The sequence below is a fragment of the Mediterraneibacter massiliensis genome, from assembly GCF_001487105.1.
Lineage (GTDB): Bacteria > Bacillota > Clostridia > Lachnospirales > Lachnospiraceae > Mediterraneibacter > Mediterraneibacter massiliensis.
On sequence record NZ_LN913000.1, the window covers coordinates 519045 to 634387 of the forward strand.

Annotated in this window: 123 protein-coding genes, 2 tRNA genes and 4 pseudogenes (2 of these 129 cut by a window edge); 104 read left to right on the forward strand and 25 right to left on the reverse strand. The window is 43.5% G+C overall.

The features are described 5' to 3' along the window. Together BN3282_RS03245 and BN3282_RS03250 are read right to left on the reverse strand one after the other, a co-directional pair. On the reverse strand, positions 1-620 hold the 5' portion of the coding sequence (locus BN3282_RS03245) for an ABC transporter ATP-binding protein (protein ID WP_059066680.1). The gene continues 1105 nt to the left of window position 1, outside the view; only the first 620 of its 1725 coding nucleotides appear in the window; its start codon is at positions 618-620; the stop codon falls past the left edge of the window. Positions 621-641: 21 nt separating this feature from the next. Then, positions 642-1175: a GNAT family N-acetyltransferase gene (locus BN3282_RS03250; protein WP_059066681.1), complete on the reverse strand. Its 534-nt coding sequence runs from the start codon at positions 1173-1175 to the stop codon at positions 642-644. An 83-nt stretch (positions 1176-1258) separates the two neighbouring features. On the opposite strand from BN3282_RS03250, the gene BN3282_RS03255 reads away from it, so the two are divergent. The 21 genes from BN3282_RS03255 to BN3282_RS03355 all read left to right on the forward strand — a co-directional run bounded on the left by BN3282_RS03255 (position 1259) and on the right by BN3282_RS03355 (position 20115). Continuing rightward, on the forward strand, positions 1259-2101 hold the full coding sequence (locus BN3282_RS03255; protein ID WP_059066682.1) for a MerR family transcriptional regulator: 843 nt from the start codon (positions 1259-1261) through the stop codon (positions 2099-2101). A gap of 169 nt (positions 2102-2270) precedes the next feature. Continuing rightward, positions 2271-4802 (forward strand): glycyl radical protein, encoded by a 2532-nt coding sequence (locus BN3282_RS03260; protein ID WP_059066877.1) that lies wholly within the window; start codon positions 2271-2273, stop codon positions 4800-4802. 62 nt (positions 4803-4864) lie between these two features. Continuing rightward, the gene (locus tag BN3282_RS03265) at positions 4865-5659 is read left to right on the forward strand and encodes a glycyl-radical enzyme activating protein (RefSeq protein WP_059066683.1); all 795 of its coding nucleotides are present in this window, start codon (positions 4865-4867) and stop codon (positions 5657-5659) included. 3 nt (positions 5660-5662) lie between these two features. Beyond that, positions 5663-6025 carry a BMC domain-containing protein gene (locus BN3282_RS03270; protein ID WP_059066684.1) on the forward strand — a complete coding sequence of 121 codons (363 nt, stop codon included), beginning with the start codon at positions 5663-5665 and terminating at the stop codon, positions 6023-6025. A 4-nt stretch (positions 6026-6029) separates the two neighbouring features. Beyond that, positions 6030-6491, forward strand: a complete 462-nt coding sequence (locus BN3282_RS03275) for a EutP/PduV family microcompartment system protein (RefSeq protein ID WP_059066685.1) — start codon at positions 6030-6032, stop codon at positions 6489-6491. A 148-nt stretch (positions 6492-6639) separates the two neighbouring features. After that, positions 6640-7458 (forward strand): class II aldolase/adducin family protein, encoded by an 819-nt coding sequence (locus tag BN3282_RS03280; protein WP_059066686.1) that lies wholly within the window; start codon positions 6640-6642, stop codon positions 7456-7458. 38 nt (positions 7459-7496) lie between these two features. Then, complete coding sequence (locus tag BN3282_RS03285) at positions 7497-8018, forward strand: GlcG/HbpS family heme-binding protein (protein WP_059066687.1); 522 nt, start codon at positions 7497-7499, stop codon at positions 8016-8018. After that, positions 8009-9397 carry an aldehyde dehydrogenase family protein gene (locus BN3282_RS03290; protein WP_059066688.1) on the forward strand — a complete coding sequence of 463 codons (1389 nt, stop codon included), beginning with the start codon at positions 8009-8011 and terminating at the stop codon, positions 9395-9397. The genes BN3282_RS03285 and BN3282_RS03290 overlap by 10 nt, the downstream gene beginning before the upstream one ends. 14 nt (positions 9398-9411) lie before the next feature. After that, positions 9412-10623, forward strand: a complete 1212-nt coding sequence (locus tag BN3282_RS03295; RefSeq protein ID WP_059066689.1) for a zinc-dependent alcohol dehydrogenase — start codon at positions 9412-9414, stop codon at positions 10621-10623. A gap of 29 nt (positions 10624-10652) precedes the next feature. After that, entirely contained in the window at positions 10653-11006 is a 354-nt protein-coding gene (locus tag BN3282_RS03300; protein WP_059066690.1) for a BMC domain-containing protein, read from the forward strand. A 19-nt stretch (positions 11007-11025) separates the two neighbouring features. Next, complete coding sequence (locus tag BN3282_RS03305) at positions 11026-11301, forward strand: BMC domain-containing protein (protein ID WP_009003872.1); 276 nt, start codon at positions 11026-11028, stop codon at positions 11299-11301. A 54-nt stretch (positions 11302-11355) separates the two neighbouring features. Then, entirely contained in the window at positions 11356-11640 is a 285-nt protein-coding gene (locus BN3282_RS03310; RefSeq protein ID WP_059066691.1) for a BMC domain-containing protein, read from the forward strand. Between the two features lie 135 nt (positions 11641-11775). Next, the gene (locus tag BN3282_RS03315) at positions 11776-12054 is read left to right on the forward strand and encodes a BMC domain-containing protein (protein WP_044954962.1); all 279 of its coding nucleotides are present in this window, start codon (positions 11776-11778) and stop codon (positions 12052-12054) included. 91 nt (positions 12055-12145) lie between these two features. Beyond that, a complete protein-coding gene (locus BN3282_RS03320) occupies positions 12146-12793 on the forward strand; it encodes a phosphate propanoyltransferase (protein WP_059066692.1) in 648 nt (215 codons plus the stop codon). A 40-nt stretch (positions 12794-12833) separates the two neighbouring features. Continuing rightward, a complete protein-coding gene (locus tag BN3282_RS03325; RefSeq protein WP_059066693.1) occupies positions 12834-13100 on the forward strand; it encodes a EutN/CcmL family microcompartment protein in 267 nt (88 codons plus the stop codon). A 7-nt stretch (positions 13101-13107) separates the two neighbouring features. After that, positions 13108-14451, forward strand: a complete 1344-nt coding sequence (locus tag BN3282_RS03330; RefSeq protein ID WP_059066694.1) for a 4Fe-4S dicluster domain-containing protein — start codon at positions 13108-13110, stop codon at positions 14449-14451. Continuing rightward, positions 14448-14996, forward strand: a complete 549-nt coding sequence (locus BN3282_RS03335) for a BMC domain-containing protein (RefSeq protein ID WP_059066695.1) — start codon at positions 14448-14450, stop codon at positions 14994-14996. The genes BN3282_RS03330 and BN3282_RS03335 overlap by 4 nt, the downstream gene beginning before the upstream one ends. 20 nt (positions 14997-15016) lie before the next feature. After that, a complete protein-coding gene (locus BN3282_RS03340; RefSeq protein WP_059066696.1) occupies positions 15017-15787 on the forward strand; it encodes a DeoR/GlpR family DNA-binding transcription regulator in 771 nt (256 codons plus the stop codon). A gap of 13 nt (positions 15788-15800) precedes the next feature. Next, positions 15801-16946 (forward strand): 1-propanol dehydrogenase PduQ, encoded by a 1146-nt coding sequence (locus BN3282_RS03345; protein ID WP_059066697.1) that lies wholly within the window; start codon positions 15801-15803, stop codon positions 16944-16946. Between the two features lie 208 nt (positions 16947-17154). Then, complete coding sequence (locus BN3282_RS03350; protein WP_059066698.1) at positions 17155-17511, forward strand: DUF134 domain-containing protein; 357 nt, start codon at positions 17155-17157, stop codon at positions 17509-17511. A gap of 21 nt (positions 17512-17532) precedes the next feature. Continuing rightward, positions 17533-20115: an FAD-dependent oxidoreductase gene (locus BN3282_RS03355; protein ID WP_059066699.1), complete on the forward strand. Its 2583-nt coding sequence runs from the start codon at positions 17533-17535 to the stop codon at positions 20113-20115. Positions 20116-20252: 137 nt separating this feature from the next. On the opposite strand, the gene BN3282_RS03360 is transcribed toward BN3282_RS03355, so the two are convergent. Together BN3282_RS03360 and BN3282_RS03365 are read right to left on the reverse strand one after the other, a co-directional pair. Next, positions 20253-21017: an N-acetylmuramoyl-L-alanine amidase gene (locus tag BN3282_RS03360; RefSeq protein ID WP_059066700.1), complete on the reverse strand. Its 765-nt coding sequence runs from the start codon at positions 21015-21017 to the stop codon at positions 20253-20255. Between the two features lie 77 nt (positions 21018-21094). Next, on the reverse strand, positions 21095-22411 hold the full coding sequence (locus tag BN3282_RS03365) for an HlyC/CorC family transporter (protein ID WP_059066701.1): 1317 nt from the start codon (positions 22409-22411) through the stop codon (positions 21095-21097). Positions 22412-22610: 199 nt separating this feature from the next. On the opposite strand from BN3282_RS03365, the gene murB reads away from it, so the two are divergent. The 5 genes from murB (at position 22611) to BN3282_RS03390 (ending at position 26637) form a co-directional block, all read left to right on the forward strand. Beyond that, positions 22611-23528, forward strand: coding sequence for a UDP-N-acetylmuramate dehydrogenase (murB, locus tag BN3282_RS03370; RefSeq protein ID WP_059066878.1), 918 nt, complete (start codon positions 22611-22613; stop codon positions 23526-23528). A 2-nt stretch (positions 23529-23530) separates the two neighbouring features. Then, the gene (gene rapZ, locus BN3282_RS03375) at positions 23531-24409 is read left to right on the forward strand and encodes an RNase adapter RapZ (RefSeq protein ID WP_059066702.1); all 879 of its coding nucleotides are present in this window, start codon (positions 23531-23533) and stop codon (positions 24407-24409) included. Between the two features lie 2 nt (positions 24410-24411). Continuing rightward, entirely contained in the window at positions 24412-25371 is a 960-nt protein-coding gene (whiA, locus tag BN3282_RS03380; RefSeq protein WP_059066703.1) for a DNA-binding protein WhiA, read from the forward strand. Further along, a complete protein-coding gene (locus BN3282_RS03385) occupies positions 25368-25628 on the forward strand; it encodes an HPr family phosphocarrier protein (RefSeq protein ID WP_059066704.1) in 261 nt (86 codons plus the stop codon). The genes whiA and BN3282_RS03385 overlap by 4 nt, the downstream gene beginning before the upstream one ends. 88 nt (positions 25629-25716) lie before the next feature. Beyond that, positions 25717-26637, forward strand: a complete 921-nt coding sequence (locus BN3282_RS03390; protein ID WP_059066879.1) for a diacylglycerol/lipid kinase family protein — start codon at positions 25717-25719, stop codon at positions 26635-26637. 202 nt (positions 26638-26839) lie between these two features. Here BN3282_RS03390 and BN3282_RS03395 read toward each other — a convergent pair. Continuing rightward, positions 26840-26911: transfer RNA gene (locus BN3282_RS03395), tRNA-Glu, on the reverse strand. Between the two features lie 247 nt (positions 26912-27158). Between BN3282_RS03395 and fba the strand changes: the two genes are divergently transcribed. Continuing rightward, on the forward strand, positions 27159-28022 hold the full coding sequence (fba, locus tag BN3282_RS03400) for a class II fructose-1,6-bisphosphate aldolase (RefSeq protein ID WP_059066880.1): 864 nt from the start codon (positions 27159-27161) through the stop codon (positions 28020-28022). Positions 28023-28187: 165 nt separating this feature from the next. Next, positions 28188-30302, forward strand: a complete 2115-nt coding sequence (locus BN3282_RS03405) for a glutamine synthetase III family protein (RefSeq protein WP_059066881.1) — start codon at positions 28188-28190, stop codon at positions 30300-30302. 56 nt (positions 30303-30358) lie between these two features. On the opposite strand, the gene BN3282_RS03410 is transcribed toward BN3282_RS03405, so the two are convergent. Then, positions 30359-32203: a CocE/NonD family hydrolase gene (locus tag BN3282_RS03410; RefSeq protein ID WP_059066705.1), complete on the reverse strand. Its 1845-nt coding sequence runs from the start codon at positions 32201-32203 to the stop codon at positions 30359-30361. Between the two features lie 101 nt (positions 32204-32304). Next, on the reverse strand, positions 32305-33039 hold the full coding sequence (locus BN3282_RS03415; protein ID WP_059066706.1) for a Crp/Fnr family transcriptional regulator: 735 nt from the start codon (positions 33037-33039) through the stop codon (positions 32305-32307). Between the two features lie 343 nt (positions 33040-33382). Between BN3282_RS03415 and BN3282_RS03420 the strand changes: the two genes are divergently transcribed. The 10 genes from BN3282_RS03420 to BN3282_RS03465 all read left to right on the forward strand — a co-directional run bounded on the left by BN3282_RS03420 (position 33383) and on the right by BN3282_RS03465 (position 47722). Further along, the gene (locus BN3282_RS03420; protein ID WP_059066707.1) at positions 33383-34771 is read left to right on the forward strand and encodes an APC family permease; all 1389 of its coding nucleotides are present in this window, start codon (positions 33383-33385) and stop codon (positions 34769-34771) included. Positions 34772-34884: 113 nt separating this feature from the next. Continuing rightward, positions 34885-36708 carry a CocE/NonD family hydrolase gene (locus BN3282_RS03425; RefSeq protein ID WP_059066708.1) on the forward strand — a complete coding sequence of 608 codons (1824 nt, stop codon included), beginning with the start codon at positions 34885-34887 and terminating at the stop codon, positions 36706-36708. 308 nt (positions 36709-37016) lie between these two features. After that, complete coding sequence (locus tag BN3282_RS03430; protein WP_445299693.1) at positions 37017-38435, forward strand: aspartate ammonia-lyase; 1419 nt, start codon at positions 37017-37019, stop codon at positions 38433-38435. A gap of 87 nt (positions 38436-38522) precedes the next feature. After that, complete coding sequence (locus BN3282_RS03435) at positions 38523-39752, forward strand: hypothetical protein (protein ID WP_059066710.1); 1230 nt, start codon at positions 38523-38525, stop codon at positions 39750-39752. A 199-nt stretch (positions 39753-39951) separates the two neighbouring features. Next, positions 39952-40863 (forward strand): DMT family transporter, encoded by a 912-nt coding sequence (locus BN3282_RS03440; RefSeq protein ID WP_059066882.1) that lies wholly within the window; start codon positions 39952-39954, stop codon positions 40861-40863. Next, complete coding sequence (locus BN3282_RS03445; protein ID WP_059066711.1) at positions 40826-42529, forward strand: ABC-ATPase domain-containing protein; 1704 nt, start codon at positions 40826-40828, stop codon at positions 42527-42529. The genes BN3282_RS03440 and BN3282_RS03445 overlap by 38 nt, the downstream gene beginning before the upstream one ends. Then, the gene (locus BN3282_RS03450; RefSeq protein ID WP_059066712.1) at positions 42526-43689 is read left to right on the forward strand and encodes an exonuclease SbcCD subunit D; all 1164 of its coding nucleotides are present in this window, start codon (positions 42526-42528) and stop codon (positions 43687-43689) included. Before BN3282_RS03445 ends, BN3282_RS03450 begins: the two co-directional genes overlap by 4 nt. 1 nt (position 43690) lies before the next feature. Continuing rightward, positions 43691-46342, forward strand: coding sequence for an SbcC/MukB-like Walker B domain-containing protein (locus tag BN3282_RS03455; protein ID WP_059066713.1), 2652 nt, complete (start codon positions 43691-43693; stop codon positions 46340-46342). A gap of 219 nt (positions 46343-46561) precedes the next feature. Beyond that, entirely contained in the window at positions 46562-46969 is a 408-nt protein-coding gene (locus BN3282_RS03460; protein ID WP_059066714.1) for a zinc ribbon domain-containing protein, read from the forward strand. 30 nt (positions 46970-46999) lie between these two features. Beyond that, entirely contained in the window at positions 47000-47722 is a 723-nt protein-coding gene (locus BN3282_RS03465) for a J domain-containing protein (RefSeq protein ID WP_059066715.1), read from the forward strand. Positions 47723-47745: 23 nt separating this feature from the next. Here the strand turns inward: BN3282_RS03465 and BN3282_RS03470 are convergent, their stop codons facing one another. Beyond that, positions 47746-48630 (reverse strand): DegV family protein, encoded by an 885-nt coding sequence (locus tag BN3282_RS03470; protein WP_059066716.1) that lies wholly within the window; start codon positions 48628-48630, stop codon positions 47746-47748. Positions 48631-48831: 201 nt separating this feature from the next. Between BN3282_RS03470 and BN3282_RS03475 the strand changes: the two genes are divergently transcribed. From BN3282_RS03475 to BN3282_RS14975, 4 genes are all read left to right on the forward strand, one after another. Further along, complete coding sequence (locus BN3282_RS03475) at positions 48832-49428, forward strand: TetR/AcrR family transcriptional regulator (RefSeq protein WP_059066717.1); 597 nt, start codon at positions 48832-48834, stop codon at positions 49426-49428. Positions 49429-50024: 596 nt separating this feature from the next. Beyond that, positions 50025-50324, forward strand: coding sequence for a hypothetical protein (locus BN3282_RS03480; protein WP_059066718.1), 300 nt, complete (start codon positions 50025-50027; stop codon positions 50322-50324). A gap of 239 nt (positions 50325-50563) precedes the next feature. After that, positions 50564-51025 (forward strand): IS200/IS605 family transposase, encoded by a 462-nt coding sequence (gene tnpA / locus BN3282_RS03485; RefSeq protein WP_059066596.1) that lies wholly within the window; start codon positions 50564-50566, stop codon positions 51023-51025. Positions 51026-51244: 219 nt separating this feature from the next. Beyond that, positions 51245-51421 carry a hypothetical protein gene (locus BN3282_RS14975; RefSeq protein WP_162858207.1) on the forward strand — a complete coding sequence of 59 codons (177 nt, stop codon included), beginning with the start codon at positions 51245-51247 and terminating at the stop codon, positions 51419-51421. Positions 51422-51705: 284 nt separating this feature from the next. Here BN3282_RS14975 and BN3282_RS14980 read toward each other — a convergent pair whose 3' ends face one another. From BN3282_RS14980 to BN3282_RS03500, 3 genes are all read right to left on the reverse strand, one after another. After that, entirely contained in the window at positions 51706-52092 is a 387-nt protein-coding gene (locus BN3282_RS14980) for a hypothetical protein (RefSeq protein ID WP_147337199.1), read from the reverse strand. Positions 52093-52414: 322 nt separating this feature from the next. After that, the gene (locus BN3282_RS03495) at positions 52415-52906 is read right to left on the reverse strand and encodes a PH domain-containing protein (RefSeq protein ID WP_082667447.1); all 492 of its coding nucleotides are present in this window, start codon (positions 52904-52906) and stop codon (positions 52415-52417) included. 63 nt (positions 52907-52969) lie between these two features. Continuing rightward, on the reverse strand, positions 52970-53233 hold the full coding sequence (locus BN3282_RS03500; RefSeq protein ID WP_059066720.1) for a hypothetical protein: 264 nt from the start codon (positions 53231-53233) through the stop codon (positions 52970-52972). 129 nt (positions 53234-53362) lie between these two features. On the opposite strand from BN3282_RS03500, the gene BN3282_RS14985 reads away from it, so the two are divergent. The 9 genes from BN3282_RS14985 (at position 53363) to BN3282_RS03540 (ending at position 57848) form a co-directional block, all read left to right on the forward strand. Beyond that, the gene (locus BN3282_RS14985; RefSeq protein ID WP_162858208.1) at positions 53363-53500 is read left to right on the forward strand and encodes a hypothetical protein; all 138 of its coding nucleotides are present in this window, start codon (positions 53363-53365) and stop codon (positions 53498-53500) included. Positions 53501-53534: 34 nt separating this feature from the next. Next, complete coding sequence (locus BN3282_RS15390) at positions 53535-53786, forward strand: phage minor capsid protein (protein WP_267304055.1); 252 nt, start codon at positions 53535-53537, stop codon at positions 53784-53786. A 38-nt stretch (positions 53787-53824) separates the two neighbouring features. Further along, complete coding sequence (locus BN3282_RS03510) at positions 53825-54670, forward strand: phage minor capsid protein (RefSeq protein WP_408606314.1); 846 nt, start codon at positions 53825-53827, stop codon at positions 54668-54670. Continuing rightward, entirely contained in the window at positions 54663-54887 is a 225-nt protein-coding gene (locus BN3282_RS03515) for a hypothetical protein (protein WP_059066723.1), read from the forward strand. Before BN3282_RS03510 ends, BN3282_RS03515 begins: the two co-directional genes overlap by 8 nt. Before the next feature lie 125 nt (positions 54888-55012). After that, on the forward strand, positions 55013-55285 hold the full coding sequence (locus BN3282_RS03520; RefSeq protein WP_059066724.1) for a ribosomal-processing cysteine protease Prp: 273 nt from the start codon (positions 55013-55015) through the stop codon (positions 55283-55285). Between the two features lie 102 nt (positions 55286-55387). Continuing rightward, positions 55388-56014 carry a hypothetical protein gene (locus BN3282_RS03525; protein ID WP_059066725.1) on the forward strand — a complete coding sequence of 209 codons (627 nt, stop codon included), beginning with the start codon at positions 55388-55390 and terminating at the stop codon, positions 56012-56014. Positions 56015-56021: 7 nt separating this feature from the next. After that, a complete protein-coding gene (locus BN3282_RS03530; RefSeq protein ID WP_059066726.1) occupies positions 56022-57002 on the forward strand; it encodes a phage major capsid protein in 981 nt (326 codons plus the stop codon). An 80-nt stretch (positions 57003-57082) separates the two neighbouring features. After that, on the forward strand, positions 57083-57481 hold the full coding sequence (locus BN3282_RS03535; protein ID WP_059066727.1) for a head-tail connector protein: 399 nt from the start codon (positions 57083-57085) through the stop codon (positions 57479-57481). Then, entirely contained in the window at positions 57450-57848 is a 399-nt protein-coding gene (locus BN3282_RS03540; RefSeq protein WP_059066728.1) for a DUF6751 family protein, read from the forward strand. The genes BN3282_RS03535 and BN3282_RS03540 overlap by 32 nt, the downstream gene beginning before the upstream one ends. A gap of 195 nt (positions 57849-58043) precedes the next feature. On the opposite strand, the gene BN3282_RS03545 is transcribed toward BN3282_RS03540, so the two are convergent. Both BN3282_RS03545 and BN3282_RS03550 read right to left on the reverse strand, forming a co-directional pair. Then, a tRNA-Leu gene (locus BN3282_RS03545) sits at positions 58044-58127 on the reverse strand. Positions 58128-58230: 103 nt separating this feature from the next. After that, the gene (locus BN3282_RS03550) at positions 58231-59544 is read right to left on the reverse strand and encodes an alpha-amylase family glycosyl hydrolase (protein WP_059066729.1); all 1314 of its coding nucleotides are present in this window, start codon (positions 59542-59544) and stop codon (positions 58231-58233) included. A gap of 410 nt (positions 59545-59954) precedes the next feature. Between BN3282_RS03550 and rplM the strand changes: the two genes are divergently transcribed. The 5 genes and pseudogenes from rplM to BN3282_RS15550 form a co-directional block, all read left to right on the forward strand. Further along, complete coding sequence (gene rplM / locus BN3282_RS03555) at positions 59955-60383, forward strand: 50S ribosomal protein L13 (protein ID WP_059066730.1); 429 nt, start codon at positions 59955-59957, stop codon at positions 60381-60383. A 26-nt stretch (positions 60384-60409) separates the two neighbouring features. Then, positions 60410-60802: a 30S ribosomal protein S9 gene (rpsI, locus tag BN3282_RS03560; RefSeq protein WP_059066731.1), complete on the forward strand. Its 393-nt coding sequence runs from the start codon at positions 60410-60412 to the stop codon at positions 60800-60802. A 133-nt stretch (positions 60803-60935) separates the two neighbouring features. Continuing rightward, positions 60936-61405: pseudogene (locus BN3282_RS03565) on the forward strand (LysR family transcriptional regulator). Positions 61406-61515: 110 nt separating this feature from the next. Next, positions 61516-61986, forward strand: a complete 471-nt coding sequence (locus BN3282_RS03570) for a flavodoxin (RefSeq protein ID WP_059066733.1) — start codon at positions 61516-61518, stop codon at positions 61984-61986. Positions 61987-62011: 25 nt separating this feature from the next. Next, positions 62012-62092, forward strand: a pseudogene (locus BN3282_RS15550) (carboxymuconolactone decarboxylase family protein); the annotation flags it as partial. A gap of 209 nt (positions 62093-62301) precedes the next feature. Here the strand turns inward: BN3282_RS15550 and BN3282_RS03575 are convergent. Further along, complete coding sequence (locus tag BN3282_RS03575; protein WP_059066734.1) at positions 62302-63108, reverse strand: MerR family transcriptional regulator; 807 nt, start codon at positions 63106-63108, stop codon at positions 62302-62304. Positions 63109-63199: 91 nt separating this feature from the next. On the opposite strand from BN3282_RS03575, the gene BN3282_RS03580 reads away from it, so the two are divergent. After that, positions 63200-63856 carry a YitT family protein gene (locus BN3282_RS03580; protein WP_059066735.1) on the forward strand — a complete coding sequence of 219 codons (657 nt, stop codon included), beginning with the start codon at positions 63200-63202 and terminating at the stop codon, positions 63854-63856. Here BN3282_RS03580 and BN3282_RS03585 read toward each other — a convergent pair. Continuing rightward, positions 63821-64234 (reverse strand): EamA family transporter, encoded by a 414-nt coding sequence (locus tag BN3282_RS03585; RefSeq protein ID WP_059066736.1) that lies wholly within the window; start codon positions 64232-64234, stop codon positions 63821-63823. The two genes, BN3282_RS03580 and BN3282_RS03585, sit on opposite strands and share 36 nt — an antisense overlap. 231 nt (positions 64235-64465) lie before the next feature. Here BN3282_RS03585 and BN3282_RS03590 point away from each other — a divergent pair, with 231 nt between their 5' ends. Continuing rightward, positions 64466-64768 (forward strand): hypothetical protein, encoded by a 303-nt coding sequence (locus BN3282_RS03590; protein WP_059066737.1) that lies wholly within the window; start codon positions 64466-64468, stop codon positions 64766-64768. Positions 64769-64800: 32 nt separating this feature from the next. Here the strand turns inward: BN3282_RS03590 and BN3282_RS03595 are convergent, their stop codons facing one another. Beyond that, complete coding sequence (locus BN3282_RS03595) at positions 64801-65037, reverse strand: helix-turn-helix domain-containing protein (RefSeq protein WP_059066738.1); 237 nt, start codon at positions 65035-65037, stop codon at positions 64801-64803. A 127-nt stretch (positions 65038-65164) separates the two neighbouring features. Between BN3282_RS03595 and BN3282_RS03600 the strand changes: the two genes are divergently transcribed. Continuing rightward, positions 65165-65428, forward strand: coding sequence for a hypothetical protein (locus BN3282_RS03600; protein ID WP_059066739.1), 264 nt, complete (start codon positions 65165-65167; stop codon positions 65426-65428). A 77-nt stretch (positions 65429-65505) separates the two neighbouring features. On the opposite strand, the gene BN3282_RS03605 is transcribed toward BN3282_RS03600, so the two are convergent. The 4 genes from BN3282_RS03605 to murC form a co-directional block, all read right to left on the reverse strand. Beyond that, positions 65506-66690 (reverse strand): ribose-phosphate pyrophosphokinase, encoded by a 1185-nt coding sequence (locus BN3282_RS03605; protein ID WP_059066740.1) that lies wholly within the window; start codon positions 66688-66690, stop codon positions 65506-65508. Further along, positions 66684-67688, reverse strand: a complete 1005-nt coding sequence (locus tag BN3282_RS03610) for an ATP-binding protein (RefSeq protein WP_059066741.1) — start codon at positions 67686-67688, stop codon at positions 66684-66686. The genes BN3282_RS03605 and BN3282_RS03610 overlap by 7 nt, the downstream gene beginning before the upstream one ends. A gap of 16 nt (positions 67689-67704) precedes the next feature. After that, on the reverse strand, positions 67705-68772 hold the full coding sequence (locus BN3282_RS03615) for a DnaD domain protein (RefSeq protein ID WP_059066742.1): 1068 nt from the start codon (positions 68770-68772) through the stop codon (positions 67705-67707). Between the two features lie 143 nt (positions 68773-68915). Further along, positions 68916-70295, reverse strand: coding sequence for a UDP-N-acetylmuramate--L-alanine ligase (gene murC, locus BN3282_RS03620; RefSeq protein WP_059066743.1), 1380 nt, complete (start codon positions 70293-70295; stop codon positions 68916-68918). 221 nt (positions 70296-70516) lie between these two features. On the opposite strand from murC, the gene BN3282_RS03625 reads away from it, so the two are divergent. The 3 genes from BN3282_RS03625 to spoVG are packed head-to-tail and all read left to right on the forward strand — an operon-like array spanning position 70517 to position 73238. Then, complete coding sequence (locus BN3282_RS03625) at positions 70517-71791, forward strand: glucose-1-phosphate adenylyltransferase (RefSeq protein WP_059066744.1); 1275 nt, start codon at positions 70517-70519, stop codon at positions 71789-71791. Further along, positions 71788-72906 (forward strand): glucose-1-phosphate adenylyltransferase subunit GlgD, encoded by a 1119-nt coding sequence (glgD, locus tag BN3282_RS03630; protein ID WP_059066745.1) that lies wholly within the window; start codon positions 71788-71790, stop codon positions 72904-72906. The genes BN3282_RS03625 and glgD overlap by 4 nt, the downstream gene beginning before the upstream one ends. A 44-nt stretch (positions 72907-72950) precedes the next feature. Next, complete coding sequence (gene spoVG / locus BN3282_RS03635) at positions 72951-73238, forward strand: septation regulator SpoVG (RefSeq protein WP_059066746.1); 288 nt, start codon at positions 72951-72953, stop codon at positions 73236-73238. Between the two features lie 70 nt (positions 73239-73308). On the opposite strand, the gene BN3282_RS03640 is transcribed toward spoVG, so the two are convergent. Further along, positions 73309-73986, reverse strand: coding sequence for an RluA family pseudouridine synthase (locus BN3282_RS03640; protein ID WP_059066747.1), 678 nt, complete (start codon positions 73984-73986; stop codon positions 73309-73311). 275 nt (positions 73987-74261) lie between these two features. On the opposite strand from BN3282_RS03640, the gene proS reads away from it, so the two are divergent. From proS to rpiB, 8 genes are all read left to right on the forward strand, one after another. After that, positions 74262-75704 carry a proline--tRNA ligase gene (gene proS, locus BN3282_RS03645; RefSeq protein WP_059066748.1) on the forward strand — a complete coding sequence of 481 codons (1443 nt, stop codon included), beginning with the start codon at positions 74262-74264 and terminating at the stop codon, positions 75702-75704. Between the two features lie 2 nt (positions 75705-75706). Beyond that, positions 75707-76621: an AEC family transporter gene (locus tag BN3282_RS03650; protein ID WP_059066749.1), complete on the forward strand. Its 915-nt coding sequence runs from the start codon at positions 75707-75709 to the stop codon at positions 76619-76621. A gap of 163 nt (positions 76622-76784) precedes the next feature. Beyond that, positions 76785-77204 (forward strand): 30S ribosomal protein S12, encoded by a 420-nt coding sequence (gene rpsL / locus BN3282_RS03655; RefSeq protein WP_059066750.1) that lies wholly within the window; start codon positions 76785-76787, stop codon positions 77202-77204. A gap of 263 nt (positions 77205-77467) precedes the next feature. Next, positions 77468-77938: a 30S ribosomal protein S7 gene (gene rpsG / locus BN3282_RS03660; protein ID WP_059066751.1), complete on the forward strand. Its 471-nt coding sequence runs from the start codon at positions 77468-77470 to the stop codon at positions 77936-77938. Positions 77939-77953: 15 nt separating this feature from the next. Further along, positions 77954-80071, forward strand: coding sequence for an elongation factor G (gene fusA / locus BN3282_RS03665; protein WP_059066752.1), 2118 nt, complete (start codon positions 77954-77956; stop codon positions 80069-80071). Between the two features lie 122 nt (positions 80072-80193). Continuing rightward, entirely contained in the window at positions 80194-81387 is a 1194-nt protein-coding gene (gene tuf, locus BN3282_RS03670) for an elongation factor Tu (protein WP_059066753.1), read from the forward strand. A gap of 104 nt (positions 81388-81491) precedes the next feature. Further along, the gene (locus BN3282_RS03675; RefSeq protein WP_059066754.1) at positions 81492-82454 is read left to right on the forward strand and encodes an aldo/keto reductase; all 963 of its coding nucleotides are present in this window, start codon (positions 81492-81494) and stop codon (positions 82452-82454) included. Positions 82455-82507: 53 nt separating this feature from the next. Next, entirely contained in the window at positions 82508-82951 is a 444-nt protein-coding gene (gene rpiB / locus BN3282_RS03680) for a ribose 5-phosphate isomerase B (RefSeq protein ID WP_059066755.1), read from the forward strand. Between the two features lie 90 nt (positions 82952-83041). Here rpiB and BN3282_RS03685 read toward each other — a convergent pair whose 3' ends face one another. Continuing rightward, entirely contained in the window at positions 83042-83806 is a 765-nt protein-coding gene (locus BN3282_RS03685; RefSeq protein WP_059066756.1) for a DeoR/GlpR family DNA-binding transcription regulator, read from the reverse strand. 237 nt (positions 83807-84043) lie between these two features. Between BN3282_RS03685 and BN3282_RS03690 the strand changes: the two genes are divergently transcribed. The 8 genes from BN3282_RS03690 to BN3282_RS03725 are packed head-to-tail and all read left to right on the forward strand — an operon-like array spanning position 84044 to position 89914. Continuing rightward, on the forward strand, positions 84044-85060 hold the full coding sequence (locus BN3282_RS03690; RefSeq protein WP_059066757.1) for an SIS domain-containing protein: 1017 nt from the start codon (positions 84044-84046) through the stop codon (positions 85058-85060). Between the two features lie 13 nt (positions 85061-85073). Then, positions 85074-85805: an amidohydrolase family protein gene (locus BN3282_RS03695; protein ID WP_059066758.1), complete on the forward strand. Its 732-nt coding sequence runs from the start codon at positions 85074-85076 to the stop codon at positions 85803-85805. Position 85806: 1 nt separating this feature from the next. Next, positions 85807-86517, forward strand: a complete 711-nt coding sequence (locus BN3282_RS03700) for an amidohydrolase family protein (RefSeq protein ID WP_059066759.1) — start codon at positions 85807-85809, stop codon at positions 86515-86517. A 12-nt stretch (positions 86518-86529) separates the two neighbouring features. After that, positions 86530-87606 carry an SIS domain-containing protein gene (locus BN3282_RS03705; RefSeq protein ID WP_059066760.1) on the forward strand — a complete coding sequence of 359 codons (1077 nt, stop codon included), beginning with the start codon at positions 86530-86532 and terminating at the stop codon, positions 87604-87606. 56 nt (positions 87607-87662) lie between these two features. After that, positions 87663-88958 carry a PTS sugar transporter subunit IIC gene (locus BN3282_RS03710; protein ID WP_059066761.1) on the forward strand — a complete coding sequence of 432 codons (1296 nt, stop codon included), beginning with the start codon at positions 87663-87665 and terminating at the stop codon, positions 88956-88958. A gap of 25 nt (positions 88959-88983) precedes the next feature. After that, positions 88984-89322 carry a PTS sugar transporter subunit IIB gene (locus BN3282_RS03715; RefSeq protein WP_059066762.1) on the forward strand — a complete coding sequence of 113 codons (339 nt, stop codon included), beginning with the start codon at positions 88984-88986 and terminating at the stop codon, positions 89320-89322. A 12-nt stretch (positions 89323-89334) separates the two neighbouring features. Continuing rightward, positions 89335-89661, forward strand: a complete 327-nt coding sequence (locus BN3282_RS03720) for a PTS sugar transporter subunit IIA (protein WP_059066763.1) — start codon at positions 89335-89337, stop codon at positions 89659-89661. Between the two features lie 4 nt (positions 89662-89665). Further along, positions 89666-89914, forward strand: coding sequence for an HPr family phosphocarrier protein (locus BN3282_RS03725; protein WP_059066764.1), 249 nt, complete (start codon positions 89666-89668; stop codon positions 89912-89914). 109 nt (positions 89915-90023) lie between these two features. Here the strand turns inward: BN3282_RS03725 and BN3282_RS03730 are convergent, their stop codons facing one another. After that, a complete protein-coding gene (locus tag BN3282_RS03730) occupies positions 90024-90818 on the reverse strand; it encodes an HAD family hydrolase (protein ID WP_059066765.1) in 795 nt (264 codons plus the stop codon). 200 nt (positions 90819-91018) lie between these two features. Between BN3282_RS03730 and BN3282_RS03735 the strand changes: the two genes are divergently transcribed. The 7 genes from BN3282_RS03735 to BN3282_RS03765 all read left to right on the forward strand — a co-directional run bounded on the left by BN3282_RS03735 (position 91019) and on the right by BN3282_RS03765 (position 100139). Next, a complete protein-coding gene (locus tag BN3282_RS03735; protein WP_059066766.1) occupies positions 91019-92428 on the forward strand; it encodes an NAD(P)/FAD-dependent oxidoreductase in 1410 nt (469 codons plus the stop codon). Positions 92429-92578: 150 nt separating this feature from the next. Continuing rightward, positions 92579-93922 carry a phosphoglucosamine mutase gene (gene glmM / locus BN3282_RS03740; RefSeq protein ID WP_059066767.1) on the forward strand — a complete coding sequence of 448 codons (1344 nt, stop codon included), beginning with the start codon at positions 92579-92581 and terminating at the stop codon, positions 93920-93922. A gap of 278 nt (positions 93923-94200) precedes the next feature. Next, positions 94201-94911 carry a GntR family transcriptional regulator gene (locus BN3282_RS03745; RefSeq protein WP_059066768.1) on the forward strand — a complete coding sequence of 237 codons (711 nt, stop codon included), beginning with the start codon at positions 94201-94203 and terminating at the stop codon, positions 94909-94911. A gap of 15 nt (positions 94912-94926) precedes the next feature. Beyond that, positions 94927-95667 carry a GntR family transcriptional regulator gene (locus BN3282_RS03750; protein WP_059066769.1) on the forward strand — a complete coding sequence of 247 codons (741 nt, stop codon included), beginning with the start codon at positions 94927-94929 and terminating at the stop codon, positions 95665-95667. Between the two features lie 287 nt (positions 95668-95954). Further along, on the forward strand, positions 95955-97292 hold the full coding sequence (locus tag BN3282_RS03755; RefSeq protein WP_059066770.1) for an amino acid permease: 1338 nt from the start codon (positions 95955-95957) through the stop codon (positions 97290-97292). Then, positions 97285-99225 carry a BtpA/SgcQ family protein gene (locus BN3282_RS14565; RefSeq protein WP_082667452.1) on the forward strand — a complete coding sequence of 647 codons (1941 nt, stop codon included), beginning with the start codon at positions 97285-97287 and terminating at the stop codon, positions 99223-99225. Before BN3282_RS03755 ends, BN3282_RS14565 begins: the two co-directional genes overlap by 8 nt. Next, positions 99222-100139 carry a carbohydrate kinase family protein gene (locus tag BN3282_RS03765; protein ID WP_059066771.1) on the forward strand — a complete coding sequence of 306 codons (918 nt, stop codon included), beginning with the start codon at positions 99222-99224 and terminating at the stop codon, positions 100137-100139. Before BN3282_RS14565 ends, BN3282_RS03765 begins: the two co-directional genes overlap by 4 nt. A 65-nt stretch (positions 100140-100204) precedes the next feature. Here BN3282_RS03765 and spoVAC read toward each other — a convergent pair whose 3' ends face one another. Further along, positions 100205-100666 (reverse strand): stage V sporulation protein AC, encoded by a 462-nt coding sequence (spoVAC, locus tag BN3282_RS03770; RefSeq protein WP_059066772.1) that lies wholly within the window; start codon positions 100664-100666, stop codon positions 100205-100207. A 137-nt stretch (positions 100667-100803) separates the two neighbouring features. Here spoVAC and BN3282_RS03775 point away from each other — a divergent pair, with 137 nt between their 5' ends. The 12 genes and pseudogenes from BN3282_RS03775 to BN3282_RS03830 all read left to right on the forward strand — a co-directional run bounded on the left by BN3282_RS03775 (position 100804) and on the right by BN3282_RS03830 (position 110537). Further along, the gene (locus BN3282_RS03775) at positions 100804-101814 is read left to right on the forward strand and encodes a stage V sporulation protein AD (RefSeq protein ID WP_059066773.1); all 1011 of its coding nucleotides are present in this window, start codon (positions 100804-100806) and stop codon (positions 101812-101814) included. A 15-nt stretch (positions 101815-101829) separates the two neighbouring features. Continuing rightward, on the forward strand, positions 101830-102186 hold the full coding sequence (locus BN3282_RS03780) for a SpoVA/SpoVAEb family sporulation membrane protein (protein ID WP_059066774.1): 357 nt from the start codon (positions 101830-101832) through the stop codon (positions 102184-102186). Between the two features lie 156 nt (positions 102187-102342). Next, a complete protein-coding gene (locus tag BN3282_RS03785; protein ID WP_059066775.1) occupies positions 102343-103983 on the forward strand; it encodes a Na/Pi cotransporter family protein in 1641 nt (546 codons plus the stop codon). Between the two features lie 189 nt (positions 103984-104172). Further along, entirely contained in the window at positions 104173-104565 is a 393-nt protein-coding gene (locus BN3282_RS03790) for a hypothetical protein (protein ID WP_059066776.1), read from the forward strand. Beyond that, positions 104553-105017 carry an NfeD family protein gene (locus tag BN3282_RS03795; protein ID WP_082667453.1) on the forward strand — a complete coding sequence of 155 codons (465 nt, stop codon included), beginning with the start codon at positions 104553-104555 and terminating at the stop codon, positions 105015-105017. Before BN3282_RS03790 ends, BN3282_RS03795 begins: the two co-directional genes overlap by 13 nt. A 3-nt stretch (positions 105018-105020) precedes the next feature. Next, the gene (locus tag BN3282_RS03800; RefSeq protein ID WP_059066777.1) at positions 105021-105974 is read left to right on the forward strand and encodes an SPFH domain-containing protein; all 954 of its coding nucleotides are present in this window, start codon (positions 105021-105023) and stop codon (positions 105972-105974) included. Between the two features lie 201 nt (positions 105975-106175). Further along, positions 106176-107096 (forward strand): substrate-binding domain-containing protein, encoded by a 921-nt coding sequence (locus BN3282_RS03805; protein ID WP_059066885.1) that lies wholly within the window; start codon positions 106176-106178, stop codon positions 107094-107096. Between the two features lie 14 nt (positions 107097-107110). Further along, positions 107111-108004, forward strand: coding sequence for a phosphate ABC transporter permease subunit PstC (gene pstC / locus BN3282_RS03810; protein WP_059066778.1), 894 nt, complete (start codon positions 107111-107113; stop codon positions 108002-108004). Continuing rightward, the gene (gene pstA / locus BN3282_RS03815) at positions 107997-108857 is read left to right on the forward strand and encodes a phosphate ABC transporter permease PstA (RefSeq protein WP_059066779.1); all 861 of its coding nucleotides are present in this window, start codon (positions 107997-107999) and stop codon (positions 108855-108857) included. The genes pstC and pstA overlap by 8 nt, the downstream gene beginning before the upstream one ends. Before the next feature lie 13 nt (positions 108858-108870). Next, positions 108871-109398 (forward strand): annotated as a pseudogene (locus tag BN3282_RS03820) (phosphate ABC transporter ATP-binding protein); the annotation flags it as partial. A gap of 120 nt (positions 109399-109518) precedes the next feature. Next, the gene (gene pstB / locus BN3282_RS03825; RefSeq protein ID WP_009243239.1) at positions 109519-110274 is read left to right on the forward strand and encodes a phosphate ABC transporter ATP-binding protein PstB; all 756 of its coding nucleotides are present in this window, start codon (positions 109519-109521) and stop codon (positions 110272-110274) included. Between the two features lie 29 nt (positions 110275-110303). Then, a complete protein-coding gene (locus tag BN3282_RS03830; protein ID WP_059066780.1) occupies positions 110304-110537 on the forward strand; it encodes a hypothetical protein in 234 nt (77 codons plus the stop codon). Positions 110538-110593: 56 nt separating this feature from the next. Here the strand turns inward: BN3282_RS03830 and BN3282_RS03835 are convergent, their stop codons facing one another. After that, positions 110594-110830, reverse strand: a complete 237-nt coding sequence (locus tag BN3282_RS03835) for a helix-turn-helix domain-containing protein (RefSeq protein ID WP_059066781.1) — start codon at positions 110828-110830, stop codon at positions 110594-110596. A gap of 118 nt (positions 110831-110948) precedes the next feature. On the opposite strand from BN3282_RS03835, the gene BN3282_RS03840 reads away from it, so the two are divergent. The 7 genes and pseudogenes from BN3282_RS03840 to BN3282_RS03870 all read left to right on the forward strand — a co-directional run. After that, positions 110949-111350 carry a hypothetical protein gene (locus BN3282_RS03840; RefSeq protein ID WP_059066782.1) on the forward strand — a complete coding sequence of 134 codons (402 nt, stop codon included), beginning with the start codon at positions 110949-110951 and terminating at the stop codon, positions 111348-111350. Positions 111351-111389: 39 nt separating this feature from the next. Next, positions 111390-111707: a DUF5720 family protein gene (locus tag BN3282_RS03845; protein WP_059066886.1), complete on the forward strand. Its 318-nt coding sequence runs from the start codon at positions 111390-111392 to the stop codon at positions 111705-111707. Positions 111708-111819: 112 nt separating this feature from the next. Further along, positions 111820-112728, forward strand: a complete 909-nt coding sequence (locus BN3282_RS03850; protein WP_059066783.1) for a ParM/StbA family protein — start codon at positions 111820-111822, stop codon at positions 112726-112728. Then, the gene (locus tag BN3282_RS03855) at positions 112725-113000 is read left to right on the forward strand and encodes a hypothetical protein (RefSeq protein ID WP_059066784.1); all 276 of its coding nucleotides are present in this window, start codon (positions 112725-112727) and stop codon (positions 112998-113000) included. The genes BN3282_RS03850 and BN3282_RS03855 overlap by 4 nt, the downstream gene beginning before the upstream one ends. 156 nt (positions 113001-113156) lie before the next feature. Further along, positions 113157-113633: a hypothetical protein gene (locus tag BN3282_RS03860; RefSeq protein ID WP_059066785.1), complete on the forward strand. Its 477-nt coding sequence runs from the start codon at positions 113157-113159 to the stop codon at positions 113631-113633. A gap of 82 nt (positions 113634-113715) precedes the next feature. After that, positions 113716-115005 carry a DNA (cytosine-5-)-methyltransferase gene (gene dcm / locus BN3282_RS03865; RefSeq protein WP_059066786.1) on the forward strand — a complete coding sequence of 430 codons (1290 nt, stop codon included), beginning with the start codon at positions 113716-113718 and terminating at the stop codon, positions 115003-115005. Positions 115006-115011: 6 nt separating this feature from the next. Further along, positions 115012-115343 (forward strand): annotated as a pseudogene (locus BN3282_RS03870) (amidoligase family protein); it runs 628 nt beyond the window's last position.

A 115343-nucleotide genomic window follows, 5' to 3' on the forward strand; every position in this document is an offset into this window, starting at 1 on the left:
GCGCGGATCACTCGCACACCTTCCAAGGATTCCAGAAACAGACGGTTGATCTGATCCAGTTTTTTGCGCAGCCGGATAGAATACCGGGATGCCAGTACCATGATGACAGACAGGACGATCAGCAAAACGGGGATAGCGACCAACAGGACGGAACTGACTTTTCCGCCGGTAGCAGCGGAAAAGATCAGACCTGCAACTGCCATCATAGGGGCCAACAGTCCGATGCGAAGCAAAAGAGTCAGAAAGTTTTGTACGTTTGTAATATCAGAAGTACTCCGCGTGACCAGACTGGCCGTACCAAATGTATCCATTTCTGCGGCGGAAAAGTTTTGTACTGTGGAAAATACCAAGTTTCTTAATTTTGCCGCAAAATCTGTCGAAATATAAGACGCGATCTTGACAGAGAAAAAACTGACGATGCAGGAAAATACAGTGACTGCTGCCATGATAGCGGCAAAGATCCAGATCATCTGTTTAGAATTTGCCGCTACGCCGTTGTTGATCATCTGTGCCAAAAAGGAGGGCAGAAGCATTTGCCCAACGGCAGATAATAAAACGAATAACAGCAGTCCCAGTATTTGACGGGGATGAAGCTTGATTTTCGAAAAGATTGTTTTCATGATTTTTTCTGTACCTCCTTACTATACAAGTTTGATTTTTGATAATCGAAAAAAGAGATTTCCCAGGGCGTATTTTTGTAAACGCAGATAGTCTTCCCCGGAGACAGTCTCTCCATAGCACAGGATCTCCATATCGCCGCCTGCCCCGGTTGTGAAAAGCTGGGAAGAAATAAAACCATTTTTTAAGTAAAATCTGCGTCGGGCGATCCTTTGCTGTGCATTTGCGGCAGTCTCATCCAACCGTTCGATCAGAAGCAGGATTTTTTTATCCGGAAACTGCCGGCACAGCTGGTTTAACAAAAAACTGCCGGTTCCCTTATTTCTGCTATTTGCAGAGACTGCCAGGTAATCTACCATGACCATATTTTCATAAGGAATGGCAAGGATAAAGCCGAGGAGCAGCTCTTTTTCTAAGGCGATGAACAGCTGCCCTTTTCCACTTTTAATGCAGTGCCGCAGAACAAAGAAGGGTTTCCGTTCTTGCTTGGGAAAGGCTTCCAGATATAGTGTTTTAATGGTTTTCCAATGCTGTTTTTCTACTGTAGTAAATTTCATATAAATACCTCACGATCCTTGTTTTTTTCTTTTACATGACATATCATATAATGTACAGTAACTGTACAGTCAAGGAGGTTTTTATGAAACATAAAAAATATCTATATTCATCGGGAGAGTTTGCCAGGATAAATGGCATCAATAAGCGGACTTTGCACTATTATCATGATATCGGATTGTTTTCGCCGGCAGTGATAGGAGAAAATGGGTATCACTATTACACCAGTTTTCAGATCGTCCAGTTGGAACTGATCTTGATCCTGCGCAGGATCGGACTGTCGATCGAAGATATCAAAGCCTATACACAAAGTCCGTCGGATGCCTCTTTTGCACAGATTGTTTCTGAAAAGAAACGGATGATCGATGCTTCTATCCGCCAGCTGCTGGCGGCAAAAGATTTTTTGCAGAAAAAAGCGGATAAATTAGAACTGGGACTGCTCGCGGAACATGGAAAAATAGAACAGATTGTATTGCCTGCAAGGCGGATTTTTGTCTCAACCCCGATCACAGGAAACTACGACGATCAGGATTTTGCGGTTGCAGCAGAGTTTTCCACGCGTCTTAAGAAAGTATTTGGGCTGTATGATAATTTTGGCAGCAGGATCGCTGTGTCAGAACTCAGGCAGAAAAATTTTACCCAGTATGACCGTTTTTACGCTTATGGACAAGAGGATATTTTGGAATTTGACGAATGTCTGCCTGCCGGAACGTATATCCGGGCGTTTTGTATCGGCGGCTGGGATAAACTGCGGGGAGTGTACGAAGATATCCTTACTTATGCGGAAAAACAGAACTTAGAACTGAATGGATATGCCTACGAAGAGGGCTTGAATGAACTGTCTCTTCAAAAGAGCGAGGAGTATATTACGATGATCACGATACATTGCAGGGAAGGAAAAACAAGAAGAAATTTGGAAAACCAATAAAAACAACGCATTTGCCAGGGTTAATAACAATAAAAACAACAATAAAAATGAATAACCCTGTTGATTTTATTGACTTTGCTGTCTGCTTTTTATATAATAAGAGCAAACTAGGCGGAGACTATTGCGTTTCCGATTCCGAGAAACAAACAGAAAGGAGCAACAGACGGAGATGGGATTATATACATATGACAGTACACCGCTTCCTAAGTCGGACAGAATTGCGAAACTGGTGGAAGATCTGTATGCGAAAATGCCGGAGATCGAAGCGGCGCGGGCGGTCCTCCTTACACAGTCTTATAAGGAAACAGAGAATGAACCGGTGATCATTCGCAGAGCAAAGGCATTCGCGCATATCTTGGAGCATATTCCGATCGTGATCCGTGACCGGGAACTGATCGTGGGAAGTACAACGATCGCTCCCCGCGGATGTCAGACGTATCCGGAATTTTCCTATGAGTGGCTGGAAGCAGAATTTGATACGGTGGAGACAAGAAGTGCAGATCCTTTTTATATAGCGGAAGAGACAAAGCAGAAGTTAAGAGAAGCAGACGCTTACTGGAAAGGACGTACCACCAGTGAACTGGCAACGGCTTATATGGAACCGGAGACATTGCTTGCCATGGAGCATAATATATTTACGCCGGGCAATTATTTTTATAATGGCGTGGGACATGTCACTGTCAAATACCAGGAGGTATTGGAAATTGGCTTTACAGGGATCAAAGAGAAGGCGGAGGCACAACTGGCCTCTATAAGTCTCTCTGATGGAGACTACCAGAGAAAATCACGGTTCTTAGAGGCGGTCATGATCAGCTGTGACGCCGCGATCACATATGCCAGACGGTATGCCCGTCTTGCGCTTGAGGAAGCACAAAACTGCAAAGATCCTGTACGTCAAAAAGAACTGCTTCAGATCGCGCAGAACTGTGCGAACGTACCAGAGAGAGGTGCCGACGGCTTCTATGAGGCATGTCAGTCGTTCTGGTTTGTACAGCAGCTCTTGCAGATCGAATCCAGCGGACATTCAATCTCGCCGGGACGGTTTGACCAGTATATGTATCCTTATTATAAGAAAGATATAGAGAGAGGCAAGATCACGAAAGAATTCGCCCAGGAACTGATGGACTGTGTATGGGTTAAATTAAATGATTTGAATAAATGTCGTGATGCCGTGTCTGCGGAAGGATTTGCCGGATACAGCCTGTTTCAGAACCTGATAGCCGGGGGAGTAAACGAAGACGGCGTGGATGTGACGAATGATCTGTCTTTTATGTGCATCACGGCATCTATGCATGTGGCGCTTCCGCAGCCATCCCTGTCTGTGCGGGTATGGAACGGCTCTCCGCACGAATTTCTGATCAGAGCGGCGGAATTGACAAGGACTGGGATCGGACTGCCGGCTTACTACAATGATGAAGTGATCATTCCGGCGCTTATAAGCCGGGGACTGACGCTGGCGGATGCGAGGGACTACAATATCATCGGCTGCGTGGAACCACAGAAAGCGGGAAAGACAGAAGGCTGGCATGATGCAGCATTTTTCAATATGTGCCGCCCGCTGGAGTTGGTATTCCATAACGGAAAGGATAAAGGCGTACAGATCGGGCCAAAGACCGGCGAGGTAGAGGACATGAAAACCTTTGAAGAATTTTACCATGCCTACAAGGTTCAGATGGACTATGCGATCAAACTGCTTGTCAATGCCGACAATGCCATCGACGTAGCTCATGCACAGCGCTGCCCGCTTCCGTTTTTGTCTTCTATGGTAGACGATTGTATGAAGCGCGGAAAATCTGTACAGGAAGGTGGCGCTGTATACAATTTCACAGGTCCTCAGGGTTTTGGAGTGGCAAATATGGCAGACGCATTGTATGCGGTGAAGACATTGGTGTATGATGAAAAGAAGATCACTATGAAGGAATTAAAAGAAGCTCTGCTTACGAACTACGGAAAAGGCTTAAACGAGGAAGATGTATCGGACATCACCAAAGAAATCGCACAAGAGATGCGGGAAACAGGAGAGACAGTCAACGAACATACAGTGGCGGCGATCTTAAAAAGTGTAATCGCTGCTTCGGAATCTGAGGCGGCAAAGGACAATGGAGAGCGTATCCTAAAGCTGATTGAAGCTGTGCCGAAATTTGGAAACGATCTGCCGGAAGTAGACACCTTTGCGCGAGATGTGGCATATACGTACACAAAGCCTCTTGAGAAATATAAGAATCCGAGAGGCGGTATGTTCCAGGCAGGGCTCTATCCGGTGTCTGCGAACGTTCCCTTGGGAGCGCAGACAGGCGCGACGCCGGACGGAAGGTTGGCACATACACCTGTTGCGGACGGTGTATCTCCATCGGCCGGAAAGGATACGCACGGACCGACGGCGGCGGCAAATTCGGTGTCCCGACTGGACCATTACATTGCTTCTAATGGAACTTTGTTTAATCAGAAATTCCATCCTTCCGCTTTGAGCGGCAGGCAGGGGCTGGAGAACTTCGTAGGTCTGATCCGTTCTTATTTTGATCAGAAGGGAAGCCATATGCAGTTTAACGTGGTCAGCCGTGAAACACTTTTAGACGCCCAGGAACATCCGGAACAGTATAAACATCTTGTCGTGCGGGTGGCAGGCTACAGCGCTTTGTTCACAACCTTGTCCAGATCTCTGCAGGATGACATCATACGCCGGACGGAGCAGGGGTTCTGATAGGAAAAGCGGAGCGTCTGTTTACAGGAAAGGCAGCAAACAGAGATGAGAAAGGAAACGACATGGAAGAATATTTACAGACAAAAGGAAGGATATTTGATATTCAAAGATATTCCATCCATGACGGCACGGGGATACGCACCATTGTGTTTTTGAAGGGCTGCGTGCTCAGATGTCGGTGGTGCTGTAATCCGGAGTCCCAGGAATATCAGATACAGACCATGTTTGTCCAGGGAAAACCTAAGGTTATAGGTGAGGATGTCACGGTGGGAGAAGTGATGGAGACGGTCTTAAAGGACAGACCTTATTATCGCAGGACCGGCGGCGGACTCACATTGTCGGGGGGAGAGAGCCTTTGCCAGCCGGCCTTTGCAAGAGACCTGCTCAGAGCAGCGCAGGAGAGCGGGATCAGTACGGCGATGGAAAGTATGGGATACGCGGAATACCAGGTGATAGAAGAGATCCTGCCGTATCTTGATCAGTATCTGCTGGATATCAAGCATATGGATCCTGACAAGCACAAAGAATTTACCGGAAAAGGAAATCAGCGGATGCTGGAAAACGCAGGGAAGATCGCCGCTTCAGGACAGACGGAACTGAGTATCCGCATACCGGTGATCCCGGGCTTTAACGACACGGAACAAGAGATACGTGACATTGCCCGTTTCGCGAAAGAAATCGGACATGTCAGAAGAATACATCTTCTTCCTTACCATAGGCTTGGGCAGGATAAATATGCCGGGCTTGGGAGGACATATCTGATGGGAGATGTAGAGCCGCCGGAAAATGCGAAGATGGAGCTGCTTTTGCAGGCGGCAAAAAAAGAGTCGCAGCTAGAGTGTCAGATAGGAGGTTAAAAGATGGCGCAGGAATATATACCAGAGAGGATCGTGCAGGAATTAGTACCCGGAAAAGAAATTACGATCGCACATTTGATCGCAAGTCCGGATAGCACGCTCTATGAGAAATTAGGATTAGATCCTCGTACAGAATATAGTAAATCGGCGATCGGGGTGCTTACGATCAGTCCGGCAGAGACGGCGATCATTGCGGCGGATATCGCTATCAAAGCGGCCGGCATCGAGTTGGGGTTTGTAGACCGGTTCAGCGGGACTTTGATCGTGACGGGGACGATCTCCGAGACAGAAGCGGCACTCCGGGCAGTCCTGTCCTATGTAAAGGAAAAGATGGGATTTTCGGTATGCGAGATAACGAGGACCTGATCGTATGAAGAAGATTGTACTGATGGGACGCAGCGAATGTGGAAAGACCACATTGACGCAGGCGCTCAAAGGAGAAAAGATACACTATCACAAGACACAGTATGTGAACCATTTTGATGTCATCATTGATACGCCGGGAGAATATGCGCAGACGAAACATCTAGGGTATGCGCTGGCGTTGTATGCATATGAAGCGGATGTTGTGGGGCTGCTTTTGTCGGCGACGGAGCCCTATTCTTTATACCCGCCCTGCAGCACGTCGATGTGTAATCGGGAGGTGGTCGGCATCGTGACGAAGATCCACGATAAAAATGCGGATGTAGCTCGGGCAGAGCGTTGGTTAAGGCTTGCGGGATGTAAGAAGATCTTCTATGTGGACTCAAAAAATTATGAAGGAATCCCGGAGATTTTAGAGTATCTGAAAGAAGAAGGAGACGTACTTCCCTGGGAAACAGAGACAGACTGAAAGAAAGATAAGAAAATTTGCTGTTTTCCAATAAAACCAACATGAAAATGAGTTGACTAATGTGGGATTGTGTGGTAATATTCAACTAGAAACAACACAAAACAAATATTTTATGCTGTTTTGTTCAGAAATCCAAGGAGGAGAAGAAATGCAAAACGAATACGAGATTAAGAAAGAAATGTGTGAGATCGGCAGACGTGTGTACAATCGTGGGATGGTTGCCGCAAATGATGGTAACTTTTCTGTAAAACTCAACGACAATGAATTTTTGTGTACACCGACAGGAGTCAGCAAAGGCTTCATGACACCAGAATATATCTGTAAGGTTGACGCAAACGGAAATGTGATCCAGGCGAATAAAGGATTTAAACCTTCTTCAGAGATCAAGATGCATATGCGTGTGTACAAACAAAGACCAGATGTAAAATCTGTTGTACATGCTCATCCTTTATACGCAACAACATTTGCTATCGCAGGGATTCCGCTGACACAGCCGATCATGCCGGAAGCAGTTATCGCTTTAGGATGTGTTCCGATCGCGAAATACGGTACACCGTCTACAGAAGAGATTCCGGACGCAGTAGAAGAACATCTGCAGTATTTTGATGCAGTACTTCTGGAAAACCACGGAGCGCTGACATATTCAGATTCTTTATTGAATGCATATCACAAGATGGAATCTGTAGAATTCTACGCACGTCTGTTATGGCAGAGCATGCAGATCGGCGGACCACAGGAACTTTCCAAAGATCAGGTAGAAAAATTATATGAGATCAGAAGACAGTTTGGACTTCCGGGAAAACACCCTGCAAATCTGTGTCCAAATGCACAGGCGGGAAAACCAAGCTGCCATACATGCGGCGCTGCATGCCCATCAGCAGCAGCTTCCTCCACGATCGGAAATGCAGATGCGGATCTTGTGGCTTCTATCACAAAGAAGGTTATGGATCAGCTGGGTATGAACTAAGACAAGCATAGGATCAGATATAAGAAATGAGGACTGCTATGAATGAACAGGATATTTCCAGAGCAGTGGAAGCTGTCCTGGAACAGATGAAACAAACAGATCCAAAGCCGGAAACAGAACATGTCTGTACATGTAAAAAATACAAGATGACCTTAGAACTTGCCAATGCTCTTATCGAGAAAGTGAAGGCGTTTGCGCAGGAAATAGGCGTGCAGGCAGTGATCGCAGTTTCAGACAAGGCGGGAAGACCTGTTGCTGTCCAGTGTATGGACGACGCCTACATAGCAAGCTTTGACATTGCATTGAATAAGACATTTACTTCAGCGAGCCTTAAGATGTCCACGGAGCAACTGAGTCACTTGAGTCAGCCGGGACAGTCTTTATATGGAATCCAGTTTACAAACGCAGGAAAGATCGTGATCTTTGGCGGAGGGGAACCGTTAGAAGCAGATGGCAAGATAATCGGCGCCCTGGGGGTAAGCGGCGGCACGGCGGAACAGGATACTAAGATCGCAGCTTATGGAAAGGACGTGTTTAAGGAGGTATTAGCGTGTCTGTAAATGAACAGATGGTGCAGGACATCGTGCAGGAAGTGCTTGCGAAAATGCAGATCGCATCTGATGTATCAGGAAACAGAGGTGTGTTTGCTGATATGAATGAGGCAATCGCGGCAGCGCAGAAGGCGCAGAAAGTCGTTGCAAGAATGACCCTGGATCACAGGGAAAAAGTAATCTCCAACATTCGTAAAAAAATCAATGAAAACGCAGAGATCTTAGCGCGTATGGGCGTGGAAGAGACAGGCATGGGAAATGTTGGACATAAAATTTTGAAGCATCAGCTGGTGGCAGAAAAGACACCGGGAACAGAAGATATTACAACAACAGCCTGGTCAGGAGACAGAGGGCTTACGCTGATCGAGATGGGACCTTTTGGAGTGATCGGAGCTATTACTCCGTGCACAAATCCAAGTGAGACAGTGCTTTGCAATACGATCGGCATGTTTGCCGGTGGCAATACAGTCGTATTTAATCCGCATCCGGCAGCAATCAAAACTTCCATATATGCAGTGAATCTGTTAAACGAGGCTTCCGTAGAAGCGGGTGGACCGGATAACATTGCATGTACGGTAGAACATCCTACATTAGAGACAAGCAACATTATGATGAAGCATAAAGCGATCCAGTTGATCGCAGCGACCGGAGGACCGGGCGTCGTGACAGCAGTGCTTTCTTCCGGGAGAAGAGGGATCGGCGCAGGCGCAGGCAATCCGCCGGCACTGGTGGATGAGACAGCAGATATCCGCAAAGCAGCGGAAGATATCGTGAACGGCTGTACATTCGATAACAACCTTCCTTGTATTGCAGAGAAAGAGATCGTGGCGGTAGAAAGTGTTGCAGATGAACTGCTGCATTATATGATACAGGAGCAGGGATGTTATCTTGCTTCCAAAGAAGAACAGGATGCTCTGACAGCAGTTGTTTTAAAAGACGGACGTTTAAACAGAAAATGTGTAGGACGTGACGCAAAGACACTGCTTGGTATGATCGGCGTGACAGTACCGGACAACATCCGTTGTATTACCTTTGAAGGACCAAAGGAACATCCGCTGATCGCAACTGAACTTATGATGCCAATTCTTGGCGTAGTAAGGGCAAAAGATTTTAACGATGCAGTAGAGCAGGCAGTGTGGCTGGAGCATGGAAACAGACATTCTGCACACATCCATTCCAAGAATGTAGACCATATCACGAAATATGCGAAAGCGATTGATACGGCGATTCTTGTAAAGAATGGACCGTCCTATGCGGCACTGGGCTTTGGCGGCGAAGGGTTCTGTACCTTTACCATTGCCAGCCGGACAGGCGAAGGTCTGACAAGTGCCAGCACCTTCACAAAGAGAAGACGCTGCGTAATGTCGGACAGCTTATGTATTCGATAGAGGAGGATGAAAACATGGAAATGAATTCTGCAAATGTAGAAGCAGTTGTAAAACAAGTGTTGGAAAGCATGCTGGAAAAGCCGATTCCTTCTGCGCAGACAGCAAATGCAGGAAGCCAGGCTATTCCAAAGACAGCACATGTGGCAATGCTGACTTCTCTGGAGCATTATGATATTAAAGAATTCCCTATGCCGGAGGTGGGCGACGGAGATATTCTTGTAAAAGTAGAAGGATGCGGTGTCTGCGGGACAGACGCGCACGAGTTTAAGAGAGATCCATTCAGCTTGATCCCGGTAGTGCTCGGACATGAGGGTACCGGAGAAATCGTAAAAATGGGTAAAAATGTAAAAGTGGACAGCGCCGGAAAAGCACTGAAGGTAGGCGATAAAGTCGTGACCTGTATGATCTTCAAAGACGATCCGGAGATCACGATGTATGACTTAAACAAACAGAATGTAGGAGGAGCCGACGTATACGGACTTCTGCCGGATGATGATATCCATTTAAACGGATGGTTTGCTGATTACATTCTGATCCGTGAAGGCTCTACAGTATTTAATGTCAGTGATCTGGATCTGAAGTCCCGCGTACTGATTGAACCATGCGCAGTACTTGTACATGCGGTAGAGAGAGCGAAGACGACAGGGATCTTACGGTTCAACAGCAGAGTAGTCGTACAGGGATGTGGACCGATCGGCTTGATTTGTATCGCAGTTTTGCGTACAATGGGTATTGAGAATATTGTTGCAGTAGACGGAGAGCAGAAACGTCTGGAATTCGCAAAGAGAATGGGCGCGGAAAAGAGCGTAAACTTCAAGGATTTTCAGGGCATCGAAGCGCTGGCACAGGGAGTAAAAGATGCTTTCGGCGGACATGCGGCAGATTTTGCATTCCAGTGTACAGGTTCACCTGTGGCTCATGCGAACATCTATAAATTCATCAGAAATGGCGGCGGCTTATGTGAGCTTGGCTTCTTTATCAATGGTGGAGACGCTACGATCAATCCGCATTTCGATCTGTGTTCCAAAGAGATCACACTGGTTGGTTCCTGGGTATATACACTGCGGGATTATGCAACTACATTTGATTTCTTAAAGAGAGCAAAGGGAATCGGACTTCCGATGGATGAACTGATCACACATGAGTTCCCACTGGAGCAGATCAACGAAGCTCACCAGACAAATCTGGCGATGAAGGGCTTAAAGATCGCGATTATCAATAAATAGTCAGGCCAATCCCTAAAAGGAGAAAAGTGATGGGAGAAGCAGTAGGTATGTTAGAGGTGTTCGGACTTTCCACTGCCTTTGCGGCGGCAGATGCCGGGTGCAAAGCAGGAAATGTCCGACTGGAGACCTTTGATAAGAATAAACCGGCGAATGCGGACGCATTACCTGTACCGCTGATCGTCATGATCAAGTTTAGAGGCAGCGTATCTGATGTCCAGGCGGCGCTGGAAGCGGCAAAGAACCGGGCAGAAGAATTAGCGGGAGTCGTAACGGAATATGAGATCGCAAGACCCACAGAGGATACAGAGAAAATGCTGAAACTCAGTGGGCTGGATAAAGGAAAACCACATTTGATCAATGAAAAAGAAATTGAAGAAATCTAGGAGGAATTAAAAAATGGCAATGGCACAGTTAGCATTAGGAATGGTAGAAACAAGAGGACTTACAGCAGCAATCGAAGCTGCAGACGCAATGACAAAAGCAGCGGAAGTCACATTGGTAGGAACAGAGAAGATCGGTTCCGGACTGGTAACAGTTATGGTACGTGGAGATGTCGGCGCAGTAAAGGCTGCTGTTGAGACAGGAGCTGACGCAGCAGGAAGATTGGGAGAATTAGTGGCAACACACGTAATCCCAAGACCACACAACGACGTAGAAAAAATCCTTCCTACAGTGTAAGTATTTCCTTGTAAGGAAAGACTTATCTGCGAATGAATGTAAAGGAGCAGTCTCATGGGAAAGGCGTATGGATTTTTTGAGATCCCGAGTGTAACCGCAGCAGTAGTTGCGATCGATATCATGTGCAAGACGGCGGAAGTCGAATTGGTCACATGGGAAAAAAAATTAGGCGGAAGACTTGTCACGATCATTATTCGAGGAAATGTATCCGCAGTCACGCAGGCCATTGAAACTGCCGCAGCAAATGGAATTAAAGAACCTGCCTGTTATGTGGTGATCCCAAGTCCGCATGAAGAGATACTGAAGATCATCGAAAATAGTGTGAACAGGGTAAGTTAGGAGGCAGTGCAGATGGCAGAGGAAAAAAAGAGAACAACAAGAGCCAAGGCGCCGTCAAAGACAGTGCAGAGAGTAAAGCAGGCGGCAAGCCAGGCAGAGCAAGTACAACCAACAATTCAAAAGGAGGAAAGAAGAATGTCACAGGAAGCATTAGGAATGGTAGAAACAAGAGGTCTTGTAGCATCTATTGAAGCAGCAGATACAATGTTAAAAGCTGCAAACGTAGTATTGGTAGGGACAGAGAAGATCGGTTCCGGACTGGTAACAGTTATGGTGCGCGGAGATGTCGGCGCAGTAAAATCTGCAGTAGAATCTGGCGCAGAAGCAGCAGGAAGACTGGGAGAATTAGTGGCAACACACGTAATCCCAAGACCACATACAGATGTAGAAAAAATTCTTCCGGCAATCAAATAAATAAAAAACATTTGTTTGACACGATATTTACAGCCTTACGGCCGTCTGAAACGGACGTAAGGCTTGTGAATACTAAATGAGGAGAATTGATATGGATAACAATAACGTAGCGTTGATCACAAAACTGGTATTAGAAGCAGTGGAAAAGCAGAAAACGGCGGATGAAGGCGGTTTTCTGGTGCCGATTGGTGTTTCCGCAAGACACATACATCTGACCCAGGAACATGTGGAAGCGTTGTTCGGAAAAGGATATCAGCTGACAAAGAAAAAAGAACTGATGGGCGGACAGTTTGCCTCTAATGAGACAGTGACCATCGTTGGTTTAAAGCTTCGTGCTATAGAGAATGTAAGAATTTTAGGACCTGTAAGAAAAAGATCACAGGTGGAGATTTCTGCGACAGATGCCATACGCCTTGGCGTAAAAGCGCCGATCAGGGAGTCCGGCAATGTTGCAGGCAGCGCGGCGATCGCGGTAGTCGGGCCCAAGGGCGCGATTTATTTGAATGAAGGCTGCATTATCGCAAAGAGACACATTCATATGTCTCCGAAGGATGCAATGGCAGCCGGCGTACATGATGGAGATATTGTTTCTGTAAAAGCAGATAATGAAAGAGGAACTGTGTTCAATCATGTACAGATCCGTGTGGATGACAGTTTTACGTTGGAAATGCATATCGATACAGATGAAGCGAATGCAGCGAAGATTGCGACTGGAGATACAGTAAAGATCATGAAATAGAGAAAAAGAGTGACAGACCAATCGCAATAGGGAGGAAGACATGCTGATAGGAAAAGTAGTAGGAAGTGTTGTTTCAACACGGAAATGTGAAAATTTAGTCGGCAATAAATTTATGATTGTAGATGTTTTAGAGCATATGCAGTCCGGTGCAAAGCAACTCATTGCGATTGACAAGATTGGCGCAGGGATAGGTGAGTTTGTGCTGGTGGCACAGGGCAGTGCGGCGAGAATCGGAAGCGGTATGCCGGACGCGCCTGTCGATGCGGCAATCGTTGGAATTATTGACGATGGAACAGGACTGGAGTAGTGAAATTATGGATATGAAAGAATTAAGCAACATATTGCAACAAAATGGTATTGTTGGTGCAGGTGGTGCGGGCTTTCCAACATATGCAAAGTTAGACGAACGTGCAGAGACGATCATCTTAAACTGTGCAGAATGTGAACCACTACTAAGATTACATAGACAGCTTCTGGAGAAATATGCACAGGAGATCGTAGACACTTTCCATTTGATCGGAGAGGCAGTCGGTGCGAAAGAAGTGATCATCGGGATCAAGAAGGCATACAAAAAGACGATTGATGCTTTAAATGCTGTGATCGGAGAATATCCGGAAGTGAAGCTGGGGCTTTTAGACGAAGTGTATCCGGCAGGCGATGAAGTGGTTTTGATCTATGAAGTCACAGGCAAGGTTGTAAGACCGGGCGGACTTCCTATAGAAAGCGGCGTTGCCGTATTTAACGTAGAGACAGTGTATAATGTCTACAGAGCACTGCATGAGAAAAAGCCGGTGGAGGATAAACTGGTATCTGTTGTTGCTGAAGTAGAGCATCCCGTGACGGTGAGAGTACCGATCGGCACACCGCTTGATGAAGTAGTGGCTCTTGCCGGACGTGTGACAACGCCCAATCCGGTGTATTTTGTCGGCGGACCGATGATGGGAAATATCGGGACTGGGGCGCAGCCGGTGACAAAGACGACGAACGCCATCTTGGTTTTACCGGAAGATCATTATATCATTCAGAAAAAATTAAAAAAGAATTCCATTGATATGAAACGGGCGGCGGCTTGCTGCTGTCAATGTTCAATGTGTACGGATTTATGTCCAAGGCATTTGTTAGGGCATCCGATCGAACCGCATAAATTTATGCTGGCGGCTACATGCAAGGATGTACAGGAGCCGAATATTTTCATCAATACGATGTTCTGCTCATCCTGTGGTGTCTGTGAACTGTATTCCTGCTTCCAGGGACTTTCGCCGAGAAGCCTGATGGCGGAGTACAAGGCAGGGCTTCGGGCAAACGGGATCCGTCCGCCTAAGGTAGAGGCAAAGCCTGTGGGACCGGAGAGAGAATTCCGTAAAGTTCCGATGGAACGATTGATGTCACGGCTGGATCTGACAAAATACAATAAAGAAGCACCGTTAGATGAGTCAGAAGTGGCTGTCAAGAAGGTACGTATCTTGTTGAGCCAGCACATTGGCGCTCCGGCTTCTGCAGTCGTAAAGGCGGGAGACGAGGTAACAAAAGGACAGATGATCGCTGAGCCAGGAAAGGGATTGAGTGTAGGTATACATGCCTCTGTAAATGGTACAGTGAGTGAAGTAAATGAGAAATATATAATCATAGAAACGCAGGAAGGACGTGCAGGTAAATGAGTAAGGCAATTGGAATGGTAGAATATAAGACTGTTTCAGCAGGTATTACGGCAACAGACGCCATGGTAAAGACCTCTGAAGTCAATATCATTGAAGCACAGACAGTATGTCCGGGAAAATATATCGCAATCATTTCAGGTGACTTAAGCGCAGTAAAAGCAGCTGTTGACAATGCAAAGACTCTGCATGGCCTGCATCTGATCGACAGTTTTGTATTGGGGAATCCACATGAGTCCATTTTCCCGGCTATTTATGGAGCTGCAAATATTGAAGATGTTTCAGCTTTGGGAATTTTAGAAACGTATGATGCTTCTTCTATTATCGTAGCAGCAGATGAGGCTGCAAAGACAGCGATCGTAGATTTGATCGAACTTAGGATAGCAAGAGGTATGTGCGGAAAATCATATCTTATGCTGACAGGAGAAGTTGCGGCAGTAGAAGCGGCGATCGAGAGGGCAAAAGAATCTATTGCGGACAGAGGTATGTTCCTGGATTCTTCTGTTATCGCACATCCGGATGCACAGATCCGAAACGCTATTTTATAAAATTACCGGGAGGCAGTGCAATGCTTGCAATAGAGAGACGGAATGAAATATTGGATAAGCTGCAGGCTGAGAGACGTGTGGTCGTAAGTGAACTGAGTCATATTTATGATGTGTCGGAAGAGACGATCCGCAGAGACCTGGAAAAACTGGTCCATGACGGATATGCCATTAAAAGTTACGGAGGAGCGGTCATCAATGAAAATGTGAATATTGATCTGCCTTTCAATGTCAGGAAGAACCGTAACGTGATCGGAAAGCAAAGGATAGCTGAGTTAGTAGAAGAACTGGTTCAGGATGGGGACAGTCTGATGCTGGACGCAAGTTCTACGGCAGTGTATATCGCAAAAACGTTAAAGGAAAAAGAACGTAAAAATCTGACGATCATCACAAACTCTATTGAGATCATCATCGAATTGTTTGACGCGCCGGAATGGAGAGTTCTTTCTACCGGCGGTGTCTCACGAGAAGGTACATTTGCGTTAGTAGGACCTCAGACAGATAAAATGCTCCGTGCCTATCATGTGGACAAGACGATCATTTCCTGTAAAGGGATCGATCTTCATTCCGGGATCACGGATTCTGATGAACTGCATGCAAATAACAAGAAGACGATGCTGGAATCTGCAAAGAAAAGAATCCTTGCAGTGGACAGCAGCAAATTTGATAGAACAGCATTTACAGCGATTGGCTCTCTGGAGGAAGTTGCAGCTGTCGTTACGGATGAAAAACCGGAGATGAGCTGGCTTCAAAAATTTGAAGAATTGGGTATAGAATGTATCTATCCCAAATAGAGGAAGGGCGCTTATGAAGAGCTTTGATATTAAAACAAAAATATTTTTTGGGGATCAGGCATTAGATAGACTTGCAGAGGTGCCTTATAAAAAGGTACTGATCGTTACAGATCCTTTTGTGGCGAAAGGCAGTATGATCGACCTGGTAACAGAACCTCTGAAACGTGGAAATAAAGAATTTGAAATATTTAAAGATGTAGTTCCAGATCCACCGATCGAAAAGATCAGTGAAGGTGTAAAGAAAATGCTGGAGTACAAACCGGATGCGATCGTGGCAGTGGGTGGAGGATCTGCTATTGATTCTTCCAAATCTATCCGTGAATTCGCGCTGCGCGTAGATCCTTACGCAGAAGTAGGGTTGATCGCGATTCCTACGACGAGCGGCACGGGTTCCGAGGTGACATCCTTTGCGGTTGTTTCCGAACCGGCGGCACAGAGGAAGTATCCGCTTGTATCACGTTCCCTTACGCCGGATGAAGCGATTTTGGACGCCGAACTGGTGAAGAGTGTACCTCCGTCTATTACGGCAGATACAGGTATGGATGTGTTTACGCATGCACTGGAGGCATGTGTGAGCATTAATCGGAATGATTTCTCTACGGCATTAGCGGAGAAGGCGATAGAAATTTGCGGCGTATTTTTGCTGCGTGCGTATCTAGACGGAAATGACACACATGCACGCCAGAAAATGCATGCAGCTTCCTGCTTGGCAGGGCTTGCCTTTAATTCTGCGTCTTTGGGATTGAATCACGGTATGGCGCATCAGTTGGGGGCTACGTTCCACATTCCACATGGGCGTGCGAATGCGATGCTGCTTCCTCATATCATTGAATTCAACAGTGATATTAATAAGCACAGTAAGAGCAGGACTGAGTATCTGCCGGCAGTGAAACGATATGCCACGATCGCGCAGATACTGGGATTGAGCAGTTATAATGAGATCATGACAGTGCGCTCATTGGTAAACTGGGTGCAGTTCATGCTCAAAGAAATGGATATTCCTCTTTCCATCTCACAGATGGGAACGGTGACAGAGGAAGAATATTTTGGCGCGATCGACAGGATGGCAGACGCGGCTATGGCAGATGGCTGCACAGAGACGAATCCAAGAGTGCCAAGAAAGAAAGATGTTATAGAAATATATAAAAAGTTATGGTAAAAAAAACGGACTTGCGGTATACCTGTGAAAAGGGATACGCAGGTCCGTTTTTGTATATATGCCGTTTTGCAACAAAGAAGATACAGGAAAAAATGCTGCAATTAAAGGAGAAAAGTATATACGTACTTGTATAAGGTGCGGTACAGAGATGAGATATTGACATATGTTCATAAAGTGCTATACTTTAGATACAAAGGAGGTGAATACGATGGCAAGACCACAGAAGTGCAGGTGTATCTGTTCCAAACCCGGTGTGACAGAATTCCTTCCTGTAAGAGGAGGAGTTGTGGAAACTGTTCGTATAGGGTTTGATGAGTATGAGGCGATCCGACTGTTAGATCATGAACATTTGACGCAGGAGCAGTGCGCAAGAAAAATGGATGTATCTCGGCCTACTGTGACCCGGATCTATGATGAAGCGCGCCAAAAGATGGCGGATGCACTTGTAAACGGTAAAAAAATCGTGATCGGAGGCGGCGATGTCATCGTATGTCCATCGTTTAAGCCGGAATGTGCACATGTAAAGCATTGTTGTCATAGGACGGAGGAAAACCAGGTAAAATAAAGAAAGCGAGGAAAGCAGTATATGAAAGTGTTGATCATTGGCGGTGTCGCTGCGGGGACAAAGACGGCGGCAAAATTAAAACGAGAAGACCGCAGTATGGAAGTACTTGTATTGACGAAAGATGCAGATATTTCTTATGCGGGATGTGGTCTGCCGTATTATGTAGGAGGTCTGATCGAAGACAGAGAGGAACTGATCGTCAATACACCCCAGAAATATGCAGGATTGACAGGTGTTTCTGTGGAAACGGGAAAAGAAGTCATTGCTGTCAATGCCGGCGGGAAAAAAGTAACGGCAAGAGATGTGAAGTCGGGTGAAGAAAAGGAATATACATACGATCGCCTGGTGATCGCGACAGGGGCATCCCCGGCGGTCCTTCCGATTCCGGGGAAAGATCTTCCAGGGGTATTTAAGATGCGTACGCCGGATGACGCAGTTGCGATGCGTGCCTATGCAGAGGAAAAAGGCGTTAAGAAAGCAGTGGTTGTGGGAGCTGGCTTTATAGGTCTGGAAGTGGCAGAAAATCTGCATGCAAAAGGAATTGATGTAACTGTCATTGATTTTGCGGATCAGCTGCTTCCTAATATTGTAGATCATGAGATTGCTTTATATATCAAGAAGCATCTTTTAAAAGAAGGGATCCGTGTGATCACGGGAACAAAGGGAGAAGAGATCCTTGGCAATGAAGCAGTCAGTGGGATCCGGACATCCGCGGGTACATGGAAGTGTGAAATGGTCGTAATGGCAGCCGGGATCCGGCCAAATACAGAATTTGTAGAGGGAACCGGTATCGAGATGTTCAAGGGGACTATTAAGGTGGATTCCTCCTTGAAAACAAGTGTAGAGGATATTTATGCCGTGGGCGACTGCGCTATGGTAACAAACCGTATTACCAAGAAAGCACAGTGGTCGCCTATGGGATCCTCTGCCAATATGGAAGGCAGAACGTTGGCACAGATACTGGCAGGAGGGGAAAAGAGGTATCCAGGAGTTTTGGGGACAGGAGTTGTGAAATTACCGCATTTGAACTGCGGACGTACCGGTCTGACAGAAGCACAGGCAAAAGCAGCAGGATACGATGTGATCACAGCACTGGTCCCGACAGATGATAAAGCGCATTATTATCCGGATGCAGCTTTTTTTATCACAAAGATCATTGCAGACAGAACAAGCCATAAATTGCTGGGCATTCAGGTACTGGGACCCGGCGCTGTAGACAAGATGGTAGATATTGCGGTGATGGGGCTGAACATGGGCGCTGTATTAGAAGATTTTGAAAACGCCGATTTCGCATATGCTCCGCCTTTTTCTACAGCGATCCATCCGTTTGTACAGGCCGTGTATGTACTTGCAAATAAATTAAATGGATCTCTGGTCAGCATGACTCCCGCAGAGTATTTGGAAGGAAAGGCAGAAGGGTATAAAGTAGTGGATGTCAGCCCTGCTCCTACTATCCGGGGCGCTATGCATGTAGAACTTTCTTCTGTAAATGGAGAAATTCCGGGGCTGGATAAAGAAGAAAACATACTGCTTGTATGTGCGAGAGGAAAAAGAGGATATTTTCTGCAGAACAGAATGCGGTATTATGGTTATAAAAATACAGTGGTACTGGAAGGCGCAACGTTTTTTAATGATGTAAAGGTAAATGTGGCAGGGGAAAAAATATCCGCGGAGGAGATCACAAGAGTAAAAGCTCTCGGTTTTCTGCACGATAAGAGAACGCCGGATAAATTTAACGGACGTGTCATTACAAGAAATGGAAAGATCACGGCAGAAGAGGCCCGGACGATCGCGGAGGCGGCTGAAATGTTCGGAAGCGGAGAGGTGACCATGACTTCTCGTCTGACTATGGAGATTCAGGGCGTGCCGTTCGAAAATATCGAACCGCTGCGTGAATATCTGATGCAGGCAGGGCTGGAGACAGGAGGAACAGGATCAAAAGTGCGTCCGGTCGTGTCCTGTAAAGGAACGACTTGCCAGTATGGTCTGATCGATACGTTTGCTCTGTCAGAAGAAATCCATGAAAGATTTTATCATGGTTACAATACAGTCAAACTTCCTCACAAATTTAAGATTGCAGTGGGAGGGTGCCCAAATAATTGTGTAAAACCAGATTTAAACGACCTGGGTATCATTGGACAGAAAATACCACAGATCAGCCTGGAAAAATGTCGTGGTTGTAAAGTGTGTCAGATAGAGAAAGTCTGTCCGATTCAGACTGCGAAAATGGAAGATGGAAAAATCACGATTGACGAGAATGCATGTAATCATTGCGGCCGCTGCGTAGGAAAATGTCCGTTTAAGGCTGTGGAAGATTCTATTACTGGATACCGGATCTATATCGGTGGCCGTTGGGGCAAGAAAGTGGCACAGGGGAGATATCTGGACAAGATATTTACAGATAAAGAAGAGGTGCTCGCCGTCGTAGAAAAAGCGATTCTTTTGTTCCGCGAACAGGGAATCACAGGGGAACGTTTTGCGGACACAGTAGCAAGATTAGGGTTTGCTGACGTACAGGAGCAGCTCCTTGATAACGGACTGCTGGAGAGAAAGGCAGAAAACATAGCGGCACAGAAACACATGAAAGGTGGAGCAACCTGCTAGAAGAATAAATAGAAATTGAACGAAGCAACAAGCAGTGCGAAAAGAACAGCTCATGCCATGTGTCATGCTTGCATGTAAACACAGGGTATGAGCTGTTCCTTTTCATTCGGCAGCTGCTGCATGATAGGTACGTAGGATCAACTGCTCACAATGAGAGTCTGGTATCCGGCTCGTTTTAGCCTGCGTTCCATTTCGGCGGCATCGTCCAGTAGAGGATAGCTTCCGACAAAGACACGATAGAGTCCATCCTCTTGTATAGTGACCGCAGGAAAGTTTTGTTCCTTGAGTTCATTTTCGAGACGTGCCGCATAGTTCGGATTGCGGAAAGCCCCTGTCTGTACAGTATAGCCTGAAGGTAAAATATCATGTTCTACTTCCAGCGTATCTAGTATTCCTGCGGCGATTGCCTGTGCAATATCGTTAAAATTGTTGTCAAAAAGTGTATTGTCTGTATCAGAATTGAGAAAACCTACTTCTACAAGTACGGCAGGCATTTTCGTCCTTCTAAGTACAACAAGTCCGGGACGTTCCTTTACCCCGAGGTTTACAAAGCCAATCGCTTCCAGCTGTTCGTTTATATCTTCTGCCATCTTTAATTTGATGCCGGATTTATCATAGACAAGCGTTTCTACTCCGGAAACAGTGTTGTCAGTGGGATAGGAATTTCGATGTATAGAGACAAAAAAATTTACGCCGGCATTGTTTGCTTCCATGGCTTTTTCATAAGGAGATTCATATATATCTGTCGTACGCGTATATTCTACATCAATATCGTGATTTTGCAGTATTTCTCCGATGGCTAATGTAAGCTGCAAAGTATCGTCTTTTTCTTGTCTGCCCTCGTAGACTGCGCCCGGATCTCGTCCTCCATGTCCGGCGTCCAGCATAATGGAATAAGGCATAAAAACCCCTCCTGCATATCCTTTCTATCAGCATATGCGGGAGGGGTGGTATAGGTGTGTATATTCCCTGTATAGAATTAAGGAGTTTCGGACTTTTTACTGCTTTTTTCCGGAAGTTCATTTTCTTCCTGCATTTCTTCAGGAAGATATACATGCACACTCTCAACACGATTTTTATCTAATTTTTCCACAATAAGACGAAGCCCGTTCTGTGTAGTAACTTTATCGCCTAATTCCGGAAGACGATCTAGGTGTTCAATAATGAAGCCGCCAAGAGAATCATAATCCTCTGATTCAAGATTAAGATCTAATTCGTCATTAACGTCATCCAGGCTGACAGAACCTTCAATGATATATTCCCGATCATTTATCTTTTTGATAAAATCTTCCTCGTTTTCATCATATTCATCATGGATCTCACCGACAATCTCTTCCAGTATGTCCTCCAGTGTGATCAGTCCGGCTGTTTCCCCATATTCGTCCAAAACGATGGCGATATTAAAAGAAGCATCTCTCATTTCTACGAGAAGTTCGGAAATATTTTTATATTCATAGGTAAAATACGCTTCTCGAAGAATATCACGCACATGGAAAGAATCCAATTTATCGCTGTCAAATAAAAGCAGATCTTTCATGTTGATCGTTCCGATGACATTGTCAGTTGTTTCTTCATAGATAGGCAGACGGGTAAACTTATTTTCCCGGAATATTTCGATCAATTCTTTATAGGTGCTGTTTACATCTGCGAATATGATCTGTACCCGTGGGATCATGACATCCTTTGCCTTGGCGTCGCCTAGATCAAACACGTTGTAGATCATTTCTTTTTCTTCAGATTCGATCACGCCGTCCTCATGGCTTACGTCTACGATCGTACGAAGCTCATCTTCTGTCATGGTTGTATTGCGAGCATTTGGATCTACCCGCAGCAAGAAAAGGATAGCATTTGCGAAAAGATTGATGACGAAGATAACGGGAGTCATGATCGTCATGAAAATATGGATCACAGGTATATACAGCAGAGAGACTTTGTCTGCATGGATCGTTGCGAAGTTTTTCGGTGTTATTTCGCCAAAAACAAGGACTGCAAAAGTTAAGACAGCAGTGGCGATACTGACCATATATCCGCCGAAATCATAGGCGATCATTGCGGATAAAGAAGAAGCGGAAAGATTGACGATGTTGTTTCCGATCAAAATAGCGCTTAACATTTTAGACGTATGATTTTCTGTAATGTCTAAAACGAGTTTTGCGCGTTTGTTTCCCTGCTCAGAAAGATAACGCATCTTCATTTTATTTACAGTCATCAATGCAGTCTCCGCAGAAGAAAAGAAAGCAGATAGCGCAAGAAGAATCATCAATATGATAAATTGTATACTGTCACTCGAGTCCAATACTGTTGTTCACTCCTTTTGGTATAAATAATAAAAATAAAATTGTAGATATACTCTTTCAATATACACTATTTCTCAATAATTTGCAAGAAATTAAAGAGGACATCTTAGGGGCCGGCAGGGAGGAGCGCAAGAAGAGAACAGCTGCCTTTACTTTAAGAGAAGGTTGTTGTATGATGAAAAGGAAAAGATATATGAAATGGAGCGAAAAATGGATTTTTATAAAGAATTATGCAATATAACCGGAATAGAAAATGTACTTAAAGATGAGCCGATGAGCCGACATACAACTTTTAAGATCGGCGGACCGGCAGACTATTTTATTACACCGACAGGAGAAGAAGAAATCGAGAGAGTACTTTTGCTGTGCAGACAGTATAAGATTCCTTTTTATATCATGGGAAACGGCAGTAATCTTCTCGTAGGAGACAAGGGCTATCGGGGAGTTGTGCTTCAAATATTCAAAAGAATGAACGGTGTGGAAACAAGTGGTAAACAAGTGTATGCACAGGCAGGAGCACTTTTGTCGAAAATAGCGGCGAAAGCCTTGGAAGCAGGGCTGACAGGCTTTGAATTTGCTTCTGGTATTCCAGGAACATTAGGCGGTGCTTTGATGATGAATGCAGGAGCCTATGGCGGGGAAATGAAACAAGTATTGAAAAGCGCGAAAGTACTGGATCAAGAGGGGCATAGTCTTTCCCTGTCCATTGAGCAGATGGATATGGGATATCGTACCAGCATTTTTTCGAAAAATGGATATCTTGTTCTAAGCGCCGTATTGGAATTAGAACCAGGTGATAAAGAGACGATACAGATGAAGATGGAAGAATTAAGGTCAAGGCGGGTTACAAAGCAGCCTTTGGAATATGGAAGCGCGGGAAGCACTTTTAAGCGCCCTGAAGGGTATTTTGCAGGAAAACTGATCGAAGAGGCGGGGCTTAGAGGCTTTAGAGTCGGAGATGCGCAGGTGTCAGAGAAGCACTGTGGTTTTGTGATCAACAGAGGCAGCGCGACGGCGGCTGAGGTGACAGAACTGATGGAGCAGGTGATCGAACGAGTGGAGAAAAGTTCCGGTGTACGTCTGGAGCCGGAAGTAAAGAGGATAGGAGAGTTTTAAAAATGCGATTTGTGATCGTAACAGGGATGTCGGGGGCAGGAAAATCAACGGCATTAAAAATGCTGGAAGATATGGGGTATTTCTGCGTAGACAATCTCCCCATACTGTTGATGAAAAAATTTGCAGAGATGCTTGCCGAGCCTGACACAAAGATACGAAAAACCGCTTTGGGGATCGATATCAGAGGGGGACAGGATTTCTTGGGTCTGGAAGAAAGTCTGCGGCAGATTGACGGAATGGGGATCAAATATGAGATTCTTTTTTTAGACGCGAAAGACGACGTTCTTGTGAAGCGGTATAAAGAGACGAGAAGGCAGCATCCTTTGAGCGGTTCCGGCAGGATAGATAAGGGAATCGCAAGGGAACGTGAAAAAATCGCGTTCTTAAAAATGAAGGCGACGTATATACTGGATACAAGTAAGATGCTTACCCGGGAACTGCGTCTTGAATTGGAAAAAATATTTGTGGAAGGGAAAAACTTCAAAAATCTGTATATTACGATTATGTCTTTTGGTTTTAAATACGGGGTTCCGCAGGATGCAGATCTTGTGTTTGACGTCAGGTTTTTGCCAAATCCATATTATATAGAAGAACTAAAAGCCAAGACCGGAAATGATCCGGAAGTGCAGGACTATGTGATGGAAAATGACAAAGGAAGGATTTTTCTGGCAAAATTAAAAGATATGATGGAGTTTTTGATACCCAATTATATCTTGGAGGGGAAAAATCAACTTGTTGTGGCAATTGGCTGTACAGGAGGAAAACACCGCAGCGTGACGCTTGCGAACGCACTGTACCATATACTTGAGCCGGAGGAGAATTATGGGATTCGGATCGAGCATAGGGATATTGAAAAAGATGCTTTGAGAAAGAGGAAATAAAGATGTCATTTTCTGGTAAGGTGAAGGACGAGATTGGAAAGAAAATTAGTACGGCGAGGCACTGCCAGATAGCAGAAATTGCGGCTATATTAGAATTATGCGGGACGGTTGTCGTCAATGGTTTCAATCAGTACAGTATAAAAATCCATACGGAAAATCTAGTTGTTGCAAGAAAGGTCTTTACATTAATAGAAAAAACATTTAATATAAAGACTGATATCTCTATCCGAAGAAATATTGTGAAACACAGTGTTTCATATTCTGTTATTGTAAAACGTCATGAAGAAGCACTGCGTATTCTCCAAGCGGCAAAAATGCTGGATGAGAGTCATTTGGGACTAGAAGAGATCCAACCGGTCAATCCTCTTGTCGTAAAGCAGATATGTTGCAGGCGTGCATATATCAGAGGCGCGTTTTTGGCAGCAGGCTCTATGAGTGATCCGGAGAAATCTTATCATTTGGAAATGGTATGTCCTTCGGAGAAGATGGCACAGAAGCTTCGGGAATTGATATGTGGTTTCTCTATGGATGCTAAGATCGTCCGCCGCAAGAAATCCTATATCGTATATCTGAAAGAAGGGGCACAGATAGTAGATATCCTGAATATTATGGAGGCGCATGTCGCTTTGATGGAACTGGAAAATGTCCGAATACTCAAAGAGATGAGAAACTCTGTAAATCGGAAGGTAAATTGTGAAACTGCCAATATCAACAAAACCGTATCTGCCGCAGTAAAGCAAGCGGAAGATATTACATATCTTAAGGAGACGATCGGTTTTGAAAAGTTGTCTGAAGGATTAGAAGAGGTTGCACTTGCCCGCCTTACATATCCGGATGCAACGTTGAAGGAGTTGGGAGAGCTCCTGTCTCCCCCTGTCGGAAAATCAGGGGTGAATCACAGGCTTAGAAAATTAAGCGAACTGGCAGAAAAGGTAAGGCAAGAACAAGGAGGATTATTATGATTAAAACACCAGTCGTAGTAAGGCACAGCAAAGGTCTTGACGGGAGACCGATTGCATTGTTGGTACAGGAGGCAAGCCAGTACGTAAGTCAGATACATATTATGGTAAATGGCAAGAAGATCAATGCAAAGAGTATTATGGGAATGATGAGTCTGAGTCTTGCAGAAGGGGAAGAACTTACAGTTGTAACAGAAGGTGATGATGAAAAAAAAGCTGCTGAAGGAATCAAAACATTTTTTACCAAAGTGAAACAATAAGCAGTTTATAATACAGGAAAGTAAAAGGAGGTTGTACTTTTGTACAGCCTCTTTTATAATAAAAAAGACAGACGGGAGGGATACAGGGATGAAGAAAATGTTATTTATCTATAATCCAAATGCGGGCACAGGACTTCTAAAGCCCAAGCTATCAGATGTGTTAGATATTTTTGTAAAGGGAGGGTATGAAGTCACTGTCTATCCTACGCAGAGGTATCATGATGCTTTGGCAAAGATGAAAAGTTATGAAGAAGAATATGACCTTGTCGTATGCAGCGGAGGGGATGGAACTTTAGACGAAGTGGTAACAGGAATGTTATTCCGAGAAAAGCAGGTACCTATAGGGTATATCCCGACGGGGACGACAAATGATTTTGCCAATAGCCTTCATATATCAAGAAATATATTAGAAGCGGCAGATACAGCGGTGAATGGTGTGCCTTTTTCATGTGATGTGGGTGTGTTTAATGACGATTATTTCATCTATATTGCGGCATTCGGTCTGTTTACGGATGTTTCTTATGAGACGAAACAGAGTATGAAGAATGTGCTGGGACATCTTGCCTACGTGCTGGAAGGAGCAAAAAGGCTGTTTAATATTCCTTCTTATCAGATCAAGGTGACATATGAAGACGGAGTGATAGAAGATGAATTCATCTTCGGAATGGTGACGAATTCACGCTCTGTAGGAGGATTCAAAGGAATTGTAGGGCGTGATATTGTTTTTGATGACGGAGAATTTGAAGTTACACTGATCAAGATGCCTAAGAATCCGATAGAACTAAATGAGATTGTAGCGTCTCTTCTTATTAAACAGATAGATTCAAAACATATGTATTCTTTCAAGTCAGGCAATGTACAGTTTGAGTCGCTTGAAGAGATTCCCTGGACTTTGGACGGGGAGTTTGGCGGCGAACACGATAAAGTTATTGTGAAAAATAAAAAGCAAGGGCTGCAGATCATGGTGAGGGACAACATGGTCTCCAATTTATCTGTGGATGCACAGTGATCTGCCAGGAGTCTTAAATATTCAGGGAAAATGGGAGCGCGAAAGAACAGCATGCATTCCATGATATGGATTGGCAACCATGCAGAAAAATCGCTGCTCCTATTTCATATTTGATTACCTTTTTGATTACCTTAGAATTTTAAAGAAAAAAGAAAATGCCAAAAAACCGTGTGGTTGACAGCTTTTTGGCATGTATGAAAAGTGACTCCAAGGGGAATCGAACCCCTGATTCCAGCGTGAGAGGCTAGCGTCTTAACCGCTTGACCATGGAGCCATATGAAATTTTAGCTGTGTGAAAATGAATCAATCTTTCACAAGCGAATTTTATTATACTATAAACTTCTGGATTATGCAAGAACTTTTTTGCTTTTTATTTTTTTATTTGCAAGATTTTTAATGTCTTTTTTATGCCCTGGATTTATGGATTGTTTTTTAGAGTATGATGGGATATAATGAGAACAGATTTAAAACTTATTGTCAGCCCGTTAATAGGAGTAAAGACAGAATTGGAGGAAGAGAATATGTTAGTATCAGCAACAGAAATGCTTCAGAAAGCAAAAGCAGGACATTATGCAGTAGGACAGTTTAACATTAATAATCTGGAGTGGACAAAAGCTATCCTGCTGACAGCACAGGAATGTAACTCACCGGTTATCCTGGGGGTTTCAGAGGGTGCAGGTAAATATATGACAGGCTATAAGACAGTGGTTGGAATGGTAAATGGAATGATAGAAGAACTGGGCATCACAGTTCCGGTAGCGCTGCACTTAGATCACGGCAGCTATGAAGGATGTATGAAATGTGTAGAAGCAGGCTTCTCATCTATTATGTTTGACGGTTCTCACTATCCAATCGAAGAAAATGTAGAAAAGACGAAAGAACTTGTTAAGATCGCGCACGAAAATCATATGTCTATTGAAGCAGAGGTTGGTTCTATCGGCGGAGAGGAAGACGGTGTGATTGGCAGAGGTGAATGTGCTGATCCGCAGGAATGTAAAATGATCGCAGACCTGGGAATCGATTTTCTGGCTGCGGGAATAGGGAACATTCATGGAAAATACCCAGAGAATTGGGAAGGATTAAGCTTTGATACTCTGGACGCGATCCAGCAGCTGACAGGGGATATGCCTCTGGTTCTTCATGGCGGTACAGGGATACCGGAAGATATGATTAAGAAAGCAATCGGGCTTGGCGTCGCAAAGATCAATGTAAATACAGAATGTCAGCTGTCTTTTGCGGCAGCTACAAGGAAATATGTAGAGGCAGGAAAAGATCTGGAGGGCAAAGGTTTTGACCCGAGAAAATTACTGAAGCCTGGTACAGAGGCAATTATGCAGACAGTGAAAGAGAAGATGGAATTATTCGGTTCTGTAGGAAAGGCGTAATGCCAGAGCAGGAAGAAAATAGTGTCAAAAAATGAAAGATTTACTTGCCTTTTTTCGGCGCTTGCGTTATACTAACATACGCAGATGTGACAGGGGCGTTCCAGCATGGTTGGAGTGCCCTTTTTTCTGCTTTGTTGTGAAAAAACATGGAGAAAGGGAAAAACTATGAACACAGAAAAGTTCAATGTAGCCGACATTTTTGGAGAAAATGTATTTAATGATACTGTGATGCAGGAACGGCTGCCTAAAAAAGTTTACAAGAATCTGAAGAATACGATTCAAGAGGGAAAAGAATTAGATCTTGAGACAGCGGATGTAATCGCGCACGAAATGAAAGAATGGGCAATAGAAAAGGGCGCGACACACTATACGCATTGGTTTTTGCCGCTGACAGGTGTGACGGCGGAAAAGCATGATTCTTTTATTTCCGCACCTCTTCCCAGCGGGAAGATCTTAATGAGTTTCTCTGGTAAAGAGTTGATCAAAGGGGAACCAGATGCTTCTTCTTTTCCTTCAGGAGGGCTGAGGGCTACATTTGAAGCCAGAGGCTATACAGCATGGGACTGTACCTCTCCGGCATTCGTCAGACAGGATGCCGCAGGAGCTACTCTTTGTATTCCAACGGCATTTTGTTCTTATACAGGAGAAGCGCTGGATCAGAAGACGCCGCTTCTGCGTTCTATGGAAGCGATCAATGGGCAGGCATTAAGGCTTCTTAGACTTTTTGGAAACACGACGTCCAAGAAAGTGACGCCGTCTGTAGGGGCGGAGCAGGAATATTTTTTGGTAAATGCGAAGAAATTTCTCCAGAGAAAAGATCTGATCTATACAGGACGCACCTTGTTTGGAGCTATGCCGCCTAAAGGGCAGGAGTTGGACGATCATTATTTCGGCACTATACGTCAGCGGATTGCTTCATTTATGCGGGATGTGAATATTGAACTGTGGAAAGTAGGCGTATCTTCTAAGACACAGCATAATGAAGTGGCGCCGGCGCAGCACGAATTGGCTCCGATCTATACAGAGGCAAATATTGCGGTAGACCACAATCAGATCGTTATGCAGACGTTAAAACGTGTGGCAAGCCAGCACGGAATGAAGTGTCTGCTTCATGAGAAGCCTTTTGCAGGGGTGAACGGCTCGGGAAAACATAATAACTGGTCGATCATAACAGATGACGGTATTAATATGTTGGATCCTGGGAAGACACCCCATGAAAATATCCAATTTCTGCTGATCTTGACCTGCATTTTAAAAGCGGTAAACCGACATGCAGACCTGCTGCGTGAATCTGCGGCGGATCCGGGGAATGATCACAGGCTGGGAGCAAATGAAGCACCTCCGGCGATTATTTCTGTTTTTCTTGGAGAACAGTTAGAAGATGTCATAGATCAGCTGATCAGTACAGGAGAGGCAACACATAGTATAAAAGGTGAGAGGCTGGAAACAGGAGTTAGGACATTGCCGGAATTGGTAAAGGATGCTACAGATAGAAACCGTACGTCTCCGTTTGCTTTTACAGGAAATAAATTTGAATTCCGCATGGTTGGTTCAAGGGATTCTATCGCTTCTTCTAATATTGTATTGAACACAATTGTCGCAGAGGCGTTTTCCGAAGCCTGTGATGAGTTGGAACAGGCAGAAGATTTCCAACTTGCGGTACATGATTTGATCAAGAAATATGCGACAGAGAATCAGAGGATTATCTTTAATGGGGACGGTTATTCTGAAGCGTGGGTGGAAGAAGCGGAAAAGAGAGGCCTGCATAATATCCGTTCTATGGTTGAGGCGATCCCGGCTATGGTCTCTGATAAAGCAGTCGCTTTGTTTGAGAAGTTTGGCGTGTTTACAAAGGCAGAATTAGAGTCCCGGGCGGAAATCCAGTACGAATCTTACGCAAAGGCAATCAATATCGAAGCGCGTACTATGATCGACATGGCAAGAAAGCAGTTTATTCCCGCGGTCATGAAATATACGAAGGAACTGGCAGATACGGTTAATGCAGTGACAGCGGCAGGAGCGGACGCAAGCGTGCAGTTAGATTGTCTGAAAGAAGTGTCGGAACTTTTAAAAGAGACAAGAGAAGCGCTGAGAGGACTGGAGAATGTGGTCCGAGAAGCCGGGGAAAAAGAAGAAGGACCGGAAGAAGCAAAATTTTTCTATTATACGGTTGTTCCTGCTATGGAAAATCTGCGTACGCCGGTGGATAAACTGGAGATGATCGTTGATAAAGAAGCGTGGCCTATGCCGTCTTATGGAGATCTGCTTTTTGAAGTGTAGAGAAATACAGAAAAAGGGAGCTGTACATATGTACGGCTCCTTTTTCTGTAAGAAAGTTAGTGAGTGCTGCCTTTTCCGCTTCCTCCGACGATGATATCATCGTCCACGATAGGCTGCAGCCAGAGTTCTCCTGGCGTTTCGGGAATATAAGGCATCAATATGTAGGAAGGGTAATCCTTGTCACGGTAAATCTTGTAATTGATCGTATTTGCGCTTGGGATTGGTCCAAGGTGATCCATTTTAGCCTGCCATGCACCGGATTGAGGCTCGAAGTTGTCCATGGCTTTGATTTCCAGTTCAATCGCAGAGCCTGCCGGGAATACCATACCAATCGGATTGATCTCGATAACGTACTCGCGGATTTCGCCTGGGGTCACAGGGATTCTCTTTGTATAGTCATGTACCGGGCGGCCGATCTGACTCTTTTCTTTATCAAGCGGATAACTTGCTTTCAGAGATCCGGTGCGGCATACAGGAAGGCGGGTTCCGCCGGGGGTGATCTGGTGCAGTTTTACGATGAAGTTGGCGTCGCTGCTGTCGATTGCTGCCCATAGATGGAGCTCGATCGGTCCGGTGAATTCTGTCGGACGGTTGAAGCGGTCTGTACGGTAAGTCAGTTTTTCCACCTCTGTAGTAATGTGAGGAGGACGGTGTGTAAAACTGTCCGGCGGCAGACTGCCTTCCACGACAGGTTCCCAGCGCAGGTTGCCGAATGTATGCAGATAAAGTTTTTTCCAGTGTGTTCTTGCCAGTGGATATTCGTGTTCGTAACGATAACCACGTCCGATAATATTTAATTTCATCGGAGGTTCGTCTACAATACCGGTATCGATACCTTTCATCCAGTAATCATACCAGCGAAGCTGTTCCTCGTTCATGAAGCGATAAGGCAGTTCCATGCCATTATATCCTTCCATGACGCCGCAGCGTTTGTATACGTTTAGTTCTTTGGAGTTCATGGCATTAAATACAGGAGCTGACCAACGTCCGTTAGGAGCCCATCCGCACTTAAAGTATACAGGCACCTTGATTTTGTCATACTTATATTTCATAGAACGTGGGCGCCAGAAATCATCTTCTTGTGGATGCAGCAGGTAGTCCAGATAGAAAGTATGATATTTTGGAGGCCATACGTTGAACATTTTGTTGAAATATGTGTTGATGGCAATATCTGGATCTTTTTGTACTTCTTCAATCCGTTCTTTCATTTCTTCTTCAGACATCATTTTGCTGGTCCAGGTAACAGGATTATTTGCCGGACACAGTTCCCAATACATGTTCATATACGTATCTGCGACACCGCCGTAATAGCCATGCTGGTAATAATCATCCGTATAGCTAAGAGGCATGATACATACTAGATGCGGAGGCTGCAAAGCAGCAGTAAGCGCCTGGATGATCCCAAAATAAGAATAACCGGCAAGGGCTACTTTTTCGGTGCTCCATGGACATTCTGTACCTGCCCATTCTACATAGTCATAAACATCTTCCTGTTCCTGCGGATTATATACGCCCAGATATTCGCCTTCGCTGCGTCCGATACCGCGTCCGTCGGGAATGATATAGGTATATCCCCTTTGTACAAAGAAATCAATATCGCCAGCTTCCAGACTATGGTCAAAATAGTTGGATGTTCCCGGCAAAGAGCCGTGGCGCATGCGCTGCATTTTCTTGCCGTAGGCGGAATATGCAATGAGAGAAGGCGCTTTTTCGATCTCTGCCGGATGGTATACGTCCACATATGTTTTTGTGCCGTCTCGCAGGATGACTTCTACGTTTTCTTCTAGTTTTACGGTATAGACCGGTTTGGAGAGTTTATCAAGATTCTTGGTGTAACGTCTGTCCCAATATACAGGAACTTTTTCCAGACCGGTCTCTTCATAGAATTGTTCTTGGTTCATAATCGTACCTCCTATGTTTTGATAAACCCAGTATATCGGAAAATAGTATATAAAGTCTGTCTATAATGTGACACAAGAGAAAAATTTCTGAAAAAATAAAATCAGATATTCAGTTCGCTGTCCAAAATAATATCCAGAAGTCGGTTGAAATCCAGGACTTTTAAGTGTCCGCGTTCGGTCTGGATAATATTTTCTTTGCGCCAGTTCCCTAAAATCTTTGCGGCAGTCTGGCGTGCCATACCGGACGAAGCTGCAAGGGAACTCTGGGTGATGCGGATCGTCATATTCTTTTGGCTGCTGTTGGTCGTCAGATTGACGATGATGGAGGCCAGACGTCCCGGAGCATCCAGATACATGGCGTTGACCATATGCTGCGCGGAATTTAGGAGGCGGTCGATCAATTCCTGGATGATGACACGGCAAACAGAAGCGTTGTCCCAGACGGTTTTTAAGAACCAAGTTTTGGGAAGCGAGATCAAACGGCAGTCTTCCAGTGCCAGAGCCGTATTGGGATAGGGTTTATCGCAAAGCATTCCCATTTCACCGAAATATTCCCCATCATTTCGCACTTTCACGATCACATCTGCGCTGCTTCCATAGAAAACCGATTCCATAACATATCCCGACTGGATGATATAAAGGTGGGCGGAACTGTCGCCGATATAATAGATCGCTTCCCCTTTCTTTTTTGTGAGGACCTTACAGTGGGAGGTCAGTTCGATCAGCTGGTGCATAGTGAGCTCTCGGAAAAGGGCCGTAGATTTCAGGATAGGGAAAATTTCCTGCTGTTCTTTAGAAAGTTCATTCAATTTGAGTGAGTTTTGAGTTGTTGCCATGTTATCCTTCCTTTCTAGATGATCAATAGTTCTAGCAATATTTACAGGCATGATTTGCCTGATAAGATATATCCATCCGGGTATCCGCGCAATACATGCTTTATAGGGGACGCCAGATGAGGTATAATTTATAAAATTCTATCACAAAAGAATATAGAATTAAAGAAAAATTACAATTTATGTAATCTTTCTGAGATAATACTATTATAAAATGCACAGAAAAATTGAAGGATGAAAAATAAAATTATGCAAAGTAGTGAAAATGTAACTTGAGTGACAGAAGGGGGCTTTTAAAATATTTATAATAATGCCATAAAAAATCTGACAGAAAAGAGGTAATGGGATGAAAAAACAGAAAATGAAACTCATGTCATGTATTCTGATGGGGGTTGGAAGTATTATTGGTGCCAGTGTATTTGCATCGACACCGATCGCCATCAAGATCGTCGGTGGGAATGGCATTGTTATTGGATTCATTTGCGCGGCGCTGTTTGTATTCCTACGCAGTATCCCGGAAATGCTCCTTGTTTCTGCTCTTCCGGCAAATGGTGGTTCTTACATGTATCTGACCCGTATGGTACATCCGGTCATGGGAACCTGGGACGCTTTCAATGAATTGGCTGTGGGAGTTTTGAAGATCGGCACAATGGCGCTGACTTTTTCTACCTATTTCTGTATGCTGGTCCCGGCGTGTCCTGAATGGCTGGCGGCATGTGCCTGTATTGTCCTTTTCACTATCATTTCCTGCTATGGGATCAAGATTTCTTCTACCGTCCAGGATATTTGCGTGGCAGTGCTTTTAGTAGCGCTTGCAGTGTATGTCTTAGGCGGCTGGGGAGCGACGGTCGTATCTCTAGGGGAAGTGATCACGTCTACGGTACAGCTGAGCGCTTTGTGGGCAGCTATGGGAATCATGCACGGCAGTTTGATCGGGGCGAACGTATTGTACTACTCTGCGGAGGAAATTGAGAATCCGGGAAAGAACGTGCCGATCGCTTATCTGGTAAGTACATTGGTAGTAGCAGTTGTATATGCGCTGATCGCTTACATAACAGTCGGTGTGGAACCGAACTTCTACGAGATCGATAACCTGGCGACGGTGGCAGATAAATTCATGAGTCCGGCAGTATGGGTATTCTTTATCGCAGGAGGCGCCCTGCTGGCGATCGTGACGAGTATCAACTCCGCTATGATGATGTTCTCTCGTATCAACTTTGCGGCTGCCAGAGACGGTCTATTCCCGCAGAAAATTTGCGAGAACAACAAACATGGAGCGCCGGCATGGTCACTGTGGCTGAATTCTATTTTGGCAATGGCGATGATCATCGGCGGTTTCAATCTGGATGACGTGGTAAAAGTAACGACGATTCCAGGGCTGCTTCTTTTACCGATCACATTTTTAAGTGTCTTCATGCTGCCAAAATATTATCCGAATGCGTACAAAGCAGCTTATATTAAGACACCCCATGTCCTCAACTGTATTTTGACGGCGGCAGCTGCTGTCATGTCAGTAGTCCTTGGATATTATGTGTTGTTCCAGATGGCGCCGCACAATTGGATCATGATGATTTGCTATTATGCAGTGGCGATCGTTTATACACTGGCACGAAGAAGCTATGTGCAGAAAAAAGAAGGGTATGATATCTTCAAACGAATGAAAGAAACGTATGAGCCATGGGAAAAATTAGAAGAGGCTGCCAAAGAACAGCTGGGAGTAAAGGCTGTAAAATAAACAGGAAGCAGTGTGAAATAGAAAAATAAATTTTGAAAATGGTGTGTATGTGACAACGCTGCACACCTATTTCTTTTATGATAACAATAGAATAGACAAGGAGGTAAACGGAAATGAAAAAAAGATTGACGGAAGTTCTGGGCATTGATACGCTGCCTAATTATTGGGACAAAAGATACGTGAAGAATCTTGATAAGCTCTCTCGTCCAAAGTATGAAGTGGAAGTACATTCTGATGTGTGGATGACACTTAGAGACGGAGTCCGCCTTTGCGTAGATGTATATCTGCCCAAAGGAGCAGGCCCGGTTCCGGCTTTGGTAAGTTGGTCGGCTTACAGCAAAGAAATGCAGGGGATCAAACGTGGAGCGATCCCGCCGGAGTCTTTACTTTTTGATCACAGCCTGGAGGCAGGAGATATAGAGTATTTTGTGAAACGCGGATATGCATATATCATTCCGGATCCAAGAGGGATCGGCAAGAGTGAAGGAGAATTCTACGGTGTTTATAATCCGCAGGAACACAAAGACATTTATGACCTGATCGAGTGGGCGGCAGTACAGGACTGGTGCGACAGCAATGTGGGTATGGTCGGCTACTCCTACTTTGGTATCTGTCAAATTCTTGCGGCAGCACAGCAGCCGCCACATTTGAAATGTATCATGCCGTGCTCGTTTGTGGACGATTACTATCAGCATGGGTATTACGGAGGTGTTCCCTCTACCTACATGAGCATATACTGGGAACTTTGTCCGTCTAATAAGCCTGTGCCGTGGACGCTGAAGATGTATGGCGAGGAAAAGACAAAAGAGATGATGGAAGAACGTCTGAAAGATCCAGATATCGCGGTCAATTCTTATTTTACGAAGATCTTGACCACGTGGCCGCCTACATATCATACATTCTATCTGGACTATCTGCTCCATCCGCTGGATGATGAGTATTGGAAGCAGCGTTCTGCAAATCAGATGTATGATAAGGTAAAGGTACCGGTATATCTGCACTGCGCATGGTCACCGCTTGGAAGATGGAGTCCGCCGATCTTTTCAGCTATGAATGACGACCGACTGGATGTGCCGAAGCGTCTGGGAGTATTGGAAGGATATGATGGACTGGAATTGCCGTACCGCGCACTGAATGAAGAATGCTTGAGGTGGTACGATCATTGGCTCAAAGGCGTGGATACAGGGATCATGGATGAACCTAAATATAAATTCAGTGTTCTCAATGCCGGCACACGTTATGAGGACGAATGGCCTCTGGCAAGAACAGAATGGAAGAAGATGTATCTGCGTTCCTTCAACCGTCTGCGTTGGGACAGAGAACCGGATAAAGATCTGCCGCCGGATGGATTTACCCATCTGCCGCCGTCGATCTCCACAGAGGTCAATAAGATCATATATAAATCTTCCAGGTTCCCACAAGCAAAGGAAATCACAGGACCGATCGAACTTCATTTGTGGGCGTCTATCGACGCGGAAGATGCAAACTTTGTATGCAGCTTGTTTGACGTGCTGCCTGACGGTACGAGAATGCCGCTTCTTCGTTACGGCGCTCTGCGTGCTTCTCATCCAATGGATGAAGAAAAGAGTCAGATCGGACGCCCGGTACATGATAACAGTGTATCTATTCCGGTTACACCGGGAGAGATCCGCGAGTATGTCATCGAGATGAATCCGACTTCTATGGTGATCCCGGCAGGACATTGGCTGGAACTGGAGATCACAAGTCAGTGCCCGAATGCGTGCCATACAGAGTCCTGGACGGGAAAAGTAGGAAATATGAATGTCATTCCTACAAATACAACGACATCTTATAAGATCTATCGTGACAATAATCATCCGTCTTATTTGCTGCTGCCGCTCGTTCCATACACAGATTCAGAAAAATGGGTACAGTCGTTTGAGGATGACTATGAAATCGAAATAGAAGATGAATAGGACAGTGCGGAAGCGTAAGAGATAAAGTAAAAAGATATAGCAAAGAGATGTAAAAAAGATAGAAGAAAAGGGATATTGACTGGTCAGGAAGGTAAAAGACAGATCAGCCGATATCCCTTTAAATATGTAGAAATACAGCTGTATAAATATATGATTATAATATTTATATAAATATATGTAATTGATTATAAAGATAGACTGTTCTATAATGTGGCTGTAAGGAAAAGAATAAATTACCAATTCCGGCAGTAATTCCGGGAAAAATCAGGAGAGGATAGGTTATGGTCGAAAAGAAGATAGAAAATGGAATGGAATGGCGTACAGAGAAGGATTCAATAGGTACAAAGGAAATACCGGAAGATGTATATTATGGGGTGCAGTCCCTGCGGGCGGCGGAGAATTTCAGGATCACGGGACTGTCCATGCATCCGGAGATCATTAATAGCCTGGCGCAGATCAAAAAGGCGGCGGCGATCACAAACTGTGAAGTGGGGCTGCTGGAGAAAAAGATCGCTGACGCGATCGTGAAGGCGTGCGATGAGATCATAGAAGGAAAATTACATGATGAATTTATTGTTGATCCTATCCAGGGAGGCGCGGGAACATCGATCAATATGAATGCAAACGAAGTGATCGCAAATCGGGCGATCGAGCTGCTTGGCGGAGAGAAAGGCGATTATTCGATCGTTCATCCAAATGATCATGTAAACTGTGGGCAGTCTACGAATGATGTTATTCCCACAGCAGGAAAGATCACATCTTTGAAGCTGCTGAAAAACGCAAAAAAGGAATTAGAACGTCTTTATAAGGCTTTTTGCGAAAAGGCAGAAGAATTTGACGGAATCATAAAGATGGGACGGACACAGATGCAGGATGCAGTGCCGATCCGTTTAGGGCAGGAATTTAAGGCATATTCTGCTGCTATCCGCAGAGATATCAATCGTATGGAGATAGCCCAGGAAGAGATGAAGACATTGAATATGGGAGGAACGGCGATCGGAACAGGGATCAATGCAGACGAAAAATACCTGCGCAGGATCGTACCAAATCTTGCCGAGATCACAGGGATGGATCTGGTACAGGCATACGATCTGATCGACGCGACACAGAATCTGGATCCTTTTGTGTCTGTGTCAGGTGCAGTAAAAGCGTGTGCGGTAACGCTTTCCAAAATAGCCAATGATTTCCGTCTGATGTCCTCCGGACCACGCTGTGGATTCGGGGAGATCAATCTTCCGGCCAAACAAAATGGATCTTCGATCATGCCGGGGAAAGTTAATCCGGTCATCCCTGAGGTTGTCAACCAGGTTGCTTTTAATATCATTGGAAACGACATGACCATCACGATGGCTGCGGAAGCCGGACAGTTAGAACTCAATGCTTTTGAACCGATCACGTTCTATTGCCTGTTCCAGTCTATCGACACACTTGCCTATGCAGTGGAAACATTCGTAGATAATTGTGTGTCAGGCATTACTGCGAATAAAGAACGCTGCAAACAGCTGGTAGAGAACAGTGTGGGGATCGTGACTGCGCTTTCTCCGCACATAGGATATGCAAAGGCGGCGTCTTTAGCAAAGGAAGCGCTTAAGACCGGTATTTCCATCCGAGAACTGACGCTAAAAGACGGGATTTTAAGTGAAGCAGAGCTAAATGACATATTGGATGTGAAGAATATGACGGAGCCCGGTATTTCCGGAAGGGAGCTCTTGCTGAAAAAGAAATAGAATAGACGTTGTGTCAGACGAATGACAGTAAAAAAGTCACCGTTCCTTTATACTTAACAGTAGAAACAGAAGGGACGGTGGTTTTTTATGGCAGACTATACATGGACGTTTGATAAAAGTTTTCTTGTATTTCTTTTGATCGTGTTTGTGGCTTTTGCTGTGGCGGGCAAGACGAGATCTCTGCTTCCCATGCCCCTTATATATGGGAGCTTGTTTATGACGGGGTTTGAAACTGGCATACTTCCAAGGGATATGCTCTTGTCGGCAAATATGATTGCGGTAGGAACGATCGCTTACAATGTGCTGGTCGTACATTCTGGGACAATGGTGGATCTGAAAATGCTTGCCGCGCGGAAGAAAGAGACAGCTGTGTGCGTGACGTCGGCGCTTGTGATGGTTTTGGTGTCTGGAGTCGTGCTTATGCCTGTATTGGGAAAGGAGTTTGCGCTTGCAGCTCCGGGGTCTGTGATCGGAGGCGGCGCTTCCTGCGCTATTGCTTCCAGACTGGTTCTGGAAAAGGCGCCTGCCTTGTCCGTATTTCCCTGGCTTATTTTTATGCTGCAGGGCATTTTTTCCGTGCCGGTGGTGACCTGGGCACTCAAACGGGAAACGAAGGCGCTGCTTTTGGAATATAGGGCAGCTGACAGTATAGCAGCACAAGAGGGAAGTGCTGCCGGGAAAAAAGTACCTGACGCAAAACAAGTGCCCTTACAAGAAAAACGCCAAAGAAAGCTTTTCTGTGACAGCATACCGCGAAAATACAAAAATACGGCATACTATCTGGCGATCATCATGGCGGTTACGGTTGTCAATAATCTCTTGCACCAGACGGTACTCTCGGGTCTGCATTTGAATCCAAATGTGACGGCGCTGTTATTGGGACTGCTCCTCGGCAGTCTGGGAATTATAGATAAAGCGCCTTTGTTCAAATCGGATTCTTACGGTCTTCTATTGCTTGGTCTGATGGGATTGATGGCCAATACACTTGCGGGATATTCTCTGTCGGAACTTTTGGCGTTTCTTCCGCCTCTTTTGCTGGTGTTTTTCATATCTTCCTTGATGTTGCTTCTCTGCGGCTTATTGGGGGCAAGAGTCTTTCATTTTCGTCCGGAGCAGGGGATCCTCCTGACTATGAACTGTATGATGGGTTTTCCGGTCAATGCGCTGTTGACAGAACAGGCGGCGCGCGCGGCGAGGACAGAAGCGGAGGCGGGATATATCAAGAGCCGGACGGCGCCGCTTCTGGGGATTGGTACAATGCTGATATCCAACGGATTATCGATCATTTTTGTGAGTGTCATGGCTATGTTTCTATAGAAAAAGTAAGAAGTCTGAAAACAGCTGTTTTCTTTCTGGCCGGAAGATCCCGGTTTGGATTGGAGCAGCTGTTTTTTACTTGCAAAGAGAAAAAAACAGGTATATGATTGATAAAGTAGCTTTAGCATATCGGCGCAGAAGAAGAGACTGCCGCTGATATGAAGAAACAGGATGGAGAAAAAAGAAGGAAACAGTTAACATGAAAGGAAAAATAGGATATGTATATTTATGTATCACCTTTTTTTGTTGGGGAAGCATTTACATAGTAGCAAAATATGCCCTGGCAGAGATGGGACCAATCACGGTTTCTCTTTGCCGCTATCTCGTGTCAGTCATATGTCTTGCCGTTATTTTAAAAGTAAAAGGCAGTAGAAAACCAGTGAAGAAGGAACACTGGAAGTATATTTTTGTTGTAGGGGCAGTAGGATATTTTGTCTCGATCGCCTGCCAGCTTGCAGGTACGAATTTGCTGAACAGTTCACTCGCCTCTTTGATCAATGCAATGAATCCGATCACGATTTCTATATTGGCAGCAATTTTATTAAAAGAAAAGATCCGGAAGAAGAATATAGTAAGTATTCTTATCTCCCTTGTGGGCGTTTACATTATATTGGGAATAGGAGACGGCAGTATCAGTACGTTGGGTGTGATACTTTCTGTGCTTTCTGTGGTGTTCTGGTCTGGGGCGTCGATCGCTATACGTAAGATTTCATCGGAATATGATCCGGTACAGACGGCATTATATGGCATGTGCATTGCTCTGGTCTTAAATATTCCGGCTGCTGCTGCGGAAAACGTGTTCGTTGTTCAGAGTACGGTTACGAAGGAAGCGGCATTTGCCTGCATATATCTTGGGATATTTGGAACGGCCGTTGCGCATACTTGTTGGAATAAAGGCCTGCAGCTTTTGGATGCCAGCACCTGTTCTATGTTTTATCCGATGCAGCCTCTGGCGTCCGCGGTGCTGGGAGTTTTGATCCTGCACGAAGTGTTGACATGGAATTTTATTGCAGGCGGTTTGGTTATATGTGTGGGTATCCTGATCACAGTGATGCCGGAAAGGAGAAAGAAAAATGCAGACAGCGGCAGATTTAAGAAATCTATTAAATAAGATCGATCATAGAGGGTATCCGGCTTATAAGGATACAAAAGGGATATACCAGTTTCCGGGATATGTATTGTCTATTGATCATGTACAGGGAGATCCATTTGCGTCGCCGTCAAAGGTCAGTGTGTTTGTGAAAGGAAGGACGGCAGCATTTCCAAAGGCGCTGTATGAAAAAGATTGGCAGAGGATCGCGCTGCAGGATGAATTGATCAGGCAGTTTGGAAGGCAGGTCGGACAGTTTGCGTTTAAGGCGAAAGGTTCCGGGAAAAGCGGTCTTATCTCTGTAAGCCGTCCAGGGCAGGAGATATTGGAACGTACTTGCTGTCAAATAGACGGAACGGCAGGAGATGTGACTGTACGCATGGAGATTGGATTTCCCGCAAATGGTAGAACGATCAATGCAAGAGAATTGATCAAAATTTTGTTCGAGTTTCTTCCGGTTTGCGTAGAAAAAGCATTGTACTATAAGAATCTGCGCAAGGACAGGCTTAAAGAAATTGCTGATCTGGCAGAGGATCAGCGGTATATACGAGAGCAGCTGGATAAAAGAGGGCTGATTGCTTTTATTGCCAATGGAAGTATCCTGCCAAGGGAATCCGGTGTCTCTGACAGACCAATGAAGAATGGGATCGCTTTCCGGTCTCCAAAAGAACTGGAAGTAAGTTTTGACCTGCCGCACAAAGGAACGATAATCGGAATGGGGATCAAAAAAGGGATCACGCTTATCGTAGGAGGCGGCTACCATGGAAAATCTACACTTCTAAAAGCACTTGAATTGGGAGTGTATGATCATATTGCAGGGGATGGAAGGGAGTATGTCATTACCGACAGCACGGCTGTGAAAATACGGGCGGAGGATGGCAGAAGTATAGAGAAAACAGATATTTCTATGTTTATCAATGATCTGCCTAATGGGAAAGATACCGTGGGATTCTGTACAGAAGATGCCAGCGGCAGTACTTCGCAGGCGGCCAATGTAGTAGAAGCAATGGAGGCAGGGAGCCGTCTTTTATTGATCGATGAAGATACAAGCGCTACGAATTTTATGATCCGAGATGAGCTTATGCAGAGAGTGATCCATCGTGACATGGAACCAATCACACCATTTATAGAGAGAATCCGGGAATTGTACAGTGAATATGGTATTTCGACGATCATCGTAGCAGGCAGTTCCGGCGCATATTTTCATATCGCGGACTCTATTGTGCAGATGGAACGTTATATTCCAAAAGATATTACGCAGAGAGCAAAAAAAGAAGCGGAGCAGTTTCCGGTCTTAAGTGTGCCGGAAGAAAAGGCGAAAGTACCAGTGTTCTCCAGATGCCCGAAAGCGAACACTGCATGGAAGGGGCAGGAGAGGATTAAGATGAAAACGCTGGGAAAAGAGGCAGTGCAGATAAACCGGGAGTCGATCGATCTAAGATATGTAGAGCAGATCACCGACAGTGAACAGGTGACAGCGCTGGGGTACTGTATGCGGTATGCACAGAAATATCTGTTTGATGGGAAAAGAACTATGCGGGAAGTAGTAGCAGAATTGGAGAAAAAGATACAAAAGGATGCATTGGCAGGCTTGTGTGGAAATAGCTCCAGTATTACAGGGATGGCCATGCCAAGAGCACAGGAAATATTTGCCTGTTTCAATAGATACAGGGGGCTGAAAGTATGAGATTTTTTCATTTGTCAGATCTGCATATTGGGAAGACACTCCACGGGTATTCTCTGAAAGAAGACCAGACGCATATTTTAAATGAGGTTGTGGAGTATGCAGGAAAACTCTGTCCGGACGCGGTCGTGATCTCAGGAGATATTTATGACAAGGCGGCGCCGTCTGCGGAGGCAGTGTCCATCTTTGATACATTTTTGACGGAACTGGCGGCGCTGCGTCCCAAAGTGCCGGTCTTGCTGATCTCCGGGAATCATGATTCGGCAAAGAGGCTTGACTATGCCCGCAGGATCCTCGCAGACCAGCAGATTTATATTGCGGGCCAGGTTCCCGCGCAGCCAGGGGAGCATATGGAAAAGGTGAGTCTGATAGATGGATTTGGGGAAGTAGATTTTTATCTGCTTCCATTTTTAAAACCGGGATATGTCAGAGAGCTGTTTGCGGAAAAAGAACTGTCTACTTACAGTGAGGCGGTGTTTGCGATGATAGAGAGGGAGCATATTGACTTTTCCAGGAGAAATGTTCTTGTGTCCCACCAGTTTTATACAAGAAAAGGACAGGAGTCTGTAACCTGTGATTCGGAGGTTTTTTCAGTAGGAGGGATCGACAATGTGGACAGCCATATTGTCGAGGCCTTTGATTATGTGGCGTTGGGGCATCTTCATGGTTCACAGACAGTAGGAGACGAACATATCCGGTACTGCGGAACACTGTTGAAGTATTCGGTTAGTGAAGCGTCACATGAAAAGACGCTCCATGTGGTGGAATTAGGAGAAAAAGGACAGCCGGTAAAGATAGAAAAGCTGCCATTACATCCGAAAAGGGATGTGCGCATATACCGCGGAGAATTGGATGAGATTCTTGAAGCAGCGCAAAAAGAAGAAAAAGATTGTATAGAAGACTATGTCAGCATTACATTGACGGATGAAAAAGAGCTGTATAAACCAAAAGAACAGTTGGAAAGAGTGTTTTCACACATTCTGGAGATACGGCTTGACAATGCCAGGATAAGAAAGAAGCTTGCATTTGACAATGAAGAGGTGATTTTGCGTTCACCCGTATGTGTATTTGCAGATTTTTTCCGAGAAATGCAGGGACGGGAATTATCTGAAGAAGAGCGTAAAGTAGTAGAAACAGTAGCGGAAACAGCAGGAGGTAGATAAGATGCGGCCGGTCAGACTTACCTTGTCGGCATTTGGCTCTTATGCAGGGCAGGAGACGATAGATTTTACCCAGATCCCCGGTGGATTATTTTTGATAGCAGGCGATACCGGAGCAGGAAAGACGACGATTTTTGACGGGATCACCTATGCGCTTTATGACAGGACAAGTGGAGGCAGCAGGGAGAGCGGGATGATGCGCAGTCAGTATGCGTCGGAAAATGAGCCGACCTATGTGGAATTTGTCTTTTCTTATAGAGGACAGGAATATACAGTGCTCCGAAATCCGGAGTACTACCGTGCGGGCAAAAGAAAACGGGCAGACGGGCAGTCCAGGCTTGTAAAGGAGCCTGCGAAAGTAGCTTTATTTTTGCCCGGAGGAGAAGAATTCCAGGGGAAAAAAAGGGAGATCGACAAAAAAATAGAAGAGATCATAGGGCTGGACGCGGAACAGTTTACACAGACGGCGATGATCGCACAGGGGGATTTCTTAAAGCTTCTTCATGCGGGATCAAAAGAGAGGAAGCAGATTTTCTCCCGCCTGTTTCAGACGACTGTATACAGAAAGATGCAGGAGGAATTAAAAGAGCAGGCCAGACAGAAATTTACAGCTCTGGAAGAAGGAGAGAGAAACTGCAAAAGAGAGATGGAGCAGGTGGAATTTCCTTGTTCCGAGACAGGACGGGAGATTAGTGAGGTATCTGAGATACAGGAGAAATGGGAGGTACTTCTTGCAGAAAAACTGCCGGATGAACAGGCGGCAGTTGATTTGCTGGAAAGAATCTGCACATGGGATAAAAAGCAAGAAGAACTAAAAAAAGAAGAGGCAGGAAAGATACAGCAGAAACGGACAGAACTGCAGCTTTTTCTGCAAAAGAAAAAGGAGACAGAGCAATTGTTTGCGCAGCTGTCCGGCAAGAAAGAGGCGCTCCTTAAGCTGGAGGAAAAGAGTGCGCAGATAGAAGAATGGAAAAAGCAGGCTGCAGGCGGCGCCCGTGCGAAGAAGGTACAAGAAAAAGAAGAAATCTGGAACAAAGATGTACGGCAGCTGCAGAATTTAGAAGAGAAAATCCGGGAGAATACGATCTGGCTGAAAAGATGGAAAAAAGAAGAACAGGAACTGGGTGAGGAAGCACTGCGGCTGCGTCGGCAGTTCGATCCTCTGGAGAAAAAGCAGACAGAACAGATCGCAAGACTTTCAGATCTTCTCCCTAGATACGAAAGGATCAGGAAACTAAAAGATCAATGCAGGCAAGAGGCAGATAAAATGGAAGACTGTTTGGAAAAATGCCAGGAAAAATCGGCCTATTATGATCGAGTATATCGCCAGTTTTTTAAAGAACAGGCAGGCGTGCTGGCGGCACAGTTAAAAGAAGGCAGTCCTTGCCCTGTATGTGGTTCCCTGTCTCATCCTAAGAAGGCAGTTCTTTTCGGGAAAGCGCCCGATCAGCAACAAGTGGAACAGGCGAAAAAAGAAAGGGATCTGGCAGAGGAAAAACGACGGGAGATATATGAAGCATTTCAGGAAGTGAAAAGCCGTCTGGAAGCAGAAGAGTCGCTGCTAGGAGAAGAAAAGGACGAGGAAGCGACCAAGAACCGTCTCACAGAGTTGAAGCAGGAACAAAAAAGATGCCGGGAAGCTGTAGAACAGGCAGAGAAATCTTGGCAGCAGCTAAAAGGGCAGGGAGAGCAAAAAAAGGGAGAGACACAGGAGCAGATAAGGCTAAAAGAAGAGCTGACGATACGAGCGGCGGAAGAAGAAAGTGCGTATGAGGCAGAGTTAGAGAGACAGAAATATATATCCCGGAAAACGTACGAAGAAGAAAAGAAATGGATTGTTTCCTGGGAAGAAAAGAGCAAGCATGTTCAGCAGTATGAAATGGATGTCAGGACCTATAGGGCAAAAATTGAAACTTTAGAAGAACAATTAAAGGGCGAAGAAAGGGTCGATGTGACAGAACAGGAGGAGGCTCTTAGGGAAACAGAGCATGCGGGCGAGCGTCTGGAGAAAGAAATGAAAAATATATATGCACGCCGAAAGAAAAATGAGAATGCGCTTGTCCGCTTGAAAGCATTATTCCTATCTTTGCAGACATTGAGAAAAGAATATGAAGTGCTGGGAAATCTAAGCCGTACTGCAAATGGTTCCCTTCTTGGAAGTGCGAAACTAGATTTTGAGACATATGTGCAGCGGCAGTTTTTCCGGCAGATCATCCAGGCAGCGAACAGGCGTCTGGCGAAGATGACGGGGAATGAATTTTTGCTTCAGTGCCGGGAATTAAAAGATCTGAAAAGCCAGGGAGAAGCAGGATTGGATCTGGATGTATACCATTTGGTAAACGATGCGGTACGGGATGTAAAATCTCTTTCCGGCGGTGAATCTTTTCTTGCGGCACTTGCGATGGCGTTGGGACTTGCGGATATTGTACAGCATACAGCAGGGGCAGTTACACTGGATACTATGTTTGTGGATGAAGGATTTGGTTCTCTGGATGAGGAAGCGAGAGGGCGTGCCGTGCAGATATTAAAAGAGCTGGCAGGCGAAAGAGGCGTTGTGGGAATCATTTCGCATGTCAGTGAACTGAAAGAACAGATCGAATGGAAGCTGGAAATAAGAAAAGATGAAACAGGCAGCCATGCCTCTTGGAATGTGTGACAGACTGAAAAGTCTAAAATGCGGACGAATTTTCGACACAAAAATTTCATAAAATTTTAGAAAGCATTTCTTGACATTAGGGTAAAAACAGAGGAAAATATTCTTCATGACACAAGGCTTTGCCCTGTTTGAAAGAGCATAGGTATATGTGTTATATGCGCTTGCGGACAGTGGGAAGACCGAATGCAAATTTTATACGGAAATTAAGGATGGATGAAAATGAAAGAAAAATTGATACGGTTTATGCAAGGAAGGTATGGCGTAGATTCTTTTTCTAGGTTTCTGCTTATAGCAGGACTTGTTGTTGTATTTGTGTCCGCTGTTTTTGCAGACGGAGCGGCAGGCGGCGTATTGTATATTCTGGGATGGGTATTGGTGATCTACTGCTATTTCCGGATATTCTCCAGAAATGTCACGAAACGCTATGGGGAGAATCAGATGTTTTTGGCGAAGACGGCAAAGATTCGTAATTTTTTCAGAGGACAGAAGAATATATGGAAACAGAGAAAAATATATCATATTTATAAGTGTCCGAATTGTAAGCAGAAGATCCGTATTCCAAAAGGAAAGGGAAAGATCGAGATACGCTGTCCGAAATGTAATACCACATTTATTAAGAACAGCTAAAAAGTGTACTTGAGATGAGAGGGAGAAAAAATGAGAGATCCATATAGTGTTTTGGGCATAGCCAGGGATGCCTCTGATGAAGAAGTGAAGAAGGCATACCGCAGGCTGAGCCGGCAATACCATCCGGATGCAAATATCCATAATCCGTTAAAAGATGAGGCGGAAGCGAAATTTAAGGAAGTACAGCAGGCATACCAGCAGATCATGGATGAGCGGGAGCGTGGGTACTCTTCCGCAGACAATGGTTATGGAACAGGCGGTTATGGAGGTTTTGGCGGATACGGAAGTTATGGAGGATTCGGCGGATACGGCGGACAAGGCGGGTTCTCCGGGCAGCAGGCCAATGAGAGTGAAGCAGATATGCATCTTCGGGCCGCTGCAAATTATATTAAGAGCGGGCATTATAAAGAAGCTTTAAACGTACTAAATGGGATTAAAGAAAGGAACGCACTTTGGTATTTTTACAGTGCGTCGGCAAATTCCGGGATTGGCAATAATGTGACTGCGATAGAACACGCCCAGGAGGCTGTGCGTTTAGAACCTGGAAATATGCAGTATCAGATGCTGCTTGACCGACTGAAAGGCGGCGGAGCATGGTACCAGCAGAGACAATCTATGTACGGATATCCCGGGTCTTTTGACAGCAGCTGCTGTGTGAAGTTGTGCATGGCAAACCTTCTTTGCAATCTATGCTGCGGAGGTGGCGGCATGTGCTGCGGAGGTTATGGGAACGGCTATGGCGGATATATATAAAAGCAGGGCAAAGCCTGCTTTTTTTATTTTTCTGGAATATGTGTACGGAAGATACCGATTCCAACAGCTCCGGGACCGGTATGGCAGCCGATACTCATGGTGAGAGGAGCGGTTTTTAATTTCATATCAGGAAAGTGCTGCTGCATTTCCTCTTTGAAATAGGTGAGTTTTTCTTTGTCCATCAGTGTGGTGGCAATTCCGGCCTGCAGCAGACCGTGTTTTTTTAAGTCTGCAAAGCGTGTATCTAAATCCTTTTGTACAGCTTTACACATTGTTTTAAATGCAGCTTTCATGCCTCTTGTTTTGGAGCAGGCGTCCAGCTTGTCTCCTTGTATAGTGAGTACAGGCTTTAAATTCAAAACAGTGCCTATTGCAGCAGCGGCAGGTGTAATACGTCCCCCTTTTTTTAAATATTCAAGAGTGTCAACGGCGATATAGATACTTGCATCCAGACTTTCCTTTTCTAAAAGCGTTTTGATCTCTTTGCCGGACGCGCCTTTTTCAGCCAAACTTTTGGCGTCATATACAGATTGTTCCTGCGTGATAGAAATTCTGTGATTATCTACAACATGTACTTTCCCATTATAAGGTTCTTCTTGAGAGAGGACAGAAGCCGTTTGGCAGGAGTTTGACAGCCCGCTTGACATAGGGATAAAGACGATCTCGTCATAAGATTCTAACAGACGATCCCACATCTGTAAGAGTTCCCCGGGAGAAGGCTGCGAGGTTGTCACAGATACCCCTTCAGAAAGTTTTTGATAGAATTGTGCCGGAGTGATATCCTGGCCCTCATAATATGTCTGTCCATCAACTAAAATAGGCATAGGAAGAACGTGGATTTCTTGTTCTATCCCTTCCATTGGCATAATTCCGCTGTTGCTGTCAGTCATAATGGCGATTTTTGACATAATGAACCTTCCTTTGATCAAAATCTTATTATTGTAAGTTACATGAGAAACAGCCTGATTTCTATATCTGTTTAATCTTATCTTACAGGTTGAATGTTATTTTAACAGGTGTTAAAATTATAGCAAAATATATATTTAATAACAAGAAACAATAATTTGAATATGTAAGCTAATTATACAGATTGGAGAATATGTAAAACAATGGAAGACAGGCGCATCAGAAAGACGAAAAAGAATTTAAAAGAGACATTGGTAGAACTTTTGGCGGAGGTTCCGTTTGAACAGATTTCGATAACGGAGTTGTGCAAGCGGGCAGATATAAGCCGTATTACCTTTTATTCCCATTACAGTGATAAATATGCGTTGGTAGATGAGATTTTTGCGGATATGACAAAAATAGGTACAGAAGATTATCATCGCAGACAGGAAGAGAATAATCCAACCCGGGATCTGGTGATAGGCTATATCAATGTGCTGGATAGCATTCTTTCCATCTATTATGATCGATTTGAATTCTTTCAGCATACCAATCCGGACAGAAATCCTTATCTTGCCTTTGCGTTTTACAATATCGTATTGGATACAGTGGAGCTTCATACGAGCAGAATTCAGAAAGTAAATCTGGAATTGAAATATTCTCCTAGAAAAATAGCGGGTTTTGTTTGTTTTGGGATTTTAGGATTTATCAATGAGTGTCATAAAGCAAATACGCCTCTTACAAAGATCAAGAAGGAAGCAAGAGCGCTCTTGGCGGATATATTAAAATCGGATGTGGTCGTAAAGAAAAAAGAAAGATAGGATATATCCATCTGCCATCCCGTAATGCCTGCCTTACAGGCAGGCTGATTCGCTCGATAAGGTATAAAAAACCTGTACTTTGTGCTGCATTTTTTCAAAATATTTTAGTGCCTTGTTTTCCATTTTTTTCTGCACTTCCGGGAGAGCGTGACGATATACTTCTTTTAATATGGAATCATTTCTGAGATGTTTTACTTCATTTTTAATGGGGACACATATATTTGTGCGCAGTTTCCTTTGGCAAAGCAATCTGCACCCTGGTTTCTGGACAATATCGGTTCATTACGGCTGTGATCAGTCCGTTCATATCTCGAACAGTTTTAGGTGACTCCTTTGGCATAAAATAACGGCGCATAAATGTTCCGGATTGTGCTACAACTGCTCTGGTATTGGCGTACCGGGGCGGCTTACATAATGTAAAAGGAGATTGCTCATATGTATTTTGGGAAATGGAGAAGATCTATTTAAAGAATTTAAGAAGATGTATGATTATAGAATGAAAAGAACTGTATTTGAGGAAGAGCAAAAAGGTGTTTTTCTTATAGAATTATAAAATATACTGTGATATGATAAATCTGTAAGAAGGAGGCTATGATATGGCAAAAGCGTGGGGCAAAGTTTTTATGGCAGTTTTTTCATATTTGTATAAATACCGTCCATATATGACGGTGTGGGTTATTTGTTGCCTGGGAGTCGGAGCATATGATAGCATAAAACAACATGATATTGACGCATTACTTGCTTACGTGATTTTCATGTTGGTTCCAACGGTGATTAAGAAGATATTACTTACAATAAGCAGAATCGGAGGCGGCAATATATATGATGAAAAGCTACTTGGGAGAGGACCTAGAGGGAGATTTATAAACTATATTAATGAATATTTAGATAAGTAATACTATCGGGGGAATATGGAATTGATACAGTTGGAACACCTGTCATATGATAGGTGTTCTTTTTATAGGGGTCGGATAGACCCAGTTGAGTACGTTGGAGTTTCTCAACAGAGAAACGGAAACGTGCGAAATATAATCCACCTGCTATGCGGGTGCGCGACGTTAGTTATACAAAAAATCACCTTTCCTTTATAATAGAGGTGTTCAGGCCACTATTAAAGAAAGGAAAGGTGATTTCAATGGCAAAGCAAACGAATTCGCTCGCACATACGAAGTGGATGTGTAAGTATCACATCGTCTTCACCCCCAAGTATAGAAGAAAAGTTGTTTATAATCAATACAAAAATGATTTGCGGGATATATTGAAACAATTGTGCAGTTACAAAGGAGTGGAGATATTGGAAGGGCATCTGATGTCAGACCATGTGCATATGCTGGTAAGTATACCGCCGAAAATCAGTGTATCATCATTTATGGGATACTTGAAAGGAAAAAGTGCGCTGATGATGTTTGACAGACACGCAAATTTAAAGTATAAGTTTGGGAATCGTCATTTCTGGTCGGAAGGATACTATGTGAGCACAGTCGGATTAAATGAAGCCGCGATAAAGAAGTATATACAAGAACAGGAAAAAGCGGATATTATGCAAGACAAACTCAGTGTGAAAGAATATGAAGACCCTTTTAAGGGTCAAGGCTGAGTAGTACAAACACCCCTTTAGGGGCAGCGACGAGTCAATAGCAATGTGGCTTGAACGGAGCCGTGGGAAGGCTACAAAGGGTAGACTTCCCATGGCGTAAAAAGAGAAAGCCAGCGCCTTGAGGCGCGGCCAAGTAGGGCGGGCTTAGAGCCCGCGTCCCGAGCCACCTGTTTTACGGGTGGGGGCGACTGTAATTTCTCAAGATAAAAGACCGGTGAGATGAATGGAAAGAAGAAAATAGGCGCATATATAACGCTGGACGGCGAAAAAGAATTTCGCAGCGCAAACAGCAGGAAGCGCAAACACAGTGGATACATTAAGAAAAAAATTGAGCAGGCACAGAGTATGCCGGATGAGATGAAAAATTTATCTGATATCATAAAGAAATCGCTGTAAAAGTAGCCGAATACAGTAGAATAACTATTACGATTATCTCAGGGAAGGAATTCTGGAATGTATCTGTACAGATACGAACGGAAAAAGTACTGTTGGAAACAGTACAGGCAGGAGATACAATGTCAGGCATAGCACAACGTTTATAGCTGTCCTAAACCGTGTTTTGTGTTGTACTTTGTGCTGCATTTTAAAATATTTTAGTGCCTTGTTTTCCATTTTTTTCTGCATTTCCGGGAGAGCGTGACGATATATTTCTTTTAATATGGAATCATTTCTGAGATGTTTTACTTCATTTTTAATGGGTACATATCAAATTGCACTGCCATTACCTCGGCAGTCTGTTTATCAGATTGCTCAGGCTCATCACAGGTAAATAATCCATAAACGTGTTTCTGTTTTTGCTTTCCCGTTTTGGAATCGATGACAGCCTTTCCACTTTTGTCAAAAATCGGCTCGTAATGACTGAACATCTGGCACCGCCAGGAACCAGATGGTAATTTTTTGCCGTTGGCATAAACATCATCTTCTTTGGTATAAAAATAAGAGCGCACAAATGTTTTGTGTTGTGCGGCTTTATCGAAGATGATACAATATTCTTGTGAGAGAACACCGCATAATCTGCGGATTGTGCTAGAACTGCTCCGGTATTGACGTACCGGGGCGGTTGACATTTAACGTATATTTGCTATATTATACTTAACAAGGGAGCCGATAGCTGGCTGAAACCTAGCTATATCGGCAAATATGTATTACAAAACAGCGCTACACTTTGCGGGTGAAGGCGCTGTTTTTTGTTATGTTTATTGATGGTTATAACAAGGGTAATAGAAGCAACTAGCATAATAACAAAGGTAAATAAATCGCTGTATGTTACATACATAGGCACCAGCCCCTTTCTCTTCTGAGTAGGTGGCTGCATATCGCCCTATTGGTCCCCAGGGTAAATATACTATTTTGTATCGCCCCAGACGGATCCGGGGCGAGGTTTCTGTTTTATTGTAAGCCGTTAATTCTCAAACAGTTGTTGTATGCAAGCTCTTGCAACATTTTATATAATGGCTGTACATTAAATTTTTTGGGAAATTCCAGTTTGTGGGAAACATACTGAACTTCATGCGCAGTAAGGTTTGCGGTTTTGATGTATGTAAAGGTAAGTTCGCTGTCATCAAAACCAAATCCTGCTGTTTCTATTGTTACATCAACTATAGAAAAAAGGTTTATAGATTCTACACGCATTTTTGTCCCAGTAGCCCCCTGTTTGTCTGTGAAGATGATTCTCTTGTCTGTAAAAATCAGAGCGTCACGAATCAGTTTAAACCCGGTTTGAATAACTTCCCCACTCATCAGGTACATGCCATATTCCTGCTGTAATTGCTCTACAGGAACTTCACTGTAATTGTTTAGCCCGCCTTGCAAGATATTCCCTCCAGCTGCCCCCGCCGCAGACTTTGCACTGTTTAACATATCTTTCATTCCAAATGCCATACTATTCCTCCTCTTTATCTTTTGCCCGTATTAAAAACACCACTTATATAAACGCCATAGCGGTTATACCTTTTCCATGACTGCCAGATTTGGCAGAAAATAAATCACGTAATTATCTACAGTGGTATATACGCCATATTTATCACGACAGCATTCAATACACTCCTGTAAACATTCTTCAGTTACTTCCAGAAACTCCGCAATCTCATATCTGTTTTGGCACCCTGCCTTGTATGCTTTTATAATCCCAGAGATTCTTACAATGTCAGAAACTTTCATGCCTTTTTCTTCCATTAATGCTCTTAGTATTTCTGCTCTTTGTTCCATAACGAGTACCTTCTTGATTTGATATTACAATATTGCGTTATAAATTTAAATAAGAAATTGCAAAATATTGCAAAAAATATGTTGATGATTGCGCAATATCAAAGGAGAAAGGAGGAAGCCAAAAAGCTTATGAGGGCAACAGATCCGGAGATATGGGAGCTGTATGATAAAGTTTGCGACTGGGAATATGTGAGATATAAAGAGGCGTATGAGCAGATAAACGGACATTTCGTATCGCTGGAAGAAAATGAGCAGGTAAGACAATAGGCTGAAACCGTTGTAAAGCAGACGAAAAGGAGAGATTAAAAACATTATCCGGTCAATGGGATTTTCTGTGGATATAGGCGGCGGAAGAATAGCTTTTACTCCGCTGGCAGAATATTATCAGAAATATCTGGACAGAGCCTGTATGGATATTGTATCCGGGGCGTTTGATTACAACACGGTTCTGCGGCGTGTAGTAAAGGAAATGACAGCCTCTGGGCTGCGTACAGTCGATTTGCTTCTGGGTATAGTTGTCGTACTCCTGTGGCAGTACGGCGTGCAATTATGACAGGTGTTTCTTAGCTATCGGCACAGATTAATGAGAAGATAGCAAAGGATTATTTAGGTACAGATACCTTTGAAGTTACCTGGCACGCAGGGCACAGACCTTCCCATTGGTGGAGCGGGAATGTGTATACGAAGCAAGAATTGGTTTCAGTATGCGGTTTGGGAGATGTATCCGGTCTTTGCGGTGCAAACTGCCGGCACAGTTATATGGCATTTGTGAAAGGGTATTCTGTCCGTACATATACACCGGAGCAGCTTCGGGAACTAGAGAGAAAAGAGCAGCAGACAAGATTGTATAATGGAAAAGAATATACGCCTTACCAGGCTTCACAGATGCAGAGACAAATGGAAACAAAAATGCGGAACCAGCGGGCATATGTGAAAGGACTTCAGCAGGGTGGGGCAAGTACAGATGATGTTATTGCAGCAAAAACCAGATATTTGAATACCCTTCACCAGTACCAAAATTTTTCAAAGAAAATGAAACTGCCAGAGCAGATGGAACGGGTGTATATGGATGGGCTTGGAAGAGTGGCATTTGGGACGACAAATTATACAAAATTTATTGCAAAAAAATCTAGTATTGCTATAATAAAAGAAAAAGAGAGCAAACTAAAGATGAACCTACAGTTTTTTTCTGAAAAGGATATAAAGAATCAGGAATCAAATTCTTTAAAACGTGCGATTAGAAAATATCAAATAAGAATTGAGGAACATGAAGCAAAGATTTCTGACCCTAAAGTATTTTATCCCGAATGGGACAATTATGATACCCGGTATCAAGAAGGTCTAAAACGCCACTGGAACAAAGAAATTCGTAATTTCAGGCAATCTATTCAAGATAGGATAGAAGAATTGAAAAGTAGAGGTGATTATCATGAGTAAATTAAGTGAAGAATCTTTAAAGTATATTATTGCCCGACTTGTTGATAATGCCAATGATGCTGTTGAAGAAAGTGAAAAAGATAAATCAGACACGTTTAATCAAGGGCGCCGTTTGGCATATTATGAAATGTTGGATATTTTAAAAAGTGAATTAGATGTCAGAGATGCCGACTTGAAAGAATTAGGATTAGATTTTGATGTAAACAAAATTGCATAGGCGTTGTTTTTGCCTATGAAAAATGTACAATGCAGTAAAAGGGAAAAAGATGCAATCCCTGAAGTATAGATGCCATTCATTCTTCGGAGTGAGTGGTATTTTTATACTCATTTTTAGGAGGTAGAATGACAAAAATCACATACACAGAAGGCGGCGTTATTTTTTCCGGGCATGCCGATAATCCTATTGTCTGTCATGCAATTTCTGCTATTAGCCAGATGGTAGCGAACTATGTGGCAGACAATAATTGGGGGAGCGTATTATTGGCAGACGGTTATTTGGAAATCAGAGACGTAAATGAAAAATACTGCGGAAATGATTTGTTTAAAGCTATGAGCAAAGCGCTTGAGGATATAGAGGAAGAATATCCTGGAAACGTAAAAATTGAATACAGATAAGAGAATAAGAGAGCTTGGAGACAGGTTCTCTTTTCATATGTCCAAAACGTGATGACGTGAAAAGCTCGGGAGCCTGTCGAGGCGAAACGGAGGTAAAGAAAGATGAGAAACAGAATGTACTTACAGCTTTTTGAAGACGGCGCAGGAGCTGGCTCTGCAGGAGGGCAGGGCAACAATGCCGGGGGTGGTAACGGTGGCCAGAACGGAAACGCCGGGAGTGCTTCCGGGGCACAAGGATCCGGAACATACACCTATGAGCAGGCGGAAGAGATTGCAAGTGCACAGGCCAGTAAAGCAGAACGCACAGCACTGGCTGATTTTTTCCGTAAACAGGGAATGACAGAGGATGAAGTAACACAGGCGATCCATGATTTTAAAACGCAGAAGGCAGCAAGGCAGCCCAATATAGATGATCTGCAAAGGGAGCTTGCAGAAGAAAAGGCTAAAAACTCTCAATATGAGAACGAGAAGATCTTAAGCAAAAAAGGGGTCAGATCGGAAGATTTGGATTATGTTATTTTTAAGGCGGATCAGATGGTGGATGACAAGATAGATTTTGCAAAAGCAGCGGATAAATTTTTAAAAGAAAACCCACGCTTTATAGGCGGAACTGGAGGTATAGGCGGAACGTATAGAGTAAGCACAGGAGCCCAATCAAGTGGCGCTTCTGGTACAGACAATCCAAATGATAGTATTAATGCTGCGATAAGAAGAGCAGCAGGAAGGTAGGTAAAAAATGAACAAAAACAGAATGAATTTAAGACGGTTTGAAGATGATGCGGTTATCATTGACCGTACCGGGGCGGATACCCTCATCCCGGAAGAAAAAGCGAGGGAAATTATTCAGGGAGTTGTGACGCAGTCTGCAGTACTGGCGCAGGGAAGGCGTCTTCCGAACATGTCCAGCAAGACATATAAAATGCCAGTGCTTGACATGCTGCCATTGGCGTATTTCGTAAACGGGGATACAGGACAGAAACAGACGACGAAAATGATGTGGGATAAGAAATTTATCACAGCAGAGGAAATTGCTGTTATCGTGCCGATTCCAGAAGCAGTATTGGATGATTCTGATTATGATATTTGGGGAGAGGTGCACCCAAGAGTGCAGGAAGCATTTGGAAAAGTAATTGACGGCGCAGTATTGTTTGATGTAAATAAACCGACTTCATGGAGAGATGGGATCGTGACAACTGCGACAAAGGCGACCAGTGTAGTAACGATTGGATCATCGGACGATCTCTACGATAAGATCATGGGTACAGACGGAGTAATCGCTAAGGTTGAAGAATCTGGTTTCTTTGTTTCCGGACACATGGCGGACATTACCATGAGAGCAAAATTAAGAGGATTGAAAGATACCACAGGTCAGCCTATCTTTAAGGCAGATATGCAGGGGGATACAAGATATTCTTTGGATGGTTCGCTGATGAATTTTCCGAATAATGGATCTTTTGATAAATCGAAAGCTCTTATGATCTCAGGTGATTTTTCGCAGCTGGTCTATTCGATCCGGCAGGATATTACGTTTAAGTTGTTTACAGAAGGTGTTGTTCAGAACACAGATGGATCTATAGCATACAACTTAATGCAGCAGGACATGGTGGCGCTGCGTGCTGTAATGCGTCTTGGCTGGGAGATTCCAAATCCTATTAATTCCGTGCAGTCCAATAAAACAAAACGCTGCCCATTTGCAATTTTAAAGGCGGGGGAATAAACCCCTCGCCTGCAAAGGCTGTACGCAGCGCGAGGGGCGGACTAAAAACAGCGAAGAACTAACAAGGGAGGCGAAGATATATGTATGAACCGGATTATGTATATTACCGCGACACATATAACGGAACGATCATAGCGGACGAAGAGATTTTTAAAAAATTTGTTGTAGATGCAAATTCGTACATCAATATGATTGTACGCCGCAGTGCTAATACAGAGGAGGAAGAAAATCTGTTGAAGTATTGCGTGTGCAAAGTCGCAGATTTGCTTTGCCAGGATATGGAAGTCCGAGCAGGATATAGCGGTCGTATTATAAAATCGGAAAATACAGACGGATATTCAGTCAGTTTTTCGGACGCCGGATCCGAAACAATTCAAGCGCGTATATATAATACAATCCGCCGCTACCTTGCGGGAACACGCTTAGTGTATCAGGGGGTGGGATGCTGTGCTGACAAATGCTGCCATTACAATTTTTAATCAATTTGCGGATATGGAAACTAGAAAAATGGTATATATCCCACACTATATCGAGGCTGTCTGGCTTCATACGGACCAGGAAACAGCCAGTGTTGATGGCGGTCTGGTAAGTGCGGATAAATACCTAATAAGAATACCCTATGCATATTGCAAGGCGTGGCTTCGTCCTTCTGACCTTATGGATCTGGCGGAGCCGGGAGAAAAGTGGACTGTACAAAACGATGATTTTTTCAATGTAGGGAAATGGTCTGGTGCGGAGAAAGTAAGCGGGATAGCGGAAATAAAGAAAGGCTTTTCTGGTGAAGTCGGAAAGGTGTTGAGCCATTCTGAAAACTTTTTGCTTAATGTGAAAATGAGTCAAATGTAAAAAATACATCCCGGGGCAATCCCAGGGGAAAGAATATTGTATCATCTTCCTCATTTTTTCGTGTTGCATAGCTGCCCTAAACCGTGTTTTTTAGGCTATGTATCTGAAAATTAGAACCAGCATGAGAACTGCGTAAACCCGCATATTTGCAGGGGGAATCAAAAAAACCTGTAATCCATAGGACTACAGGTTTTATGCGGAAGAAGAGACTTGAACTCTCACAGGATTAACTCCCACTAGAACCTGAATCTAGCGCGTCTGCCATTCCGCCACTTCCGCCGACAAAATATATCCTATCACAATAGGGCAATTTTGTAAACCCCTAAATTCAATTTTTTATCACGTTTTTTATCAGGAATTTTTTGGGGGAAGTTTGTTATTTTTAGCAGCAAAAATCATAGTATCTGACACTGTATGGAGGAAGGAGACATTGTCCTTCCAGAGTTCCTGCTGCTCCAGTTATAAGTTCATGGTAATTTCCGGACACTCTGTTGTCGTATGCTGTGTAAGGATGTTCTGAAGCATTAATGGCAACGAGAAGTCTTTCATTTTCTGTTCTGCGCTCGAATATAAGCTGGTGATTGGTAATGAGTATGTTTTCATATCCGCCGCTGCAAAGTGCAGGACTATTTTTGCGGATGTGGATCAGCGTACGGATGAAATCTGTTAATTCATTGGCATTAGGAGCAGAAAAACAAGGACGCAGGGCATGATCACTGCCTGGTGCTTTTTCTCCTTCTTCTCCCCATTCACTTCCATAGTAAATGCAGGGAATGCCAGGCATTCCAAAAAGGAGGCCGTATGCAAGAGGGAGATGTTTCTTATTTGTCAAAATACTGGCGATACGGGTAACATCATGATTGTCTACAAAATTCATCAAGTGTTTTCCTCGATAGAGACACCACGGTTCTTTCCCATATTGACGATTTAAAGAATGAGCGATCTCAAATAGATTCATACAGTTAAAACTGGAATAGATACCTTTATAACATTCGTAATTTGTACAGCTGTGCAGCATTTCGTCATTTACAATAATATTATAATCACCAAAGAGTACTTCTCCGATCAAAGCAAAGCCCGGCTTTATTTCTTCGCAGTATCTGCGCAGACTTTTCATGAAATCGTGATCTAGGCTATAAGCCACATCCAGGCGCAGTCCGTCGATGTCAAATTCCTGGATCCAGAATTTTACACAATCTAACAGATAGTTTTTCACTTCCGGATTTTGTAAATTCAGTTTTACCAGTTCAAAATGTCCTTCCCATCCCTCATACCAAAAACCGTCGTCATATCCGCTGTTCCCGTCGAAATTGATGTAAAACCAGTCTTTATAGGGAGAATCCCACTTCTTTTCCTGTACGTCTGAAAAAGCCCAGAAGCCTCTTCCTACGTGGTTGAAAACCCCATCCAATATAATTTTTATATGGTGTTCATGCAAAATTTTGCAAATTTTTTTGAAATCATCGTTGGTGCCCAGGCGGCAGTCGATTTTTTTGAAATCTCTTGTGTCATAGCCGTGATTGTCAGATTCAAAAACCGGATTTAAAATAATGGAACCAATTCCAAGCTGTTCTAAATATTCGCTCCAATCTCCAATCTTTTGGATACGTGGTACGCAGAGCCCGTCATTGTGCGCCGGTGCGCCGCAAAAACCAATTGGATATATCTGATAGAAAGTTTCGTTATAAGCCCACATAATTCGTACCTGCCTTTTTACTTGTTTTCATAATTATAGCATAAGTGTGCAGAAGAAAGTGGATTTTCTGTTTTGAAATTAGTTTGTTTAGTATAAGCCGTATAGTAATAATGAAGCAAAAAGTAACTTTTTGATAAGAAACAGTGCGAAGAACAGGGAACAAAAATTAGGTTTCTAATTCCTGTGGACAACATGACAACAGGTGTTTGCGAATAATCTGCTAAAGGGAGGATTAAAATCGGTAAAAATATAGAGGGAAAAATATGAAAAAACTTGACACAAAGCCAGACAAGTACTATAATAGTACAGCATGACATAAGGAGAAACAGTATACACCAAAGCCCCGGAGTGTACTGATTTCATATATAAAAGTAATGTTATAGATGAGATTATTAGTAGGAGGAATACCCATGAAAACGTATATGGCTAACCCTGACAAGATTGAAAGAAAATGGTATGTGGTTGACGCAGAAGGGTGCACATTAGGACGCCTTGCTTCTGAAATCGCAAAAGTATTAAGAGGCAAAAACAAACCAGAATATACACCACACATTGACACAGGAGATTATGTGATCGTTGTCAATGCAGAAAAAGTAAAAGTGACAGGTAAGAAATTACAGCAGAAGATTTACTACAATCACTCTGATTATGTAGGTGGTATGAGAGAAACTACACTTGCAGAGATGATGAATAAGAAACCGGAAAAAGTAATTGAGCTGGCTGTTAAAGGAATGCTTCCAAAAGGACCTATGGGTAGAGACATGATCAAGAAGCTTCATGTGTATGCTGGACCAGAGCACGCAAATCAGGCTCAGAAGCCAGAAGTACTGACATTTTAAGGAAAGGTTGAAAGGAGGACATTACAGTGGCTAACGCAAAATATTATGGAACAGGAAGAAGAAAAAAATCTATCGCAAGAGTATATCTTGTACCTGGAACAGGTAAGATCACGATCAATAAGAGAGATATCGACGAGTATCTCGGACTGGAAACATTGAAGGTTGTTGTACGCCAGCCGCTTGTTGCGACAGGTACAGTTGATAAATTTGATGTATTAGTAAATGTACGTGGAGGCGGATATACAGGTCAGGCAGGCGCGATCCGTCACGGTATCGCAAGAGCGTTGCTGGAAGCTGACGCTGATTACAGACCAGTTCTGAAATCCGCAGGTTATCTGACACGTGATCCACGTATGAAAGAACGTAAGAAATACGGTCTCAAGGCAGCTCGTAGAGCTCCGCAGTTCTCTAAACGTTAATCATACGTTTCGGAACGTACAATTTCAAAAGAATTTTCAACTCCTCAGGACTGCGGTTCTGAGGAGTTTGCTTTTTACTTTAGCGTTACTACATAATTATAAATGAAAAGGTAAATTAGTTATGTAATTAAGAATACTACGTTATTTTTTGACAGTAGCAAAAGAACAAAGTTTTACAAAGGCGGCGGGAAATTACATAGCACACAACCAACCCTATCTAGACAGCCTGCTGTGTTTGAAGAGGAGTTAGATAACACTCTGTTTGTCCGCAAAGGAAAAAGTATTACGCTTACAGATGAAGGGATATTCTTAAAGAGAAGGGCATTGGAAATCCTTAATTTGGAAGAACTAACGTTGGAGGGACGTGATTATATCAGAATAAAGGACAGCGATCATTGGGGAGTGAGAATGTATCCGGATGATCTGCTGGCTGATAAGGAATATATAGAGAAGAAAGACCTTTTGAATAAATCGCTTATTTTACAGGAAAGAATGGGCGTTCAGAGTGGACTTGCAAACTGTGTGATTGCCTGGAGAAGAAATATTCCTTATTCGCAGGCAGTAAATAAGATGATAAAAGAAATCAATGCCTTCCAGGTATAAAAATAAATACAATATAAGTATTGGACATAATGCGACTATGAATTGTAAAATAGATGTGCAGGATAAGAAGATATCTTGTACATCTATTTTTGTAAAGGAGACGGATTATTATGAGAAAAAGATTAGTGGCATATTTTAGTGCAAGCGGAACAACGAAAAAAGTAGCAGAAATGATCGCAGATAGTGCAAAGGCAGAACTGTATGAGATTACACCAAAGATTTCCTATACAAATGCTGATCTTGATTGGAAGGATAAAAACTCTAGAAGCAGTATAGAGATGAATGATAAAAAATTCAGACCAGAAGTAGTAGATAAAGATATAGATATCAATGCCTATGATGAAATTATTTTAGGTTTTCCCATCTGGTGGTATGTAGCACCGACAATTGTAAATTCCTTTTTAGAAAAATATAATTTTTCAGGTAAAAAAATCATTTTGTTTGCTACTTCCGGTGGAAGTGGATTTGGAAATACGATAAGAGAATTGCAGCCTTCTGTACCGGACTGCATGCTTACAGAAGGAGAGATATTTAATAATGTGACGAAGCAGAAAGTTGCTGAATGGGTGGATACATTATAGGATTGGAAAGATGTAATATGAAAAAATGATACAGACAGCAGGTGAAAAATCATTAGAGGAATTTACACCACAATTTGCTCATTTTACTGATGATGTCCTTTTGGGATAGAACTGGAACAATCTTCCCTCAGGTGTACAGCATTGGCATGGAGCAGCACCGGACGAATGGCAGCTTGGGCTGATTCTGATTATATTAGGAATTATGAATTATCTTCTTATGATTTATTATGATAAACTGCTCTTTAAGATAAAGCCTGACAATATGGATCTTTGGCTTGGATAATTTTAAAAACAAAATTTCGACTCCTCAGGACATTAGTTCTGAGGAGTTTTTTCAACGGGAAGCTGTAACTGTGTGATATATTCTGTTTCATCAGAAGTTGTGTGAATATCGATCCATAGAATTTCTAATAAGTTGCCGAGAATCGTGAAATTATGAGAGTGCGCATATTGTGCAAGCTGTTGTCCCCAATAGGCGCTTTGCTTATAATTCCCACGATAGGTGACGCAGAGATAACTGCCTCCGTCGATGCTGTCTGCTCCGTCTTCATCTATGAGAAAAACAGATTGATAGGAAAGTATTTTTTTGTTTAACAGAGATGACAGAGAAATCATAGTTCCGATCTGATTGCTTCCGATAATATACAGTCGGTTTTGATTTAAGTTGATAAGCTGCTTGATCAAAAGATCCATCTCTTCTTCGTTTTCGTATCCTTCGGGAAGACGATGACAATGCCGAGGCGGGATATTTATTAAGTGGATCTCATTTAAAGGCAGAGATAATGCGGAACGAATGTTGTTTAATCTGTGATCTACATTTTTTTGCAGTTTTTGCAGATACTGCATTTGCTTTTCGATTACTTCTTTTTCATCTTTCAGCATAGAAAGTGAGGATGAAACAGTATGCTGATCCAAGTATTTACGGATCTGTTCCATCGTAAAACCAATGGAACGCAGGTCTCGGATTACATTAAGCCGCCAGATGTCGTGGATACTATAATACCGATATCCGGTTTTGGAACGTTGCGGTTTTATGATTCCGATTTCTTCATAATAACGTATGGAATCTACACCGATTCCATATAATTTAGAAATTTCGCCGATTTTAAAAAATTTTTTCATATTCCTATATATCTCCTTGACTCTAGTATTATACCAGAGTATATAATTGCTGCATAGATTCAATCATAAATTGATGAAAGGAATTAAAAAAATGCGTTCAGTTTTAAAAGAACTTAAATTATCATCAGTAGTATTTCTTTTATTGGGCAGTGCGATATTAGCATTTGGACTTTATAATATCCATTCTGTATCTAATGTTACAGAGGGCGGGATCTTAGGGCTGACACTTCTTTTGGAATATTGGTTTGGTATTTCCCCGTCTGTTTCAGGATTTGTGCTGACAGCATCCTGTTATTTTTTGGGGTGGAAATTGTTGGGAAAACTTTTTCTTGCATATTCTTTTATCTCTTCCGTTGGGTTTTCTGTTTTTTATAGAATTTTTGAACAGTTTGAACCACTGTTTCCGGATATTGGTACAAAGCCACTTTTAGCAGCAGTTGTAGGCGCTTTATTTGTAGGGGTGAGTGTTGGGATTTGTGTCCGGGTTGGCGGGGCGCCAACAGGAGATGATGCGCTTGCGATGAGTTTGGAAAGAGTGTTTCCATTAGATATCCAATGGATCTATTTGATCAGTGATCTGATCGTATTACTTGTATCGCTTACGTATATTCCGGTGAGCAAGATTGTGTATTCGCTCTTGACCGTTATCTTGTCGGGACAGATTATTGGTATTATACAAAAGATCCAATTTCCTAAAGCAAATCCTTCGAGCTTAAATGACCATCAACAATGTTCCGATTCCGATTAAAATACAGCCGGCGAAAGATTTGGCTGTAAAATCTTCATGCAAGAAAACAAATGCCAGTACTAAGGTGATAATTACACTTAATTTATCTATTGTGACAACTTTTGAGGTATCTCCTATTTGTAAAGCCTTATAATAACATAGCCAGGAAGCGCCTGTTGCCAGGCCGGAAAGTATGAGAAAGAGCCAGCTCTTTTTGGGAATATCAGATAAACCGTGTTGCGCATTGGTTAGAAAAACCATTCCCCAAGCCATGATAACAACTACAATCGTACGAATAGCAGTTGCTAGATTGGAGTTGACTTCCTGTATGCCGATTTTTGCCAATATGGAGGTTAATGCTGCAAAAAATGCAGAAAGTAATGCAAATATAAACCACATATTACGATTGCCTTCTTTTTGTTAAGTATGAAGTGTGCAGATGTCTACATATCTGCACACTTTTATTATCTCACTAATGAAAAGGAGAAACAAGAACAAATTGTGGGAACAAGCAAGTTGCTATTGCCGAAATAAGAGAATATAATTATATCCGTATAACAATATAAAGAATGGCAGTTATGGAGCTGGGAAACAAAGAACAATGGAAATGGATAAGAGAGGTGTGCGTGAATGAAAGAGATTCCGATTGTATTAGAAGAATTGCAGCGTTTGGCGATGCGGGATGAGACCGTTCGTCAGCGATTTCTGAAAACGAGAGAGGAGACAGACCCTGTGTCGGCATTTTGCGGTCTCTGCCGCGATATGGGATATGAATTATACGAGATGGAGTTGATCTGTGCCGGAGAAGAATTCTATGCAAATATGAAAAGAAGTACGAATGGTGGTGGAGAAAATTCTCCTGTTTTGGCTGGGGCAGATGATTTCTACGAAATGTTTTTTGCGAATATCAGCAAAAAGTCCTCACGCTCTTAAAGGGTGAGGCGGATGGGATATGCATACAGATTTCATTTGTCTTCGTCTGTCTGTTCTTCACGCTGATACGTGATCAGGCGGCCGATATCTATTTGAAGGTAGTAACATAGTTTGCAGAGCAGACCGACATCCAACCTCTGAAACTCGTTGCGGCAGTATCTATTGAAGTTAGAACGGGGAATATCTAAATCTTTGCAGATCTTATTTTTGGAGATGTGCTTTTCTTTTAGTATTTCTTCTATATGAAACTCCAAATGGCCGTAGTACATTCAAATTCTCCTTTACAAATTTACTTTAATTATATATAATGAGGTGGTAAATAGTAAGTCACTGTATAAGGACTCACTATATAGTTATCCTGGCGGAAGTTTCTTGGCGAATCAGAGGTGATAGAGTATGCGGGAATTACTTGGGCAATTGAAACTATGCATGGAAAATCTGAGTTCTTGTGTGGGCATGGAGAATTCTCTGGATAGATATGGAGAGGATACGCAGGGCGAGGAACTGGAGGGACAACTTGATAGATTTGAAGCAGAGATACAGTATTATTATCTCAAAAATTTATCATATTTATCAGAACAGAAGATATGTGGGGGAAATTTTATAGAATATCTTGTACAGTATAGAAACATAAAAGAACAACTTTTAGCACATATATAGTGAAAAAATGAGGGTATTACTTTTCAGGAAATCTTTCCTGCAGAAGTAATACCCCTTTTATTACAGAAATGGTTTAATTAAATGGTTTCGCCGTTTTTATATTTTTGCAGTACACGCTGAATACGTTCGTTTGGATTCAGCAGAGAATTGATAGAACCATCATGGTTCAATGTATCGATCAAAAGAGCGATATATTTGCTCATATCACAACTGATATAGTAAGGCCTGGAGAGCAGTTCCGGAGTCTGATAGATGAGATTTGTCGTGAGGATCCCTGTTATGAGACCGTTCTCATAGGCTTTATCAAATTTTTCCATTCCATTTGTGAACAGTCCGAATGTAGCCGCAGCAAAAATACGCTTTGCCTTACGGCGTTTTAACTCTGTGGCAACCTCGATGATACTGTCACCGGAGGAGATCATATCGTCAATGATGATGACATCTTTCCCTTCTACGGAGCTACCCAGAAATTCATGCGCTACGATAGGATTTCTTCCGTCTACAATTCTGGTGTAATCACGCCGTTTATAAAACATACCCATATCCAGACCTAGGACATTGGCGAGATAGATCGCGCGGTTAGTACCGCCTTCATCGGGACTGATCGCCATCATATGGGCGCTGTCGATCTGTAAGTCTTTTACATGCCTTAAGAGACCTTTGATAAATTGATAGGTAGGGGATACGGTTTCAAAGCCACTTAAAGGAATTGCGTTCTGCACTCTGGGATCATGGGCGTCAAAAGTGATAATATTGTCTACACCCATGTGTACGAGTTCCTGGAGAGCGAGAGCACAGTCCAAAGATTCTCGTCCGCTTCTTTTATGCTGCCGGCTCTCATATAAGAAAGGCATGATCACATTGACACGCCGACCTTTTCCGCCTACAGCGGCAATAGCGCGTTTTAAATTCTGAAAATGATCATCCGGCGACATATGATTGGTATTTCCTGAGAGTGAATACGTGATACTGTAATTACATACATCGACTAAGATATACAGATCTTTGCCGCGTACAGATTCTGCGATGATTCCTTTTGCCTCACCGGAGCCGAATCGGGGCGTCTTGGCATCTATGATAAAAGAATCTTTTTCGTAGCCGGCGAAAGCAACGTCATCCTTATATTTAGAGGCGCTTTCTTTTCTCCATTTTACAAGATAATCATCCACTTTTTTTACCAGCTGTTCACAGCCGACAACGGGAATCAAACCCAGTGCGCCAACTGGAATGTTTTCTAAAATTCGTTCTGTTCGACTTAACATGAATAGTCCTCCCTGTTTTTTAACTTCTTTTTGATTCTTATATCATCTCCGACCAGTTTGAGCAGTGTATAATTACTTGTTATCCTTGAGAAAGCGCGCTCGGTATATAGGTCGGCAAGCGCTTCCAGAGAAAGGTTAGTAGAGATAATGGTCGATCTTTTATCGATCAGCCTTTCATTGATACAGGTGAAAAGCTGGGATGCTATAAATGAATTTGTATATTCTGTGCCCAGATCATCTATGATCAATAAGTCACAGCTAAAAATATACTCGAACATGTTGTGCGCGTCAATATCATTTTTGTCAAAAGTATTCTGCGCAAGGATATGAAAAAATTTGGGGGCAGAAAAATATAGGACGGAGAATTCTCTGTCCATCAGCTCCTTTGCGATACAATTGGAGAGAAAGGTCTTCCCTATTCCTACGTCCCCGTAGAGAAACAGATTGTGAAATTCTGTTCCAAATGTATCTGCGAAACGGCGGCATACCTGCAGGGCATCTGCTGTCAGATCTCTGGAAGAACGGCCCGTTTTGCTGTCGAAATAATTTTCTGAATAATAATCCAGCCGGAAGGTGCTGAAATTTTCTTCCGCCAGGATTTCCTTTAAATTAGACTGTTCATAGAGCAGATCAGTGACTGCTTTTTTGAAACAGTGGCATTTCTTTCCATCTATGTATCCTGTATCGCGGCAATCGGGACACTCATAGACAGGCTCTAGATAATCTTTTGGAAAACCGGCGCTAAGAAGAAGCTTCTCTTTGCTGCTGCGAAGTATTTCCAGTTCTTTTTTTAAAGAGCATATATCCTTTTCTGCTCCATTTAAGAGCCGTCTTCCATATTGGATGGAAAGTGTTGATATAGATTCGTCCAGTTCCTTGAATTCTGGCAGCTTTTCATATACAGTCTGATAACGTCTGGTCAGTATGTCGTGGCTTTTAAACTGTTTTTGTTCATAAGCTCTCATGATCGTCTGATATTGCGAATTTTTTAATCCCAAGGTCGTTGCTCCTAACTTAATTACTGTTTAACAGTTTCTCTTCCAGAGAGTCCATATCATAGGAACGTCTCTCAAAGTTATTGAGATTTTTTGTGACCGGTTTGGTCTTGCGGACACTTTCTTTCTGAGAAGATTTTTTCTTTAAAAAGTCTTCGTCAAGTGTAAGAATATCCTTTAGATGTTTTACATTTGCTTTTTGCCATTTGGATAATATAGTATCCGTATATTCAAAACTTGGCTGATGAGTCGCGGCGATCGTGCGGCGGCAGGCTTCCTGTATGATATCCAGAGAAAAACCAAACGTTTCAGTCCATTTCTTAATATAGGAAAGCTCAGAGGCCGCAGGACCACGCCCTTTGATACCAAATGCATTGAGGATAGTATAGCAGTTTTTGTGATAGCATAGGGACTGTTCTTTTGCCTGTGCGACTGTTGTGATCCCACCATCCGACCAGGAAAGAGCGACTTTTTGTATGTAATGGATACTTTTATGCCCATTCTCTACGCAGGTCTCGATCAGGTATTCGATTAGATCCGCAGACATATGAAGCGTGTCATAAAAATAGGTAATGGCATCTATCTCTGTATGAGATAAAGTTTTCCCCAGATATTGCTCTGCGATAAAAAAAAGAGATTTTAACTCTTTTTGTGCTTTGAAAGAATCCAAAGGGATCGTGTTTGGCACGGTTTGCCCTGCTGGCACGCAGTGTCTTTCCGGGACTGACGCGGCGGCAGGGACAGCAGCAGAGGAAGTTTCTTTCAAGGCGGAAGGTGTGCCTGATAAAAGAGGCGTCTTTTGCAGTTCGATCCCGGATATTTTGCCGTCTTCATCTTTATCCAACAGCAGAAGGCCTACGGTTTCCCAGTAACGAAACGCACGCAGAACATCGCTTTCTGTGTTTTTCAGGCAGTCAGCGATAGACGAAATCGTCAATGAAGAACAAGGATCATCAAGATGCCGCAGTAAAAATAAATAGACTTTCACAAATTCTCCATTTGCATTTATCATATAATGATCTATAAAATCATTAGATAGAAGCGTTGCGTTTGCCTGGTATTTATTTTTTAAAGTCAGAGTTTTCATAGAACCTTGTCCCACCTTTTAGTTTCATAATTTTATCATTGGTACAGTTGGTATTATAGCATTTAACCATTGCTGAAAAAAGTACTTTTTCAAAGGAGAGACAAGGTTTTTTGTAGATAACTCTGTGCAAAAGATGTGGATAACTACTCTTTTAAGAGTTCTTCCCCTACGGTTACAATGTCTCCGGCTCCCATAGTTATTAACAAATCTCCGGGCATGCAGTGTGCCTTTAAGAAAGCCTTGATCTCTTTAAAGCTTGAAAAATAATGTGCGTCTGTTCCTGCTTTTTTTACTTCTTTTGCCAGGTCAGCAGAGGAGATGCCGAGAGTATCGGTCTCTCTGGCGGCGTAAATATCTGCCAGAATAAGGTGATCTGCATGGGAGAGCGCATCTGCGAATTCGTGGAAAAAGGCCTTTGTACGTGTATAGGTATGGGGCTGGAATACACACCACAGGCTATTGTGCGGGTAGTGCTGGGCTGCCTTTAAGGTGGCGGTGATCTCCGTTGGGTGGTGGGCGTAGTCGTCTACGATAGTGATCCCGTTTAGCATACCCTTATACTCAAAACGGCGGTCCGTGCCGGAAAAAGAGAAAAGCCCTTTCTTGATCGTATCCATAGGAATGTGCAGAAGTTCAGCTACGGCGATCGCCGATAAAGCGTTGGATACATTATGGTCTCCTGTCACAGATAAGACGATATTCTCTATTAACTCTCCGTGTTTTAGTAAATCAAAGGATACACAGCCCTTCTCGTCATAGCAGATATTGGTGGCGCTGTAATCAAAAGAAGCGGAAGAACCATAAGTGATGAGATGGCAGGAGAGCCCTTCGTAAATTTCCGTATGATCTTTAATGTCTCCATTGATGACTAATGTGCCTTCAGGAGGAAGAAGCGCTGCAAATTGATGAAATGAATGGCGGATATCCTCCAGATCTTTAAAGAAATCTAGATGGTCTTCTTCGATATTTAAGATTACGCTGATCTTTGGGAAAAAGTGAAGAAAACTATTTGTATATTCACATGCTTCTGTGATAAAGGTACCAGAATTTCCCACACGGATATTCCCGCCGATGGCCTTTAATATACCTCCCACAGAAATAGTGGGATCAAGATTTCCTTCTAATAAAATATGAGAGATCATGGATGTAGTTGTTGTCTTTCCATGCGTGCCGGAGACAGCGATGGGAGTCTCGTAGTTCTTCATCAGCTGACCAAGCAGTTCTGCACGTGTAAGCATAGGGATCTTGTGTGCGACAGCCTCGATCAGTTCTGCGTTGTCACGGCTGATGGCAGCGGTATACACGACACAGTCGATGTCGTCAGTGATATTGGAAGCTTTTTGCCCATAGATGATATGTGCTCCCTTCTCCATAAGATGCTTTGTGAGCGCAGATTCTTTTGTGTCAGAACCGGATACGGTGAAACCCTCTTTTAACAGTATTTCGGCAAGTCCGCTCATACTGATGCCACCGATTCCGATGAAATGAATGTGTATAGGTTTTTGAAAATTGATTTTATACATAGAAAATGCCCCTTTAAAAAATAATTTTGAAAAATCTGGAAAATAGTCATAAATTATAAGTGCTTTTTATATTATACTATATATGGGAAATTTTTAAAGAAGTTCTTTTTGTACTAATTTAACAAAAAGCGTAAAAAAAAATACAAAAAATTGTAAAAATTATTCGCAAAAGAGAAAAGTATGATATAATAAATACATCTAACTAGAAATGAGGTGACGCAATGTTTAAAAAAGAAATGATTGCTATGTTGTTAGCGGGTGGACAAGGCAGTCGTCTGGGGGTTCTTACAGCTAAAGTGGCCAAACCGGCCGTGGCATTTGGCGGTAAGTATCGTATTATTGATTTTCCGCTTAGTAACTGTATTAATTCCGGGGTGGATACAGTAGGTGTTTTGACACAGTATCAGCCTCTTAGACTAAACACACATATCGGAATCGGTATTCCGTGGGATTTGGACCGGAACATTGGAGGGGTGACGATCCTGCCGCCGTATGAAAAGAGTACAAATAGTGAGTGGTATACAGGTACGGCGAATGCAATCTATCAGAATTTGGACTACATGGAGACATACAATCCGGATTATGTACTGATTCTTTCGGGAGATCATATTTATAAGATGGACTATGAAGTTATGCTGGATTTCCATAAAGCAAATCGTGCGGATGTCACGATTGCTGCCATGCCTGTCCCGATGGAAGAGGCCAGCCGCTTTGGTATTGTTGTCACAGATGAGGAAAGCAGGATTAAAGAATTTGAAGAAAAGCCGGAGAAACCAAGCAGTAATCTGGCGTCTATGGGGATTTATATTTTCAGCTGGCCAGTCTTGCGGGACGCGCTGATACATCTGAAAGAACAGCCTAACTGTGATTTTGGAAAACATGTTATCCCATATTGCCATGAAAAGGGAGACAGGCTGTTTGCCTATGAATATAACGGGTATTGGAAGGATGTAGGAACTTTAACTTCTTATTGGGAAGCAAATATGGAACTGATCGATATCATTCCGGAGTTTAATCTATATGAAGAATTTTGGAAGATTTACACGAACAGTGCGAATATTCCGCCGCAGTATATTGCAGAGGACGCAGTGGTAGACAGGTGTATCATCACTAATGGATCTGAGATACACGGAGAAATACATAATTCCGTTCTGGGCGGAGGCGTGACAATAGGAAAAGGAAGTGTGGTCAAAGATTCTATTATCATGCAAGGGGTGAAAATAGGAGAAAACTGCGTGATAGAAAAAGCAATCATCGCGGAAGATACGGTGATCGGCAAGAATGTGACTATTGGTATCGGAAGTGAAGTTCCAAATAAGCTAAAACCCAATATCTACAGCGGCGGACTGGCTACGATCGGAGAGAATTCGGTGATACCGCCGGATGTGCAGATTGGTAAGAATACTGCCATAAGCGGCGTGACATCCGCTGAGGATTACAACGATGGGGTACTCGCAAGTGGAGAAACATTGATAAAGGCAGGTGAACGGGTATGAGAGCAGTTGGAATTATTTTAGCGGGCGGAAGCAGCAGAAAAATGAAGGAACTTACGGCAAAGAGAGCGGCGGCTGCTATGCCGATCGCAGGCAGTTACCGTGCGATAGATTTTGCTTTGAGCAATATGTCAAATTCTCATGTACAGAAAGTAGCTGTTCTGACACAGTATAATGCCAGATCTTTGAATGAGCATTTGAATTCATCTAAATGGTGGGATTTTGGAAGAAAGCAAGGGGGAATGTTTCTTTTTACTCCTACGATCACGACGGACAATAGTAATTGGTACCGCGGCACGGCAGATGCAATCTATCAGAATCTGGATTTCCTGAAACGATGTCATGAACCGTATGTGATCATTACTTCTGGTGATGCAGTATATAAACTAGATTACAATAAAGTGTTGGAATATCATATAGCAAAGAAAGCAGATATCACTGTTGTGTGTAAAGACTTAGGGCCGGAAGAAGATGCGACACGTTTTGGAACAGTACGCATGAATGAGTCGGCGCGTATCGAAGAATTCGAGGAAAAGCCGATGGTGGCTCATTCCCGGACAATCTCTACCGGAATATATATTATCCGCAGGAGACAACTGATCGACCTCGTCGAACATTGCGCGGAGGAAGAACGACATGATTTTGTAACCGATATCCTGATTCGTTATAAGAACTTGAAGAAGATATACGGTTATAAGATAAACAGCTACTGGAGTAACATCTCAACCGTAAATTCCTATTACCAGACTAACATGGATTTCCTGAAGCCGGAGGTGAGAAATTATTTCTTCCGGGAGCTTCCAAGTGTGTATTCCAAGGTGAGCGATCTTCCGCCGGTCAAATATAATCCGGGCGCTGTAGTGAAGAACAGCCTTATAGGAAGCGGAAGCATTGTGAATGGAACGATTGAAAACTCTGTTATCTTCAAGAAAGTCTTTGTTGGAAACAATTGTGTGATCAAGAACTCTATTATCTTAAACGATGTTTATCTAGGGGATAATACATATATTGAAAATTGTATTGTCGAGAGTCGTGATACGATAAGAGCGAACACAAGACATGTCGGTGAGAATGGTGTGAAAGTGGTAGTTGAGAAAAACGAGCGATATGCATTATAAGGGTTTCAGCATTAATGCAGGCAGAGAAAGGAGACTTGAGAGGTATGCAGATAACAGATGTGCGCGTACGCAAGGTGGCAAAGGAAGGAAAACTCAAAGCAGTCGTTTCTATCACGATCGATGATGAATTTGTTGTTCATGACATTAAGGTGATAGAGGGGGAGAAAGGATTATTTATCGCTATGCCGAGCAAAAAGGCATTGGACGGTGAATACAGAGATATTGCCCATCCGATCAATTCGGGAACAAGAGAGCGTATTCAGAGAACGATATTGGAAAAGTATACAGAATCTCTGGAAGAAGAGCCCGAAGTGGTTGTAGGGGAAATGTAAATACAAAATATACAAAATAGAAGAAAGACTGTCGGTGTCTGATAGGAGCATCGGCAGTCTTTTTTTGAAATCAGGGCAGGCGGTTCAGCCTGTCGATTTGAAAACAAAGCGTTTTTTGCGTGTAAGGGTGAGTGAACTCCAGTCGATAGGCAAACAGCTGCAATCCTTGTTGACAGAGAAAAAGCGGCGCTTCCTGCAAGGAGGATATATTGCCATATTTTCTGTCTCCGACGATAGGGCAGCCTATGTGTGCCATTTGTACTCGGATTTGGTGATGTCTGCCTGTGTCAAGCTGTATTTCTGCAATTGCCAGGCCGCCGTTTTTTTGCAGGATCTTATAGTGGAGACGAGCAGATTTTGCACCTGGTGTATCAGGTGTACAGATGCGAGAAGTATTAGTGCGTCCGTCCTTTATCATAGGATTGATTAGATCGGCTTCTAAAATATCCGGTGTCCTGCTCAAAAGCGCGCGGTAATACTTTCCGAATCTTTTTGTCTGCAGCTGTTGGTTTAGTTTCTTTGCGGCATCAGCTGTTTTGGCAAAGACAAGAATACCTTCCACGGGCTGATCCAGACGATGGATGACGGCCAGATAAGGGGGCCTCTTGCCATGGGTCTGCACGGAAAGATGGTTTTTTAGCAGACTGACAAGATCGGGCTGTGAAAGAGAGCGGCTCTGTACAGGAATACCGGCAGGTTTTAAGCATACAAGAATGTGCGGATCTTCGAATAAAATATCAAGATTCATAGAAATTCTCCTTTTGGAACAGATTCTTGGAATTCTCTCTAAAATTGTGTCAAAATGATTATCGTATAAAAGAAATGAAAGGTCAAGTGCTGACGCGCAGTATAGACAATAAGGTTGACAATCCGTGTGATTTCAAGTAAAATCACAGGTACAGCCGGCGAAGAAGAGGCTTTGTATATGTAAATCATACCGCCGAGAGTTCCGGTCCCCTGGCGGGGAGGGGAAGTCCCGGCGATTTTGTTGTAGAAAATGATGAGGAAAAGGAGAAAAACAGCATGGCAAAGGAAAAGAAACTGGTAGAGTCGATCACCGCAAGAGACGAAGATTTCGCACAATGGTATACGGATGTGGTAAGAGAAGCAAAATTGTGTGATTATTCGGGTGTAAAAGGATGTTTAAATTATCTTCCGAACGGATATGCGATCTGGGAGAATATCCAGTCTAATCTGGATAAGAGGTTTAAAGAAACGGGCGTGGAGAACGTATATCTTCCGGTTTTGATCCCGGAGAGCCTGCTGCAGAAAGAAAAAGACCATATAGAAGGCTTTGCCCCAGAGGTGGCGTGGGTCACACATGGCGGAATGGAAGAACTGCAGGAACGATTCTGCATTCGTCCGACGTCGGAAACACTGTTCTGTGATGTGTGGAGCAAGACAGTGCAGTCTTATCGTGATCTTCCGAAAGTCTGGAATCAATGGTGTTCTGTCTTACGATGGGAAAAGACAACAAGACCTTTCTTACGTTCCAGAGAGTTTTTGTGGCAGGAAGGACATACGATCCATGCTACGTATGAAGAAGCAGAGGAGAGGACACTTCTGATGCGGGATATTTATAAAAATTTCGTGGAAGAAGATCTGGCTATCCCACTAGTTACAGGGAAAAAGACGCCTAGTGAAAAGTTCGCCGGCGCGCAGGATACGTATACGATAGAGGCGCTTATGCATGATGGAAAGGCACTGCAGTCAGGAACGAGTCATTTCTTTGGCAACGCATTTGCAGACGCTTTTGATATTAAATATTCTGATAAAAATAATGAACTTCACAGCGTGTATGAGACATCTTGGGGACTTTCTACCAGGATCATCGGTGCCATAATCATGGTACATGGGGATGACAGCGGTCTGGTGCTTCCTCCGCATATTGCGCCGGTACAGACAAGGGTTGTTCCGATCGCGCAGCATAAAGAAGGAGTCCTTGAAAAAGCAGAAGAACTACTGGCTAGTTTAAAGGCTGCAGGATATAGAGTTCAGATTGATAAGACAGAGAAGAGCCCGGGATGGAAATTCAGTGAGCAAGAAATGCTGGGGATCCCGACACGTATCGAGATCGGGCCAAAAGATATTGAACAGAAGCAGGTTGTTGTCGTGCGCCGTGACACAAGAGAAAAGATCGTCGTATCCATGGAGGAGATCAGCACACGGCTAACGGAGATCTTGGAGACGATCCAGAAGGATATGTACCAGAAAGCAAAGGCATTCTTGGATTCTCATATCCATACAGCACTGACCATGGAAGACATGGTAAAGACAGCACAAGAAGAAACCGGATTTATCAAAGCAATGTGGTGCGGAGACGAAGCTTGCGAGGAGGCGATCAAGGAGCAGACAGGCGGTGTGACTTCCCGCTGTATCCCGGAGAAAGAAGAACATCTTTCCGATGTGTGTGTCTGCTGTAAAAAACCGGCAAAACATATGGTGTATTGGGGTAAGGCATATTAATCATGGCATTTTATAATATGGTAAATATGCAGCTGATGATGTTTCTTCTGGTGGGGATAGGTTTTCTTGTCAGAAGAAAGAATATCGTCGGGAGTACAACAAGAAAAGAACTCGTTGACTTTTGTCTGTACGTGACACTGCCGTTTAACACGTTTCATTCTTTCCAGATAGAATGGGAGTGGACGATGCTGGCAAAGTTTGCAGAAGTACTGCTGCTTTCGATAGGATATAATATCCTGTCGATGGCAGTTAGTTTTTTTAGTTATAGGAAAACACGATCTGACAGGCAAAAGCCTCTTCGTTATGGTACGATCGTATCTAACGGCGGCTTCTTAGGGAACCCTGTAGTAGAAGGGGTCTATGGGATGCAAGGGCTTTTTTATGCGTCTGTCTTCATGCTGCCTATGCGGATCGTGATGTGGAGTGTTGGGATTTCCTGCTTTCTGCGGGACAAGATACGGCTCGGAGACGTGCTGAAAAAAGTGCTTACACATCCTTGTATTGTCGCCATTTATCTTGGGCTGGCTGTGATGGTTTCGGGAATAGACTTTCCGGTATTTCTGGATACTACGATCGAAGGCATCAGTGCCTGCAATACGCCGCTTAGTATGATGCTTGTAGGCATGATGCTGTGTGAGATGAAGCCGGAGGGAATCTGGGATAAGACCATGTTGTATTATGTATCTGTCCGTCTGATCGTTATACCGGCAATAGTATTTGCAGTCACTGCCTGGTTGCCTATTCCGGCGATTTTACGGGGGATCACGGTGCTTATATCCGGGATGCCAGCGCCGGTGACAACAGCGCTTTTATCTTCTAAATATAACGGAGACGAGACTTATGCGACGGGAATGATATTTGTTACGACCGTGCTTTCACTTTTCACATTACCGGTCTGGAGTTTGTTATTGGGATAAAAAAGTATAAAGCCCTTGACTTTTTGGGGAAAACGTAATAAACTAATTTAGCGTGCATGAAAATGCCGTTATTTTCGTGTGCGGAAAGGATAATAAAGATTATCCGCAGCCACTCTGAGGCATAAGCCCAGAGCAGATGAATGTATCATAGGAGGTGAAAAGAATGCCAACATTTAACCAGTTAGTTAGAAAAGGACGTCAGACTTCAGAAAAGAAATCTACAGCACCGGCACTTCAGAAAGGATACAACTCTCTGAAAAAGCGTGCGACAGACACATCTGCACCGCAGAAAAGAGGTGTATGTACTGCTGTTAAGACAGCGACACCTAAGAAGCCTAACTCAGCTCTGAGAAAGATCGCCAGAGTTCGTCTTTCTAATGGAATCGAAGTGACAAGCTATATCCCAGGTGAAGGTCACAACCTTCAGGAGCATAGCGTTGTTCTTATTCGTGGAGGAAGAGTAAAAGACCTGCCAGGTACAAGATACCATATCGTAAGAGGTACTCTGGATACAGCAGGTGTTGCAAAGAGAAGACAGGCTCGTTCCAAATACGGCGCTAAGAGACCAAAAGACGCAAAATAAAGATGTAACTAAAGTGTTAAATATCGTATCACAAACAGAACTATGATTATCGTAGCTTAACGGATAACATTTGTATCCGGTAAGTATACCCTGCTGTTTGACAAAGACAAGCAGGCATTGGTTGCGGATTTTAAGTGGAACACTTAAATAGATAGTCCCGCGGCCACGAGCACATGCTATGCGATTCCATAGAGAGACACATGTGAGTACCGATGAATTAATCCCGGCAAAGACCGGAAATAATGATTAAGGAGGGAAGGACCGTGCCACGTAAAGGACATACTCAAAAAAGAGATGTATTAGCAGATCCGATATACAACAATAAAGTGGTTACAAAACTGATCAACAATATCATGTTGGACGGTAAGAAAGGTGTAGCACAGAAGATTGTATACGGAGCGTTTGAAAGAGTAGAAGCAAAGGCTGAAAAGCCAGCCATCGAGGTGTTCGAGGAAGCAATGAACAATATCATGCCTGTACTGGAAGTTAAGGCAAGACGTATCGGTGGTGCAACTTATCAGGTGCCGATCGAAGTAAGAGCAGACAGAAGACAGGCTCTGGCACTTCGCTGGCTTACATTGTACTCCCGCAACAGAGGAGAAAAGACAATGGAAGAAAGATTGGCAAATGAAATTTTGGATGCCGCTAACAATACAGGCGCATCTGTAAAGAAGAAAGAAGATATGCATAAGATGGCGGAAGCAAACAAGGCGTTTGCTCACTATCGTTTCTAATAGGAGGAAAAAACCTTGGCTGGAAGAGATTATCCATTAGAGAGAACCAGAAATATTGGTATTATGGCTCATATCGATGCGGGTAAGACTACGACAACAGAACGTATTCTTTACTACACTGGTATCAACCATAAAATTGGTGATACTCATGAAGGTACTGCTACCATGGACTGGATGGCTCAGGAGCAGGAAAGAGGTATCACGATTACTTCAGCAGCTACAACATGTCATTGGACATTGCAGGAAAACTGCAAGCCAAAAGAAGGGGCCCTGGAGCACCGTATCAATATCATTGATACACCTGGACACGTTGACTTTACAGTTGAAGTAGAGCGTTCACTCCGCGTATTGGATGGTGCAGTAGGTGTATTTTGTGCCAAAGGTGGAGTAGAGCCTCAGTCAGAAAATGTATGGCGTCAGGCTGACACATACAATGTACCGAGAATGGCTTTCATCAATAAGATGGACATTTTAGGTGCGAACTTCTACGGTGCTGTAGAACAGATCAAAACAAGATTAGGAAAGAATGCCATCTGTATTCAGCTCCCGATCGGAAAAGAAGACGATTTCAAGGGTATTATCGACCTGTTTGAAATGAAAGCCTACATCTACAATGATGATAAGGGCGATGATATTTCTATCATTGACGTTCCGGAAGAGATGCAGGACGAAGCAGAATTATACCATACAGAGCTGGTAGAAAAAATCTGTGAGCTGGATGACGATTTAATGATGGCTTATCTGGAAGGAGAAGAACCTTCCACAGAAGAATTGAAAGCGGCGCTGAGAAAAGCAACTTGCGAGTGTACGGCAGTTCCGGTTTGCTGCGGAACAGCATACAGAAACAAGGGCGTTCAAAAGCTGCTGGATGCGGTTATTGAATATATGCCGTCACCAGTTGACGTACCGGCTATTCAGGGCGTTGACATGGACGGTAACGAAGTGGTGAGACATTCTTCTGATGAAGAGCCGTTCTCCGCACTGGCATTTAAGATCATGACAGACCCATTCGTAGGTAAGCTTGCTTACTTCCGTGTGTATTCAGGAACAATGAACTCCGGTTCTTACGTACTGAATGCTACAAAGGGCAAAAAAGAGCGTGTTGGACGTATCTTGCAGATGCACGCGAATAAGAGACAGGAACTTGACAAAGTATACTCAGGTGATATTGCGGCAGCGATCGGTTTTAAGTTCACAACAACAGGTGATACGATTTGTGATGAGCAGCACCCGGTAATTCTTGAGTCTATGGAGTTCCCGGAGCCGGTTATCGAGCTCGCCATCGAGCCAAAAACAAAAGCTTCACAGGGAAAACTCGGAGAGTCTCTTGCAAAACTTGCAGAAGAGGATCCAACATTCCGTGCTCATACAGATCAGGAAACTGGTCAGACGATCATCGCAGGTATGGGTGAACTTCATCTTGAGATCATCGTAGACAGACTTCTGCGTGAATTCAAAGTGGAGGCTAATGTAGGCGCGCCGCAGGTTGCTTACAAAGAGTCCATTACAAAGGCTGTAGATGTGGATAGTAAGTATGCAAAACAGTCTGGTGGACGTGGACAGTATGGACACTGTAAAGTGAAATTTGAACCTATGGATGTCAATGGGGAAGAGACATATAAGTTTGAATCTAGCGTAGTCGGAGGCGCGATTCCGAAGGAATATATCCCGGCAGTAGGAGAAGGTATTGAAGAAGCTATGAAATCAGGTCTTCTCGGCGGATTCCCGGTAGTAGGCGTGCATGCGACGGTATACGACGGTTCTTACCATGAAGTCGATTCCAGTGAGATGGCGTTCCATATCGCAGGTTCCCTTGCTTTCAAGGATGCCATGAAGAAAGGCACTCCGGTACTGCTTGAGCCTATCATGAAGGTAGAAGTAACAATGCCGGAAGAATATATGGGAGATGTTATCGGCGATATCAACTCTCGCCGTGGACGTATTGAAGGTATGGATGATCTGGGCGGCGGCAAGATCGTACGTGCGTACGTTCCGCTTTCCGAGATGTTCGGGTATTCTACAGATCTTCGTTCCAGAACACAGGGACGTGGTAACTACTCTATGTTCTTTGAAAAATATGAGCCGGTACCGAAGTCTGTACAGGAGAAAGTATTATCCAACAAAAATGCGTAAAATCCTAACAAAAGGGTTGAAAAACGGCTGGCTTTGAAATATAATCAAAGTTAGCCGAGTAAAAGCGAAAAAATAAGTAAAATACCCGTAATCGGGTGATATAATGAAGGAGGATATTCAAAATGGCAAAAGCTAAATTTGAAAGAACAAAACCACATGCTAATATTGGTACCATCGGCCACGTTGACCATGGTAAAACAACTCTGACAGCTGCTATTACAAAAACACTTGCTCACAGAGTAGATGGTAATGCAGCAGTTGATTTCGAGAACATCGACAAAGCTCCAGAAGAAAGAGAACGTGGAATTACAATTTCTACAGCTCACGTTGAGTATGAGACAGCAAAACGTCACTACGCACACGTTGACTGCCCAGGACATGCTGACTATGTAAAGAACATGATCACAGGTGCTGCACAGATGGATGGAGCTATCCTTGTTGTAGCTGCTACTGACGGTGTTATGGCTCAGACAAAAGAGCACATCCTTCTGTCCCGTCAGGTAGGTGTACCATATATCGTAGTATTCATGAACAAATGCGATATGGTAGATGATGAAGAACTGCTTGAATTAGTAGAAATGGAAATTCGTGAACTTCTGAACGAATATGAATTCCCGGGAGATGACACACCGATCATCCAGGGATCAGCTCTGAAAGCTCTGGAAGATCCAGACGGAGAATGGGGCGACAAGATCATGGAACTTATGGACGCTGTTGACGAGTGGATCCCAGACCCACAGCGTGATACAGACAAGCCGTTCCTGATGCCTGTAGAGGACGTATTCTCTATCACAGGACGTGGTACAGTTGCAACAGGTAGAGTAGAGCGTGGTACACTTCACGTATCTGATGAAGTTGAAATCATCGGTGTACATGAAGACGTTAGAAAGACAGTTGTAACAGGTATCGAAATGTTCCGTAAACTGCTCGATGAAGCACAGGCTGGTGACAACATTGGTGCTTTGCTTCGTGGTATTCAGAGAACAGAGATCGAAAGAGGACAGGTACTGATCAAACCAGGTACAGTAACATGCCATAAGAAATTTACATGCCAGGTTTACGTACTGACAAAAGATGAAGGTGGACGTCATACACCATTCTTCAATAACTATCGTCCACAGTTCTACTTCAGAACAACAGACGTAACAGGTGTTTGTGAACTGCCTGCAGGAATCGAAATGTGCATGCCTGGAGATAACGTAGAAATGACAGTTGAACTGATTCACCCAGTAGCTATGGAAGAGGGTCTTGGATTCGCTATCCGTGAAGGTGGACGTACAGTTGGATCAGGTAAGGTTGCTAAGATTATTGAATAATCTGCAGAAGATCTTATACTGAAACTGAATAATTGAGATCATAATAAGCAGCCGTTTTAAGTTTTATGACTTGAGACGGCTGCTTTTTTAGAAGGAGCAAAAGAATGGAGAAAATAAGAATACCAGATACGGAATTAGAACTTTCTCCGATCGGATTTGGGTGTGTGAATGCAGGGTTGAAGTGGGATAAAAAGGAAGCCGATTACCTCTTTGATGCTTTCCTGGATATGGGGGGAAACGTGTATGATACCGCAAGAGTCTATTCTGACTGGATACCGCCGGAGATTGGGAGGAGTGAAAGAGTGTTGGGAGACTGGATCGCCCGCAGTAAAAAGCGTGAGCAGATGATCGTCATTACGAAAGGCGGGCATCCTGATATGACTTGCAGTTCTCCTGACAGACATAAAAGCAGAGTTTCGAGAGAAGAAATGCGAAGGGATGTGGATTTGTCCTTAAAAACATTGCGTACAGACCATATTGATATTTACTTTTATCATAGAGATAATGAGTCGATCCCGGCAGAGGAACTGATCGAGACGATGGAAGGGTTTGTAAAAGAAGGAAAGATCCGTTACTATGCATGTTCTAATTGGACTACGAAGAGAATGGAGGCTGCCGACAAGTATTGCCGGGAAAAGGCGTATAGAGGCTTTGTATCGAATCAGGCGCTGTACAACGTAGGATATGCATATATGAAGCCATTGGCAGATGACACGATGCTTTCGATCGATACGCCTATGCAGAAGTATCATGAAAAAAACCCAAGAAATCTTGCTATGCCTTATATGGGAGTATGCGGCGGCTTTTTCAATAAGCTGTTGGAAGAAGGAGAACAGTCGGTAAAAGATTCTCCCTATTATACAGAAGGCAATGTGCGGATGGCCGGGCAAATCAAGCATATCATGGAAAAATATCAAGTGACAGCGACACAGGCAGTACTTGGATTTTTTACATGTCAAGAGTTTGCCTGCCTGCCGTTATATGGACCACGAGGTGTGGAAAGCCTACGGGAAGCCTGCAAAACATTTGATATCTCGTTTGCAAAGGAAGATTATGTGTTGGAATAAGATGAAGAAAGAGAAACGCCTGAAAAGGCAGGTCATAAAGGAGGATAAAAAAGATGAAGATAGGGATTGGAAATGATCATTCAGCGTTGGAATTAAAGGCAGAAATTATCAGTTTTTTGGAAGAAAAGGGACATGAGGTCGTTGATTTCGGGACAAACTCAACGGAAAGCTGCGACTATCCTAAATATGGAGAAATGGTTGCCCGTGCAGTTGCGGCAAAGGAAGTAGAGTTTGGAATCCTGATCTGCGGCACAGGACTTGGCATTTCCTTGGCAGCAAATAAAGTCAAAGGGATCCGCGCGGCAGTATGCAGCGAGCCATTTACGGCGAAAATGTCAAGAGCACACAATAATTGCAATATACTTGCATTTGGCGCAAGAGTGGTAGGGGCAGAGCTTGCCAAAATGATCGTGGATACCTGGCTGAATACAGAATTTGAAGGCGGACGTCATCAGAGAAGAGTAGATATGATCATGGATATTGAGAAGGAAGAGTAAAGAAAAAAATTAAAAAGACAAAAAAACAACAGGTATCGCATGCAGCAAAATATACTGGCTGCCGTGCGATACCTGTTGTTGTGTAGTGGACTAAGTATAGATAATACGAACCCCCAGATTGTGGTATTTTTTCTCTTCTTCTTTAGGAAGAACAGAATCGGTGATAATAGTATTGATCTCGCCTACACTGGCAATACGTGTAAAAGCAGTATGATTAAATTTGGAATGATCAGCCATACAGATCACCTCATCTGCTGCTGCCATGAAAGCTCGTTTTGTAGAACGGTCTCCATAATAAAAGATCATCAGTCCATTTTCGATGTCAATGGTGCTTATTCCGAGAAAAAGCTTATTTACCCGGTATTTTTTGATAAACTGGATGGAATCTTCTCCGTTGACAACAAAGGACTCGCCATCTCTCTTAAGGACGCCGCCAATGACGTACACGGTGACGTTTGGTTTATACATTAATTCATTGATAATGAGTATATCATTTGTCAGAACAGTGATCTTAAAATCTCCAAGCAGACGGGCTAATTCTAAGGAAGTACTTCCATCGTCTAATAGTATGATATCGTATTCTTTTAAAAGAGAAAAAGCTTTTTTGGCAATCTTTCTTTTCTCTTCGACATATTTTTCCCGGTGAGAATATATGGGAAAAGAAGCGGCCTTTTGTGTACATAAAATGGCCCCTCCATGTACTCTTTGTAAAACATTTGCCTTCTCCAGTTTTTTTAGATCCAGACGCACGGTTTTAGGAGTAACTTGAAGCAATTCGCTTAGCTGAATTACGCTGACTGTCTTTTCTTTCTGAAGAAGATCCATTATCCGTTCCAGACGTTCGTTTTGAATCATACTATAATTCTCCTTTACCCCTACTTATTTTTGTATATTGTATCATAGCTTTAAATAAAAAACAATAATTTGAAACCAAAAAGAACAATAAAAGTGATAAAATGCACATAAAATGTTTGATATATGTAATAAATATAGTGAAAATACATAAAAATATTGACTTGTAGGTTTGAAAATGGTATAAATAAAACATAAACGAACGTAAAGAAACCTATAAGGGAAAAAGGAGGAGGTAAGATGAATGGTTTTATTGACGAGGTGTGTACGCAGGGGAAATTATTTCCTGAAGTTTATGGCTTCTACTGTCAAGCAGGTGCAAAGAAGATCGAAGAGGTTGTCAACATATTTAAAGAGAAAGGAATGAAACGGATTATTCTTACGGGCATGGGAAGTTCGCTGTATGCAGTGGACTGTATACGGAGCTACCTGACAGAAAAAGGAATTCCGGCATTGTCATTTAGTTCTTTTGAACTGTCAAGATTTCAATTTCGACATATTGACAGTGAAACGATGATCATTGCAATCTCCCAGTCGGGAAATTCAGCAGAAGTAATAGAATTAGTAGAAAAAGCAAAAAAAGTAACGACAGTGGTAGGTATTTATAATAATGAAGGCAGTAAGTTGAGTACGCTTGCAGATATAAGTTTACCGATCCGTGCGGAAAAAGAAGTTTCCATCACAAATAAGACATATGAATTTACAATGCTGATTTTGAACATTTTGGCGCATCGGCTTGTGGGAGAAGACGATACTGTGTTTGAAAAGGAAATACAGCTGTGTGCTGACTGGATAAAAGACTGGGTAAAAAACTGGAGAGAAAATACAGAAGCAATGTATACGTTTGCCCAGGGGATACAACTTTTTGATCTGTTAGCGAATAATGCCTCCCTGGCGACAGCACGCCAGCTTTCTTTAGCATACAGAGAAGGGCTGCATAATTGTACAGCTGTCTGGGAATGTGCGGACTATGCCCACGGACAATATCATAGTGCAAAGCTAGGAGAGGTGTACCTTGCGCAGATGTTCTTTCCGACATTTGAAAAAGGGACAAAGGAAGAAAAGATGTTCCGCTTCATTCTAGAGCATGGAGGAAAGGTTATGCTGTATACTGCGTCAGATGTAGAGGCAGAAGAAGGCGTATTTGTCGTTAAACTTCCTAGGGTACGAGAATCTCTCATGCCACTTATCGAAAGTGTAGCTGCGGAAACAATGCTTGGAATGTTATTGGGGCCAGATTGGATCAAGGATCACTAAGGAGGGAGAAAAATTGATCATAGACGTGTCAAATATTATAGGGAAGCATAGATTCAAGTCAGAAATTACAGCGGAATCTTTATTAAAGGAAATGGACAGCGCGGGAATCGATAAAGCAGTCATCAATAGTTATGCAGAAAGTGAGGACAATGAGTCGGTATATCAAGCTATTACCTGTTATCCGGAAAGATTTATCGGACTCTATACAGTAAACCCCTGGAAGGATGACAGCCCTGCAAAATTAGAAGAAGCATTGCGGGATAAGGGGTTTAAAGGACTTTATATGAATCCGCTTCGCCATGGATATATGCTCTGTGAACATGAGGTATTTTATCCTCTATTAGATATATGCAGAAAATATCATGGAGTCGTGTGGTGCTATGGCGCTGCGGAAGTATTTTGCAGTCCGGTCTTTTTTGGACAAATCGCAGAGGATTATGAGGATGTAGATTTTATTATGGGGCGCATGGGGCTTCAGTATGACAATGCCAGTGCGGTGGAAGTGGCCAGAAAGCATAAAAATATATATTTGGAAACATCATCGAGCATGGATTTTAATACATATCGCGCGATGAAAACAGCTGGGATTGACCAAGTCCTTTTAGGAACAGGAACACCAGATGCAGGGTATTATGAATTGGAATTACTGAAAGTAAGGAAGGCAGCGAAGAAATTCGATAACGGAGAAGAAAAAGTGCTTTGGAAAAATGCGGCAAGGATTTTTAGAATGGGAGGAGGGGAATAAGATGATCATTGATATGCTGGCCCATATAGGCGTGAAAAAAGGAGAGGATTATAAAGTAGAATCTCTCTTGGAGATCATGGATCGATCCGGTGTGGATAAGTGCATGATCTGTTCGCAGTTAGAAACAGTAAATAACGAATATATTGATGAATGTTGCAGAAAGTATCCGGAACGTACGCTTGGTTTTGCAGTGATCAATCCTTGGGATATAGACGGAGAAGAACAGTTGGAAAAATGTTTTAAAGAGTATCATTTTTATGGATTGAAGCTCAATGCGATACGTTTTGGATATAGTGCAGATCGGCACAGTGTACTGGATCCGTATTTTGATCTGTGCAGGAAATATAAGAAATGTGTTGTGGCTCACGGACAGTCAGATATGTTCTCCATTCCAGATAAATGGGCGGAGATGGCGAAAAGTTATCCAGATGTCCCAGTCGTGTTGTACCACATAGGAGTTCCCATGATGTATGAGAGAGCCTGCGAACTGGCAAGGGATATTCCGAATTTTTATGTGAGTACATGTGGTTCTTATGTTCCTGTGATCAAAATGGCCTATGAGATAGCCGGGCCGGAAAAAGTTTTATATTCATCAGATGCGCCTTTTGGAGATGAGATACAAGAGATAGAGAAGATCCGATATATTTGTCAGAATCCAGAGCATTTAGAAATGATGCTGGGCGGCAATGCAGAGAAAATGCTGGGATTATAGGAAGGAACAGAAATGAATAAAAAAAGCATTATGTGGCAGTACATATTGGAAGAACCGAAAGTGTTGACGAGGGTGATGGAGTCGGAAAAAATTCGGCAATATGCCGTGAAGATAGGAAAAAAACTGGATTCTATCTACTTTGTAGCGCACGGCAGTTCTTATAATGCTGCGGTAGCAGTATCTGATTTTATGATGAAATACAGCGGGATACGGGTATATGTATATACACCGGCAAATTTTATGTATAATACTTCTGCGGTATGGAAAGAAGAACGGGATAAAACGTTAGTAGCGGCGATCAGTCAGACAGGTACCAGTTCTGGAGTGATAGATGCACTGCGTCTCGCCAGGGAAAGAGGAATCGCTACACTTGGCATTACAGATGCGGCAGAATCGATACTTACAAAAGAAGTGGATGATGTGCTGTTTTTAGCGTGTGCAGGAGAAAAAAGCAATGCAAAGACAAAAGGTTATAGTGCTACACTAGTACTGCTTCTTATGTTGGCGCTTGGAATTGGCAGAGAAAAAGGAAACATAGAAGATGCATTTGAAAAAGAGGTTATGCGGGAATTGCAGAAACAGATCAGTGAGATTCCGCAAACAGTAGAGCGGATCTGCAATTGGTGCGAAAAGAACATAGCTGCGAAAAAGCTGAAAGAGCTATATGTGCTGGGATATGGAATGAATTTCGGAACAGCATTGGAAGGACAGCTAAAATTGATGGAAACGATGTGTATCCCGACTATGTTTAACGATATTGTAGAATTTTCACACGGCATGCACCGCGCGATCAGAAAAGACAGCGCGATTTTCCTTCTGCAGACCGATCATCCGCTGAAGAAGCTGACAGAAGAGACCTTTGCGTATTTAGAAAGAGCAAGTGATCTTGTGGTCATGCTGGATGCGGGATCTGTACCAGCGGAAGGGGAAAACAGACTTTGTCTTTCGCACTATCCGCTTACACAATCGATTCTTGTTTTAACACTGGCAATGCAAGTATTTGCCGTATGGATACCGGAACAAGAGGGAAAAGACCCAAACAGAGATGCACATAATGATTTTACTGAAATCGTTCATACCCGCATGTAGCCCTGTGAGATAAAGTAAGAATGTATATGGGAGTTTCATTCGAAGGAGGGAAATATATGAAAACAAATAAATTTGAAGCAACGATGGATAAATTTAGTGGGTGGATAGAAAAATATATTGCGCCGCCCCTTGTGGCAATGGGAAATCAAAGGCATTTCGCGGCTATCCGCGCTGCATTGATCCGTACGATCCCGCTTATTATTATAGGTTCGCTTCCATTGATCCTAACAAGCCTGCCTGTAGAATCCTGGGCGAATGCAATGGCTCCTTTTGCCGACAAATTGAATGTACTTTATACGATGACAATGAATTTTATGACATTATACCTGGCTATTTCCCTTGGGGCAGAATTGTCCAGAATGTATGAAGAGTTGGATACGACGATCGTGAGTATTGTGACAGTGGCAGGTTATGTCATTACAGTAGCTCCGGTGAATCTGGAAAAAGGAACACTGGAAGTGGCAGGTTTTTCTGCGAAAGGGATGTTCACTCTGTTTATTGTAGCTATTGTTGTCGTGGAATTTATGCATTTTGCCTATAAGCATAATATCATCATTAAGCTGCCAAAATCAGTGCCGGAAGGTATTTCACAAAGTTTTGCGTCGCTTCTGCCTATGGCAATATTGCTGGTGTTTTTCTGGCTTTTAAGAGTTGTCCTTAAGTTTGATCTGAATTCGGTCTTAAATGCGATCGTATCTCCATTATTAGCAGTTACAGATACCTGGTACGCAGCATTTATCTGCGCTTTATTGCTGCAGCTGCTCTGGTTTGTAGGGATCCATGGAGGTTCCTTTACGGTATGGGGTGTTATGTATCCGTTTTTGTTGACGAATATTGCAGACAATGCAGCAGCTGTAGCGGCAGGGGAAGAAATGGCACACATTTTGACAGAGCCATTTATTTATAGCTGGACCATGATCGGAGGAACAGGAATGACTTTATCACTGATCGTCTTATGGCTGCGGTCAAGATCCTCGCATTTGCGGGAAGTGGCTAGACTTTCTCTTATTCCTGGCATCTTTTGTGTAAATGAGCCGGTTATGTTCGGTGTACCGATCGTGTTAAATCCATTGATGTTTGTACCATTTGTATTTTTAACCTCTTTGCTGGGAACCATGTATGGCTATGTTCTGACAGTTCTTGGATGGGTGAGTCCGGCATATGTACAGATCCCATGGACAACGCCGCCTCTTTTACAGCCATATCTTTCCACAGGCGGAGATTGGCGCAATGTAGTAGCACAGGCAATTTTAATTGTATTGATGGTGATTATCTGGTATCCGTTTGCCAAATTGTATGAAAAACGTTGTATTATAGAAGAACAGGAAACTTTAAAGCAAAAAGAATCATAAGCAATACACTGCAGGAGGGAAAACGATGAGAAAAATAAAAGCAGTTATTCTTTGTGCTTCCGCAATGTCATCCAGTATGATGGTAGAGGCGTTAAGAAAAGTAGCGGGTGGAAAGGAAATTGATCTGGATGTGAGCTGCTCGGCAAGTTTACGTTATCGCACATTTGATTTTGGAGGGATTGATATTGTGTTGATCGCGCCGCAGGTAAAAGGACAAATGAAAGCTATTCAGAAATTTGCCGCGGAGAAGGGATATCCAGATCTGCCGTTTATGCTGATTCCTATGCGTGAATACGGATTAGCTAAAGGAGAAGCTGTGCTGGATATGATGCTTGAAATGTTGGATAACTCCAAAGAAGAGTAGGAGGCAAGTGACATGAAAATGGAAATGGATGAATTAAATGATATATGCATGGAAATGATTGCTAATGCGGGAGAGGGGAGATCGAAAGTATTTGAGGCGCTGGACGAAATAAACGGAGAAAACTATGAGACGGCACAGAAGAAATTAGAAGAAGCACAGGAAATGCTCGCAGAAGCACATCGGATTCAGTTTGAAAAATTGATGAGTCCTCAAAATAACGGAGTAGAGATTCCTTTTTCTATGTTATTGCTGCATGCAATGGATATGACCATGGTATCGACATCGGAACATGATCTGCTGCAAAGCGTCGTAAATGCACGGCTTTCTGGAAAGGAATAAGAATATGCAACAGATAAAAGTAAAAATTAAATTTAAAGAAGGATTACATGCCCGTCCGGCGGTACAATTGATCAAATTGACAAAAGGATTTTTATCTGCCATTACGTTGGAAAAGGATGAAAAGATCGTATCGGCAGGCAGTATCATGGCTATTTTGGGGGCATGCATCGTCTATGGAGATGAAATCATTGTCCGGGCAGAGGGGGCAGATGAGGAAAAGGCGATCCAGGAATTAGAGAAGTATTTTTCTTAAGCGTACTGTTGATTTTTAAAATGACAGAGAATAAAAAGAGGATAGGCTTCCACCTGTTTGAACGGGGGAGTTCTATCCTCTTTGCCGTGCGCAGATAAAGGCGTTGTTTTTACGGGAGATCAGCGAGTATGTCTTCTAATACATCCTCTACAGAATCTGTGACATAATCGGCATAATAGGAAATGCCGGGCGCAGCATTGGACATAGCATAGCTGGTTCCTGCAAGCTGCAGCATTTCTACATCATTATATTGATCCCCGAATGCGACACATTCTTCAGGAGCAATGCCAAGTAAGTCGATCAGTTTTTGCAGCGCGCTTCCCTTGTTGGCGCCGGGGGCGATGAAGTCGATCCAGATATTACCGGAAGTGACAACATTGATTTCAGAACAGAACATATCTTTTAAATACTTCAGATATTTGTCTACAATGTGAGGACCGTCTATCATGTTGCAGATAGCAATCTTAAGTATAGGACCGTCGAGTTTTGTGACGTCATCGACAATTTGGGTGGTATTGCGCATCACATGGACGATATGATTTACAAAGTCTGGATTATTGTTTTCGATGAAACAGGCATCTTCACGAGAGACTGCTATCTCAAAGTGGTTTTCTTTTTTTACTTCCTGCATAATACGAAGAGCTAGGCTGTCTTCTATCGTACCGCGGGAAATGACCTGCCCATTATGGACACAGAGAGAGCCATTTTCACCGATATAAGAAATCTCATCTTTGATGGCGTCAAATAAACGACGCTCATTGTCATACTGTCTTCCGCTGGCAGCGATAAAATGAACTCCTCTGAGTGTTAATTCATGAATCAGTCTTACTGCACGGTCTGTAAGTTTTTGTGCTCCATTTTGCAAAAGCGTTCCATCTAAATCACTGGCGATTAATTTGATCATTACAACCTCCATTTACCTGTTTTTCTTATTATAGATGAAAAAAGTCGCCTTGTACAGCCTTGTTGGGCGTAGTTTTGTATGGTATGATAAGAGCGTTACGAGTGTTTACGTATCCTGTGACACGTGTCTTGCAGGTGGACGGACTTTGCCCGATAACGGGAAAAAATCCCGGCGAAAGCCGGTGAAAGGCGGCGATAAATATGAAGGAAAAACAATATGATGTAATCATCATTGGAGCAGGACCATCGGGGATTTTTTGCGCGTATGAGCTGAAGGAAAAATGCCCGGATATGAAAGTGCTGATGATAGAAAAGGGAAGAAATATCGAGGATAGACAGTGCCCCAAAAGAAAGACAAAGGTCTGTGTGGGCTGTAAGCCATGTTCCATAACCACAGGGTTTGCCGGTGCAGGAGCATTCTCAGATGGGAAACTGTCGCTTTCCCCGGATGTAGGGGGAACTCTTCCGGAGATACTAGGTTATGAAGAAGCAACGGAATTGATCCATGAGGCGGATGAGATTTATCTGAAATTCGGAGCGGATAAAAAAGTATACGGCATAGAGGATGAACAGGCGATAACAGAGATAAGGACAAAGGCGATCCGCGCGAATCTAAAGCTTATTGAATGTCCTATACGGCATTTGGGAACAGAGGAAGGTTATAAAATTTACACAAGACTGCAGAAACATCTGCTGGACGCAGGGGTAGAAATCCTATTTAGGACAATGGTAACCGATATTTTGATCGATGGTGATACGGCGAAAGGAGTCGTGACAGACAAAGGGGAAACATACTATGCGTCAGAAATCGTATCTGGTGTGGGAAGAGAAGGTTCAGAATGGTTTGCAAATTTATGTAAAGCGCATGATATAGAGACAAAGAACGGAACTGTTGACGTGGGAGTCCGCGTGGAAGTCAGAGACGAGATCATGAAAGAACTCAACGAGAAGCTGTATGAGGCAAAACTTGTCTATTATACACCTACCTTTGACGATAAGGTGCGCGTATTCTGTACGAATCCTTCCGGTGAAGTGGCGACGGAATATTATGAAAACGGGCTTGCAGTGGTAAACGGACATGCGTATAAATCGAAAGATATGAAAACGAACAATACGAATTTTGCGTTATTGGTCTCAAAAAATTTTACGGAACCCTTTAAATCTCCTATAGAATATGGGAAGCACATCGCCCAGTTGGGCAATATGCTCTGTGACGGGAAAATCCTTCTGCAGAGATACGGGGATTTCCGACGTGGCAGAAGAACGACAGAGGAAAGGCTGGTCAGAAATAATATCACACCTACATTAAAAGATGCGGTTCCGGGAGATCTTTCCCTGGTATTTCCGCACAGGATCATGGTGGCAATCGACGAGATGATCCAGGCGCTTGATAAGGTAACGCCCGGAATTGCCAGTGACGAGACGCTTCTTTACGGAGTAGAAGTAAAATTTTATTCTAATAAGGTGCTGGTAAATAAAGAATTTGAAACAAATATTCATGGACTGCGCGCGATGGGGGACGGAGCTTCTATCACCAGGGGCTTACAGCAGGCGTCTGCAAACGGTCTGAAGGTAGCCAGAGCGATTATAGAAAAAAGAAATAAAAGTTAATAAAAAAGAAATAGTTGTAACTTTTCTGTAAGAAGTATATAATAAAAACAGTTGTTTGCCGGAAGCGGCAGGATATTGGCAGGAGCGGATATTTTTGTCTGCAAAGGCGCATAGATATTTACAGATTAAAGAAGATAAGAGGAAAACAAAATGGGCAAATATTTTGGAACAGACGGCTTCAGAGGAGAAGCAAACGTAGGATTGACAGTAGAACATGCCTTTAAGGTGGGACGTTACCTTGGCTGGTATTTTGGACAGGAGCATAAGGCGAGAGTTGTGATCGGCAAGGATACAAGAAGAAGCAGCTATATGTTTGAGTATGCTCTGGCAGCAGGTCTGACCGCGTCAGGAGCAGACGCATATCTTCTGCATGTTACGACGACGCCAAGCGTTTCCTATGTGGTAAGATCTGAAGATTTTGACTGCGGAGTGATGATATCGGCAAGCCATAATCCATTTTATGATAACGGGATCAAGGTGATCAACCGGATGGGACATAAGATGGAGGCTGAAGTAGAAGAACAGATAGAGGCGTATATTGACGGCGAAGGGGAAGAACTTCCGCTGGCAACGAAGGAAAAGATTGGACGTACGATCGATTACGCAGCAGGAAGAAACCGTTATATTGGGTATCTGATCTCTCTTGCGACCCGCTCTTTTAAAGATATGAGGATAGGCTTGGACTGTGCAAATGGAAGTTCCTTTAGTATTGCAAAGAGTGTATTTGATGCATTGGGAGCAAAAACTTATGTGATCAACAATGATCCAGATGGAACAAATATCAATACAAACTGTGGTTCTACCCATATAGAAGTCCTGCAGGCATTTGTAAAAGAGAAAAAACTAGACGTTGGATTTGCCTATGACGGAGACGCGGACAGATGTATCGCAGTGGATGAAAATGGAAATGTGGTAGATGGAGATAAGGTCCTCTATGTCTGTGGAAAGTATTTAATGGAACAGGGACGCTTGGCAGGAGATACGATCGTTACAACCGTTATGTCAAATTTAGGATTGTATAAGGCTTGTGATAAGATCGGTATGAAGTATGAGCAGACGGCAGTCGGCGATAAATATGTATATGAAAATATGCTCAAGAATGGGTTTGTTTTAGGCGGCGAACAGTCCGGGCATATTATTTTCAGTAAACATGCCAGGACAGGAGACGGTATCCTGACTTCTTTGATGATCATGGAAGTGATCATGGAGAAAAAGCAGTCCCTTGCTAAATTGTGTGAGGAAGTGAAGATCTATCCGCAGCTTTTGAAAAATGTACGTGTGACGGACAAAAAGACGGCGCGGGAGAATCCGGCGGTGCAAAAGGCAGTAGAAGATGTATCTGCCGCATTGGGAAGCGAAGGAAGGATCCTTGTAAGAGAAAGCGGAACTGAACCGGTGATCCGTGTCATGGTAGAAGCTGCTTCAGACGAGATTTGTGAGAAGTATGTAGAACAAGTCGTGAAAGTCATAGAAGAACAAGGTCTGACGGCGTAAAAGAGATATAAGGAAAAGAAAAGCAGGAGCGTATAGCTTTATTCGGTTATACAAGCTTCTGCTTTTTTGCGCTGTAAAGAAAAAGAGAGGGGACAAATATATTTGGTTTCGTGCAAAATATATAGAAATTGATTGACATATATAAAAGTGCATGTTAATATATACCATATAAATGGTATAAAAATATTAAGACATATATATACAGGTATAAAAAATATTTAAAATATATATAATGGAATAAAATATAGATCAGTTATATAAGAAAGAGATGAATTGTGATGAAATATGGGATTAGCCCGCTTTATCAGGTAATGGAACAGATAGAGTGTTATATATTAGAAAAAGGTTTAAAAAGCCACGATAAATTTCCGGGTGAAAGGAGATTGTGCGAGGAGTTTGACTGCAATAGGGTGACTCTGCGCAATGCCTTTGAATGCTTGGAAAATGCCGGAAAAACATATAGCATACGAGGAATGGGAAACTATGTGGCAGAACAGAAAATAGAAATTTGTCTTACAGGGTATGATTCCTTTTACCAACATCTTATGAAATTAGGGCAAAATCCATCTTTGGAGATTCTATCTGTAAAAAAGGAAGAAGTCTCGCAGAAGATTGCAAAACAGCTTTCAGTTATACCGGGAAGTTCCGTGTGGGAGACAAAGACGATCGTATTGCTTAACGATATACCAGTTGTATTTGAGACCAACTGGATATGTGCAGAGGAACATCCAAAGATCGTAAGAGAGGATTTGGAAAAGAAAGAGATATATGAAGTTTATAGGGCGCAATACCACAAGGACTTAGAATATGGAAGTGAGATGATCGGAATTACCAGTGCGCAGACCGAAGAGGCGGAATATCTGGAAGTAAATGACAATGCCCCTTTGTTTTTCATACAGAAGATAGGAAGTACACAAGAGACGCCGGTCATTTATTCGCAGGCAGTGGTAAGGCCGGATAAGATACAGTTTGTCAGTGTTTTGAAATAGGAAGTGAGAAGAAAAGTGGAAGAAAAAGTAAAGCAGATCAATAATCAGTCCCCCATACATATACAGGTCAGAGAGCAGATCCGGGAACAGATAGAGGAAGGTATCTACCAGCCGGGAGATGAGATGCCGTCGGAAATACAACTTGCAAAGGAGTATGGCATCAATCGTCTTACAGTTCACAATGCGATCACTGCGCTGGTGAATGAAGGACTGGTAAAGCGGATACAAGGGAAAGGTTTGTTTGTAGCAGGAAAATTAAAAGAAAGAAATTTAGGAGAACTTGGCGGTTTTACGCAGACTGTAAGAAAAGAAGAGGCATTCCCCGGACGAAAACTTTTGTTTCGGGAGGTGCGTCCTGCCGGTATCAAATACGCACGTCTCCTTGATATCGGCGAGGAAGAAGAGATCATTTATCTGCGCAGATTGTTTTTGACGAACAATGAACCCTATTCAATCGAAGAGACATATATTCCTTTTGCAGTCTGCCCGGAATTAGAAAAAGTAGATATGACAGTTTTTTCTCTGTATGAGACATTGGAGTTTCATGGAGTGATTCCGAAAAAGGCCAAGCAGAGCCTGTCTGTCACCATGCCGGCTGCGAAAGAAGCCAGACTTCTGAAAATAGGGCCAGATACGCCGGTGCTTTTGTTTGAATATACAAGTTATGATGAAAATGGAAAAAAAATAGAGTTTAATCGTTCTTATACAAGAAGCGACCGAAACAGACTGGTCGTGCATTATAAACCAACAGTGTGAAAATACCTGTCACAAGGGGAATCATGTTTATTTTCAAAAGAAAGTGGGAAAAAACAAAAGAAAGGAGGCACAGTTTAATAGTCCAACACCAGAAGACTTCTAATTGAAAACATACGACGCCAATCATTTGTTTTAAAGATAGTCTTCCGGTGGGATATTTCACAAAACACGGTTCTGAAAAGATCGTGTTCTGCTACTTTCTGCCTAAAAAGAAGATAAACATATCCATATAGTTACAGATGTACTAAGAAAATACATCGCTTATATTATACTAGGAGGATATGAATATGTCAAATCAGTTAAAACGAAAACTGGGATTATGGGCAACGATCGGGGTATCCATCGGTACGACGATCGGAGCCGGTATTTTTACTTCGATCAGCGAGGTGGCAGGAGCATCTGGCTCCGCACTGTATACGATCCTCGCATTCGCGATAGGCGGACTGATCATTATACCGCAGAATCTGATCTATGCAGAACTTGCAACTGCATATCCGGAAGATGGCGGTCATTATGTATATGTGAAACATGCAGGATGGAAGAAATTAGCGTTTTTGACCGGATGGGCGACCTTTTGGGCAAATGACCCGCCGGGAATTGCAGTGGTGGCATTGGCAACCGCACAATATGCAGCCTTTTTGGTGCCGATGAATGGACTGGCTGTAAAACTGGTCGCAGTGGCAGTTATCTTACTCTTTATGCTGATGCATGTGCGCTCCGTAGAAGCAGGAAGCAGAATGAATACGATCCTGACATTTGTTAAGATTTTGCCGTTTATCATCATCATTGGATGTGGTATTTTCTTCCTGAAAGGAGAGCTGATCACCGAACCGGCTGTAGCAGGCGCACCTGTCGGTATTATGGCTCTGCTGGCAGGAGTTTCAGCTACGACCTGGTCGTATGATGGAATGAGTGCATGCTGTTATATGACAGGAGAGATCAAAGATCCGAAAAAGACGATGCCAAGAGCTTTGATCGGATCTGTTTTGATCATCATCGTGCTGTATGTACTTTTGACAACGGTGATCACAGGCATTATACCTTTTGAGAAACTGGTGGAATCCACGGCTCCGCTGGCAGATGCAGCAGCAGGTCTTCCTTTGATCGGAGATTTTGCGGGAAGCTTTATAGCGATCGCGGGTATCATCGTGGTACTGGGAGCGACTTCTTCTGTTATCATGTTCCAGCCCAGACTGGAATATGCCATGGCAAAAGATGGTCTGTTCTTTAAAAGCTTTGGGAAAGTACATCCAAAATACAACACACCTTATTTCTCTATCATCGTACAATGTATGCTGGCGATATTGATGGTCTTTGCTTCTAATATTTCAGATCTTCTGGGATACTTTACGGTCGTTTTATTACTGAAAAATACGATGGCCTTTGTTACGATTTTTGTACATCGTAAGAAAGCAGACTATAATCCGTTATGGAAGGCTCCAGCTTGGAGATTTATGGCAGTCATTTCTATCCTGACGAGCCTGATCCTAGTAGTGTCCACATTTATGTGGTCTGCGCTGCAGAGTATCATTGCTGCTGTGATCGTTGTAGTGACCGGAATGCCTGCATACTATATCTGGACAAAAGCAAAAGAGAAAAACAGGGAGGCAGAGCAGGATGAGTAAAGATATAAAAGAAACATTTGGTACAGAAAAGCCAATCATCGGTATGCTGCACTTAAAAGGAGACAGTGACAAAGAAATACTTGACACAGCGGATAAAGAACTGAAACTTCTGCTGGAAAACGGTGCAGACTGTGTTTTGGTAGAGAATTATTTCGGCACTGTGCAGCAGGCAGAAATGGTTTTGAAATATGTCAGTGAAACATATCCAGATATTTGTTATGGGATCAATCTCCTTCACGATGACGCGCTTGGATTTGAACTGGCAGAAAAATACCATGCGAAGTTTATACAGCTGGATTCTGTTTCGGGACATTTATGCCCGGAAGAGGACGAAAAGTTTGGACGATTTATGACTGAGGCAAGGAAGAAGAGTACAGCTTTTGTGCTTGGAGGCGTAAGATTTAAATATCAGCCATATAGATCCGGACGTCGTCTGGATGAGGATCTGGCGATTGGAATGAAGCGATGTGATGCGATCGTGGTGACGGGAGATGCCACAGGACAGGAAACAAATTTGTCAAAGATCCGTACATTTCGCAGTATGATAGGAGAGTTTCCGCTGTTCGTAGGTGCGGGCATGACTCCCGGGAATGTTGCGGATCAGATGGAAATTGCAGACGGGGCGATCGTGGGAAGCTATTTTAAAGATACATATAAAGATACAGGTGATATATGCGCAGATCATGTGAAAGAATTTATGGATGAAGTAAAGGAAGCACGGAACAATTCTTTTCAAAAAGATATGCCAAAGATAAAAAATATAAGAGAATATTCCACTTATAAAGAGGAACTCTTTGCAGAAGAGACAGATCTTTCGGAATTTGTACAAAAAAATGCTCTTTCCGGAATGGAAGTGTTCATGGACGATGTGATTTCCAGAGATCAGATGCTGTATACAGATGAGGCAGGAAAAGACGCTGTAGTAGAACAGTTGAGAGAAAAAGAAGTGAAAAGGATCCATTGTTCTTATTGGGCTTATCCGACCAGTTTTCTTACAAAGAATAATTTTACAGAGTTGGTGAAGCGGTTTGGAAGTCTGGATGCAGTGAAGGCATATTACGGAGATCTGACAGGGGAGCACATGTACGAAAGATGGCTGCAGGAGTATGAGACAGCGAGTGCGTTAAATGCGCAGGCGTATACATTTCACCTGATCGATTATGCGCCGATCGACGGAAAATGGGAATTTACGATTCCAAGAGAAGAGATTTCCCAGGCAATGATCTATATGATCCAGGAACTCATAAATCGCTTGTTGGAGAGCGGACTTATGACGGAAAACTCTCCGCAGATAGAAGTGGAGAATGCAGGATGGGGATTAGAATACGGACTGCAGACAGCAGAAGATTTTGCGAAAATGTTCCATCAGTTATATGATCCATTTGATAAAGTGAGGATTGGATGGGATATCAATCATCTGCTTCATGCAATCGGTTTTTCCGAGAAAGAGCAGCGTGCGGAATTTTTCCTGACCTATCCGGAAATGACGGAAGAAATGAGGGGGCTGGAGGATAAATATGGAAATATCCAGCAAGTGTTTGCGCAAAAATGGCTGGAGAAAAATCTCTTTAACAGAAGTATCATCGACAAGATTGGCTCTATCCATCTGTCAGACTGTAAGATGAAGACAACAGCATATTTTAAAAATGGAATCCTGATCGGCAAATATAATGAGGTTATGCAAAGTATGGAAAATTGGGAGGATATGGAAGAATACGGAGTGGGGATCGTCCTGAAAGAATACGATTCACATGAGATCCTCTCAGAAGGTATTTTAAGCGGAGTGATCATAAGAACTTTGCTGGCAAGACTGCAGGAGATCAATCCGGACCTTGTAATCTTGCATGAATTAAAGAACAGCAAGGCGCAGATCCAGGCGTTGAAAAAACAAAGAGCTGAGTTGCGGGCAGATGAAGAGGAGGAAGAAGGATGAAATATATCGTAGCAGGTCCTACCATCGTCAATGATATAGTGTTTGCAGACGGCAGTAAAAGTACGGGTCATCTGGGCGGTTCTATCTATTGTGTAGAGGGCGTCAAGATCTGGGAGGATGACTGTCTGTACATATCTAATGTAGGAAATGATTTTGAAAACTTTTATGGAGAATGGATGGAAAAAAACGGATGTTCTCTTGCAGGCCTGCAGTACATTCTGCCTCATACACAGTATACAGAGCTTATATACGGAACGGAAGGGCTCCATTCAGAGGCTTCTATATATGGCGAACAAGAAGAAAAGGAAGTAGAAAAATTAGATATTATTTCAGCAGGAGTGATCGCCTCTTATTGTGATGACAAGACAAAAGGAATTTATATTGAAGCTTCAGAGACAAGCGGATTCTGGGAAGAATTGGGGCTGGTGCGCAGTCAAACACAGGCGAAGATCATGTGGGAGATCCCAACTTCAGCGGCTATGACAGAAAACCGTCATGAGAAGGTACTGGAATGTATAAAAAAGACGGATATGTATTCGATCAATTATCCGGAAGCAAGATCTCTTTTCCATGTCGAGACAGAAGAGGAAGCCGTGCAGAAAATAAAAGAATTAAAAGTCCCCTGCTTCTTCCGGGTCGGCAGTAAAGGTTCTTATATGATCGCAGAAGGAAAAGCAGAATTTGCGGCAAGTCTGACAGTCGGACAGATCGTAGACCCGACCGGCTGTGGCAACTGTTCTACGGCAGCGGCTATGTATGGCTGGTGTGAAGGAAATTCTCTGTACCAGACCGCCGTGATGGCGAATATCTCTGCAGCGTATAACTTACTGCAGTACGGTCCACATCCCGCTATTACAAAAGAGGTGCAAGGACAGGCAAAGGCACTTCTAAAAGAAAAAATGCAGCAGAAATAGAGAAAAGATCAGAACTATCCCCTCCATGCCTTTCGGTATGCGAGGGGTGTTGTTTCGTTAACTTTCTATTTTATCGTGATCCATATCCAGTACAGGAGTCCCAGCGCCCAGCTGATCGTAATGCCGTATAGGATCACAGGACCTGCGATCGTGAAGATTTTACAGCCTATGCCGAATACCTGGCCTTCTTTTTTGTATTCAATAGCAGGAGCTGCCACAGAATTGGCAAAGCCAGTAATAGGTACTAGGGCTCCGGCGCCGCCCCATTTTGCCAGGCGGGGATAAATACCTGTCCCTGTCAGGAGTACACTGATCAAGATAAGAAGCAGGGAGGTCCAGCTGCTGCAGTCATCTTTAGACAGATTCCGCAGTTCGCAATACTGGTAGATCACTTGTCCGATAAAACAGATCATACCGCCGGTGAAAAATGCTTTTATCATGTTTGACCATACGTTGTGGACGGGTGTTTTTTTCTTTACATATGCTTCATATTGTTTCTGCTGTTTCATTTTTTGTACACGATCCATTAAAACATCTCCTTTTTTCTGTTAGTATTCTAAAAAAAAAGAAAAGTATACATAATACAGCAGATGTATATTTTCAGAGGAGCCTGGGATAATAAAGAAGAAAAAAGTTGGAAGTACAGGAAAAGGTGAGGAGAATTATGGGACAGATAAAAGGAAGCCAGAGTATTGCCTTTGCACAGGCCCCTTTTTTGATCAGCAGTGCATCAGTGGCTGGCAGCAAGGAAGCGGAGGGACCTCTTGGGAAGCTATTTGATATGGTGAATCAAGATGATTTATTCGGGGCACAGACATGGGAGGAAGCAGAGAGCGCGATGCAAAAAGAAGCCTGTATCCTTGCTTTGGGAAAGGCGCATGTGGAGGCAGAACAGATCAGGTATTTGTATGGAGGCGATCTGCTGCGACAGGGCATTGCGACATCCATGGGAGTGGAGGCGCTGCAGATCCCTATGTTTGGCTTGTATGGAGCTTGTTCAACATCAGGGGAGGCGCTGGCTTTGAGCGCAATGAGTGTTGCGGCTGGATATGGGGATTATATGTTGGCAGTTACGTCCAGCCATTTCGGGAGTGCGGAAAAAGAGTTCCGTTTCCCTCTGGGATATGCGAATCAAAGACCGTTGTCTGCTCATTGGACGGTCACAGGGAGCGGCGCTTTTCTTGTGGGCACACAAAAGAGTCATGTGAGGATCGCAGGCGTGACAGTAGGCAAGATCGTGGATTATGGACTGAAAGATTCGCAAAATATGGGAGCCTGCATGGCTCCGGCAGCAACAGATACGATCGTACAGAATATGAAAGATTTTGAAAGAGAACCGGAGGATTATGACAAGATCATCACAGGAGATTTGGGATATGTAGGACAGTCTATTTTGTTTGATCTGGTCAAGGGAAAAGGATATGATATCCGGAAAAAACATATGGACTGCGGGATGACGATCTTTGATCAGGATACGCAGGATACCCATGCAGGTGGGAGCGGCTGCGGCTGTGCTGCGGTGACGTTGTCTTCTTTCATTCTTCCGAAAATAGAAAAGGGGGAATGGAGGCGTGTGCTGTTTGTGCCCACGGGCGCTTTGATGTCTACGGTGAGTTTCAATGAAGGGGCGAGCGTGCCGGGGATCGCACATGGGATCGTATTAGAACATTGTTGAGAAGGAGAGAAAAACATGGATTATGTAAAGGCGTTTTTAATAGGCGGTCTGATCTGTGCGGTCATACAGATCTTGCTGGACCGTACAAAATTGATGCCGGGGAGAGTGATGGTGCTTCTTGTATGTTCGGGAGCAATCTTAGGATTCTGCAATCTGTATGAACCATTTCTGGAGTTCGCGAAATCAGGCGCAAGTGTTCCCTTGCTCGGATTTGGGAATGTTTTATGGCAAGGTGTGAAGGAGGCGGTGGATAAATACGGCTTCATCGGGATATTTATGGGCGGCTTTAAGGCAAGCGCCGTAGGGATTTCAGCGGCGCTGGTTTTTGGCTATCTTGCTTCTTTTATATTTGAACCTAAAATGAAGAAGTGACGCGGTTATACAGGCACATGTAAAATATAAAGTAAATATGGTTGAAATATAAGTAAAATCTTGTTGTTTTTTGGGGATGATAATGGTATCGTAAATATGTACTATACTTTGATATGGTATGAAGGATAAAATGAGGGAATACCTTAGGAGGAAAATATGAATTATGTAAATATCATCATCCCTTTTGTCGGGGGTCTGGGCATGTTTATTTATGGTATGCAGATCATGGCGCAGGGACTTGAAAATGCAGCCGGAAGTAAAATGAAGACACTGCTGGAAGCTCTGACAAAGAATAAATTCTTTGGTGTCTTGCTGGGAGCATTGATCACTGCAGTGATCCAGAGCTCATCAGCTACAACAGTCATGGTAGTTGGTTTTGTAAATGCGGGCATCATGAATCTGGGACAGGCGATGGGCGTCATCATGGGAGCAAATATCGGAACGACAGTGACCGGATGGCTGGTTTCCAGTGTGGAGTGGGCCAAATTTTTAAGTCCGGGCAATATTGCCCCAATCGCTGTGATGGCTGGAGTTGTCGTTATGCTCACAGGCAAGAGACGCTCCACAAAAGATATTTCCAGTGTCATTATTGGATTTGGACTTCTATTTATCGGCATTACTATGATGTCATCTGCTGTGGCACCATTGCAGGAATCAGAAGGCTTCCGAAATATTTTCGTGACGCTGGGGCATAATCCATTCCTGGGAATCATAGCAGGCGCTCTTGTGACAGCAGTCATTCAGAGTTCCTCAGCTTCTGTGGGAATTCTGCAGAGTCTGGCGGCGGCAGGATTGGTTCCGTTTAACGCGGCGGTCTATATCATCATGGGACAGAACATAGGAACATGTGTGACGGCGATCATGTCCAGTATTGGAGCAAAGAAAACGGCGAAGACAGCAGCGATCATGCATCTGTTGTTTAATATCATCGGAACAGTTATTTTCAGTGTTGTCGGGATCATATTCTTTACAGTTGTGAATCCACAGGCGGGATTGGGAATGATCACGCAGACAGAGATCAGTACGGTGCATACGATTTTTAATATAGGGACTACAGTCCTCTTGTTCCCTGTATCGGACTGGATCATTAAGCTGGCGAAGAAGATTGAAAAAGAAGATGCGGCAGAGATGGATGACAGCAAAGTGCTTTTAGATGAAAGAATGTTGGAGACACCGGGAATCGCGCTGCAGTCTGTTGTCAGTGAAGTATGCCGTATGGGAAAAATCGTCACAGAGACGATGCATAAATCTAAAACGGTCATGTTTACACAGGATTATCAAGATATTTTGGATATTAAAGAGGAAGAAAATATCGTAGATGGTCTGTGTGGAGGGATTACCAATTATGTGATCAAGCTGAATTCTCTTTCCATCAATGAAAAGGAACATCAGTATATTGCCAGTCTCCTTCAGATCCTGTCGGATATAGAACGTGTCAGTGATTACTGTGAAAATATTTCTGAGTTTGCGGAAACCTTGAAGGATCGGAAAACTACATTTTCAGATGTGGGAAGAGAAGAACTGCAGGAGATGATCAGCGTCTGTGCAGACAGTTTCCGCTATGCAGTAGAAGCCTTGGAAGAAAACAGCAAAGAAAAAGCTCTGAAAGTAATTGAGAAAGAAAGCCAGGCAGATGAACTGGAGATTCGATTAAGAGCGGATCACATGAAGCGGTTAGCGAAAAACCAGTGCGGTACAGACGCAGGAATCGTATTTTTAGATGCCCTGGTATGTCTAGAGAGGATTTCAGACCACTCCAGAAATATTGCGGAAGAGATTCTTACGATTACAGCCTAGAGAAGTCCCCCGATCCTTGTGATATCATATCGCAAGGATCGGGTGTTTTTTAATTTTTATACGGTTGGAGATATCGGTGGATAGTTTTACAAATCGATAGAAAAATGTATGTGGATAATGAATAATTGTAGAATCTCTATACATATGCTACAATGAAAAAAATGCAATAAGGAAGTACAGTGTGAAGAAATGAAAGGTAAAAGATGTAATTTATGCGGCGGCAGGCTGAAAGAGAATCGCTGTGAATTTTGCGGACTGGATAATTCCATATATGAGAGGGAAAGGAATATGGAAAGAGGGCAGAATCTGCATATGGAAAAGAAGCCCCAGTCTAAAGAAAGCGCGGTGGAGAAAAAAATACAGCTAAGGCAAACAGAAAAACAGCGTGTGCATAACAAAAAAAGTACATATAAAACAGTGGCTCCACGCAGAAAAATAGGGTGTCTTACCTGGTTTATCATCTTGGCGATCATATTTTTTGCCATTCTGCCGATATTGGAACAAGTGGGTGAAAAATTGTGGGATGAGTTTGCGGCGCCCAGATATTATATTGGAGAGGAGCGGATGATATGGAAGGGATGATCACGACGATTGCAGGAAGAAATGTCATCTGGCTGGCGATCTTTATCATTTTGTTGCTCATAGAGGCGCTGACGGTAGGGCTCGTGACTATCTGGTTTGCGGGAGGCGCGTTGGCAGCCATTGCGGTAAATTCCCTGGGGATAGGTCTTGTCGGGCAGGGTGCTGTCTTTTTGCTTGTTTCTTGTCTTTTATTTGTGTTTACCAGGCCGTGGGCTATGAAATACATAAATAAGAAGCGGATAAAAACAAATTATGAAAAAGAGATCGGGAAAGTGATCAAGATATCCGAAAGGGTAGATAATCTTGCGCAGTCAGGAAAGAGTGTGGTGGATGGACAGGAATGGACAGTGCGTGCAGCAGCGGATAAGGAAATATTGGAAATCGGAGAACTGGCGAAAGTCATTGCGGTTTCCGGGGTAAAATTAATCGTAGAGAAATATAAGGAGGAATAAGCGATGGATATAATCAGTTTGGGAGGTCTGTTTTTTATTGTTTTCGTGATTCTTGTTGTATTGGTGTTAGTCTCTTGTGTAAAAATCGTGCATCAGGCGCAGGCTGTTGTTTTAGAGCGATTAGGCGCATATCAGGCAACATGGAATACAGGGCTGCATTTTAAGATCCCCATTATAGATAGGGTCGCAAGGAGGATCGATTTAAAAGAGCAGGTGGTAGATTTTGCGCCCCAGCCGGTCATCACAAAGGATAATGTTACTATGCAGATCGATACGGTCGTATTCTATCAGATCACGGATCCGAAGATGTTCTGTTATGGCGTGGCCAACCCGATCATAGCCATAGAGAATCTGACGGCGACTACTCTGCGTAATATCATAGGAGATCTGGAACTGGATCAGACGCTGACTTCCCGGGAGACGATCAATACGCGGATGAGAGCAGAACTTGATCTGGCAACAGATCCATGGGGAATCAAAGTAAACAGGGTAGAACTGAAAAATATTATACCACCCACGGCAATCCGGGATGCGATGGAAAAACAGATGAAAGCAGAACGTGAAAGACGTGAAGCAATCCTGCGGGCAGAAGGAGAAAAGAAATCCACCGTTCTTGTGGCGGAAGGACAGAAAGAATCTCTCATCCTGGAAGCAGAAGCGGAAAAGCAGGCGGCAATCTTACGTGCAGAAGCGGAAAAAGAGAAGATGATACGGGAAGCGGAAGGTGAGGCAGAGGCGATATTAAAAGTACAGCAGGCAACTGCGGATGGTTTGCGTTTTTTGAAGGAAGCTGGGGCGGACCAGGCGGTATTGACATTAAAGAGCCTGGAGGCATTTGAAAAGGCGGCAGACGGCAGAGCAACGAAGATCATCGTACCTTCTAAGATCCAGGAAATAGCAGGACTTGTGAAATCGATTACAGAAGTAGCGGCGGATGAAGAAGACAAGAAAGAATAAAAACAGAAAATAAGAATAGGGGTATACAGAACAGCTTATCCACATACCAGAAAAAAGGGCGTGGATAAGCTGTTTTTTTCATTTTACATAGATTTAACACAGGGATGATTTTACATTTTACATTGCTTCTTTATGATGTTCAATGTGAAGAAAATAAAAAATATAACCACAGATGGAAACGAAGTAAAGGAGATTATGGATATGAAGATGAAAAAGTTTATTGCAGCAGCAGCTATAGTAAGTATGATGGCAGCGGCATTGACAGGATGTGGTTCCGGAGATTCTGACGCGGCAAATGCAGAAGACGGCAGCAAAACAGCTGCTTCAGAATGGGACAGCGCAAACGACATTACGGTCGTATCCCGTGAGGATGGTTCCGGAACAAGAGGCGCATTTATCGAATTGTTCGGTGTAGAAGAAGAAGTGGACGGCGAAAAAGTCGATATGACAACAGAAGGAGCACAGATTACAAATAGTACTTCTGTTATGCTTACAACAGTTGCAGGCGATGAATATGCGATCGGATATGTATCACTTGGTTCTCTGGACGACACAGTAAAGGCAGTAAAGATCGACGGAGCAGAGGCTACGGCAGAAAATATCAAATCCGGTACATACAAAGTGTCCAGACCATTTAATATTGCGACAAAAGCAGACTTAGACAATGAAGTGGCAGCAGACTTTATAAACTTTATCATGAGTGAAGAAGGACAAAAAGTAATTGCTGACAATGGATATATCCCGGTAGATGATGTGAAAGCTTTTGAGGGAACACAGCCTTCTGGAAAGGCAGTAGTCGGAGGATCTTCCTCTGTATCACCGGTTATGGAAAAGCTGGCAGAAGCATACAAGGAAGTAAATCCAAATGCAGAGATCGAGCTGCAGACATCAGATTCGACGACGGGTATGACCTCAGCGATAGATGGAAGCTATGATATCGGCATGGCATCCAGAGAGTTAAAAGATGAAGAGTTAGCAAAAGGGCTTACAGCAACAGTGATCGCGACAGATGGAATTGCTGTTATCATAAACAAAACAAACCCGGCAGAAGACATGGCAGCAGATCAGGTGAAGGCAATCTATACCGGAGAAGCTCTTTCCTGGGATGAGGTAGTAGAATAAGAGGAAAAGAAAATATGAAATCAAAAGCATGGACTGAAAAATTCATGCAGGGAGTGTTCTTCATTGCCGCCTGCGCCTCGGTGCTGGCGGTAGCTCTCATTTGTGTGTTTCTGTTTGCAAATGGTATCCCTGCGATGAAAGAGATTGGAATTGTGGAATTTATTATGGGCAAGCTGTGGAAACCGAATAATAATCTGTATGGTGTTTTGCCCATGATCATAGGAAGTTTATATGTGACGGCGGGAGCAATTGTATTTGGAGTACCGATTGGGATCCTGACGTCTGTTTTTATGGCAATGTACTGTCCGAAGGCGGTTTATAAACCTTTAAAAGCTGCGACAGAGCTGCTTGCGGGCATCCCGTCTGTTGTATACGGATTTTTTGGGCTTGTCGTATTGGTACCATGGATACGTGAATTTGGAAGAACATTGAAACAGGCAGATGTGGTAAATACTTCTGGAAATGGAAGTGGGATTCTGACAGCTTCCATTTTGCTCGGGATGATGATCCTGCCGACGATTATCGGGACAACAGAGAGTGCTATACGTGCAGTACCAGAACATTATTACGAAGGTGCTCTGGCGCTTGGAGCTACACATGAGAGAAGTATCTTCACCGTTGTCATCCCTGCGGCAAAATCGGGAGTGATCGCCGGGATCGTACTCGGCATAGGACGCGCGATCGGCGAAACAATGGCTGTGATCATGGTGGCGGGAAACCAGACATGGATACCGGACAGCCTGCTAAAAGGAGTCCGTACATTGACTGCGAATATCGTAATAGAAATGGGATATGCGACAGGACTGCACAGAGAAGCACTGATCGCAACCGGCGTGGTGCTGTTCGTATTTATTTTGATCATCAATTTCAGTGTAGCACTGTTAAAGAGGAGGACAAGAAATGAGTAATCAGATATCTGTCAGAGAAAAACTAAAAACCTATCTGAAGCATCCGGGCTCCCTTATACTTATGCTGCTTGTCATGCTTGCTGCGTTCCTGACATTTGTCGTATTGCTGTTTCTGATCGTGTATATACTGGCAAACGGGCTACCGCATATTAAACCTTCTTTATTTTCCCTGCACTATACGTCGGAGAATGCGTCACTTATGCCGGCGCTTATCAATACGGTCGTGATGACGCTGCTGTCTCTTCTTGTGGCTGTTCCGTTCGGGATATTTTCTGCTATTTTTCTTGTAGAATATGCGGGGAGAGGAAATAAATTCATCGGAGTGATCCGCCTGACGACAGAGACGCTTTCCGGTATCCCGTCGATCGTATATGGACTGTTTGGCATGCTGTTTTTTGTCAATACATTGGATTGGGGATTTTCTATTCTTGCAGGGGCATTTACTCTTGCAATCATGATACTGCCGCTTATCATGCGGACCACAGAAGAAGCATTAAAGGCAGTGCCGGATACCTACAGAGAAGGAAGCTTTGGTGTGGGAGCGGGAAAGCTTAGAACCGTATTTCGTATTGTTCTGCCTTCTGCGATCCCGGGGATCCTGGCAGGTGTGATCCTGGCGATCGGCAGGATCGTGGGAGAAACCGCGGCGCTTATCTATACGGCGGGAACTGTGGCAAAAGTACCATCCAGCGTGATGGGTTCTGGCCGTACCCTGGCAGTACATATGTATAATCTGTCGAGCGAAGGATTGTATATGGATCAGGCGTATGCGACAGCGGTCATACTGCTCGTTCTGGTAGTGGGGATCAATACACTTTCGAGCGTGATCGCAAGAAAATTGACAAAAGCATAGAAAGGTAGAAAAAATGGGAAAGATCAGTATTAAAAATTTGGATTTATACTACGGAGATTTTAAAGCTTTAAAAGATATAGATCTGGAGATAGAAGCAAATAAAATCACTGCATTTATCGGACCAAGCGGTTGTGGGAAATCGACTTTGCTAAAATCGATCAACCGCATGAACGACCTTGTGGAAGGATGCCGTATTGAAGGGGAGATCCTTTTGGACGGAGAAAATATTTATACGGGAATGGATGTCAATCTGCTCAGAAAAAGAGTGGGTATGGTATTTCAAAAACCGAATCCGTTCCCAATGAGCATATATGACAATATCGCATATGGTCCGCGTACACACGGAATACGCTCTAAATCTAAGTTAGATGATATTGTGGAGAAATCTCTGCGAAATGCGGCGATTTGGGAAGAATGTAAAGATCGGCTTAAGAAGAGTGCTCTTGGTATGTCGGGCGGCCAACAGCAGAGGCTGTGCATTGCCCGTGCGTTGGCAGTAGAGCCGGAGGTGCTTTTGATGGATGAAAATTATAGCACACTTAGGGCATGTGCATAGCGTGTATAGCGTAGATTTGAAGAAGAATATAAGTACATGATACACAGAACATGGAAGAGTTTGGGTATCACGTTATAAGATAGAATTGACAAAAAGGAGACAGAAATGAACTCAATTATAGAAACCAAAGATCTGAAATTATGGTATGGAGATCATCAGGTATTAAAGGGAATTACCATGGATATCCCGGAACATCAGATTACTGCATTGATTGGACCGAGTGGCTGCGGTAAATCCACGTTTTTGAAAACACTAAACCGAATGAATGACCTTGTAGAGAATGTGCGCATTACAGGAGAAGTAAAATATGATGGAAAGGATATATTTTCTTCTAATGCGAATGTAAATGAATTGCGCAAAGAGATCGGAATGGTATTTCAGAAACCGAATCCATTTCCGATGAGTATCTATGACAATGTGGCTTTTGGACCAAGAACTCATGGTATTCGTTCTAAAGTGAAACTGGATGAAATTGTGGAACGCTCTTTAAGAGATGCGGCTCTCTGGGATGAAGTGAAAGATCGATTAAAAACATCTGCATTGGGGATGTCAGGAGGACAGCAGCAGAGACTTTGTATTGCAAGAGCGTTGGCAGTACAGCCAAAAGTAATTCTTTGTGATGAGAGTACAGCATCGCTTGATCCAATCAGTACAGGGAAAATAGAAGATTTACTTATGGAACTGAAATCAAAATATACAGTAATTATGGTCACACATAATATGCAGCAGGCAGTTCGTATCTCAGATTGCTGTGCATTTTTCCTTATGGGTGAGTTGATTGAGTTTAACTGGACAGATACATTATTTTCTACACCACAAAATAAAAAGACAGAGGATTACATTACAGGAAGATTTGGTTAATTGAATATGGGAATTTTGCATAGGTGGATATGAAAGTGGAAAACTTCTATCTGCCTTTTATTTTGCGATATAGTGAAGCCAGAAAGAAAAAATACACATCTAAGCAGCTGGAACAATTAGAATATGTCTCAAGTGCATTGCCGCGATACCCTATGCTTCAGCCATTTGATTTTACACAAGACAGTATGGATATACTTCTTCGATATGAGGAATTATTTCAAAAGCAATCCCAATGTAAGAGAGAGTGGAGAGAACAAAGGTAAAGGGGATTGGTAAAAGGAGGGGGGAGAAGAATTATAGGAAATGTTGTTTTCCCAGTTTATAGAAGACCGGAAAAGAAAGCATTGATATCCGTATGAAAAATTTTAGCGAGAGCGACAAGCTCAGATACCTTGATGTTCATACGGTTGGTTTCCAGTTTTGCATAGGTACTTTTGGACATGGGGATACCCATCAGATTCAGTTTTGCAATGACCTGGTCTTGCGTAAGTTTATTTTGGTAACGGATGGTTTGGATATTTTTGCCGATATCCATGTCTGGTCTGATTTTTTGCATGATAAAGTCCTCTCATCTTAAAAATGTTTCGTAATAAAGAAACTTTATATTGATTTTACTTGTTCCACTTTTTATAATGTTTCGTAATAAGGAATTATTTATGCAAAGGGGAATGATTATGCATCAGAGCGATATAGAACGGTTTGCTTTCCTGTTTTTATGCGGAAAGCGTGACAGGGCAATCCTGCTGGGAAAAGAAAAAATGACATTTTCTGATTTGGACAGGCTGACTTATGTTACCGATTTCCTTGGCCTGACAAGATTGAACCTGGATATTTGGAATTATTATGGAGAACAATTCCGGGAACATTTTCAAAGACTGGAACAGTTATATGATGAAACCTGCAGCATTGTTTCTTGTGATATAACCGAAGTTGATTTATATTTGCAGGATAGGTGGGTACAGGAATTTTGTAACAATGTACCAGACAGAAAGATCCGGAAGGAACTAAAAGAATTAGTCCAAAAGATATATAAGGAAAAGGGAATGGAAAACCCGGAAGAGACAGGCATCATTTAGGTGTCTGTCTTTTCTTTTGGAAGGGAGGTGATAGAAAACGTGAGTATCAGTATCCATGAGTTATTGGCAGTAGCCAGGGAGTCGGAGGGTGTGAAGGCAGTACAGGGAGATGCCATGCTATGTGAGAAACGGTTTGCACCGGATACCCGGTATATGGTGGAGTTTTTGGTGTTGAAGCAGACGGAGAAGTTTGGGGAAGCGGGAATATATCATCGTTACTTTTTAACAAAGAAAGCATATTACGAAATGGTGGAGCTGCAGAATAGGGGAATCCTCCGTTTTCAAAGACAGGCTCTTGTTTTGGAAGGAACATTGCATTATCTTCCAGTCCAGACATTTTTTCGAGACCGGGAGTAGGAAGAACAACGGGCTGGAAAGAAAAGAATGCCTGCCGGGGCGCGCCTCCGGGGAGCAAGGGTTCTTTCACTGGGAATTTTTCGTAGAACAGAAAAGAAGGGAGTGGTAAGCGATGATTATCGGAATCGATCATGGATATTACGCCATTAAAACAAAGCAGGTGTGTTTCCCCACAGGGATCATCCGGTATGAGTATGAACCCTATACCATGCAGAATGTCCTCCAGTACAGGGGAGAATATTATGTGTGTGGGACTGGGAGACAGACATTGGTAAAGGATAAGACCGCCAACGACAATTATTATCTTTTGACGCTGGCAGCACTGGCACAGGAGATTCGAAAGCGAAAGGGGGAAAGGACAGCGAAAGTTGTTCTTGCAGCTGGGCTTCCCCTTACCGGGTTTGGAAGGGAAAAACAGAAATTCAAGGAGTATCTGTTTCGGAAGGAACAGCCAATCCGTTTCTTATATGAAGGGGAACGCTATGAGATCCAGATTGAGGATGTGAAACTGTTCCCCCAGGGATATTCAGCCCTGGCTCTTTATCCAGAGTATTTAAAAGATGAGCCTTCTGTGCTTCTTGTTGATATCGGAGGCTGGACGGTGGACTTGATGCGGCTTGATAATGCTGTTCCTAACGCAGCTACCTGTAGAAGTCTGGAACTGGGTGTCATCCGTTGTATGGATGAGATCAGGGAACAGGTAAGGAGAAATACAGGGCTGTCGGTAACGGAGACGCAGATCGAGCGTGTCTTACATGGAAAACCCAGCAGCATGCCTGCGGAAGTGGTGTCTTTGATTGAGAGGCAGGGCAGGCTTTATATTGAAAAAATCCTGTCTGCGATCACCGAGGCAGGCTTTGACCTGCGGGCAGTCCCTTCCGTTTTCATGGGAGGCGGTGCTGCTATTTTTAAACACCGTGTAAGCGAGCAGGACCGCCTGTGTCGCCCAATTTACCTGACGGACGTCCATGCCAACGCTGCCGGATATGAACGGATTGTGGGGCAGATGAGGACGCTGTGAGCCGCCCGGTCTTTTCCTTCCGCCCAAACCTTAAGAACCCGGAACATGAAAAAGCGTGGCAGCTTTTGATGGAAATTCCGGCAGGGCAGAGGAACCAGTATCTGGTGGATGTGATCCTGGAACAAGAAGAGAGGGAAACTTTAAAAAGACTCATTCAGGAGGCTGTCCGGGAAGCGTTAAAATGTGGCGATGTGGAACGGATGCCAGCACAGGAAAAGGAAGAAATTCCCGGTCAGATGCTGGATTTTTTATTTCAGATGGAGCAGGAGTAAAGGGGGTGAGGCCTATGGGCAAGGAAAGTATGGCATTGTTGGATATGCTTTGGTTTTGCATACATTTGACATGGATTCTTTAGTGGGTATTGTGAATAGCTTTCTTTCAAATTTGGGTGTATGTTGTGTATAACAAAACGAAAGGGGAAAACGCTTATGGCAGAGATGAAGAACCTATGCGGAAAGATCCCGGTGGAATTACATGAGAAGGTACGAGCCGAGATCGAAGAAAGCGAAACGAGTACACAGATATTTATCCGGCAGGTGATCGAAGAACACTTTAACAGACTGGAGAACAAAGGAGAAGAGAGCATGGAAAAAAGAACATTAGCAGTACAGGTCACAGAGGAATTATTCCAAAGAGTCAAATGGGCAGTCGCAAAGGAAGGCATCAAACAGAAAGATTTTATCATCCGCATCATTGAAAAAGCGGTGGAAGAGGTAGAAGCTAAATGGCAGGAACTAGATCAGCCGGAGGAAATCGAAGAAACAGATAATCTGGAAGAAGCGGAAGATCCTAGTGAAGAAGAGGTGGTGGAAGCCGCAGAGGAAGAGACGGATGCAGAAACTTCTGAGGATGCAGAGGAAGAAGAGATTCCAGAATCAGAAGAAGAAACTGAAGAGATCGCATAATGCCAAACAAATAGAACTATAAAACCAGCAGGCGGTGTGGGAGAAAAACCATGCCGTCTGTTTTTTTATTCAGCAAAGGAGGTTGATAGCCGCAACCATTCGATTTTTTGATTTATTCAGCGGGATCGGGGGATTCCGGGAAGGGTTAAGACGTGCAGGCGGTTTTTCCTGTGTGGGACACTGCGAGGTGGATGCTTATGCGGATAAGAACTACCGATTGCTGTTCGACACAGAAGGGGAGTGGTTTTGCAATGACGCAAGAACAATCGAAACTGAACGAATGCCGGACTTTGATCTTTTGTGTGCAGGATTTCCTTGCCAGGCATTCTCTATCGCCGGAAAGCGGGAAGGATTTGCAGATGCCAGAGGAACTCTGTTCTTCGAGATTGCCAGACTGGTTGCAGACAAGCGACCTGCGTATTTCATCCTTGAAAATGTTCCCGGACTGCTTTCGCATGACAAAGGCAGGACGTTTCACACCATCCTCAGTACGTTATCTGAGCTGGGGTACGGTGTGGAATGGAAAGTGCTTAACAGCAAGGATTTTGGAGTCCCCCAATCCAGAAAACGGGTGTATCTTGTCGGATATCTTGATCGAAGATGTGCCGGAAAAATATTACCTTTCCCAGCAGCAAATGGAACGTCTCTTGTACAAATCCAAACAGGAAGGCAAGGGGAACGGATCTACAACGCCGAAGGATTAAGCTGTACCCTGACTTCCGGAGCCGGAGGCGTGGGTGGTAAGACAGGGTTATATGAAGTAGGTGTTCCCATCAAGGAGAATACCAAGCAGGGATATAAGATGGCGTATCCGGGAGACAGCATTGACTTAGGATATGCAGGCATGAATACCAGAAGAGGGCGTGTGGGGCATCAGATTGCCCATACCCTTACCACAGGGATTCAGCAGGGAACGCTTCATTTTGTGGATCTGTCTCCTCCGCCTCTTGTCACAGAGCAGTGCAGGTGTCTGAATACCAGACAGTCCGGCATCCATAATCATAAAGGGGAATGCTCCGGTGTCTTAAAAGAAGAAGGCGCCAGGGCAGTGCTGACTCCGGGTAGGGAAGAAACCCGGCAGAATGGCCGGAGGATGAAGGAGCCGGAAGAGCCGATGTTCACCATTACTGCCACAGACCGGCATGGAGTTGCCTATCGGGGCAGAATCCGGAGGCTGGTGCCGAGGGAGTGTCTGCGGCTGCAGGGGTTTTATGACTGGCAGATTGACCGCATAGAACAGGATACTTCGGACAGCCAGCTTTATAAACAGGCCGGAAATGGAGTGACCGTCAACGTGATCGAAGCCATCGGAACGCTTCTTCGGCAGGCAGATGCAGAGATCCGGGCAGAGGATGAAAAGACAAAGAGGTAAGGCAGCATGGCAATTGGAATTCAGGATCAGTATTTTGGTACAGAGATTGAGATGACGGGAATTACCAGACAGAGGGCTGCGGAGAAAGTGGCAGAATTGTTTGGGACAAGGGCAGTTTGCGACGGCGGATATTATGGGATCTGGTCTGTGACAGATCAGGAAGGAAAGAAATGGAAGTTCATGTATGATGGAAGCATTTATACGGAACGCAGGGAGCGTGGACGCATGGTTCCTGCCGGAAGAGAATACAGCACCGAGATGGTCAGTCCGAAACTGTCCTATGGAGAAATGGGAAAGCTGCAGGAAGTGGTGCGGTGTCTCAGGCATCATGGGGCGAA

Coding starts and splice junctions, on each gene's coding strand:
- BN3282_RS03250 (WP_059066681.1), bottom strand. CDS start 1,175: ATGAAATTTACTACAGTAGAAAAACAGCATTGGAAAACCATTAAAACA.
- BN3282_RS03255 (WP_059066682.1), top strand. CDS start 1,259: ATGAAACATAAAAAATATCTATATTCATCGGGAGAGTTTGCCAGGATA.
- BN3282_RS03260 (WP_059066877.1), top strand. CDS start 2,271: ATGGGATTATATACATATGACAGTACACCGCTTCCTAAGTCGGACAGA.
- BN3282_RS03265 (WP_059066683.1), top strand. CDS start 4,865: ATGGAAGAATATTTACAGACAAAAGGAAGGATATTTGATATTCAAAGA.
- BN3282_RS03270 (WP_059066684.1), top strand. CDS start 5,663: ATGGCGCAGGAATATATACCAGAGAGGATCGTGCAGGAATTAGTACCC.
- BN3282_RS03275 (WP_059066685.1), top strand. CDS start 6,030: ATGAAGAAGATTGTACTGATGGGACGCAGCGAATGTGGAAAGACCACA.
- BN3282_RS03280 (WP_059066686.1), top strand. CDS start 6,640: ATGCAAAACGAATACGAGATTAAGAAAGAAATGTGTGAGATCGGCAGA.
- BN3282_RS03285 (WP_059066687.1), top strand. CDS start 7,497: ATGAATGAACAGGATATTTCCAGAGCAGTGGAAGCTGTCCTGGAACAG.
- BN3282_RS03295 (WP_059066689.1), top strand. CDS start 9,412: ATGGAAATGAATTCTGCAAATGTAGAAGCAGTTGTAAAACAAGTGTTG.
- BN3282_RS03300 (WP_059066690.1), top strand. CDS start 10,653: ATGGGAGAAGCAGTAGGTATGTTAGAGGTGTTCGGACTTTCCACTGCC.
- BN3282_RS03305 (WP_009003872.1), top strand. CDS start 11,026: ATGGCACAGTTAGCATTAGGAATGGTAGAAACAAGAGGACTTACAGCA.
- BN3282_RS03310 (WP_059066691.1), top strand. CDS start 11,356: ATGGGAAAGGCGTATGGATTTTTTGAGATCCCGAGTGTAACCGCAGCA.
- BN3282_RS03315 (WP_044954962.1), top strand. CDS start 11,776: ATGTCACAGGAAGCATTAGGAATGGTAGAAACAAGAGGTCTTGTAGCA.
- BN3282_RS03320 (WP_059066692.1), top strand. CDS start 12,146: ATGGATAACAATAACGTAGCGTTGATCACAAAACTGGTATTAGAAGCA.
- BN3282_RS03325 (WP_059066693.1), top strand. CDS start 12,834: ATGCTGATAGGAAAAGTAGTAGGAAGTGTTGTTTCAACACGGAAATGT.
- BN3282_RS03330 (WP_059066694.1), top strand. CDS start 13,108: ATGGATATGAAAGAATTAAGCAACATATTGCAACAAAATGGTATTGTT.
- BN3282_RS03335 (WP_059066695.1), top strand. CDS start 14,448: ATGAGTAAGGCAATTGGAATGGTAGAATATAAGACTGTTTCAGCAGGT.
- BN3282_RS03340 (WP_059066696.1), top strand. CDS start 15,017: ATGCTTGCAATAGAGAGACGGAATGAAATATTGGATAAGCTGCAGGCT.
- BN3282_RS03345 (WP_059066697.1), top strand. CDS start 15,801: ATGAAGAGCTTTGATATTAAAACAAAAATATTTTTTGGGGATCAGGCA.
- BN3282_RS03350 (WP_059066698.1), top strand. CDS start 17,155: ATGGCAAGACCACAGAAGTGCAGGTGTATCTGTTCCAAACCCGGTGTG.
- BN3282_RS03355 (WP_059066699.1), top strand. CDS start 17,533: ATGAAAGTGTTGATCATTGGCGGTGTCGCTGCGGGGACAAAGACGGCG.
- BN3282_RS03360 (WP_059066700.1), bottom strand. CDS start 21,017: ATGCCTTATTCCATTATGCTGGACGCCGGACATGGAGGACGAGATCCG.
- murB (WP_059066878.1), top strand. CDS start 22,611: ATGGAGCGAAAAATGGATTTTTATAAAGAATTATGCAATATAACCGGA.
- rapZ (WP_059066702.1), top strand. CDS start 23,531: ATGCGATTTGTGATCGTAACAGGGATGTCGGGGGCAGGAAAATCAACG.
- whiA (WP_059066703.1), top strand. CDS start 24,412: ATGTCATTTTCTGGTAAGGTGAAGGACGAGATTGGAAAGAAAATTAGT.
- BN3282_RS03385 (WP_059066704.1), top strand. CDS start 25,368: ATGATTAAAACACCAGTCGTAGTAAGGCACAGCAAAGGTCTTGACGGG.
- BN3282_RS03390 (WP_059066879.1), top strand. CDS start 25,717: ATGAAGAAAATGTTATTTATCTATAATCCAAATGCGGGCACAGGACTT.
- fba (WP_059066880.1), top strand. CDS start 27,159: ATGTTAGTATCAGCAACAGAAATGCTTCAGAAAGCAAAAGCAGGACAT.
- BN3282_RS03405 (WP_059066881.1), top strand. CDS start 28,188: ATGAACACAGAAAAGTTCAATGTAGCCGACATTTTTGGAGAAAATGTA.
- BN3282_RS03410 (WP_059066705.1), bottom strand. CDS start 32,203: ATGAACCAAGAACAATTCTATGAAGAGACCGGTCTGGAAAAAGTTCCT.
- BN3282_RS03415 (WP_059066706.1), bottom strand. CDS start 33,039: ATGGCAACAACTCAAAACTCACTCAAATTGAATGAACTTTCTAAAGAA.
- BN3282_RS03420 (WP_059066707.1), top strand. CDS start 33,383: ATGAAAAAACAGAAAATGAAACTCATGTCATGTATTCTGATGGGGGTT.
- BN3282_RS03425 (WP_059066708.1), top strand. CDS start 34,885: ATGAAAAAAAGATTGACGGAAGTTCTGGGCATTGATACGCTGCCTAAT.
- BN3282_RS03430 (WP_445299693.1), top strand. CDS start 37,017: ATGGAATGGCGTACAGAGAAGGATTCAATAGGTACAAAGGAAATACCG.
- BN3282_RS03435 (WP_059066710.1), top strand. CDS start 38,523: ATGGCAGACTATACATGGACGTTTGATAAAAGTTTTCTTGTATTTCTT.
- BN3282_RS03440 (WP_059066882.1), top strand. CDS start 39,952: ATGAAAGGAAAAATAGGATATGTATATTTATGTATCACCTTTTTTTGT.
- BN3282_RS03445 (WP_059066711.1), top strand. CDS start 40,826: ATGCAGACAGCGGCAGATTTAAGAAATCTATTAAATAAGATCGATCAT.
- BN3282_RS03450 (WP_059066712.1), top strand. CDS start 42,526: ATGAGATTTTTTCATTTGTCAGATCTGCATATTGGGAAGACACTCCAC.
- BN3282_RS03455 (WP_059066713.1), top strand. CDS start 43,691: ATGCGGCCGGTCAGACTTACCTTGTCGGCATTTGGCTCTTATGCAGGG.
- BN3282_RS03460 (WP_059066714.1), top strand. CDS start 46,562: ATGAAAGAAAAATTGATACGGTTTATGCAAGGAAGGTATGGCGTAGAT.
- BN3282_RS03465 (WP_059066715.1), top strand. CDS start 47,000: ATGAGAGATCCATATAGTGTTTTGGGCATAGCCAGGGATGCCTCTGAT.
- BN3282_RS03470 (WP_059066716.1), bottom strand. CDS start 48,630: ATGTCAAAAATCGCCATTATGACTGACAGCAACAGCGGAATTATGCCA.
- BN3282_RS03475 (WP_059066717.1), top strand. CDS start 48,832: ATGGAAGACAGGCGCATCAGAAAGACGAAAAAGAATTTAAAAGAGACA.
- BN3282_RS03480 (WP_059066718.1), top strand. CDS start 50,025: ATGGCAAAAGCGTGGGGCAAAGTTTTTATGGCAGTTTTTTCATATTTG.
- tnpA (WP_059066596.1), top strand. CDS start 50,564: ATGGCAAAGCAAACGAATTCGCTCGCACATACGAAGTGGATGTGTAAG.
- BN3282_RS14975 (WP_162858207.1), top strand. CDS start 51,245: ATGAATGGAAAGAAGAAAATAGGCGCATATATAACGCTGGACGGCGAA.
- BN3282_RS14980 (WP_147337199.1), bottom strand. CDS start 52,092: ATGTCAACCGCCCCGGTACGTCAATACCGGAGCAGTTCTAGCACAATC.
- BN3282_RS03495 (WP_082667447.1), bottom strand. CDS start 52,906: ATGGCATTTGGAATGAAAGATATGTTAAACAGTGCAAAGTCTGCGGCG.
- BN3282_RS03500 (WP_059066720.1), bottom strand. CDS start 53,233: ATGGAACAAAGAGCAGAAATACTAAGAGCATTAATGGAAGAAAAAGGC.
- BN3282_RS14985 (WP_162858208.1), top strand. CDS start 53,363: ATGAGGGCAACAGATCCGGAGATATGGGAGCTGTATGATAAAGTTTGC.
- BN3282_RS03515 (WP_059066723.1), top strand. CDS start 54,663: ATGAGTAAATTAAGTGAAGAATCTTTAAAGTATATTATTGCCCGACTT.
- BN3282_RS03520 (WP_059066724.1), top strand. CDS start 55,013: ATGACAAAAATCACATACACAGAAGGCGGCGTTATTTTTTCCGGGCAT.
- BN3282_RS03525 (WP_059066725.1), top strand. CDS start 55,388: ATGAGAAACAGAATGTACTTACAGCTTTTTGAAGACGGCGCAGGAGCT.
- BN3282_RS03530 (WP_059066726.1), top strand. CDS start 56,022: ATGAACAAAAACAGAATGAATTTAAGACGGTTTGAAGATGATGCGGTT.
- BN3282_RS03535 (WP_059066727.1), top strand. CDS start 57,083: ATGTATGAACCGGATTATGTATATTACCGCGACACATATAACGGAACG.
- BN3282_RS03550 (WP_059066729.1), bottom strand. CDS start 59,544: ATGTGGGCTTATAACGAAACTTTCTATCAGATATATCCAATTGGTTTT.
- rplM (WP_059066730.1), top strand. CDS start 59,955: ATGAAAACGTATATGGCTAACCCTGACAAGATTGAAAGAAAATGGTAT.
- BN3282_RS03570 (WP_059066733.1), top strand. CDS start 61,516: ATGAGAAAAAGATTAGTGGCATATTTTAGTGCAAGCGGAACAACGAAA.
- BN3282_RS03575 (WP_059066734.1), bottom strand. CDS start 63,108: ATGAAAAAATTTTTTAAAATCGGCGAAATTTCTAAATTATATGGAATC.
- BN3282_RS03580 (WP_059066735.1), top strand. CDS start 63,200: ATGCGTTCAGTTTTAAAAGAACTTAAATTATCATCAGTAGTATTTCTT.
- BN3282_RS03585 (WP_059066736.1), bottom strand. CDS start 64,234: ATGTGGTTTATATTTGCATTACTTTCTGCATTTTTTGCAGCATTAACC.
- BN3282_RS03590 (WP_059066737.1), top strand. CDS start 64,466: ATGAAAGAGATTCCGATTGTATTAGAAGAATTGCAGCGTTTGGCGATG.
- BN3282_RS03595 (WP_059066738.1), bottom strand. CDS start 65,037: ATGTACTACGGCCATTTGGAGTTTCATATAGAAGAAATACTAAAAGAA.
- BN3282_RS03600 (WP_059066739.1), top strand. CDS start 65,165: ATGCGGGAATTACTTGGGCAATTGAAACTATGCATGGAAAATCTGAGT.
- BN3282_RS03605 (WP_059066740.1), bottom strand. CDS start 66,690: ATGTTAAGTCGAACAGAACGAATTTTAGAAAACATTCCAGTTGGCGCA.
- BN3282_RS03615 (WP_059066742.1), bottom strand. CDS start 68,772: ATGAAAACTCTGACTTTAAAAAATAAATACCAGGCAAACGCAACGCTT.
- murC (WP_059066743.1), bottom strand. CDS start 70,295: ATGTATAAAATCAATTTTCAAAAACCTATACACATTCATTTCATCGGA.
- BN3282_RS03625 (WP_059066744.1), top strand. CDS start 70,517: ATGTTTAAAAAAGAAATGATTGCTATGTTGTTAGCGGGTGGACAAGGC.
- glgD (WP_059066745.1), top strand. CDS start 71,788: ATGAGAGCAGTTGGAATTATTTTAGCGGGCGGAAGCAGCAGAAAAATG.
- spoVG (WP_059066746.1), top strand. CDS start 72,951: ATGCAGATAACAGATGTGCGCGTACGCAAGGTGGCAAAGGAAGGAAAA.
- BN3282_RS03640 (WP_059066747.1), bottom strand. CDS start 73,986: ATGAATCTTGATATTTTATTCGAAGATCCGCACATTCTTGTATGCTTA.
- proS (WP_059066748.1), top strand. CDS start 74,262: ATGGCAAAGGAAAAGAAACTGGTAGAGTCGATCACCGCAAGAGACGAA.
- BN3282_RS03650 (WP_059066749.1), top strand. CDS start 75,707: ATGGCATTTTATAATATGGTAAATATGCAGCTGATGATGTTTCTTCTG.
- rpsL (WP_059066750.1), top strand. CDS start 76,785: ATGCCAACATTTAACCAGTTAGTTAGAAAAGGACGTCAGACTTCAGAA.
- tuf (WP_059066753.1), top strand. CDS start 80,194: ATGGCAAAAGCTAAATTTGAAAGAACAAAACCACATGCTAATATTGGT.
- BN3282_RS03675 (WP_059066754.1), top strand. CDS start 81,492: ATGGAGAAAATAAGAATACCAGATACGGAATTAGAACTTTCTCCGATC.
- rpiB (WP_059066755.1), top strand. CDS start 82,508: ATGAAGATAGGGATTGGAAATGATCATTCAGCGTTGGAATTAAAGGCA.
- BN3282_RS03685 (WP_059066756.1), bottom strand. CDS start 83,806: ATGATTCAAAACGAACGTCTGGAACGGATAATGGATCTTCTTCAGAAA.
- BN3282_RS03690 (WP_059066757.1), top strand. CDS start 84,044: ATGAATGGTTTTATTGACGAGGTGTGTACGCAGGGGAAATTATTTCCT.
- BN3282_RS03700 (WP_059066759.1), top strand. CDS start 85,807: ATGATCATTGATATGCTGGCCCATATAGGCGTGAAAAAAGGAGAGGAT.
- BN3282_RS03705 (WP_059066760.1), top strand. CDS start 86,530: ATGAATAAAAAAAGCATTATGTGGCAGTACATATTGGAAGAACCGAAA.
- BN3282_RS03710 (WP_059066761.1), top strand. CDS start 87,663: ATGAAAACAAATAAATTTGAAGCAACGATGGATAAATTTAGTGGGTGG.
- BN3282_RS03715 (WP_059066762.1), top strand. CDS start 88,984: ATGAGAAAAATAAAAGCAGTTATTCTTTGTGCTTCCGCAATGTCATCC.
- BN3282_RS03720 (WP_059066763.1), top strand. CDS start 89,335: ATGAAAATGGAAATGGATGAATTAAATGATATATGCATGGAAATGATT.
- BN3282_RS03725 (WP_059066764.1), top strand. CDS start 89,666: ATGCAACAGATAAAAGTAAAAATTAAATTTAAAGAAGGATTACATGCC.
- BN3282_RS03730 (WP_059066765.1), bottom strand. CDS start 90,818: ATGATCAAATTAATCGCCAGTGATTTAGATGGAACGCTTTTGCAAAAT.
- BN3282_RS03735 (WP_059066766.1), top strand. CDS start 91,019: ATGAAGGAAAAACAATATGATGTAATCATCATTGGAGCAGGACCATCG.
- glmM (WP_059066767.1), top strand. CDS start 92,579: ATGGGCAAATATTTTGGAACAGACGGCTTCAGAGGAGAAGCAAACGTA.
- BN3282_RS03745 (WP_059066768.1), top strand. CDS start 94,201: ATGAAATATGGGATTAGCCCGCTTTATCAGGTAATGGAACAGATAGAG.
- BN3282_RS03755 (WP_059066770.1), top strand. CDS start 95,955: ATGTCAAATCAGTTAAAACGAAAACTGGGATTATGGGCAACGATCGGG.
- BN3282_RS14565 (WP_082667452.1), top strand. CDS start 97,285: ATGAGTAAAGATATAAAAGAAACATTTGGTACAGAAAAGCCAATCATC.
- BN3282_RS03765 (WP_059066771.1), top strand. CDS start 99,222: ATGAAATATATCGTAGCAGGTCCTACCATCGTCAATGATATAGTGTTT.
- spoVAC (WP_059066772.1), bottom strand. CDS start 100,666: ATGGATCGTGTACAAAAAATGAAACAGCAGAAACAATATGAAGCATAT.
- BN3282_RS03775 (WP_059066773.1), top strand. CDS start 100,804: ATGGGACAGATAAAAGGAAGCCAGAGTATTGCCTTTGCACAGGCCCCT.
- BN3282_RS03780 (WP_059066774.1), top strand. CDS start 101,830: ATGGATTATGTAAAGGCGTTTTTAATAGGCGGTCTGATCTGTGCGGTC.
- BN3282_RS03785 (WP_059066775.1), top strand. CDS start 102,343: ATGAATTATGTAAATATCATCATCCCTTTTGTCGGGGGTCTGGGCATG.
- BN3282_RS03790 (WP_059066776.1), top strand. CDS start 104,173: ATGAAAGGTAAAAGATGTAATTTATGCGGCGGCAGGCTGAAAGAGAAT.
- BN3282_RS03795 (WP_082667453.1), top strand. CDS start 104,553: ATGGAAGGGATGATCACGACGATTGCAGGAAGAAATGTCATCTGGCTG.
- BN3282_RS03800 (WP_059066777.1), top strand. CDS start 105,021: ATGGATATAATCAGTTTGGGAGGTCTGTTTTTTATTGTTTTCGTGATT.
- BN3282_RS03805 (WP_059066885.1), top strand. CDS start 106,176: ATGAAGATGAAAAAGTTTATTGCAGCAGCAGCTATAGTAAGTATGATG.
- pstC (WP_059066778.1), top strand. CDS start 107,111: ATGAAATCAAAAGCATGGACTGAAAAATTCATGCAGGGAGTGTTCTTC.
- pstA (WP_059066779.1), top strand. CDS start 107,997: ATGAGTAATCAGATATCTGTCAGAGAAAAACTAAAAACCTATCTGAAG.
- pstB (WP_009243239.1), top strand. CDS start 109,519: ATGAACTCAATTATAGAAACCAAAGATCTGAAATTATGGTATGGAGAT.
- BN3282_RS03830 (WP_059066780.1), top strand. CDS start 110,304: ATGAAAGTGGAAAACTTCTATCTGCCTTTTATTTTGCGATATAGTGAA.
- BN3282_RS03835 (WP_059066781.1), bottom strand. CDS start 110,830: ATGCAAAAAATCAGACCAGACATGGATATCGGCAAAAATATCCAAACC.
- BN3282_RS03840 (WP_059066782.1), top strand. CDS start 110,949: ATGCATCAGAGCGATATAGAACGGTTTGCTTTCCTGTTTTTATGCGGA.
- BN3282_RS03850 (WP_059066783.1), top strand. CDS start 111,820: ATGATTATCGGAATCGATCATGGATATTACGCCATTAAAACAAAGCAG.
- BN3282_RS03860 (WP_059066785.1), top strand. CDS start 113,157: ATGGCAGAGATGAAGAACCTATGCGGAAAGATCCCGGTGGAATTACAT.